Origin of the sequence: Pseudoalteromonas sp. Bsw20308 (assembly GCF_000310105.2) — a bacterium.
GTDB classification, from domain to species: Bacteria; Pseudomonadota; Gammaproteobacteria; order Enterobacterales; family Alteromonadaceae; genus Pseudoalteromonas; species Pseudoalteromonas fuliginea.
In genome coordinates this window covers 3,516,862-3,632,204 of record NZ_CP013138.1, presented here as the reverse complement: position 1 = coordinate 3,632,204, position 115,343 = coordinate 3,516,862, and the positions used below count along the sequence as shown (strand labels likewise).

Sequence of the window (115,343 nt, the reverse complement as noted above, 5' to 3'; positions counted from 1 at the left end):
GAACGAACCGCATTGCATAACATAAGGACCTTTTTGCTCAAGTTCTTTTACTTCAACTTGAATCTCGTGGTTTCTAATTTCTTTAATAAATTCCGGCGTGCGTGGAATAACAACTTCTACTTTTTCAGGCGCAGTTGGGTGAGCTTGCTTTTCGACAAGTTTTGGATCGGCATTACTTTTAATAAACCATAATCCGTAAACGAAACCACCTACAAGTAAAATAGCAATGCTCACTAAAAAAATTGGAAATGGTTTTTTAGTGGGTGCTTTTTTAGTGTTTTTTCTATTTGCTGGTTTTTTGTTAATGTAATCGTGCTGTGCCATAGCGTTATTTTGGCCTTAACCTAAATCATGTCTATAGGGTCTACGTCTAAGCTCCAGCGCACTTTTTGTGCAAGTTTGCTTGAGCTTAAATAATCAACCATTTGCGCAAGGTACTGATGTAATATGCGACGATCTTGCGCTTGAATATGTAATTGAAAGCGATACATACCTGCGACTTTTTCAAGAGGTGCAGGGATCGGACCGAGCAATTGTATACCAGATACCCCATTCACAGGAACCAAATCCGTCAAAAAATCGACGACTAGTTTAATACTATGTCCTTGTGCACGGACAATGGCCATATTTGTAATGGGTGGTAAGTCCGCATCATCGCGCTCACTAAGGGCAAAACGGGCAAAATCCTGATAACCGTTATTAACTAAGTCTTGTAAAAGTGGGTGCTCTGGAAAGTGTGTTTGTAATAATACTTGGCCAGGCTCCCCTGAACGTCCTGCACGACCAGCTACCTGAGTAACTAACTGTGCTAAATGCTCTGTCGCTCTAAAATCGCATGAATATAACCCGCTATCAACGTCTAAAATTATAACGAGGCTTACATCTGCAAAGTGATGACCTTTAGCAAGCATTTGTGTGCCTACTAAAATACGCGCCCCCCCTAAGTTAATTTCATCGAGTGCCTTTTCAAGGCTACCTTTACGGCGAGTTGAATCGCGGTCTATGCGAGTAACGGGTGTATCAGGGAATTCGGTTGATAAAAATTCTTCAATTTGCTCTGTGCCTTTGCCGTTAGGAAATATTTGCGTGCTGCCACAATCAGGGCATTGGTGAGGAACAGGGTACTGGTCGCCACAGTGATGGCAGATCATTTGCCCAATCGCTTTGTGAAAAGTGGCGCTGGTGCTGCAGCGTTTACATTCACTTAGCCAGCCACACTCATGGCAAATAAGAGTGGGTGAGAAACCTCGACGATTTAAAAACACCATAACCTGTTTACCGCGGTTTAAATGCTGTCGCATAGTGGCAAGGCTAGCATGTGCAATACCTGCTTGGTCGGGCTGACCTTTCATATCGAGTAACTTAAACTGGTTGTCGGTGGCTGTTTGCGCGCGCTCGGTTAAGCTTAATAACTGATATTTGTTATTAAGTGCTTTGTGGAGCGTTTCAAGCGCGGGTGTGGCGCTGCCTAATATAAGCGGAATTTTATGCTGAAAAGCTCTATAAGCGGCTAAATCACGAGCATGGTAACGAAGGGTATCTTGTTGTTTAAATGACGAGTCGTGTTCTTCGTCAACAACAATCATACCGAGTTTTAAAAATGGCAGAAAAATACTCGAACGTGTGCCAATAACTATCGCACAACTGCCTTTTTCACAAAATCGCCATGTTTGTAGGCGTTCGTTGTCGGTAAGTGCTGAGTGCCAAAGCATAACAGGTGTATCTGGGAAGCGGCGACGAAAACGGTTTACCGTTTGCGGTGTTAGGCCGATTTCGGGCACGAGTACGAGGGCTTGCTCGCCACGTTTTAATACTTCTTCTAAGCACTGTAAATACACTTCAGTTTTACCACTGCCCGTTACGCCTTCTAATAAAAAGCTGCTAAAACCGGTACTTTGATTGATTGCTGTACAGGCCACTGCTTGTTCTTTATTAAGTACAGGTTTACTACCGACGGTTGGCGCAACGCTTTGCCATTGGTTATCGTGTTCGATAGTTTGTGTGATGAGTTCTTTAGCAATGAGGCTATCTATTGTTTTTTTACTAAAGCCAAGTGCTTTTAGTTCGGTTAACGATGACTTACCTGATTGTGATAACTGCTTTAATAAGTTGAGTTGAGTTTTAGCTTTTAATGACGGTACTTTAGCGCCTTTTTCGGTAAGTATTACCATGTTAATGCTTGTTTTGTCTGGTGATTCACCTTGGCGTAGTGCACTAGGCAGAGCTATATGAATCGTTTCGCCGAGTGGGTAACAATAATAACGCGCTGTAAAACTAAGGAGATCTAAATGTTCGCTAGATAATATTGGGGTATCGTCGATAACTTCAAAAATGCTTTTAATTTTACTCTCGGGTACTTCAGTACTCTTTTTTACTGCTAATATAACAGCCACTTTACGCTGATTACCAAAGGGTACCAAAACGCGCATTCCGGGCTTCAGATCAGAAACCAAGCCTGAGAGCTGTTCATCTACTTTATAATCAAAGGTGCGCGGTAATGGGACTTTAATAGCAACTTCAACAAAACGCATAACAACTCAACCAATAAAATTAATGGTGTAATGTACTAAATATACAGTTAAAAACCTACTAGCAAATTATAGTCATTTTATTATTTGGTTACTTTTTTAGCAAAAAATTATAATTAAACCTTGTGTGCTCGGTAGTTGTTGGATAAAATCCGCCACCAACAAATTTGTTTTAACGACGTATGGTACCAAACTACGGGTTTGGAGAGCGATGCGGCCTTAACTAGAGGTTTCTATGAAAGAAGGTATTCACCCTAAGTACGAAGTAATTTCAGCAACATGTTCATGCGGAAATGAATTCGAAACAAGCTCTACTCTTTGTAAAAACATTCACTTAGACGTATGTTCTGCGTGTCACCCGTTTTACACTGGTAAGCAAAAAGTTTTAGACACTGGTGGACGTGTTGATCGTTTCAACAAGCGTTTCGGTGCACTTGGTAGCAAAAAGTAACTTTTGCTATTTAGTTAAAGGAAGCACCTTAGGGTGCTTTTTTTGTGCCTGAAATTTATCTTTACGTGCTTTTCCTGCCTATTTATACGTTATCTCCTTTGCATAACTATTTCTTGTTCTTATTCTGAGTATGCATAAACCTTTGCAGACAAAGTACGTAATAGTCTCTATATTTTGAAGTGTTCATTTTTTAACTAAGTTGTTAAATGTAGCTAACGTGAAGATAAATGTTTTTAAAGTAGACTATTAAGCTGTTTATAGTTATTTATACTAAAAATTTGATAGTCGTTTTTAGAGAAAATGGCTCGCGGCTAAAAGTACCTCTAAAAATGCTTTTTATATGAATTTCTATTTATGAAATGTCGCTATATCTTCGCAAAGTTACTGAAAAACCTCTTAAAATTAATGAATCTAGCATATAACAGGATAGACCTGATATTGCTTGGAATTTAAAAATAATAAGGGTATCGTAACCCAGACAACACCTCTCACTTTAACTTAAATTGCAGGATACAATCGCGTTATGTCAGACTTTCGTGAACAAGCACTACATTACCATTCTCATCCCGTTCCAGGAAAAATCAGCATTGAGCTAACCAAGCCTGCCGAAACGGTTCAAGATTTAGCTTTAGCATATAGCCCAGGTGTTGCTGAACCTGTGCGTGAAATTGCTGCTGATCCTGCAAATGCTTATAAATATACCGGTAAAGGTAATATGGTTGCAGTTATCACTAATGGTACTGCAATTTTGGGCTTGGGTAATTTAGGCCCATTGGCATCAAAGCCTGTAATGGAAGGCAAGGCGCTGTTATTTAAGCGCTTTGCAGGCCTTGATTCTATTGATATCGAAGTGAAGCATAAAACAACAGAAGACTTTATTAACACGGTTGCTAATATTGCCGATACATTTGGTGGTATTAATCTTGAAGATATTAAAGCCCCAGAGTGTTTTGAAATTGAAAAGGCATTGATTGAGCGCTGTAGTATTCCGGTTTTTCATGACGATCAACACGGCACTGCAATTGTAACAGCCGCTGGTATGTTGAATGCACTTGAAGTGCAAGAGAAATCGATAGAAGAGGCTATTATAGTATGTTTAGGTGCTGGTGCGGCTGCAGTTGCCTGTATGGAACTGTTAATTAAGTGTGGTGCACTGCGTGAACACATTTACATGCTTGACCGTAAAGGCGTTATTCATACTCGTCGTGATGATTTAAACGAGTACAAACAACTATTCGCTAACAATACGGATAAGCGTACGTTGCAAGATGTTATTGCTGATGCTGATGTATTTGTTGGTGTATCTGGGCCTAATTTGTTAGCAGCCAATGATTTAAAACTGATGGCTGATAAGCCGGTTGTGTTTGCGTGCTCAAACCCCGACCCTGAAATTGATCCCGCACTTGCACACAGCGCACGCAACGATTTAATTATGGCGACAGGGCGTTCTGATTATCCAAACCAAGTGAATAATGTTTTGTGTTTCCCGTTTATTTTTCGTGGTGCACTAGATGTGCGCGCAAGTGCAATTAACGATGAAATGAAAATAGCAGCAGTAGAAGCGATTCGTAGCATTGCAAAAGAGCCTGTACCAGCCGAGGTCTTAAAAGCTGCCGGTGTTGATAAGCTGGAATTTGGTGCTCAATATATTATTCCAAAACCGATGGATCCACGTTTATTACCACGTATAGCAAGAGCGGTTGCTCTTGCTGCTGTTGAGTCGGGTGTGGCACAAATTGATTTGCCAGAAAGCTATATGCAGTAAATCTATACCGTAAAATTTAATCATAAAAAAACCTCAGTAATTACTGAGGTTTTTTTATTTTACTTTATCTATTTATTCGTCATCTAAAACAGGGACTTCTAACCCCATTTCTTGCATTATTTTTTTCACTTCTTCTGGTACTTTTTCAGCGTTATCTTTACGTAAGTCATCGTCATTAGGTAAAGGTTGACCTGTAAATGCATGTAAAAACGCTTCACATAGTAGCTCACTGTTTGTTGCGTGACGCAGGTTATTAATTTGACGACGAGTACGTTCGTCAGTTAATACCTTTAATACATTCAGTGGGATCGAAACGGTGATCTTCTTAACTTGTTCTGATTTTTTCCCGTGTTCTGCGTATGGGTGAATATACTCACCATTCCATTTAGCCATAAGATGTATCGTTGCCTCAGATTATTAATTGCTCACATGCGCTAAAATGCGTGTGAATATGCGTGAAATTCTATCGATTTAAAAAAGATAGTCAAATACTAGTTGTTTGGCCATCTAGCTGTTTAAATGTTTTGACTTCTCAAATTGAATAAACTACTCTTTTAGACGTCTAAACATCCAAACTAATCAGGTGACGAATATGAGCGAAAAAAACAAAGCAACCATTGCGGTCCGTAGTGGCGTTGAAGCCGATAAACACCACGGTGCAGTGGTCGCGCCAATCTATTTATCGACTACTTATTCGTTTGCCGATTTTGATACTAAACGCCAATATGATTATGGCCGCAGCGGTAATCCTAACCGCGATATCTTAGCTGAGACCCTTGCTGAGCTCGAAGGGGGAGTACGCGGCATAATTACAGCCACAGGCATGGCGGCTGTACATTTAGCAACTCAGCTGCTTAATTACGACGACACGTTAGTGATCCCACACGACTGCTACGGTGGAAGCTACCGTTTATTTACGTCCCTGCAAAAGCGTGGCTTGCTAAAGCTTGAGGTTTTAGATTTAACAAAACCAGAAAGTCTTCAAAAAATATTAGTAATTAAACCAAAACTCATTTGGATTGAAACACCAAGTAACCCTGTACTACGTTTAACTGATATTAAAGCGGTTACTGATATTGCTAAGCAGTGTGGCGCACTGGTGGCCGCTGACAATACATTTTTATCGCCTGCTTTACAAAATCCGATTAAGTTTGGTGTAGATATTGTGGTGCATTCAACCACTAAATATATTAACGGACACTCAGATGTAGTGGGCGGTGCTGTTATTGCTGCAACACAAGAGATCGGTGACGAGCTTGCTTGGTGGGCTAATAACATTGGTATCACAGGGGCACCTTTTGATAGCTATTTAACGCTTCGTGGTTTACGTACTTTAAATGTGCGCTTAAGGCAGCATCAAGAAAATGCATTAGCAATAGCTCAGTATCTCGAAGAATCTGAGTTCGTTAGCCAAGTTTATTACCCTGGGCTTGAGTCGCACCCCCAACATGAATTAGCGAAAGCACAGCAGCTTGGTTTTGGTGGCATGGTTAGCTTTGATATTAAAGGCGACATAAACGATGCAGCGGCATTTTTAACTAGTCTACATAACTTTAGTTTAGCTGAGTCGCTAGGCGGCGTTGAGAGCTTAATATGCCACCCTGCGACCATGACGCATGCAGGGATGGATGCAACAGCGCGCTTAGAAGCCGGCGTTGGTGATACGCTTATTCGTGTTTCTGTCGGAATAGAAGACATTGAAGATTTATTAGCAGATCTTGAACGTGTATTTACACTTGTAAAACCTGGCAGAAAAAACAATACAAATCGATTAACTAAAGGTGCGGGAACATCGAGCGGTGATGCTAAGTTAAGTGCCGCTTACCCCGCGCTTTGGTAACTAACATGACTAAAAATATACATAAATTTGGCGGTTCGAGTTTAAGTTCAGCACAGCGTTACAAAAGTGTTGCGGGTATTATATTAGAGCACACACAACCTGGTGATTGCGTTGTGGTATCAGCAGCTGGGAAAACAACCGATACACTAGTTAAGTTATGGCAAAGTTACCAGCAGCAAGATACACATGTAATTGCTGATATTTTATTACAGTTAAATAATCACCAAATAGATTTAATAGAGCAGTTATTACAAGCTAATACAAAGCGTAACGCTCTAAAAATATTGAATGAAGAGCTATCAACAATAACGCTGTTAGCGCAAACAGGGCAGCTACAAGAAGCCCAATTGCTTGCTCATGGAGAGTTATGGTCAGCACGCGTACTCGCTGCTTACCTGCAGGAGCTTAATGCTCATGCGTGTGTTCACGATGCGCGCGCTTTATTTACATTAAATGATGGGCAGTTATTACATGAACAAAATACTCAACAGTGCGCAAACTTAATTGCGCATAATAAAATTAACGTTGTAACTGGATTTATTGCAGCTAATACAGCAGGGGATACTGTAACGCTTGGTCGTAATGGAAGTGATTATAGTGCGACCTTACTCGCTAATTATTGTCATGCAAAACAAGTCTGTATTTGGACTGACACACAAGGTGTATTTAGTACCGACCCTCGTAAAGTTAGTAAAGCGATTAAATACGCGAAGGTGTGTCGTGGACAGGCCAATTTGTTAGCACGACTAGGTAACCCCGTATTGCATGCTAAAACATTATCTCCTCTTAAAAATACGGATATAAAATTATCAGTACGAAGTAGCTTTGATGTACAAGCTAGCTCTACTGACATCGTTAAAGAAGGTAGTGCCAAGCAAAAGCGCTTTATAACAACGTTACAAAATATTGATTTATTAATAGTTGAAAACTTAAGTGAAGGAGATATTGCGCATGTGAGTCAGCTTATTCAGCATAGCTTGCATCACTTTAGTCAAAATGGTGAGACGTACTTAGTTGTGCCAGCTATTTCGACGCATCAGGTTATTAGCTATTTTGAAGGTCGAGCTAATATTAACGAATCGAGCTTACATGGGTGTGCTGTGATAGCGCCTGAGCAAGATATTAGTAAATTGCACTTATTGGCGATTAATTTATTAAATGCACATGCGATTGAACCACGATTTGCACACCAAGATAGCGGCTATATTTTATTACTTACTGATCAAGTGATTGATAGCGATATACTTAGCATATTACACGATAAGCTGATTAACAAAGGGCAGGAAATTGCTTTAATAGTCGCTGGACTTGGTAATGTAGGTGAGGTGTTTATTGAACAGTTATCTACTCAAGTTGAGCGCTTGTCAGATGACTTTAGTATTAAGCTTGTTGGCTTAGTGCGCTCTCAAAAAATGCTTTTTAATCCTAATGGGATTGGTGTATCGCAATGGAAAACCCAGTTTCAACTTGAAGCGTCTGATTATCAAAACCAAACATTATTAAATGCAATTGATGAACTTGATTACGAACATAAAGTGATTGTAGATATAACAGCGAGTGAAAAGTTTAGCCGGTTATATCCTGATTTTGTAGAAATGGATTGTCATTTAATAAGCGCTAATAAGTATGCAGGTACAGCTCCTACTAATTGGTATAAAGCACTACGTACAAGTATCTCTGAACGCAACTTACATTGGCGTTATAACACCAGTGTGGGGGCTGGTTTACCCATTAATTTTGCGCTTGCTGATTTACAAAATAGTGGCGATAAAATAACACGTATTGAGGGCGTGTTTTCTGGAACGTTATCGTGGTTGTGTAGTAAGTATGATGGTTCGATTATATTTTCAGATTTAGTGCTTGAAGCGCAAAAAATGGGTTTTACGGAGCCCGATCCTCGCGAGGATTTATCTGGGCGTGATATGCAGCGAAAATTGCTTATTTTAGCCAGAGAGTTGGGGGTTGAATTAAATCTTGAGGATATTAGTCTTTCGGCATTGATGCCTGATGAACTTGCGCAAGGGAGTTGGGATGATTTTTTAAGTAAAAAATCCCAGTTAGATAGCTTTATTCAAGAGCATGCAAAGAGAGCTAAGGCACAAAATTCGGTGCTTCGTTATACAGGCTTGCTCGAAATCGCAGAAAATGAAGTAATAGCGAAAGTCGGTATCGCGTATGTATTACAAAGTGATGTTTTGGCTAGTTTAACGCCAGGAGATAATATTTTTGTTATAAATAGTAAGTGGTATAGCGATAACGCGCTCGTTATCCAAGGCCCTGGTGCTGGTAAAGAGGTCACTGCAGCGGGTGTACATTCTGATTTGTATTGGCTGGTCTACAATTTAAGGTAGCATTGCGGCAGCCTAAAGTGGCTGCCGTTTTTATTTAACGCTATTTAAAATAGCTCTTCTTCTGTTTTTGTATCTTCCTCAAATGTATCGGTAGGTTGGGAAAGTACATACTTAGTTGGGGCTGTACCTTTGTCAAAATATTCAAAGCGGCTTGTGTAATCGTTTTTGTGGCTCAGTAAACCTGTTGCTAAATCAATACGAATAGATACTAAGTCTTCGGGTGGTTCTATAGGCGCTTCTGGTGCATCTTCAAGTGCCACTTTCATAAACTCAATCCATGCTGGTTGCGCCGTTTTAGCCCCTGACTCTGCCCCTGAGATTTGACTGCTATCAAGGTTGTTATTATATGTTGAGCGGCCTAGCGAGTTACCGGGGTTATCAAACCCAACCCATACAGACGTTAGTACATTACGATTAAAGCCACTAAACCAAGTATCTACTGAGTCATTAGTCGTGCCTGTTTTACCTGAGAGATCACGTCTCTTTAATGCTTGAGCACGCCAGCCTGTTCCGCTCCAGCCTGTTTTATGTGCCCAACTACCACCGCCCCAAATACCACTATGCATTGCATCAGCAATTAAAAATGCATTCTGTTTAGAGATAATCCGTGGTGCGCATTTTTTTTCTTGTTGCTTTTCAGTTTCGAAATTCTGCATTGTTACATCGTTGTTCAATACGCTTAATGTGCTATCGCTATCGTCACAAGCTTCTGTTGGGTTTGTTTTAAATAACACGTCACCATAAGCATCCTGAATTTCAGAAATGAAGTAGGGTTCTATTAAATGCCCACCATTTGCAAAAGCACTCATACCGCGTGCAAGTTCAAGCGGCGTAATAGAAGCGCTACCAAGCGCAAGTGATTCACTGCGATTAATATCTGAATTTTTGAAGCCAAATTTTAGTAGGTGCTCTGCCGTACGCTGTAGGCCAACTCCGCGTAACAAGCGCACCGAAATAACGTTTTTAGATTGTGCTAAAGCACGACGAATACGAATAGGTCCATTATACACAGCGGGGCTGTTTTTTGGTCGCCATGCAACACCTTGGCTTTTATCCCATTGGTTAATTGGTGCATCGTTTAATATTGAGGCTAAGGTGTAGCCTTTTTCCAGTGCAGCAGAGTAAATAAAAGGTTTTATATTAGAGCCTACTTGGCGCTTAGCTTGTACTGCTCGGTTATATTGACTTTGTTCGAAACTATAACCACCCACAATCGCTTTAATGCGCCCATTTTGTGGGTCAAGAGAAACGATGGCACTAGATGCTTCAGGAATTTGGCTAAGTAAATAGCTACCGTCGGTATTTTTACGTAACCAAATTTGTTCGCCGGGTGCGAGTATTTCATTGGCTGCTTTAGGTGCAAAGCCTTGGCGATAACGCGTAATGTATTTACGAGCCCACTTTAGGTTATCCCAAGTCAGTGTGGTTTGCTCGCCACTTTTAAGTAATACATCAGCTGTTTTGTCATTCACTGCGATTACAACGGCCGCTTTTAATTGGCCAAACTCATTTACAGATTTTAGCTCACTGAGCATTTGAGACTTGCTAAATACAGGCTGTGTTTCTGGATCCCACAACATTTTAACAGAGCCTCTATAACCATGGCGCATATCATAATTGTGTAAATTATTGATGAGTGCTGTTTGTGCCGCTTTTTGAACTTTTGACTCAACAGTAGTAAATATTTTATAACCTGAGTTATAGGCTTTATCGATTCCGTAACGTGCCACCATTTCTGCACGCACCATTTCAGAAATATAAGGAGCATACAGATCAATTTCTGCACCGTGAAAATAAGCTGTAATAGGTTGCCTGATGGCATCGTTGTATTGTGTTTGTGTTATGTAGTTTTCTGTTAACATGCGGCCAAGAACAACATTGCGACGAGATTTTGCGCGAGTTGGGTTACGGATCGGGTTTAAGGCTGATGGCGCTTTGGGTAAGCCGGCAATCATCGCCATTTGGGCAAGTGTAAGATCTTTTAATTCTTTTCCGTAATATACCTGTGCAGCAGCGCCAATACCAAAAGCACGGTTACCTAGTTCTATTTTGTTTAAATAGAGTTCAAGAATTTCGTCTTTCGTTAGTAAATTTTCTATATGAAGCGCTATAAAAATTTCTTTAACTTTACGAATATAAGCTTTTTCACGAGTTAAGAAGAAGTTTCGAGCTAGCTGCATTGTTATTGTACTTGCACCTTGCTTTTTTTCGCCTGTTGAAATCAAAACCAATGCAGAACGAACAATACCAATAGGGTCTATTCCCACATGGTCATAAAAACGATTATCTTCAGTTGCTAAAAATGCATTTATTAAAGGTTTTGGTATTTCGTCAATCGTTACGGGGATCCGTCTTTTTTCACCAAATTGATTGATCAGAAGGCCATCTTTAGTGAATACTTGCATAGGAGTTTGTAATTGCACATCTTTTAAAACTTGCACACTTGGAATATCAGGTTTAACGTAGTAATAAAGACTGATTAAAGTAATCAGCCCAAGTAATGTGCAAATGATAAAAAATTGTAAAGTTCGTTTTAATAAAATCACTTATATTTCCCTAAATGGACTCCCAATTATGTATGGAGACTGCTAGTATATATTGATTAAAAAATGAATAATATTTTTTAAGATAAAAATTATAACTTGTTTATTATTAAAACAAAGGCCAAGTTTCAAACATGCTAAGTCAACTATTTCAAAAGCCGTCAAAAATGATGGTAGGAATTGATATTGGATCGCACTCTATCAAGGCGGTACTTTTAAGTGAAATTGAAACTGGATTTCGTCTTGAAGCATTAGCGATTGAACCAATGCCTAAGGGCGCAATGAGCGAACGCATTATTCAAGATATTGAAGCAATTGGTAATGTAATATCAAAATTAAAAAGAAAGTTACCAAAATCACTAAAATCTGCTGCTGTAGCCGTCTCTGGCCAAACAGTTATTACCAAAGTTATTTTTATGGATGTGTCATTAACTGACGCTGAACTTGAATCACAAATTGAAATTGAGGCTGATAGTCTTATTCCATACCCCCTTGATGAAGTTAGCTTAGATTTTGAAAAATTATCAACAAATGAAGCCGATCCAAGTAAAATGAATGTGTTACTTTCTGCAGCCCGCACAGAAAGTGTCGAAGCGCGAGTTGGCGCTTTAGAAGTTGCAAATTTAGAAGCGAAAGTTGTTGATGTAGAAAGCTATGCATTGAGCCGTTCGATGGATGTTTATTACAAGCAGTTACCAAGCGATGCCTTTAATAAGTGTGTTGCTGTAGTTGATATTGGTGCTGTGTTGATGTTGGTGAGTGTTGTACAAGCCGGTGAAACAATATATACCCGCGATCAAGTTTTTGGCGGCGATCAATATACCAATAGTATTGTTGCTTACTATAATAAAGGGTTCGATGAAGCTGAAATTGGAAAAACATCGGGTGATCTTCCGCCAAATTACACTTTTGAAGTACTTGCTCCTTTTCAAACATCATTACTTCAACAAGTACGTCGAGCGGTACAGATGTTTTTGACTACCAGCGGTAAAGACCAAATTGATTATATTGTTCTAACCGGTGGAACGGCCATGATAAATGGGCTAGATCGTTTATTAATAGAAGAACTTGGTATCCACTCCATTGTCGTAGAACCGTTTACGAATATGGAGATTTCTCCCAAGGTAGACCGTAATGTAATGCAACGCCATAGAACACAGTTTGCTATTGCAACAGGACTGGCATTAAGGAATTTTTCATCATGCCACATATAAATTTATTACCTTGGCGTGAATTGCAACGTGAAGAGTCAAAAAAGAAATTTGTTACTATTTTAATTGCTGTTGTTATTGTTTGTTTTGCAAGTATGTATGTATTGAACTCGTTCTATACTGCTTTGAAGGATGGACAAAATTTAAAAAATAACTACCTCAGTTCAGAAATTAGTCTATTAGATAAGAAAATTAGTGATATTAGAGATTTAGATTATAGGAAAGAAAACTTACAACAACGTATGCATCTAATTGAAGAATTACAGAGTAGTCGTAACTTAGGCACTCAAATAATGGATGAAGTTGCTAAAATAGTCCCCGCTGGTGTTTATTTAACTAAGTTAGAACGTCGAGGCAATAGAATTCATGTATTAGGGCGCAGTGAATCAAATAACCGCCTCTCCAACATGCTTAGAGAAGTACAAAACTCATATTTATTAGAGCGCCCAACAATGCAAGGCATTGTTGCTGGCAATCAATCTTCTCGTTTACTTAGTGATTTCAATATGGAGTTTTACGTTAAACCATTTGATAAAATTGGTGAGGTTCCAAATGAACCTTGATTTAAAAGCGTTTAGTGATATTGATTGGAATGAGATTGAACTTGATAATATTGGCGAATGGCCAATTGCTGTTAAGGTTATTTGCGCTACATTTGTTGCTGCTTTAGTGCTGTTTTTTAGTTATAGCTTATTGGTATCTGATGAAATTGATAGTTACCATAATGCGGTTACAAAAGAAGTTGAATTACGGACAACTTATCGTACCAAATATGCTGTAGCCAGCAGGCTTGATATTTATCGTGAACAAATGCTTAAAATGGAGGAGAAATTTTCTCAATTATTAAAGCGTTTACCTACCTCAAATGAAACCCCTGGTTTGTTAGATGATTTATCTTATGTGGGAACTACAAGTGGTTTAACTTTTTTAAAGATTGGCTGGCTGCCAGAAGTTGAAAAAGAATTTTATACTGAGCTACCTATTAAAATAGAGGTTGTAGGTACTTATCATGAGTTTGGTGAATTTGTGGGAAAAGTGGCTCAATTGCCGCGTATTGTGAGCTTACATGACTTTTCTATTTCATCCTCAGGCGAAAAGCAGTTAACATTTAGTGTGGTGGCAAAAACTTATCGCTATGAAGAAGGGGAGGTAAAGTGAAGCATTTTTCCTTTATTCCTATAGTTGCTCTCCTGCTAAGTGGTTGTAACGACGATACCTCAGAACAAAAAGAGTTTATAGATCAAGTTAAAGCGAGTACGACTGCTAGAGTTGAAGCAATTCCTGAATTAACAAAGTTCGAGCATTTTGAATATAACGCTGGGCAGCTAAGGAGTCCTTTTGTGGCCCCGCAGCCTGAAATAATCCAAAACAAATTAACTCAAGTTAAAAATTGTTTACATCCGGATCCTGAACGCCAACGTGAAACCTTAGAAAAATACCCACTGGATAATTTATCTATGAAAGGAACAATCGGATCAAGTGGACAAGCTTGGGCGCTCATTACAGCTACAGACGATACTTTACATCGTATTACAGTCGGTAATTATTTAGGTAGCTATGATGGCAAAGTACAATCAGTAAATAATGATTATATTGAGTTAATAGAATTAATCCCAGATGGGTCTGGTTGTTGGAAAGAGCGCCTGACTAAATTAGAAATGTTAGAGGCGGCAACCAATGGCGCAGGTTAATAACAAAAAAGGTAAGAACAAAATGCATAAGGGTGTACTTTGGCACAACCGTATTCAACGAGCTCTATTTGCAACTTTAGCTCTGGTTATAGCCAATTCAGCTATTGCAGCGCCGTTGCTCTATGATATTCGTTATAACCCATTACTCAAGGGTGAAACCGAGTTGCAGCTGGTATTTGATGAAAAGTTAACGCAAGAACCAAAAATACAAGTATTTAATAGCCCGGCACGAATTGAAATGATGTTTGATTCGGCACAATTAGAGCAAGGTCTTGAAAATGTACAGGTAAACCAAGCTGGCATTAATAATGTTACTAATGTACTTACTGATAAGGGATTAAAAGTAACAATAAATCTTACTCGTTTGAAAATCTATGAGACGGAAGTTAATAATAATTTAGTGTCTTTACGTGTTTCTGATAACCCATTAACAGAGCAAGACGTTGATGATGAAGCAACTAGCTCTGATGCAGTGTCTGGAAATTATATCAATCGGATTCAGTCTATTGACTTTCGTCGGGGGGAGAAGGGCGAGGCAAAAATACTGGTGTTCTTACAAGATACGCAAGCCGCAATAGAAGTGCATGAAAGTGGTGGTAAAATTATTGCTGATTTTCATCATACAGATATTTTAGATGACTTACTGTATGAGTTAGATGTGCTCGATTTTGGCACCGTAGTAAGCAGCATTGAAACTTTTAAAGAAGATGGATTAAGCCGCGTTGTTATTGAACCAAATGCCGCTTTTACTTTTACCTACCAACAAATAGATAATATTCTTACTTTAACGGTGGAAAGAGACGAAACGCAAAATGCATATTTAGATGGCGGTAAAGATTACCAAGGCCGCCTAATGACATTAAATTTTCAAGATATTTCTGTTCGTGCAGTGTTACAAATCATAGCGGGCTATAATGATTTTAATTTAGTCACTAGTGACTCGGTGACAGGTAATATTACATTGCGCTTAGATGGCGTGCCTTGGGATCAGGCGCTTGATGTTGTTCTTAAAATTAAAGGCTTAGACAAGCGTATGGATGGTTCTATTTTGATGGTTGCGCCATCAGAAGAGCTTGCTGCACGTGAAGCTAAAGATTTACAAGCAAAGCAGAACGTAGAAAACTTAGAACCGCTTTACAGTGAATACATTCGTTTAAACTACGCAAAAGCAGAAGAGTTTGCTGATTTATTAAAAACAGATACAAATAGTATTATCACTCAACGTGGTAGCGTATCTGTTGATAAGCGTACTAATACATTATTACTCAAAGATACGGCCAAAAGTATTGAGAGCGTGCGACGCATGGTCGAAACACTTGATATAGCGGTTAGACAGGTTGTAATCGAATCACGTATGGTAACCGTACGTGATAATGTAACCGAAGATTTAGGTGTGCGCTGGGGGTTTAGCGACCAGCAGGGCAGTGATGGCATATCAGGTACACTTGAAGGCGCTAATACAATATCAAATGGTATCATTCCTGATATCTCTGATCGTTTAAACGTGAATTTACCCGTGACAAACCCATCAGCAAGTATCGGCATGCATATCGCCAAGTTAGCTAACGGTACTTTGATTGATTTAGAGTTAACAGCTCTTGAGGAAGAAAACAAAGGTGAGATTATTGCGAGCCCTCGTATTACTACTGCAAACCAACAACAAGCACGAATAGAGCAAGGTACTGAAATACCTTATGTTGAGTCAGCTTCTAGTGGTGCGACAACGGTTAGCTTTAAAAAAGCAGTACTGAGTTTACAAGTAACCCCTCATATAACTCCTGATAATAAAGTTATTTTGGATTTAATTATTACTCAAGATACGCGAGGAGATACAGTTCAAACAGGAACTGGGCCAGCTGTTGCAATTGATACTCAGCAAATTCAGACACAAGTGCTAGTGGAAAATGGGCAAACAATCGTGCTCGGCGGTATTTTTCAGCAGCAAATCATAAATTCGACTAAAAAAGTACCTCTACTTGGTGATATTCCGTACTTAGGAAGGCTGTTTAAGAGTACAAGTGAGTTTAACGAAAAGAGAGAATTACTTATTTTTGTAACACCAAAAATACAAATAGACTAAAATTAGGCGTATTTTTGTTAACCAATGGGCGATTATTCAGATTAATTGCTCGTTATATGGCTTTTTATTCTAATTGACTTGAAATACCCCAGCAATTACTGAGATAATCCCCTCCTTAATTTTGGGGCCAGGTCGTTAGGCGGGGTTTTATTTCAAATTTTAGAGTTCGTTTGTACTAAAAGATATGGCTGAGAAACGTAATATATTTCTAATTGGCCCCATGGGGGCTGGAAAAAGCACAATTGGTCGTCACATTGCCGATCAATTACACCTTGAATTTGTTGATTCTGATCAAGAAATCGAACGCCGTACCGGTGCAGATATTGCCTGGGTGTTTGATCTTGAAGGTGAAGAAGGCTTTAGACTTCGTGAAGAATCTGTTATTGGCGACTTAACTGAGATGCAAGGTATTGTACTTGCAACTGGTGGTGGTTCAGTAATGAGTAAAGAAGTTCGAAACAAGCTTTCTGCTCGCGGTATAGTAGTATACCTAGAGACACCTATAGAAAAGCAAGTTGCACGCACACAACGCGACAAGCGTCGCCCATTGCTGCAAACTGAAGAAGCACCTCGTGATGTACTAGAGCGCTTAGCAGAAGAACGCGAACCGTTATATAAAGAAGTGGCTGATTTTGTTGTACGCACTGATGAGCAAAGCGCTAAAGTTGTTGCTAACCAAATCATCGAGAAATTAGATTTTTAAAAACCAATAATAAAGGAAGACTGAGCATGCTTGAATTAACTGTTAATTTGGACGAGCGAAGTTATCCTATATATATTGGTCAATCTGCACTTCAAGATAATGGCCGCCTAATTCACTACATTGGTGATTGTCGGCCTATCATCATTACTAATGACACAGTTGCACCTTTATATCTACAAGGGCTACTTGATTCGTTAGCTGAGCTAAAACCACTCTCTTTTGTCATACCTGACGGTGAGCAATACAAATCACTAGAATGGTTTGAAAAAATATCTGCTTTTTTACTCCAAAATAACTGCGGTCGTGATACGTGCTTAATTGCATTAGGTGGTGGTGTTATAGGTGACTTAACTGGGTTTGTAGCTGCATGTTACCAACGCGGTGTGCCATTTATTCAAATACCAACCACATTGTTATCGCAAGTAGACTCATCAGTTGGTGGTAAAACAGCTGTAAATCATCCTTTAGGTAAAAATATGATTGGGGCATTTTATCAGCCACAAGCGGTTTTTATTGATACCAAATCTTTGCATACGCTACCAGCAAGAGAGTTTGCAGCCGGTATGGCTGAGGTTATAAAATATGGATTGATTTATGATACTGAATTATTTAGTTATTTAGAAAAAAACGTAAAAGACTTACAGCAATTAAATGAAGCGTGTTTACAGCATATTATTTTTAGATGTTGTGAAATTAAAGCTTTAATTGTTGCTCAAGATGAAAAAGAGCAAGGCCTTAGGGCACTTTTGAATCTGGGTCATACATTTGCCCATGCGATTGAAGCGCAAATGGGTTACGGTATTTGGCTACATGGTGAAGCTGTTGCAACAGGAATGGTGCTTGCCGCACAACTTGCTCATACACGCAAAGACTTGAGTGCTGATGAAGTGGCACGTATTATTGATGTTATTACGCAATATAACTTACCAACTAAAATACCTACAGAAATGACAAGCGAGCAGTTTTTAACGCATATGCGTAAAGACAAAAAGAATAAAAAAGGTACAATTCGGTTTATTTTACCAACCCAATTTGGTCAATGCGCATTAGTTGATGATGTATCTGACGACCAAGTTCGAGCCTTAATCGAGCAATAAATGCAGTCACAAATTTTACCAAGCCGTGCGGCTTTGGTGGATAGAATCGCATTGCAATTTGAATACGGGCAAAACCTTATCGTTTTACTTGGCACATCAGGGCTAGGTAAAAGTTATATGCTCGAAACCTTCATTACCGATAAATATAATGACTTCAATAAAGCTTTTGTACAAGTAACAGGAAAAATGACTGATACTCAGCTTATGAGTCAGTTATTAGAACAAAGCTTTAATGCTCCTTTGGTGGATCATAACTTAAGCTTATCTGAAAACTATTATCAATTGCTTCAACAGCAAACATGTGGGCCTTGTTTGTGGGTGCTTGACGGTGGTAGACATCTCTCAGAAGAAATACTCATTGAGCTTGAGTCATTGGCTAAAATGAGTCCAAGTACCTTGTATATTATGGTCGCTTCACAATCAAAACTGTTTTTTAATGATGTTGTTGAAATTTATTTAGAGCCTTTAAGTCTACGAGAAAGTAAGCAGCTTATGAGTTGGTACTTCACTGCTCTTCCTTATGACGAGGATCCTGTTTTCCAGACTTTTTTGTCTGAAGCTCGAGGGAATCCTAGCTTATTGTTGGCATGGCAACCCACTGAACATGTGGCAGATTTTACAGTCAAAGATAAAGTATCGTGGCGATTACACTTATTAACTTTACTGTTGATAATAATGTTCTTAATTATAGGTTTATTGTATAAATCAAATATGACGCAATGGTGGCAGCAATATCATCAGCAGGAGCAACCTGAGTTGCTAACGTTAGCCATTCCATTGAGCGAAGTAAGTAATCGACTCATGCCTCCTAATGAAGCGCCTACCCCCCAAATACTTCCAGATGTAATAAACGAGACGAAGCTTAAAGAGCACCAGAATGATGTGCCCGCAATTATGCAAAGCTTAAAAAAAGCGAGCGTAGAAACGGAACGGTTAGCTACAAATATAAAAATAGCTGAAGAGCCACCTAAACCGCAAGTGAAGAATGAACAATCAGATGTTGAAAAAAATTGGTACTTACAACAGCCTACTCACCACATTGTAATTCAGTTATTAGCCGTAACACAGCAGCAAATTAGTATTGAGTTTATGTCTAAATATGAACTGGAAGGTGAGGCCTATACTTATCAAACTAAAAGAAACAACAAAATTTGGTGGGTAGTTACGTTTGGTAATTTTGCGAGTTTAGAGGATGCAAAATTGGCAATGAAAACATTGCCTTCTGACATTTTAAAAAATAAACCTTTTTATAAAAAAATTAGCAAAATAAAACAAGAAATAGCACTAGTTGATCAGTAAATCAAATCGCTTTAGTGTAAAATCGCGTAACACCAGATTGAAGTAAAGAGCCAATGCAGCAAAAGAGTAGAGCCTTCCTTAAATGGGCTGGCGGAAAATACAGCCTCGTTGATGATATTAACGCGCGACTAAACCAAGCAAGCAAGCATGCAGACACTTTGGTTGAACCTTTTGTTGGTGCTGGATCGGTGTTTTTAAATAGTAATTTTAAACATTATATTCTTAATGATATAAATGCAGATTTAATAAACTTATACAAAGAACTAAGAAATTCACCAGATGAGTTTATTAGTGATGCAAAAAAGCTATTTGTTGATTTGAATAACCATCCTGACGCTTACTATGAGTATCGTGTACAGTTTAATCAAAGCCGCGATGTATATGAGCGATCAATGTTATTTTTGTACATGAACCGTTATGGTTATAACGGGTTGTGTAGATACAACTTAAAAGGTATTTTTAATGTGCCTTTCGGTAAATATAAAAAGCCTTATTTTCCTGAAAAAGAAATGTATTTTTTTGCCGCGAAAGCTCAGCAAGCAACTTTCACCTGTTTAGATTACGATGATGTATTTAAATTGGTACCCGAGAATGCAGTTATCTATTGCGACCCGCCATATGTACCCTTAAGTAAAACTGCATCATTCACCTCTTATGCAAAGGGTGGCTTTAATTTAGATGATCAGGCTAACTTAGCTAATTTGGCAGAGCGGGCAGCATTTGAAAATAATACACCAGTACTTATATCTAACCACGATACAGTATGGACACGAAAGATTTATAGCCAGGCATCATTGGATCAAATTCAAGTAAAGCGGACTATTAGCCCTAAAGGCGGTTCTCGTAATAAAGTAGATGAGTTAATGGCTATGTATTTACCACTAAAGCAACAATCGCGTAAATCGAAAATACAAAAACTATAAAAAGCACAATCGCAATTATAATTATTGAATATGGAGAGTGTTTTTTGAAGTCTGAATTGCGTTTGCTTTCTGATTGAACGCCAAAAAATGCTGCTAGCACACTTTGTAACGCGCTAAAAAATTGCAGCATTATATTAAAATAGAGGATTTAAAGATGGCGCTTTTTTCGAATCATCTGAGCTGGTAAGTAGTTCTAATAAATCTAAATAATGAAACTGCGCACTTCTACTATCACCAGTAATCCACGAAACCCAAGATGAATCCTCTTCTATCTTAATACACACTTCTGCAGTATTTTTAGAAACCACAGATAGATTTTGATAATGGCAATTATTTACTGAGCTAATTTCTGGCTCAGAATTTGGAGAGAAACTAAACGCCCCAATAAACAATAATGCCGATGCAATTAATATCCCTGTTTTAAAAGCTCGCATATGTAGGCCTAATTATTTGTTACTTTTTTAATCATACCAAAGATTGGTTAAATAACAAACTTAAATATTTAAGATAATAGTGAATAATTATTAAAAATAATAACTTAACTATTCTTTTTAATTTTAGGGATCCATCATTATCTTTTATCCGTTCTTGGGTAACTTCATTAATTAAGTTACATTAACGAAATATACTATTTATTGATGGAGTTAATCATGTTTAACCCAGAGCAAAAATATTTAATTGCCCCTTCTATTTTGTCTGCTGATTTTGCAAAACTAGGCGAAGATGTTGATAAAGTACTCGATGCGGGTGCTGACGTGGTTCATTTTGATGTGATGGATAATCACTATGTACCTAATCTCACAATTGGCCCAATGGTGTGTAAAGCACTCAGAGATTACGGTATAACAGCACCTATCGACGTACATTTAATGGTAAAACCTGTAGATAGTCTTATTCCACTGTTTGCAGAGGCTGGCGCATCAATTATTACTTTTCATCCAGAAGCCAGTGAACACGTTGATCGTACAATACAGTTAATTAAAGATCATGGCTGTAAAGCAGGCTTAGTGTTTAACCCTGCAACGAGTCTAAGTTACTTAGATCATGTTATTGATAAGCTAGATACCATTTTACTAATGTCGGTAAACCCTGGGTTTGGCGGACAAAGTTTTATCCCTCATACGCTTGAAAAGCTACGACAAGCTAAGCAACGTATAGTTGCATCGGGTCGTGATATTCGCTTAGAGGTAGATGGCGGTATTAAAGTCGATAATATTGCAGCAGCGGCTCGAGCGGGTGCAGATATGTTTGTGGCAGGCTCCGCTATTTTCAACCAACCTGATTACAAAGTGGTGATTGATCAAATGCGTGAGCAGCTTGGAAGTGTAAAATAATGAAGTACGACGTCGCCTTATTTGATTTAGATGGTACTTTGGTTGATAGCGTTTACGACTTGTATATTGCTATTAACCTAACCTTGAGTGACCTCGCTTTTCCTATCGTTAGCCAACGCTTAGTTGAAAGCTGGGTTGGTAATGGTGTCGAAGTCCTTGTTAAACGCGCTTTGAGTGGCGATATGCAAGTGAGTGAACATTTAGACGAGTCACTTAGTGATAAAGCAATATCACGGTTTTATAAGCACTATGAACAACAAGTTGGTGAGTATAGTGTGCTGTACCAACACGTGGAAACTGGGCTTGCAGCACTTCGTGGTATGCCAAAAGCACTAATCACTAATAAGTCTCGAATTTTTACAGAGAAACTACTCGATAAACTGGCACTAACGAGTCATTTTGATGTGATTGTATGCGGTGACGACATGGCAAAAAAACCGTCGCCAGAACCATTGCTATTTGCCTGCAAAAAACTAAATGCGGAGCCTAATAAAGCAATAATGATAGGTGATTCTAAAAGCGATATACTTGCAGCTAAAGCCGCTAATATAGACGTAATTGCACTTAGTTATGGCTATAACCAAGGTGAAAATCTTAAGGATTACAATCCACAGTACCTATGCGATAACTTCTTAGATATAATACCTGTTCTAACGCAGCGTTAAATATTATTCATTAAGCAAAATAAAGGAAAATCATGAGTAAACCAGTAGTTTTAAGCGGCATTCAGCCAACCGGTGGTATGACAATAGGCAACTATGTTGGCGCTATTAACCAGTGGCTAAAGTTACAGGAAGACCACGAAAGTTTCTTTATGTTAGTAGACTTACACGCTATTACGGTTCGCCAAGAGCCTGAATTACTGCGCTCTCGAGTGTTAGACGGTATTGCTCTTTACGCGGCATGTGGCATTGATCCTGAAAAATCTGCGTTATTTGTACAATCACAAGTACCTGAGCACGCACAGTTAGCATGGGTATTAAATTGTTACGCGCAAATGGGTGAGCTTAATCGAATGACTCAGTTTAAAGACAAGTCATCTAAGCATGCAAATAACGTAAACGTGGGCTTATTTTCATATCCGGTATTACAGGCTGCGGATATTTTATTATACCAAGCTGATCAAGTACCAGTAGGGGATGACCAAAAGCAGCATTTAGAGCTGACTCGCGATATAGCCACACGCTTTAATAATTTATATGGCGACGTATTTAAATTACCAGAACCGTACATTCCACAGTTTGGTGCACGCGTAATGAGCTTGCAAGATCCACTTAAAAAGATGTCTAAGTCTGACGAAAACCCAAATGGTTACATCATGTTATTAGATGAGCCTAAACAAATTGTGAAAAAGCTTAAAAAAGCAGTAACTGATTCAGATGAACAAGCACGTATTTATTTTGATCGCACAGAAAAGCCTGGCGTATCAAACTTGCTTACTTTATTGAGTGTTGCAACTAAACGTTCAATTGAAGACCTAGTGCCTGAGTATGAAGATAAAATGTATGGCCACCTGAAAAAAGACACTGCCGATGCAATTGTCAACATGATTGAGCCAATTCAAGCACGCTTTAAAGAAATCAGAGATGATCAAAACCTACTTGATAGCATAATGAAATCAGGTGCTGAAAAAGCAAGTGTACGTGCTGAGAAAACACTTAAATCAGTTTACGATGCACTTGGTTTTATACCTCGCGGGTAAGTTTATTAAAATAAAAAAATGCCGCTCGTTAGCGGCATTTTTTATATAGCACATATCAACATGATAGACCCAAATAGAAACAGTAGCGATATAGCTAGTTTGTCTGTTTTATCCATTATTCAGCCCCTCTTACTGTTATATCTGCCGTGCTATCAATATCAACTAGAGAAACTTTATAGCCCTTGTTTTCAAGTAAGGTAAGTAAACTATCTTGTCCTGCAAGATGGGCAACTCCAACAAGTACAAACTCATTTTTGTCGTTGTTAAACATGGCTTCTACTTTTGGTAACCAATCATTATTTCTATCTGTAATGATTTGTTTATAGCTATTCGGATCATTTTTCTGCATATCTTCAAGTGCCACTTTATTTAGGGTGTCTGTATCACCTTTGCGCCATGCAGCTAAAAGCCCTTTAAACATATCGCTATAGTTGTGAAGCTCGGCTAAGTTACGTTTAATGAAATCGTTTTCGTTGCCTTGACCCATTGCTTTAAAAAGCTCTAACTGAAATTCCATTGTTTCTAAGTAATTTTTTGTTTTGTTATCTTCAGTCGCTTTTTTAGTAAAGTAAGCATCAACCCCTTCACCCATTATATTTTGTTTTTGAAGCTCCATCGACATTAAAACAATACTAACCATAGCAGGGCGATAACCATCTAACTTAGCTAGGTTAGCGCCAAACTCGCTAAGCTTATTTTCAAGTGAAGCTTTAATCTGGGGTTCTAGCTTTTGACTTAACGTTTCGTTATTTTTATACGATAGCGCGCCTAACATTTGCATTTGTGCATTGGTGTCGGCTGGGTCAGGTAACGGTGCTTCTAAAATAATTGTATCTGCTTGTTCATAAGCATGGTTAAACTCAGCGGGCAGTGGCATTTCAGCTTTAGGTAGTATGTGAACTGTACCGCCAATAAATAGTGAGTCATTGCCATTACTTACTTGCCATACAGAGCTTTGAGCCTGTGCTGTATTTGCTAAAAAGCTACAACTAAGTAATACGCTGGCAGATACTAATTTTTTTGTGAATTTTTTCATGATAATTCCTTAATATAACTTTTAATTTTATTGTTTTTAGTTCGATAACACATTACTGAAATATGCAGTGATTGACGATGTTACCTTTGAAAGGCTTTTATCAATTTGCGTGTTTATTTTGCTCATTGAAGAGTCAAGCTCAGCTGATATTTTTTCATCCATTAAAGAAAGTAACGTTTGCGTATCAATATTACTTTTTAAAGACTCAGAAGCGTCTATTTTGTTTGCTTTTTGCAGCTTTTGATTAACAGGGTTAATCGCCTCTATACTTTTACCAATCATGTATTGCTCAAAATTACTTTGATCGGTGTGTTGTTTAGCGTCAGCTGCAATAACTGAAGTTGTATTAAAAGCAGTTGCTAGTAGTAAAGCCGGTAGTACTTTTTTCATTGTGCTATTCATAATTAAACCTTTATATTTTTAATTGCAGCCAATTTAGAATCACAAATGATTTTTTACTAAGCTGCTTGTTGATGACGGTTTAAAGAATATCGCTGAATTTATTGAGAGTCGCTTATCTAGTTGTGAGCAATTAATAGATAAGGTTTTAAAACTAAATAATTGTTTAAATTTAGTATGTTAGATTTAAACCTTATAATGCTAATATAAGGTTTAAAATGCTTTTTCTATAAAATAAAGTGTAGATGTGATACGGTTTATAAAAATAAAAATACGTAAAGACTATGAATTATCAAATCGGACCTTGGCAATTTATTAGTAATCGCTGTGTGATTACTTCAAACCATTTAGAAAGAGAGTTAGATCCACTTTTAGTAAAGTTATTACTCCACTTTATAGACAAGCCTCAACAAATCGTTTCCCGCCAAGAGCTTATTGAGAGTGTATGGCAACAGAGCTTTGTTGATGATAATGCGATTAACCGTGCAATCTCAGAGTTAAGAAAGCAGCTTGCCCACCCAATTGAAAAAGCGCCGCTTTTAAAAACGCATTACCGTAAAGGATATAGCCTAACAGTAATAGCTGAGCGTTTAACGCAAGCAAACGTCTCCAAAGAGTCTGCAAACATTTTGCCTGACTCACCGGGTATTTCTGCCAAAAATGAAGAGATAGCTACTGCAACTACTTCTCAACCAGTTCAAAAAAAGAATAGTAAAAAGTTTTTGATTTATTCTTTACTCGTCATTATTTGCCTGTGCTCTTTAGTATGGTTTGGGTTGTTTTTTATTAATGCACCTTCTAGCGAAAAGATTAAACAGATCACGGTTAATAAGGTAGCAAGCACGTGGAATATAGGCAGTGAGGTTCACCCTGAGATGTCCTCAGATAAACAATATTTAGCTTATACAAATGTTGAACCTGAAAATGACATAATGCATGCATTTGTAAAGCGACTATCTGATCAAAGGGAAGTTGAAATTACCTATCCTGGCTTTCAAGTATCTATTTTATCGTGGCAGTTAAATCAGCACTCTGTGTTGTTACAAGCGACCAACTTAAAGCAGCAAAAGTGTGAAATGGTACTGGTTGATTTAAGCCAGTTTCCTGTTATAGGAGAGGCTACTTTAATTAAAAAGTGCGACCTTAGATACACAGGTTATGCGCAAGTAGACGAAAGTGGTGAGCATATTTATTACACCGAATATAAAAATGAGCATGAGGGTTCAGGTTTATATAAATATGATTTAGAACTTAAAAAAGAATTCATAGTGATCCCACCACCAGGCGTCATGTATGGCGTAATCATGCCTCGTTTATCTCATTCTGGTAGTAAAATAGCATATGTACTTAGTCAAAAGGGTAAGCCTTTTTCTGTATTTAGCTACAACTTTGAGACTCATGAAACCAAGCGGTTATTTAAAGCAAAGAAAAGCATAATTAGCTTCGCGTTTGACTGGCTTGCAGACGATAAAGGCGTGATTGTTTTTGAAGACTCTGAGCTTTCAACCATTGTGTTTGATGAAAATAATATTATTAAACGCACACTAACGGTTACCCCAGCAATTTCACCTTATTATATTGCAGTTCACTCTGATAACAGCCTATTTTACTCGGAAAATATGACACAGGCATACTCGCTGATTAAAGCTACAGACCCTTTTGGTGATAATCCTGAGTATGAAGCACTTTATAAAAGTGATAAAGACGAGTACAACATTGCTGAAATAATTAATAAGGAAGGGACAGCACATGTTTTTGTATCAGAGCGTTCTGGCAGCAGTCAATTGTGGCTCTCTCAAAATGGTCTTACAAAGCAACTTAGCTTTTTTAATTACGATGATGGCTCATCAACTTTTGTATTAGGAGGACTTAGATCCTCTCCTAATAAGCAACGCATGATATTCATGAAAAATAAAGGCTTTTCACTTTATGACGTAAACGCTCAAAAATTTTATCCATTTGAAGAATTTAATAAGCATAAAATAGTAAGCTATATTTGGTCAAAAAATAACGACAGCATTATTTATGTTAAGCGACTTGGTTCAAAAAATATATTGGCAGAATTTAATTTAGTAACACGTGATACACGTGTAATTGAAGGTATAAAAGCTAATAAACTCATTTCAGATAGTAAAGGTAACGGGTACGTAACCAATGATAATCAGTTAATTCGCCTTTCAGATAGGCAAAGCTGGGAATTACCTAAAAACGCCAAAAAGTCAGTTGCATATGGAGTTAGCAAAGACTATTTCTATTATTCAGATTCTATTTCTAGAGTCGCTAGACTAAATTTACACGATCAAACTATACAAGATATACACGTGGACTTTCGACCTATTGGTTTTGAAGTGAGTTCAGATAACGAAATTTTATTCACGGGTGCTAAATACAAAGATATGCAAATTATACAAATTAGTTGGGATGAATAAAAAGTTTATCAAGGACTAACAGTCGGGAGCTAAATATAAAAAACACCAAGTAGTTAAACTACTTGGTGTTTTTTATTGGTATTAAAGCAATGGCTTTAAGTAATGCCCAGTATGTGAACGCTCACATTCGGCTACTTCTTCAGGCGTGCCTGCAATGAGTATTTCACCGCCGCCAGCTCCGCCTTCAGGTCCTAAATCGATAACCCAATCTGCTGTTTTAATAACATCGAGGTTGTGCTCAATAACAACAATTGTATTTCCGTGGTCGCGCAGACGATGAAGTACAACAAGCAGCTGCTCAATATCAGCAAAGTGTAAGCCTGTTGTTGGCTCATCTAATATGTAGAGTGTTTTACCTGTATCACGCTTTGATAGCTCGCGTGCTAGTTTTACACGTTGCGCCTCACCACCTGAAAGAGTGGTAGCGGCTTGACCTAAGCGGACATACGATAAACCAACGTCCATTAGGGTTTTAAGCTTACGGGCAATAGCCGGTATTTTATCAAAGTAATCATGAGCGTCTTCAACAGTCATCTCAAGTACTTGGTGTATGTTTTTACCTTTGTATTGTACTTCGAGCGTTTCACGGTTATAGCGTTTGCTCTTACACACATCACACGGTACATACACATCAGGTAAAAAGTGCATTTCAACTTTAATTAAGCCATCACCTTGGCACGCTTCACAGCGTCCGCCTTTAACGTTAAAGCTAAAGCGACCTACTTTGTAGCCACGTGAACGCGCTTCTTGTGTGCCTGCAAATAACTCACGAATGCCGGTAAATATACCTGTGTAGGTTGCCGGATTTGAACGCGGAGTACGACCAATCGGACTTTGATCAATATCAATCACTTTATCAAAATGATCTAAACCGCTAATTGATTTATACGGTGCCGCTTCGGCAGTGGTTGCGCCATTTAGCTCTGTATGAGCAAGTTTAAATAAAGTGTCGTTTATTAGCGTTGATTTCCCCGAGCCCGATACACCTGTCACACAGGTCATTAAACCAAATGGGATTTTTAAATCCACATTTTTAAGGTTATTACCCGTTGCGCCAAATAGTTCTAGCCATTTGTCGTTCGTTGGGTGACGTTCTTTTGGTATTTCTATTTTACGTACGCCTGATAAAAATTGGCCCGTAACAGACTCTTTGCTTGCTAAAATATCATCGCGTGTACCTTGTGCAATAATATGCCCACCATGAACACCCGCACCTGGACCAATATCAATAATATGATCAGCGGCTCGAATAGCATCTTCATCGTGCTCTACCACAATAACGGTGTTACCTAAGTCGCGTAAATGGACCAGTGTTTGTAGTAAGCGGTCGTTATCGCGTTGATGTAGCCCAATTGATGGCTCATCTAGTACGTACATTACACCTACAAGACCGGCACCAATTTGACTGGCTAAGCGGATACGTTGAGCCTCACCACCTGATAATGTATCGGCGCTGCGCTCAAGTGATAAGTAATTTAGGCCAACGTTAATTAAAAACGATAAACGGTCGCGAATTTCTTTTAATATTTTTTCAGCTATTTGGCCTTTTTGTCCGGTTAACTCTAAACTTTCAAAAAATTCCATGGCTTCACCAATACTCATGCATGTGATTGCAGGTAAGTTGGTTTGTCCAATAAATACATTTCGAGACTCTTCGCGTAAGCGCGAGCCATGACAGCTAGGACACGCTTGGCTTGTTTGGTATTTAGCAAGTTCTTCGCGTACAGAGTTTGACTCGGTCTCGCGGTAGCGGCGATTCATGTTATTTAAAACGCCTTCAAACTCATGGTTACGCGTAATTAAATCGCCACGGTCGTTACGGTAATTAAACGCAATTTTAGTGCTACCAGAGCCGTCTAAAATAATTTTTTTCGAGTCGCTGTCTAAATCTTGATAAGGCACGTCTAAATCAAAATTGTAATGATCCGCAACCGCTTGCAGCATTTGATAGTAATAAAAGCTGCGTTTATCCCATCCTTTAATTGCACCGCCAGCAAGGCTTAATTCCGGGTTATGCACTACGCGATTAGGATCAAAATATTGACGTATACCTAAACCATCACAGGTTTGACACGCACCAGCTGGGTTATTAAACGAAAACAAACGCGGCTCAAGTTCAGTCATTGCATAGCCACAAGTAGGGCAGGCAAAATTTGCTGAAAATAGAATCTCTTCAGCGCTGCTATCATCCATATATGCTACATGTGCAACGCCATTAGACATTTCAAGTGCAGTTTCGAACGATTCTGCTAAGCGTTGTTGTAAGCCATCTTTTACTTTAAATCTGTCTACAACAACTTCTATTGTATGTTTTTTATGAAGCTCAAGTGTTGGAGGATCAGACAAGTCACATACTTCACCGTCTATACGGGCGCGAATATAACCTTGGCTAGATAGCTGTTCTAATAACTTAACATGCTCACCTTTACGCTCTTTTACTATTGGCGCAAGCAGCATTAATTTACTGCCCTCAGGTAGAGCTAAAACAGTATCTACCATTTGGCTCACTGTTTGCGCAGCAAGTGGTAAATCATGTGTAGGACATCGTGGTTCGCCAACGCGGGCAAACATGAGTCGTAAGTAATCGTAAATTTCGGTAATAGTACCTACGGTTGAACGCGGGTTATGAGACGTTGACTTTTGCTCAATAGAAATGGCAGGAGAGAGGCCTTCAATGTGATCTACATCAGGCTTTTCCATAAGCGATAAAAATTGTCTTGCATACGCAGAGAGTGATTCAACATACCGGCGCTGCCCTTCTGCATAAAGTGTATCAAATGCAAGTGATGACTTCCCCGAACCAGATAGGCCAGTAATAACTATTAGTTTATCACGTGGGATGGTTAGGCTGATGTCTTTTAAATTGTGCGTGCGGGCGCCTCGGACTTCAATGTTTTCCATGCTATCTCGTTTATTACCAAAATTATTTACTCAGTATCGCATAATACGAAGCAATATTAATCCTTGATCAATGAAAAATCCTTACTTATAGGCGATTAATTATTGCCAAGCTTATGGTAGAATCCCAACCTCAATTTTTCATAGAGTAAGATCACGCAGATAATGACCGCATCTTCACTTAATTCACGAGAAAAACGCGCCGCTGTATCACTGGCGAGTGTGTTTGCATTTAGAATGCTCGGCTTGTTTATGCTGATGCCTGTATTGGCTATTTATGGACAATCGCTTGAAGGCTTTTCGCCTATTTGGATTGGTTTTGCCATTGGTGCGTACGGTTTAACGCAAGCTGTATTACAAATACCTATGGGTCGATTATCCGATAAGATTGGCCGTAAAAAGGTTATTGTTGGTGGCTTAGTTGTATTTGCTATTGGCTCTGTAGTTGCTGCATTAGCTGACTCTATCCAAATGGTTACCGTAGGCCGCGCTCTACAAGGCATGGGCGCAATAGCCAGTGCGCTACTCGCGTTTGCTTCAGATTTAAGCCGTGATGAGCAACGACCAAAAGTAATGGCCGTTATTGGTATGAGCATAGGCATGAGCTTTGCCTTTGCTATGTTACTTGGGCCAATTGTCGCCGCTTCGTGGGGTATTGCGGGTGTATTTTGGTTGACTGCTATTTTAGCTGTCTTTGGTATATTTATAGTGACCATGCTAGTGCCAAAGGCGGTAAATAAAGCACCCAAAGGCGATACATTAGCAAGCTTTAGCGACATTAAAAAATTAATTAAACACCCTCAGTTAGCACGATTAAATGCAGGTGTATTGTTATTGCATTTAACGCTAACCACAATTTTTGTGGTACTGCCGAGTCAATTAATTAAAGATGGTTTGGTTGCCGACCAGCATTGGTATTTATATATCCCAGTGTTGTTTTTAGCCTTTTTATTAATGGTACCAATAATGATTGTGGCCATTAAAAAAGAGAAAGAAAAACAAGCGTTCATTGGCTCAGTAGCCTTGTTAACTATTAGTATGTTAGCAATGTCGGTATGGGTTAATAGTGTAGTAGGCATTGCTGTGTGTATGCTGCTTTATTTTGTGGCGTTTAACTTTTTAGAAGCCACTATGCCTGCGCTTGTATCGCGAATAGCACCTGCAAGCCAAAAAGGTTCAGCAATGGGTGGCTACTCATCTAGTCAGTTTTTAGGCGCCTTTTTGGGCGGTATGTTAGGTGGCTATGTAGCACAAACTACAACGACGCAAGCTGTGTTTGCGGCAGCGGCACTTGTTGGGTTAATATGGCTTATTATTGCGTGGAAAATGCAAGTCCCACCCAAAAGTAAAGTTATTAGTTTAATGACCAAATTAGATTCTGAAGAGCATGCTCAAACACTTGCTTCTCAGTTAGTTGCTTTACCAGGCGTAATAGAAGCAACTGTGGTTCGCGATGAAAGTCGCAGCTATTTAAAGATTAATGATAAAGAATTTGACCTAGACCAAGCGCGTAAAGTAGCTGGTTTAATCTAACATTTATAGGAGATGGTTTCATGGCACGCGGTGTGAACAAAGTAATTTTGGTTGGTAATTTAGGGCAAGATCCTGAAGTTCGTTATATGCCTAACGGCAACGGTGTAGCAAATATTACCTTAGCAACTTCAGATAGCTATAAAGATAAAAACACTGGCCAAATGGTTGATAAAACTGAGTGGCACCGTGTTGTATTTTTTGGCAAGTTAGCTGAAATTGTTGGTGAATATTGTCGTAAAGGTTCACAAATTTATGTTGAAGGTAAGCTTCAAACACGTAAGTGGACCGATCAACAAGGCCAAGAAAAATACACTACAGAAATAGTTGTAGATGGCTTTACTGGTCAAATGCAAATGTTGGGCGCACGTGGTGGCGATCAACAAAGTGGTGGTTACCAAGGTAATCAGCCGCAAGGTGGGCAACAAGGTGGTGGTTACCAAGGTAATCAAGCGCAAAGTGCTCAACAAAGTGGTGGTTACGGTCAAAATAATCAAGGCCAAAATAACCAGCAACAAGGTGGTTATGCTCCACAACAGCAAGCAGCACCTGCAGCGCAACCTCAGTCAGCGCCAGCACCACAACAAAATAACCAATACCAACAACCGCAAGGCGGCTTTGCACCACAACAAAATAGTGCACCGCAGCAACAAGGTGGTTTCGCTCCTAAACCACAAAGTGCTCCGCAAGGTGGCGCATCAAACCCAATGGAACCAACCATTGATTTTGATGACGATATTCCGTTCTAGCTTACGTATAATTTAAAAGTGTAAATATAAATCGCTTTTAATTAAAGTGTTAAACCAAACCCAGTGTAAAAACTGGGTTTTTTGTTTTTAAAAAGATGTAAAAATGACATGGTGTATCTATAAAACACTATGTCACTATTATCTAAACAATTAGCCACGTAACTGAAGCTAATGTTTATATCAATATTATTAAAATATGACTCATTCTTGCGAGCTAAATAACTTATCTACTTTGTTTCTTCTCTGTTGTAGAAGTATTTGCCAATCGTATCAGTTGCTCATTTTATTTTATGTAATTTGTATTAGTTGATATATAAATGATTGCAATCTATCCTCTACAGACTTTTTTAAATGAAGCTATGGGAAATATGAAAACTCATATCGTAACAGTATTTCTATTTTTTCAGCTTTTTAGTGCTAATTTGCATGCTCAAGTATCATCCGAGACTACGCAAGTTCTATTAATTAATTCTATAAATCAAGATATGCCATGGCAGAAAAGTGTTGAGGTTGGATTACGTGCAGAATTAACTAGACAAGCTTTTGACTTTGATCTCTTTGTTGAAAATATGGATGTTGGTCGCTTTGATGAAGTACAGCAAAAAAAAGTGATGAAACTGTATTTACAGCAAAAGTATCAGAACAGAAAAATTGATATCATTGTTACTCAATCGGTATCAGCTGCAGCGTTATTGACTGAATTTTATGGTTTTTTCCCAGATGTACCAAAAATATATCTAGAGCCAGGCGCTAATTTTACAGTACCTGAGAGTATCAATACGGTTACAATAAATGCTAAATTAGACTACAAGCAGGCAACTCAAGATGCAGTTAATTTAATAAACCCAAAAGAGCTCATTGTTATTTTAGATACGACGAATGACATGGGGCGTAATTTTTATCAAAATCTTCTTCCGGTTATTGGTAATGATTTTCCTCATTTGAGGATAGAAAAATGGTTTGATGTGCCAACCGAGACCTTAATAAATAAAATAAATAATGCCCCATCTGATGCCATTGTATTGTTTACTCCTATTTTTCGAAAGTATAAGGGGAAGCAGTTAAGTCCTTTTCAGTTTGTAAAATTACTAACAAGTGATAACCAAGCTCCTATTTTTAGTTATTGGCATGCGTTATTAGGTTCTGGTATTGTTGGCGGGTACTTATTATCGGGCGAAACCATTGGTAATCGCATCGCAGAATCAATCATTTTTTTTAAGGAAAATAAAAGCTTAAAACCGATTGATGATGAAAAACTCAGTGCGCACTATTATGATTGGAGACAATTAAAAAAGTTTAAAATAGATCCTCAACGTTTACCCCAAGGGTCGATGCTTTCCTATTACGAACCTACCTATTTTGAAGAAAACAAAATGCTTATTTATAGCGCAATTATTATTATATTAACGCTAAGTAGTTTTTTAATGTTTTTTTTAATTTTGAATAGCAAACGCGTACAGCTGTTAAAAGAGTTAGATAGCGAAAAATTAAAACTAGAATTTCGTGTTGAGCAACGAACCAAAGAGTTATTAACAGCAAAAGATGAAGCGGAGCATTTAGCTTTGGTTAAATCAGAGTTTTTGGCTAATATGAGTCATGAGATAAGAACCCCAATGAATGGAGTTATAGGCCTCACCAATATTTTACTTGAAAGTGAATTGCCACTAAAACAAAGGCAGTACCTAGATAAAATTAAATACTCTTCGGATCAATTGTTAATCGTGATAAACGATATCTTAGACTTTTCTAAAATTGAATCAGGAAATACTAACCTCGAAGAATTTCCTTTTTCGGTTAACGCTGTTGTAGATTACATAAAAACAACGTTTGAAAACCAAGCTCAGGACAAGGGCATTAAATTTATAGTTAATGTAGCGTCAAATGTTCCACCTGATTTAGTCGGAGATGTTGTTCGCATTAATCAAGTGCTATTAAATTTATGCTCTAATGCAATAAAGTTTACTTCACACGGGAAGGTGTCTGTTTGCATTCATGCAGAGCAAATACTGAACGATGATGAATCAATATTAATACACTTTATTGTTAAAGATTCAGGCATTGGTATCGCACCTCAAAACGTATCTCACTTATTTGATGCATTTACGCAAGAAGATAGCTCTACGACCCGAAACTTTGGCGGCACAGGATTAGGTTTAACAATAAGTAGACGTTTGTGTAAGTTAATGGAAGGCGATATTTCTGTCGTAAGTACGCAACATTTAGGCAGTGAATTTACTGCATCAGTGAAAGTAAAAGTTAATAAGAAAATTGTTATTGCAGATTCTTTCAATTCAATTCAAACCAGTATTTTAGATTCAAAAAATTCAGCTAATCATCCATCTTTAATTGGTTTAAAGGTGTTAGTAGCCGAAGATAACGAGATTAACAAATTAGTTATTACCGCAATGTTGGAGAAAAAAGGTGTGGTAATTCATTTAGTCGATAATGGGTTTGAATGTATTCAAGCCCATAAATCTCAACAATTCGACTTAATATTAATGGATATCCATATGCCAATTATGGATGGTATTGAAGCGAGTAAAATGATACGAAATGACAGCGATAAAACGATTGCCAATATTCCAATCATCGCTTTAACAGCTAATGTTATGGAAAATGATATTGCATACTATTTATCCGTTGGCATGAATGCACATGTGGCCAAGCCGACCAAAGCATCTGAGCTGTATCGTATTATTGAGCAGTGTTTAAAAAGCAACTCAGATTATTTCGATAAAACACAGTAATTAAAGAGATTTAAGGAATCTAAAAATATATATAGTCGTTTAATTTTGTTGACTTCAATTTAATATAAATTAAGTGTTTATGTCTTATTTTGTGATATTAAAATAGATCAAATTAGGCCCATAAATGCTGAGCATATGATAGCCGTAGCTGGCTAACGAAAAATAAATTTAAGTACATTATGGTTCAATGTGTTAGTAAATTATTTAGTCACGATTCAGGTTAAATATACTGTTTGCCTGTCGGGATTATTGATCAATGCTCTATTTAGGAGATCTATAGAGAGTCAGTGGAATGATAATCATTGCTTTAGAACGCTTAAATTCATAATTCCTCGTTTATATAGAGCTTTTTTAAAATTAGTAATGAACATTTAAACTTGCTTTATTGACTTGTGCTAATGGGGATCTTGAACAACACTTTAGTTATTAATTTAACGAGTGGGCAAGCTATGCAAAAGGAAAGGTTCTGGATTTTTAATCAATTTAAAGTCATCTATTTTTCCCTGCTTGCATTAATAATTTTGGGTTTTAATTTTATTTTGAATGATGCATTACATGAAAAAATACATCACTCAGGCCAGCTATTAGTTAAACAAGTTTTTGAACTTGAAATAACCCCCTCTTCAAATAATAAGATACTTGCAGCCCTCGTAAAAAATGAAGGGTTTATGCTTAAGCCGAATTCATCTCTTACGCACTTTGGTCATATTATAAAGTTAGAGCGAGAGGTCTATAACTATAAAACGCTGAGCTTAAATCTATACCACCCTCCTGTATGGATAATAGAAAGCTATTTATTTATATTGCTTAACTTGGTTGTGTTTGGAGCTGCTAGCTGGTTTTATCGTTGGTGGAACACGTTACATGTCAACAATATTTCACGTTCGAAAAACTTACTCGCCAGCACAACTCCATCAGTTAAAGAGCACAATACACAGGTTGTTAAAGTATTAAAAAATTTCGAATTAAGCTCGCTGTACACAACAGCACCTGTATGTCACAGCTTGTTTGTACTGGTTCAATGTAATTGCCATTTTGATAACAATATTGATAAAGAAGCCAGCTTTGAAGTGTTAATGGTGAAAAACTTTTCTGAATTGAGTGGTGTTTCAGTAAGGTTATTAAATTGCGGTAACTTAGCGATTACATTATCAGAGGTTCCTTTTTCAGAACTTGAACGATATGTACAACACTTACATAAAAGTATTTTTTTAGCATGCAGAAACTATCAAAAAAATATCACCAGAAAAGACATTAAAGTCGGTGCATGTGATTATCGGCTTAGAGCCGATCAAACAACTGTTTATCAGCTTGCAAAAGCTGCGTTAGTTTTATCCCAACGTAGCTTGTTAAAGCATTGTCATCGATTACCTCTAAATCAAAGCCAAACAGGAGTACTTTCTAGTAAACAAGTTATCGATAATATTAAAAAGCATAAATTTATACTTTTTTTTCAGCCTCTATTCGAACTCTCAAGTGGCGATATTTTACAACATGAAGTATTGCTTAGAGTTAGGCACAGTAAGCATGGTTTGATTGCTGCTCGCTATTTTATCGATCAAACGTATAGCCGCCAAGATACTTTAATATTAGATAAAGGTGTTTTAATTCAAGTTAAAAAATTACTATTAGCAGAGCCTTCGCAATTAACCGTAAGTGTTAATTTATGTTCTGACAGCTGGATAAACAAAAAGTTTTGGAGCTGGTTTAGCGTTCAACTTAATGATTTTAAACTAAGTAGTAAGTTACAATTTGAAATAAGTGAAGTCGAGTTTTTTAATCATCATGAGGCTTTAAAGGACGTATTTATAATAATGAAAAAAGGAGGCTCTCGAATTATGATCGATAATGTAAAGTGTAGTGAAAATTTAATGAAGTTAGCTGACCACCAAGAGGTGTGTGGGTTAAAGTTATCGTATGAGTTAGTGCATCTAGTGGATGAAAAAACACAAAACCAAAATCAAATAAAAACAATTATAAGTATAAGTAATACATTAAACTTACCTGTGTTTGCGGTGGGTGTTGAAACACAAAAAGAGCTATTAATGCTAACAAAATTAGGGGTAGCAGGGGCTCAAGGGTTTTATTTTTCAGAGCCGTTAGAGGAACTCACTCAGGCGGTATTTCATTAAATCAGACCTCTATACCTTAACCCGTTTAAACCTTGCATTCCTCCTGTATGTATCGCCATAATTTTACTACCTGTAGGGAAAAAATCTTTTTCAATTAATTGCCAAAGTGCATACATCATTTTACCACTATAAATTGGCTCCAAAGGAAGTTGATGTTCATCACTCATTTTTTGACAGAACTGCCATAGTTCGGGTGTGAACTTACCATACCCTCCATCGTGAAAATCGGTGAGTAGTTGCCAATTATTTTGCTTATCGGCTTTATTACTTAATTTACATACCTCTTTTTTTAAGTAATCTGCTTGTTTTAATACAGCAATCCCTATTATTTGGGTGGTTTCTTCACTGCCTTCAATTAGACCCGCTAATGTACCGCCACTGCCTGTAGGACAAATTAGGTAGTCATGCTTTGGAAGGCTTTTTGCTAACTCAGCACAGCCCAATAGAGCAAAGGAGTTAGTACCACCTTCAGGAAGTATATAGGCACTAGGAAAGCGAGCTTGAAGTGACTTTAAGTAGTCATCATCGTTTCGTCGTCGGTATTCAATACGATTAACAACGTGCAGCTTCATTCCGCATTGCTTTGCAAATTCAAGTGTGGGGTTATTACTGTCGAGCTCAGGGCCTCGTATAATTGCGTGCGTAGTTAAACCAAACTCTTTCCCGGCAGCAGCACAAGCATGAATATGATTTGAAAAGGCGCCTCCGAAAGTCAGTAATTCAGTTTTTCCAAGTTTCTGCATATTGGCTAGATTATATTTTAATTTACGCCATTTATTACCACTTATTAATGGGTGTATTAAGTCATCTCGTTGAATACTCACAGAGATATTTTTGTTTTTTAGAAGCTGAGAGTCTATTTTTTGAATATAATTATTTTCTTTTATTTTTAATTGCTTAGACATTTTACCTTCTGTTTTTGTTTAGTGCATTGATAATAAATATATGATTAATCCGCAGCCTACTTAGGGTTAATCTATTATTTTAGAGTGCTACATTGTATTTTTAAAGGTGCACCATAGGCAAGTTATCTACACATGTAGCGTATCAATACATGGATGTAGAAGTATCTTAGTTTATGCTTGGGCAACTAAGCATTAAAAGCCTTATCGTGATTTTTATAAAGGTATATGAACGTTGGATAATAGATTTAAATATCATCATAGCTCTATGTTTTAAGGTCCAAGGTCTATTTTCCTTTCGGGGTTGAATTTTCAGCAGCAGGTTTGGTTTTTAGGCAAGGCAGAGTCTATGTGTGTGGTTATACCAACCTGCTTATATAGGGTTTATTTAACGATAATAAAATAGCGCATAAAATTATGTGGTAACGCAGCATAAATGCCAACTGCGTTGTCCTTTGGGATCGTCCTTGGGGCAATTTATTTTTTATTTATTCTTACATGGATGTAAATCAGTAGAGTAACGCAGAAGCAGTTACTAAGCCTACTAGGTTACAAATTTCGCGCCGCGATTAAATAGCCCCTAGATAGAATAAGTTTTATTCTTAAAAGATCAACAGGCTCTGGTAAGTCCCTTACCTAGAGTTCAGGTTAGGTCGCGTTATTTATAAAGTCATATTTTTAAATGCAATACAAAAGTCTTGTTAATACTGAAAAGACGGGAAGTGAACTTGTGGCTATTTTATAATTTTGCCGCTTAAAGGGAAATGATCGGGTTATTTACTGGCGTGGTACACGTGAATAGTTGTAAACTCAGATAATAATTGAACAAAGCTTGTATTTTGTGCTGCAAGTACATAGCATAAGGCTTTAATTATAAAAAATAATAACGACCAAATAATTGCCGCTTTTTGGGACTGGAATATATGCGAATTACTCCTTTATCTCTGTTAATTTCAGCTAGTTTGTTAGCTAGTAGTGCATTTGCACAAGATACAGCAACTGTAACTGGAATTGAGTCAGAAATTAGTATTAAACAAACAGAATACGATAGCTCGACAAGAATACTTGATAAACATCTTAAAGAAGAAAATCAGTTACAAACTCAACTGGAGTTACTTCGTTCTCGTTCAACTGAATTAGATAAAGAAAAAAACCAAGCACTTGACGCAATGAACGAAATGTATCGTCGCTTAATTGACGATCCTACGTTAGATATCAGTACAACTCAGTCGCGTTATCAAAAAGCGGTGGTTGATCACAAGCAAAATAAAGACGATATTTCTATGCAGTTGGCGGCAATTGCATCCCACCGTAAAGACATTGAACAGATCCGTGTTGCTAAGCATACGTTACTAAACACCTTAGAGAGTTTAAAAGAGCAACTAACAACAGCGCGAGTTGAACGTTTACGTAATGAGTTTACGCGTGAGGGTACGCTAGAAGTTAATCATACAATTAACTGTAAACGCACCGAAACACTTGCAGCTTGTGAACAACGCGGCCAACAAATGGGCTTACAAAAAGCAACAAAACGTTTTGTAGACCAAATTTTTGCCAACTTAACGGAAGAGCGCTTAGTAGAGCCAAAACGTAATATGGCGGGCGCTCAAGTACAAATTTTAAGTAGTCATGTAGTGAGCAGCGCCTTTAGTGGGCAAGGTAATTACAACGTTAATTTAAGCGTCACTATGCGTGGTGAAGTCAACAGCAGTCGTTTATGTAACTTACTAAGTGTTGATAACCATTATTGTTCTGAGTATGGGACACCACTTACCGCTGTGTATCAGCCGGCTTATGGCACTACTTTTTCAGATAGTCAGTTAACATTCAGTAATAGCGCGGATAATAGCGCAACAGTTCAGGTATCTCGTTTAGATGAGCCGTCAGTAAGTAATTACACAATGAAACCTGTTGCTAGCAATAATCGTGTAATTACCACAAATGATAACAATAAACAGGTAGAGTTAACGCTTCGCTCTAATGTGTACGACGACGAAGTTTTTATTGATGGTGTTAGTTTTGGTTCTACTCGTTTAGTAACTAGTTTACCGCGTGGAGTTCATAATGTAGAAGTGCGTAAGCTGGGTTACAAGCCCTACCAAGCGCGTGTAGATTTAAATAAAGCACAGACTATTCATGTAAATTTAGTAAAAAAGCCTGAGTCGATTGCTGCACCGACATACACTCGTGAGCAAACAGAAGTGACTACCCGTCAGGTTAATGAAAATATAAATGTATTAAATGAAAATGTTCAGACCGCTGTTGTTGTTATTCCAGCAGGCAAGTTTAAAATGGGCGATATTAACGGCAATGGTTTAGCGAATGAGCGTCCGGTTGTTGAAAAAGTGATCGCCAATTCATTTACGATGCAAAGTCGAGAAGTGACCGTTGGAGCCTACGAAAAATTTGTAGCAAATACCGGTTACAAAACACAAGCAGAGCAAAATAAAGGGTGCGCATATTATTTAAATGGCGAACCAGTATGGGAAGCAAACTTAAATTGGCGCAACCCAGGATTTGATCAAAATAGTAACTTTCCTGCTGTATGCTTAACCTATAACGATGCTAAAGCGTATGCAGAATGGTTATCAGGTCAAACCGGGCAGCAATTTCGTTTACCTAATGAAGTTGAATGGGAATATGCTGCACGAGCCGGTACTGAAACCGAATACCCTTGGGGTAACGAAATTGGTAAAGGTTTAGCTAACTGTGGTTGGTGTGGTAGTGAATGGTCAAATAAGCGCGCTGCACCAGTTGGTTCTTTTTCACCGAATGCATTTGGACTATACGATACCGTAGGTAATGTATGGGAATGGACCAATAAAAAATCAGGTGAATCTGATATTGCAGTAAGAGGTGGGGCGTGGAATTTTGCACCAAGTCTTGCTCGTGCTTCAACGCGCTTAATTTTAGCACCTGATTTTAGATCTAATTACATTGGTTTTCGTCTAGTACGTGAACGATAAAATTTAAGAAGGAAGCTTAGCTTCCTTTTTTTCACAAATTTACAAAGGCAGCTGCGCTTTATATTGCTCACATAACTAAGCATGTTAAAGTAAGGCAGCTAACATAAGAACGTATTTCAAAGGTCATCCAGCCTCATGTTTAAAAAACTCCGTGGTATTTTTTCTAACGATCTATCGATCGATTTGGGTACAGCCAATACCCTAATTTATGTAAAAGAAGAAGGTATTGTATTAAACGAACCTTCAGTTGTTGCTATTCGCCAAGAGCGTGCTGGTGGACCTAAAAGTGTAGCCTCAGTAGGAACTGAAGCAAAGCAAATGTTAGGTCGTACGCCTGGTAATATTAAAGCAATTCGTCCAATGAAAGATGGTGTAATTGCTGACTTTTATGTAACAGAAAAAATGTTACAGCACTTTATCAAGCAAGTGCACAACAATAACTTTATGCGCCCAAGCCCACGTGTACTAATTTGTGTGCCGTGTGGTGCGACTCAGGTAGAAAAACGTGCAATACGTGAATCTGCTATGGGTGCCGGTGCTCGTGAAGTTTACTTAATTGAAGAGCCAATGGCAGCCGCTATTGGCGCAGGCTTACCAGTATCAGAAGCAACCGGTTCTATGGTTGTTGATATTGGTGGCGGTACAACTGAAGTTGCTATTATTTCACTTAACGGTGTTGTTTACTCATCATCTGTACGTATTGGTGGCGATAAGTTCGACGAAGCGATTATTAACTATGTGCGCCGTAACTTTGGTAGCTTAATTGGTGAAGCAACAGCTGAGAACATTAAGCATCAAATTGGCTCTGCGTTTAAAACTGACGAGCCAATCGAAATTGAAGTACGTGGCCGTAATTTAGCTGAAGGTGTACCACGCTCATTTACACTTAACTCACACGAAATCTTAGAAGCGCTACAAGAGCCATTAATGGGTATTGTAAGTGCAGTTATGGTTGCACTAGAACAGTCTCCACCAGAGCTTGCGTCAGATATTTCTGCGCACGGAATGGTATTGACTGGCGGCGGTGCATTGCTAAAAGATTTAGACCGTTTATTGATGGAAGAGACGGGTATTCCGGTTGTTGTTGCCGATGATCCACTTACATGTGTTGCACGTGGTGGTGGTAAAGCGCTGGAAATGATCGATGTTCATGGTGGTGATGTTTTTAGTTACGATTAATGAAATTAATGTTTGGACGAGCCGTCTCCTTACAACTGCGACTTTTTGTCGCAGTGTTTTTGAGTATCGTACTCATAATTGGTGATAGATACACACAAGGTGGTACGGTTGTTCGTACTAGCCTCAATACCCTCGTTAGCCCGCTAATTTATGTTGCTAATTTACCATATGAACTTTTTAGTTTTAGTGCCAAAAGCCTGCATACACGTGATCAACTTCTTACTGAAAACGAAGCGCTTAAAAAAAAGCAAATGTTACAAAGTGAGCAACTTCAGCAATATCAATTCTTAGCTAGAGAGAATCAAAAACTACGTGCCCTACTTGGCTCATCGGCAAAGCAGTCTAATCGTAAAATTATTGCGCAAGTGCTTTCAGTTCATTCAAATCCATATAGTCACCAAGTGGTAATTAATCGTGGTACAACCGATGAACTCAGTGAGGGGCAAGCCGTTATTGATGAAATGGGAGTGGTAGGGCAACTTACTAAAGTAGGATCGACGACATCACGGGTATTGCTAATGACAGACACCACGCATGCTACGCCGGTACGTATTTTACGTAATGATGTGCGCACCGTGGTCGAAGGCATTGGTAAAATTAATGTCGTTAAACTCTCGCATGTGCCACATAGCTTAGATGTGCGTATTGGCGATGTACTCGTTACGTCAGGTTTAGGCGGCACATTCCCAGAAGGCTACCCCGTGGCTGTTGTAACTGAAATTAACCGAGATGAAGGTCAGCCATTTGCTCAAGTATATGCCGAGCCAATTGCTCAGCTAGATCGTATTCGTTTATTAGTTATTTTGTGGCGCAATAAGCAGGAGCGTCTAAATAATGATTAGCCGTTATTCATTGTTAATAGGGTTGAGCATATTTTTTGCCTTAGTTATGGCGTTAATGCCATTACCTTTTTCGTTTGAACCATTTCGCCCTGATTGGGTATTACTTGTTTTGATGTATTGGTCACTTGCATTACCGCATCGTTTAAATATTGCTACAGCATGGGTGGTTGGCTTATTAATTGATTTAGCTTCTGGTTCGCCACTTGGTGTGAATTCACTGACTTATTCGATTTGTATTTTTGTAACTGCAAGCAATTTCCAAAAAATTCGTAATTTTTCGCTTTGGCAGCAAAGCTTATTGATTGGTTTGTTCTTAACGCTTTATCATTTAATGCAGTTTTGGTTAAATCACTTTTTACTCGGTGTTTATTTTAATCCACAATATTTATGGCCAGTGCTTACCGGTATGGTGAGTTGGTTTTGGGTATTTTCATTACTTCGTAAGTACCGCAGACATTTTAGGATCAGGTAAATGAGTACTTCAGTGTATTTGGCATCAGCCTCTCCCCGCCGTAAAGAATTACTAAATCAGTTAGGCATCGAGTTTTCGCAATTTAGTGTTGATGCAGACGAAAGCCAGTTGCCTAATGAGCAGCCGCATAATTATGTAGAGCGTTTAGCGCGTTTAAAGGCAAGCTTAGGTGTTGAGCTTGGCTATACCGACCGACCGGTGCTTGGTAGTGATACAGTGGTTGTTATTGATAACGAGTCTTTATGTAAGCCTCGTGATGAAGCTGACTTTACGCAAACATTAAAGCGCTTATCAGGTAACACACATCAAGTGTTAACGGCTATCGCATTTGCTAGTAAAGATAAAATACTTAGTTGCGTAGTAAGTACTGACGTTACGTTTAAAACCCTCACCGATGAAGAAATAAAAGCATATTGGCTAAGTGGTGAACCACAAGATAAAGCCGGTGGCTATGGAATACAAGGTTTAGGCGGTCGCTTTGTTACTCATATTTCGGGTAGCTATTTTTGTGTTGTAGGCTTACCTTTATATGAGACCGAACAATTATTACAAGCATTCTTAAGAAGGTAACATGAGTACAGAATTACTGATCAATGTCACACCAAGCGAAAGCCGTGTTGCCTTAATAGAAAACGGTGTATTACAAGAAATTCAACTTGAGCGTATTGGCAACCTCGGTATTGTTGGTAATATTTACTTAGGGAAAATAAGTCGTGTATTACCAGGAATGCAAGCTGCTTTTGTTGATATAGGCCTTGAAAAAGCGGCCTTTTTGCATGCGTCAGATATCGTAAACAGCGCATCAATTGTAGAAGGCGTTGACGACACTCCGATAAAAAAAGTACAAGATATTCGTGAGTTAGTTCGCCAAGGTCAATACATTATGGTGCAAGTGGTTAAAGATCCGCTTGGTACTAAAGGTGCAAGACTCACCACAGATATAACAATTCCTTCTCGTTATTTAGTATTTATGCCCGATGCTACTCATGTAGGAGTTAGCCAACGCATCGAAACCGAAGAAGAGCGTGCACGCCTTAAAAAAATAGTTGCGGAATATGGCGATGAAAATGGCAGTTTTATTGTGCGTACAGCAGCCGAAGGGGCAATCGAAGCTGAGCTAAGGCACGACGCTGAATTTTTAAGAAAGTTATGGGAAAAAATAGTATCTCGCAGAAAAAAAACAAGTAAAGCGAGCATCTTACATGAAGACTTAACACTTGCGTTCAGAACGCTTCGTGATTATGTAGGTGAAGACATGGAGCGTATTCGTGTCGATTCAAAATTGACTTATCAAGAGCTTAAGTTATTTACTGATGAGTTTGTACCACAGCTTTCTAAAGTACTTGAGTATTATCCAGGTGAGCGCCCAATATTTGATTTGTTTGATGTCGAAAATGAAATTCAAAAAGCATTACATCGTAAAGTAACGTTAAAATCGGGCGGTTATATCATTATTGATCAAACCGAAGCGATGACCACGGTTGATGTAAACACTGGAGCTTTTGTTGGCCATCGTAATTTAGAAGAAACTATTTTTAATACCAATGTAGAAGCTACTTCGGCTATCGCCCGTCAACTCAGACTACGTAATTTAGGCGGCATTATTATTATCGATTTTATTGATATGGTAAGCGAAGACCACAAACGCCGCGTATTACATTCGCTTGAATCTGCGTTATCGAAAGATTGCACCAAAACGAATATAAATGGTCTTTCTGCACTCGGTTTAGTGGAAATGACCCGTAAGCGTACGCGCGAAAGTCTAGAACATATTTTATGTGATGTATGTCCTGCATGTTCAGGTCGTGGTTCGCAAAAAACAGTTGAAACAGTGTGCTATGAAATATTACGCGAGATAGTGCGCGTTAATCGTGCTTACGCAGCCGATAAATTTATGGTGTACGCTGCCCCAGCAGTGAGTGAATCTTTACTTAATGACGAATATCATAACCTAGCGGAACTTGAGCTTTTTATTGGTAAGCAAGTACATATTCAAACCGAGAGTTTATACAGCCAAGAACAGTTTGATGTGGTAATGATGTAATGAAAGCAAAAGCGGTCTGTTTTTTTTGTTTTAGAAAGCTATGGCAAACCTGCGCCATAATTTTGGTATTACTGGCCGTTATTGTTTCTATTTTAAAATATACACTTCCTTATGCTAATGACTATAAAGGCGATATTGAAACTTACTTACACAGTAAATTTGATGTCAGCCTTTCAATTGGTTCTATTTCAGCAAGTTGGCAGGGTAGTGGCCCCGCTTTGGTTCTTGAAGATTTATCCTTTAAAGATAATGAAACGGCTCCTATTTCTCTTACCATCGCAAAAACCAGTTTAGAGCTTAATTTGTGGGAAAGCTTAAAAACGCTACAGTTAAAATCTAATTATTTTGTTATTAGTGGCTTTCACACCAGCGTTAATGTGGGCAACTTATTTAATGGCAATGAGCAAGGTGAAGTTTCTTTTGAACAAAAAGAACTCATTGAAGGTCTTTTTTTAGGTGAAACTGGGCATTTTGCAATTGAGAATTCAAGCGTCAACTTCATACTTGAAGATGGTAAAGAGCGTAAAGTAATGCTTAAAAATATTACTTGGCAAAATGAAGATAAAAAACACCTAGGCAGTGGTAGCTTGGCATTGCCTGGTATCTCAGTTGGTAATTTTGATGCGCGCATTGCTTTATCGGGTAAGACCTTGGAAAAGGTGATTGGTGATATGTATGTGCAAGCAAATAAAGTAGATGTATCTAACTGGTTAGCGCAATACATAACAAGTGAAAAGCAGCAATTACACAGTGATATAAATTTACAAGCTTGGTTTAAGCTCGAAAAAGGGCTATTTAGCGATATAAAAGTGCAATGGTTACCAAGCTTTGTGCGTTGGCAGTATGAAGAAAAAAATCAACAAGTTAGTTTAAGCGAAGGGGGATTTCATTTATACCCAGAGCAAAATGGTTGGCGCTTAAAAAGTACAGGTTTAACATTTGCTAGTAACAGCAAGGCTTGGCCAAGTTTAGAGTTTGAAGCAAAGCTAGATGCGCAAAACAAAGTATGGTTACAGCAAGTTGATTTAGAACTACTAAATAATTTAGCTGGATTAACTAATTTTAATGGTTTAGCCCCTTTTTTAGAGCGTGAACCAAGTGGTTTGATTAAACAAGCATATTTAAAATTTGAAAGCGTTGAGCAGTGGCAGCTATGGTTTGAGGCTGACAATATTGGTTGGCAAGAACTCGATTCAGTACCGGCTGCTCAAGGGTTAAGAGTAAGTGGTCTTGTAAATCAAGCAAGCGGACGTATTAGCTTATTTGGCGAAAATGGCACGCTTGTTACTGGCGAAAACTTTAGTAATGATATCCAATATAATCAAATTAATATCGATTTAGATTTAGTAAATCGAAAAGAAGGTTGGCACATCAGTAGTGATGAAATTTGGTTTGATAATAATGAAATAACACTTGCTGCTGAAATGCAGCTGAGCCTCGGGGATACGCCTCGTTTAGATTTATATGCAGAAGCATTTTCACCAGATGCCAGTATTGCAGGACATTACTTCCCGCTAAAAGCAATGAGCCCTGAGCTCGTTAGCTATTTAAATGGTGCAATTAAAGGCGGAGAAGTATCTAAAGCACAGGTCTTATTTGCAGGGCCTTTGTCTGGTTTCCCATTTACTGATGGTAGTGGTCAGTTTGATGTATTAGCACAAATAGACAATGCAACCTATGAGTTTGACCCTGATTGGCCTGCGGTCACTAATGCTAATGTGCAGCTACATTTTGCTAATGAGCGGATGGACATATATAGCCAGCAAGGCAAGTTGGTTAATTTAGATATTGGTCATAGTGTACAGGTGAGCATTGCTGATTTAATGGACGCCGATGAACTCATTGTGCAAATAGATAAAAAAGTAGCGATGGAAAAATTGCATGACTTTTTTACAGCCACTCCGATTGCCAACCCACTTGCTGAAATATTTAGTATTGTTCAAGGTAAAGGAGAAGCTAATGCAAGCATTGAGTTATTAGTTGGCTCTAAGTTTAAAGATGGTGCAAGCGTGAGTGGGACGGTCGGCTTAAACGGCTTGCCACTTTATATCGCCACTCCAGGAATTGACCTTAAAGATTTAAACGGTGAATTACACTTTAAAAACGATGATATAACCCTCAAAGATGCTACTGCAACGTGGCTGGGAATGCCGTTAAGTATTAATTACGACAGTAAAAGTAATAACGAAGATTATCGTGTAAATATAGATATAAGCGCTCAGCTAGATGCTGAAACACTTATCGACAGCGCTCAAGGTATTTTAAAAGATTACCTGAAAGGGAAAAGTGATGTAGAGATTGGTGTAGTACTTGATTTTACTGAGCAAGGCTTTAATTATCGTGCACAAGTTAGTTCAGATCTGATTGGTTTAATCAGTGATTTACCTGCACCGTATGGTAAAACGAGTGATAAAATATGGGCACTTGATGCTGTTGTGCAAGGCGATAAAATTTCAAATTTAATTACAGCCAATGCCAATCAACAATTTTATTTCAATGCCATATTAGAAAACGGTAAGCCGCAATTTAGTAATGCACACTTTATATTAGGTGGGCAGGATTTAGGGCTGAATCAAAAAGATTTAAGTGTAAATATCAATCTTGAGCAAACAGAGCTAACGCCTTGGCTTGATCTTATTGAGCAAATAACCAATGCAGCCAGATCAAACCCTGAAAATCAATCATCTGGCATTATGCCACCGTTAAATGAAGTGGTAGCAAGCATTGGAAAAATCAATGTGAGTAACATTGTATTTAATGATTTTGAAATGCGTTTAGCACCTTCTAAAAATGATTTATATTTGAAGTTAAATGCTAAAGAGTTGCGTGCTGATGTATTTATTCCAACCTCTCAACCGAGCCAGCCCATACGAATTAATACCGATTACTTAAGGCTTAATTTTGCTGAAAAAATTAAGCCAGAGTTTGAAGTGGCCGACGTATTACCCATAGCTGATTTAAGTTGGTTAACAAAACTACCGGCCATAGAGTTTGAATGTGGTGATTGTAAAATTGCACGCTATCAACTCGATAAGGTAAGCGCTTCGTTATTAGGTGATGGAAAGCGACTCTTAATTTCAGAACTGGTGGTTGATAAAGGCGATCATGTACTGCGCACTAAAGGACAGTGGGAAAACGGCTTAACGGAGTTTTCAGGAGAGTTAAAAAGTGATGACATCGGTTCTTTATTCAATGAGTTTGATATCACTACGGCTATTAAAGATTCTAAAGCAAATATTAACTATAGCCTAGCATGGCAAGCGGCCCCTTATGACTTTGATGTTGCGAGTCTAAGTGGTGAAATTGAGTGGGATTTAGGCGAAGGTCATTTAACTGAAATCAGCGATGGTGGTGCACGCGTATTTTCGTTACTGAGTCTTGATTCATTAGTACGTAAGCTAAAACTTGATTTTAGAGATGTCTTTTCAAAGGGCTTTTTTTATAACAGTATGCAAGGCTCTATGCAGTTAGAAAACGGTATTGCTTACACTAAAGATACCAAAATGGACGGCGTGCCCGCCGATTTAACTATTAAAGGTTATGCAAATTTAAACACGCTTGATATAGATTATGACCTTGCTGTAGCGCCACAGGTAACCTCAAGTATTCCGGTTATAGTTGCATGGATGGTCAACCCTGTCACGGGGCTTGCTGCGTTAGCCCTTGATAAGGTTATTCATTCAGCGCGCGTCATCTCAGAGATCAACTTTAAAGTAACGGGTAAAATGAACGATCCTGTTGTGCAAGAACTCGACAGAAAAAGTCGTGAAGTTACGCTACCTCAAGCTGCGCAAAATCAGCCACAAGCATCAGTCGATTTAAAACTTAAAGATGCACAAGTAACAGCAACGCAATGAACAAAACAGCAAGCATAAGCACACCCACAATAGTTGCTCTACAAATGTGCTCAGGGCTAAACCCTGATGACAACATAGCAAACTTAAAGCGCGCACTTAAAACTCTGCCAGCAACAAGGCCATTACTTGTTTGCTTGCCAGAAGCTTTTTTAGTGTTTAGTAAAACTGGTAACGATACTTTACTTGTTGCTAAGCAAGTTGAGCAATACAAATTACAACTTAGTGAATTGTGCCAACACCATAATATTTGGTTAAATGCAGGCACAATGCCTGAGCCATTTAACGAACATAAGTATTACGCAGCATCGCACTTATATAATAATCAAGGCGAGCTTGTTGCAACGTACAACAAAATACATTTATTTGATGTAAACGTAGATGATAAAACAGGTAGCTATCGAGAATCAGATTTTACCCAAGCAGGTAGCGATATGGTGGTGGTTGAGTCTCCATTTGGTAAAATAGGTTTAACAGTATGTTATGATCTGCGCTTTAGTGGCTTGTTCAATGATCTAGTTCGCCAAGGCGCAGAGATTATTTTAGTCCCGAGTGCATTTACAGTTGTTACAGGGCAAGCACACTGGCAACCGCTATTAGCAGCTCGCGCAATAGAAACACAATGCTATGTAGTTGCAGCGGCTCAACACGGTACACATGAAAATGGCCGACAAACATATGGTCACAGTATTATTATTTCACCTTGGGGTAATACCCTGAGCGAATTGCCAACAGGCACCGGTTTTATAAGCTGCCACGCAGATTTAGACCAGTTACAAAAAATTAGACGAGATATGCCCGTGCAGTCTCATCAACGATTTAGAGAGCATTTATTATGAATTCGGTTGAACAGCATTTACTACATGACAGCCTGCTAAATAGAGAAGAGCTCGAAAAAACGCTCGCTTACATACATCAGCATAAAGTGGATTACGCTGACTTATATTTTCAATCAAGCCACCACGAATCGTGGGTGCTTGAAGACGGCTTAGTTAAAGAAGGTTCTTATAACGTTGAACGTGGTGTTGGTGTACGTGCTGTAAGTGGCGAAAAAACAGGTTTTTCTTACTCTGATGCAATAAACCTTGAAGCGCTAAATAAAGCGGCAACAGCAGCGCGTAGCATTGCCGATGCTGGCGAAGATAGAGCAATTAAAGTATTTAGCGATGTTAAAGCTAAAGAGCAGTTTGCACCGCATCAACCAATTTCGAGTATGAGCGATACCGACAAGGTTAATTTATTACGCGAACTTGAAAACTACATTCGTGAATTAGCACCCGATGCAGAGCAAGTAATTAGCTCAATGTCTGCGGTATACGAAGAAGTATTAATCGCGGCAAGTGATGGCACGTTTGCTACCGATATTCGCCCACTTATTCGCTTAAACTGTTCAGTACTGCTTGAAAAAAATGGTCGCCGTGAACGCGGCGGCGCAGGCGGTGGTGCACGTTTAGATTATGGCTATTTTAAAGAGCTTGTTGATGGTAAACCGCGTTGGATGGAGTTTGCTGAAGAAGCGGTACGCCAAGCTAAAGTAAATCTTGAAGCTATTGATGCACCTGCAGGCACGATGGAAGTTGTACTTGGTAATGGTTGGCCTGGCGTGCTTTTACACGAAGCGGTAGGGCACGGCCTTGAAGGCGACTTTAACCGTAAAGGCGCGTCTGCGTTTAGTGGTAAAGTGGGCCAAAAAGTAGCATCCGAGCTGTGTACTGTTGTTGATGATGGCACAATGGCTGACCGTCGAGGTTCACTTAACGTAGATGACGAAGGTACACCAGCGGCTTACAACGTGCTAATCGAAAACGGTATTTTAAAAGGCTATATGCAAGATAAGCTAAACGCGCGTTTAATGGGTGTAAATCCTACCGGAAACGCACGTCGTGAGTCTTACGCACATTTACCAATGCCTCGCATGACTAATACCTACATGTTAGGTGGTGAGCACAGCCAAGCCGATATTATCAGTAGTGTTAAAAAAGGGGTATTCGCGCCTAACTTTGGCGGCGGACAAGTTGATATAACCTCAGGTAAGTTTGTATTTAGCGCATCAGAAGCGTATTTAATCGAAAACGGTAAAATTACTCAGCCAATTAAAGGCGCAACGCTTATTGGTAATGGCCCAGAAGTAATGCAGCAAATATCTATGGTTGGTAACGACTTAGCACTTGATAAAGGTGTTGGTGTTTGTGGTAAAGATGGTCAAAGCGTACCGGTAGGCGTGGGCCAACCAAGCCTTAAAATTGATCAGTTAACGGTCGGTGGTACAGCTTAAATATTACTCAAGCGCGAAGTGAATTCGCACCTACGTGCTTGATGTTTATTGTAGGTGAGGTTTTATACCTCGCTTTTTACGTTTAAGTTGGGCTCTATGCGCGAAATAAATTCGCACCTACAATTTGCCTGCTTACTCTGGGTAGGTGAGGTTTTACACCTCGCTTTTTAAATATACGCTCACGCAATAGAGCGCGAAATAAATTCGCACCTACAATTTGCATGCTTACTCTGTGTAGGTGAGGTTTTACACCTCGCTTTTTAAATATAAGCTCAGAAATAGAGCACGAAATAAATTCGCACCTACAATTTGCATTCTTACTCTGTGTAGGTGAGGTTTGACACCTCGCTTTTTAAATATACGCTCACGTAATAGAGCACGAAATAAATTCGCACCTACGATTTGTATTTTTACTTTGGGTAGGTGAGGTTTTACACCTCGCTTTTTAAATATACGCTCAGAAATAGAGCGCGAAATAAATTCGCACCTACGATTTGCATTCTTACTCTGTGTAGGTGAGGTTTTATACCTCGCTTTTTACGTTTAAGTTGGGCTCTATGCGCGAAATAAATTCGCACCTACAATTTGCCTGCTTACTCTGGGTAGGTGAGGTTTTACACCTCGCTTTTTAAATATAGGCTCAGAAATAGAGCGTGAAATAAATTCGCACCTACGATTTGTATTTTACTCTGGGTAGGTGAGGTTTTACACTCGCTTTTTAAATATACGCTCAGAAATAGAGCACGAAATAAATTCGCACCTACGATTTGCATTCTTACTCTGGGTAGGTGAGGTTTTACACCTCGCTTTTAAATATAGGCTCAGAAATAGAGCGCGAAATAAATTCGCACCTACAATTTGCATTTTTACTCTGTGTAGGTGAGGTTTTACACCTCGCTTTTTAAATATAGGCTCAGAAATAGAGCGCGAAATAAATTCGCACCTACGATTTGTATTTTTACTTTGGGTAGGTGAGGTTTATACTTCTCCCTCATCCCCTTTAGTTTTTTCAGCCTCTTTATACCATAACGCAAAAAAGCACTCTGTTAATTTGTGCTCTATCTCAAGCGCTTTTTCTGTAGGACAAAACAAGGTAAAGCTTGCTTTAAACTCACCTAAATCGGTTGTACCAAAGTGAATTACAGGCTCTGGACCAGATATTTTTGCATCAAGTTTACGCTCAATCATCGAATTATAGCGGCTTGCTACTTCTTGAAACTCTTCGCAGTACAGCTTAGCCTGTTCAGTTAATGTGTCGTGAATAGGGTACGGGTTAAAGCTCTCTCTTCGGACAATAATAAAATGATGTGTAACAAAGCGTTTTACAAAGTTTAAGTTTTTAATCGAGCTGGTAATTAGCTTATTGTTTGGTATGTATATGGTTTTTCTCGAAAATTGATAAGTATGTATATCAATTTCATGCATGGTCGTTTTAATCCAATCGGTTTCAGCAACTTCGCCAAAATAATCACCAACTTGTATCCAATCACCCACTCTAAATGGGCGTGTTGTTACTAGGTAAAAAAAGCCTATTACACACTGAATAAATTCACGCGTTGCAAGTACAATCGCCACAGCAAAGGCGGCAATAGAAAGTGCAAAGTTTTGAATCTCTGTAGACCACACAAAGAGAAGTGATATCACCATTACAAAGTTAATAAAGTGCTTAATATTATGCGCGATGTAGCGAATATCTTTTTCTTTTTTCTCAGCGCGACTTTTTGCTAACTTATCGACAAGTATCTTAAGCACAAATGCAATTGTTAACATTATTAGTGAGAGAAGAAACGGATGCAGTAATATATCTTTAGTCATAAATTCCTAATGGTTTAAAGTTGATAAACACGACCAGTTTATTGATTTATTTTGCCAATGGGCTAATTTAACGCAAATAAAAACCCTTTAGCAAATTAATGCTAAGGAGTATTCGTTTTTATCAGTAATTTTCAATGGTTAAACCAACCTACTCTACTTGAACTCTGGTTAAGAGATTTACTAACATATTGAACTATAGTGATATTTAAGTTTATTTCTCTCTAGCTAGAGATTTCAGTAAATTAAACGCAGTTAGCGCTGAAAACAACTGCTTAAGATAAATTTATTATCCAGAGTTCAGGTTATTTAGATATGAGGTCTATTTAACGATAGGTAAATTGCACTATAACTAGAGTCTGTTTATCTTTTAGGTAAGGGTTAGCCTATGTTGTGCGGTTACCCCCATCAATAGGCGATAAAGCAGTATAAATACCAAACATGTGCAGCCCTAGGTTAAATAAATTTTAATACTTAAAGACTAGGTAATATTTTTTATATCTAGTTGTTTTAAATAAAAATTATAACAACGCTATTGGAAGGGGAATTCGTTAAATTGTACCGGTACTTATGTCAGTTGGTATTAAAGGCTATTTAACATCAATAATGCCTTTGCTTGTATTTTATCGAGAGTAAATTAGATGTACCGTGGTGGAATAGTCCAGATCCTATAGATAATTTAGTGTGAAGCACGCATTTCAAGTGAAGATGGGTATTGTGGTTTTAATCGATAAGACAAGCTGCTAGATACGTATTTCCGGCTTTTATTTAAGTACGCGCAATATAGAATTAGAATACTTATCAAGCATTAAATTTATTTCACTAAGTACTTTCCCTTTACTTCATAAGTTCCATTTAACCCATATTTTATAAGTCGGAAATAACAAAACAACTACTTATAGGTTAGAAGGTATTGAACCGTCCTATTGAGACTAGAACTGCTAATTTTTTGTCAGTGCAGTTTTATTTGATGAGGTTTAAGTTCACAGACTTTAATTTATAACGCTATTCTAATAATTAAAACTACATACAGTAATAAAAGCGATTATTAGTTTTTATCACTCCTCTACCTTGCAATATATTGGTGCTTTTTTGTTGTAATGCTTTGTAATAGACACGAATCAAAAAAGTAATACTATTATTTCCTTAAATACAGACAAGTAAGAAAAACACCGATTAATGATAAATAACTACATATTGTTATTTTTTTGTTTTTCTTTTGTTTTATTTTTGTTCACATAACTCTTGGTTCTACGTCATCGCTTCGTAAATTCAATTTAAAGCGGAGAGATGATGTTTTTATCAAGGAGTTCCCATTCAAGCGTTCAGCTTGAAACTAATCCCCACCTAAAGTTTTGGGTTATTTGGTCAGATTATGAAAAACGAGTGCGGGCTTGTTGCTATAAATGGTTATATAGCGACCAAGATCGAGTTGAAGACGCCATGGCACAAGCGTGTGAAAAAGCGCTTAAAGTTTATATACAAGACAGCTCTCAAATAGAAAACATGTTTGCTTGGCTTTGTCGGATAGCCCATAACATCTGTATGGATATACATCGCTTAAATAGTAAAGAAAGCGATTTAGTGAAACAAGCCAACAGCTCCTCAACACAGTTTTATTTTACGGAGAGCCAGTCACAAACATTGGAAAGTGAGTATGAACGTATTCACCTATATCAGAAGTTGATGGATGCCATTAATGATTTGCCTAATGATTTAAAGCAAGTGATCCAGTATAAATTTATTTATGAAATGGAGTACTCAGAAATAGCAAACCAATTACAAATTAGCCAAGAAAATGCAAGAAAGCGTGTGCAATTGGCTCGTAAGAAACTAAGTGCATTACAGTATGTATAAGCCCTCATGTTCAGGTCATCGGTTTTTCTTGGCTTGTAACCACAAAATAATTTAAAAAATCTTTTTCACAAACAGATGAATACCCCGTTATTCAAATAACGGGGTATCTGACCAAGATACCCAAATTTAAATCGAACATTCGCATCACCTTAGCTGGGATTGATGTGGCGGAGCTTGGCTGGAGCATTAATATGAAAAATGAAAGGCAGTGGTTTGTGGTTTATACCAAAGCCAATAGTGAGAAAAAATTTGCTGTACAGGTCAATCTTTTGCAAAGTGATTGTGAAGCATTTTTGCCTTTAATAGATCAGGCCCGCCAATGGAGTGACCGAACCAAAGTGGTAAGCGTACCGTTATTTAAATCATACGTATTTGTTTATATTGACGGTAATGAATTTCAACAGTTAAAACGCCTACCAGGTTTCGTTTCATATATTAAATTTAATAATCTACCAGCTGTGATTTCTCAGCAAGAAATGAAAAAAATTCAACGTTTTATATCTACAGGTAAAGTGGTTGAAGTGCTGTCTAATCGTTTGCTAGTAGGAACTAAAGTGGAAATTGTTAGCGGTAGTTTACAAGGGTATTGCGGTATTCTGGTTGAGCGACGTAATCAACAATTAGTCGCAATTGAAGTCGAGGGATTAGCGCAAAGTATGATGCTAACTTTACCTGAAATGCTATTGAAACCGATTGTTGAGGTTTAATTATGGCGTATCTAAGTGAAACAAATATACAAACGCTGAAAGCCCAATTATTGCGTTATGAGGGGTTATCATTAAAACCATATAGATGTACCGAAGGAAAATTAACGATCGGCATTGGCCGTAACTTAGAAGATAAAGGTTTGTCATTGGATGAGGTAGATTACCTATTAAACAATGACATTAATAATGTTATAGCACAGGTTGCAGTGCATATTCGCGTTTTCAAATTATTGAATGAAACTAAAAAGATTATTTTGCTAGATATGGCGTTTAATCTTGGGGTTGCTGGGCTATGTAAGTTTAAAAATATGCTCAGGGCACTGGAAGATAAAAATTACCCTTTAGCAGCGGCTGAAATGCTTGACTCTAGATGGGCTAAGCAGGTTGGAGTGAGAGCTGATGAGCTGGCACAAAAAATGGCTCTAGGAGAGTGATATGAGTGCCATTATACCTCAATTACAAGTGCCTCATTCAGAGCAAGAGCGGCGAGTTGCTTATCATCTCTATCAATTTGGTAGTGCGCTAAAAGCACAAGATGAACATCTAAGTGATACTGTTAAAGAGCTACATGAGCAGTTAAATAAACTAATTTTTATGCCACGGTTTAACCATCTTACTGATTTATTTTCGTTGTCTCATTCTGAAACTAAGTTGCTAGCACTTGTTTATATTCAAGTTCAAGATCCAGACGTAATAGCCCCATTTTTAGGATTAAGTTGGTTTGAGCAAGGGCCAACATTGAGTTTAGATAAGTTAGTAACATTAGTGGACGAATCTTTAAATAAATACAACACCATAGCAGAATTTGGCCCTAAATCAGCATTGTTTAAATGGGGGTTAATATACCTAACAAATGAGAGTATAGGTTTACAAAGCGCAGTGAATATTGCCCCTTATTTACATGAATTTTTGCAATGTGGTACTACAAGCTGTGATTACCTTAGTTTCTTTACTTTAGTAGACACGGCGCAGGACCCAGTATTTGATAGTTGTTTTAGTTTACCAGAAGAGGTTGCAGCTCAATCATTACTTATTATCGACAGTGAAAATGATGAAATAACCGCCTGGTATACTCAGCAGTTGGCATTACGGTGCGATACCACGTTGGCACACTATGTAGCAGAGCCAAACAATGGTTTCAACATATCTCATTTAGCGCATGAATTTGCCTGCTTACAGCTCATAGCTCAAACGCAACCAGTATTATTGTATTGGCCCGAAATTGGTAGCTTGTTACAACACAACTTAATTCAATTAAATACTCTAGTTGAGCAATGTACAAAATTGGCGTTAATAACAACAACAGCTAGCCCCTTGTTTGACGAGGTATTTACGCAATCATTAAAAATTAAAGTACAAGTACCAAATTTGTCACAATTAAAAGAGGCTTGGTTGTCGTTATGTAATAGCGAGCAACATACGCATTTAGATAAAGCCCAAGCTCAGCAGTTGGTGGCAAAATATCCCGTAGCGTTACCTCATATGAAGCAGCTAGCAAACAATGCTAAGGCAGATAAAAGTGATGAACAAGATTACTGGGAAACATTGCAAGCGCTGTGTTTTTCAGCGCAAAGTCAACACTGCGATGAACTAGCTAAATTGTGTCAAGCGCGCTTTACCCTCGACGACATGATATTGAATGACAAAATTACGGTGCAATTGCAGGAGTTAATCGCCAGAATTAATTTTAAAGCTTCATTACAACAGCGTCTACCTAGTTTTAATCAAGGATGTAAAGCGCTATTTTGGGGTAAACCAGGCACTGGTAAATCTATGGCCGCAGAAGCCATTGCAGGTGAATTGCAACTACCACTGTACATAGTTAATTTGGCCAATATTGCTAGTAAATGGATAGGTGAAACTGAAAAGCACTTAGCTAAGCTATTTGATTCAGCTCAGAAATACAATGCGGTACTCATGTTTGACGAAGCAGATGCGATTTTTGCAAAACGCAGCGAGGTAGAGTCAAGCCATGATAAAAACGCCAATATGGGCGTAAGTTACCTACTTCAACGTATGGAGCACTACACAGGCTTGTTGTTACTAAGTACTAACTTTAAAAGTAACCTTGATGAGGCATTTTTACGTCGCTTTCAAGGGGTAATTGAGTTTACTTTACCTGATAAACAGCAGCGCGTTGATATTTGGCAGCGTAATTTAAGCACCAATGCAGATAGTGATTTATGCCAAGGCATTAGCCAACTTGCAGCATTGTTTGAGCTCAGTGCTGCGCAAATAATCAATATCTGCGAAATGGCATTGTTGCAAAGTTTGATCGCTGACAAAAAGTTGATTAGTCGAGCCGAGATTGCCAATGCATTACATAGAGAACTCTCAAAACAACATGCCGGCTTTATGACCCAGCAATCTTTATCAACGTGGTTAACGGGAGGGCACAATGGACGCAACCTTAATTTATAAAGTACAACAGGCACTTGATTCGTTTATTAAAGACAAAGTTTTATCGCTCAATAATAACGATGATGTAGTAGATACTTCTATTGTATTGAGCTTTCAAGCGCCAGATAATGAATTTACTACTGGTTTAGGCAGCGACCCCGCAATAAATTGTTATTTAGTTGGTATAACTGAAGATATTCAGCGTCGTCAAAGTGAGCCACCTCGTACGCAAATAAATTTTACGCAAACTCACCGTACACGATTCATTGAGCCTAAATTTGTGTCATTGACTTATATGCTAACCGTTTGGAGTAAAAACCCACAGCAAAGTGCTGCGATAGAGCATTTGATCATGGGCTATTTAATTGCAGGTATAGGACGGTACGATTTTCTACCTGAAGAGTTACTACTCGCACAACAAATTGATATATCACCTTATGGTATCCGCAGCCAAATATTCGGTAATGAGTACAGTGAAAAAGTAACAGGGCAAGTATGGCAGGCACTCGGGAGTACGCCTAAAGCAACCATTCTCTATACGCTCTCTTTGCCTATGCCAGTATTTGAGCCAGTACAACTGCCAATAGTAAAAGAAATTAATAAACTCTTAGATAACAAAGCTTAATTTAACCTCAATTATTTTACCTAACAGATCCCATAATTTAATCGGCAGTTGTTGAGCATTCAGCTCAGCGGCTGAAATCATCATTTATTTATTAGATTACAGAGGAATATTATGAGTACTTCAGAACTCAATGAACGATTAAAAAGCTACTTTCAGCGTGGTGATATCCCTACTCAACAAGAATTTGGGGATCTAATTGATACGGCAACAAGCAGTATCAATAATGATCGTTTACCAGAGCAGATAGATTTAACTCAAATTGGAGAAAATTCATCGCTTAAAGTGAAAGAGGTTATAGCTAATGGCGCACAAATCACGAATATTGCCAACAATCATTTACCGTCGCAAATAGATTTAACGCAGAGTGGGTTGGTCACCGATTCAAGTGTAAAAGCGGGTGAATTAATTGGTGATGGGGCAAAAATAAGCAATATAGCCAACAATCATTTACCGCCTCAAATAGATTTAACGCAGAGTGGATTGGTCACCGATTCAAGTGTAAAAGCGGGTGAATTAATTGGTGATGGGGCAAAAATAAGCAATATAGCAAACAATCATTTACCGCCTCAAATAGATTTAACGCAGAGTGGCTTGGTCACCGATTCAAGTGTAAAAGCGGATGAATTAATTGGTGATGGGGCAAAAATAAGCAATATAGCCAACAATCATTTACCGCCTCAAATAGATTTAACGCAGAGTGGATTGGTCACCGATTCAAGTGTAAAAGCAGGTGAATTAATTGGTGATGGGGCAAAAATAAGCAATATAGCCAACAATCATTTACCGCCTCAAATAGATTTAACGCAGAGTGGCTTAGTCACTGATTCAAGTGTAAAAGCAGGTGAATTTATTGGTGATGGGTCAGGCCTTATAAACTTACCTCAGATTGATCTCCCTTCGCAAATTGACTTAACCCAAGCGGGAACGGTGACGGATTCAAGCATAAAAGCAGGTGAATTTATTGGTGATGGATCTGGCCTTATAAACTTACCTCAGATTGATCTCCCTTCGCAAATTGACTTAACCCAAGCGGGAACGGTGACGGATTCGCGCATTGAAGCAGGTGAATTTATTGGTGATGGCTCTGGCCTTATAAACTTACCTCAGATTGATCTCCCTTCGCAAGTTGACTTAACCCAAGCGGGAACGGTGACGGATTCGCGCATTGAAGCAGGTGAATTTATTGGTGATGGGGCTAGGTTATCTAATATTCAAACTACTAGTTTACCCATTGCAACGTTTGCAGATATTCAAATGGGTGATACAAGCAAGCTGACTACCGCACAACACGGTGGCTGGTTAAATCAAAAAGTAGAAGCGCTTACATGCCCCAATTTGTTGCCGCTGCTGATTGCATGTGTTGAGACAACACAAAACATCGATATTGATAACGTTCCTAGTGAAATTGATGGTTATATGCTTGTTGATGGTGATTTGGTGTTATTGAACGCCCAAACGAATAAGAGTGAAAACCGCATATGGCAAGTAAATGAACTATCAAGCTCATTTTCTTTACAGTCTGTGGTCCGCTATGAACCTGTTGACATGGTTCACGGCGATGCGGTGATCATAACTCAAGGTGACATTTATAAAGATCAAGCATTTATGCTTAGGGCTATTTACGATAATGATGCTGATTTTGAGTATCAATGGAAAATGACAGCCAGTTTAGTGACTGTTGGTGATGGGCTTATACAGAGTAAAAACCGCTTCAGTGTAAATTTCGCTTCAGCTAATGATCTCGCTAATGGCAGAGTTGATAAGGTTATTGATAGTGCTTTATTAAAGCAAAACTTAACTTCGCTTGGGCAACAGCTTCAAAACCAGATGCTTAATATTAACCCTCAAGTACACACTACTGACTTTACTATTGACACAAATTCCATTCATTTTTTAGATCTTACAGATGACACTACATTGACAGCTATAATTGACGAAAAAGTCACCTATTTTAGGGTGCAGGACTTTAGTGGAACTTGGGGGACAAACAGCCAAGTTATTCTTAAATTTGCAGATAACTCCAGCCTTACAGTATTGCTCAACAGCTCACATGCTTATTATGATTTATACAAAGTAAATGACATTTTTTATTCCTATGACTCAACTGGCAAATTCTTTCTCTAAGGCAACCAGTTATTAATTTAGTCATCAATTCAAACACCCCCTCCCTCTAAAAGGAAAACCCTATGAATAATTTTGTAAACGTGATCCAAAAACTTGAAGAACTGAGTGCTCGTGATAGTAATAAAGCTAGAAGCCTAAACTTATTAAATAGTGTTATTTATCAGGTTCGTGCTGATATGAACCAATATTTAGGTATGCAAACAACTGACTTACACAGGGTAGAAGATATTGCAGATGTGCTTGGCTATGCTGGTCGTGTAGTCGCCGCTAGTGATGACTTTCCAGTGACCCCGGTTGAGCCTGCCATGTTTGGCGCAACAGAGTTTTACACGGGGGATTACTTTTTGGTTAAAAATGGTCCTGATCGCGGTATTTATCCAATCACCATTTTTGATGATGGGGCTGGTTTTAAAACGTACGACCTAGACCCTGCTTTAAAACGATATTTAGGCGATGTTGCCGTTGTTGTACTTAAATTAGTTGAAAATGATTTAGTACAAAAACACAGTATATTCAACCTCTCCAACGATATATGGCAAGAGCGTGTAATTGCGTAATCACGTAATTATACGGTACAACTAAGCCATGTTTACGACCTTTCGAGAAAAGCTAAAACACTACTTCATTACAGGTGCAAAACCAACCCAGGCGCAGTTTGCCGAGTTTTTAGATGCAGCGTTTATTCAAAGTGATGATGGCATTACGAAGAAGTCATCTGCAGCGGGGCAAGTACTGACCTTTTTACTGCAAGAACACCATCATAACAATGCAGTTTTTCAACAAAGTGTGTGTATTCAAGGCGATTTAATTGTAGAGGGGCAGCTACTCGGTGCCCCTTCATCAAGCGCCACAACACCAACCAGCCGAGTTTATGAAACATCAAACTACAGTGCGGCTAACGCAAATACCCAACAAGTTAGCGTGCCAATTGGCTGTATTTTACTCTACTGCGGCGCACAAATCCCCGACGGCTTTTTAGCCTGCGACGGCCTAAACGGTACTCCTAGTTTGGCACCGTTGGTGGATAACCCCATTCAACCGATTCGTTACATTATTAAAATGCATTAATGCTGCTTTTTATTCATTGACATCTTATATACGGCAGCTTCATTTAACCTATTATTATACCTTGGAATTTTTATGTACCAGTCACTTAATCAAAAGCAGCAAGAACACGACATGCTCCCCGTACAACGCCAAGCAATAAGCCGAGAAACGCGTTTAAAAGACAACGTAGGCAGCATGATGGGCGTCGATTTAAGCCACGTTGCTGTGCATACCAACTCATCCAAGCCCGCGCAACTTAATGCCCACGCCTATGCCCAAGGCAGCGAAGTACATATCAGCCCGGGGCAAGACCGCCATTTAGGGCATGAGCTTGCTCACATTGGCCAGCAAATGCAAGGTCGCGTACAAGCCACTACCCAGTTTGCAGGGCAAGCGGTGAATGATGATCCAAAATTAGAACATGAAGCCGATGTGATAGGGGCAAGAGCAGAGAGTATGTGACTAAGTTAGAGCGTCATGTCGAATTGACAAGCTTTGTTTTAAGTTAAGTGTTATGAAGCAAGTGACTTGACCCCTTATCCTATTGTTTTAAGTTAAGTGTTATGAAGCAAGTGACTTGACCCCTTATCCTATATGACCCCTTATCCTATATGACCCCTTATCCTATATGAGATATATCCAAGCATTGCTAGGGCATTCTAGCTCTAAAACGACCGAGATTTATACGCACATAACCACGAAAGGTTTTGAGGGGATAAGTTCACCGCTGGATGAGATTGACGGGTTGTGAATAGATGACCAAAAGAGTGGCGCTTTAACAGCCCATGCGGGTATTAAAGAGCTACCGCTAATGGGAAGTAGATGAAGTTTAAAAAAGTGGACTTTTAACAGCCAAAATAGGTGTTAAAAGTCCAGAAATGATAATGAGATAGTCAGAATAAACGCCACATCCACCACTGTGTGGTGTATCTGGGATTGTTATAGGCAATAAGAAAAGCCCATAACAACCACTGAAAAAATTTAAAGGTTTAAGATATGTATGCACAAGTAGAGAAATCTAAAGAGAATAAGAGTCAATCAGTTTCAAATGTTGTTTCTCAAAAACAGAGCGATGCTGAATCAACGTTTCAAAAAAAGACCTCGAACTCTGTAATTCAAAATAAAGTAATACAGCGCTTAGACTATAATCAATTGAGTAATACACAAGAGGCGCAAGTAGATGCAGTTGCTGATGGTATATATTATCAATATGCTCCTGAATTTGAAGATGCTGTAGGTGCTGCCTCATTCATTCATAATGACGCTACCACCGCAGCAAGAAATACTGCAGATAATTTCTCTACCATACTCAGTGCCTATGCGAGTACTAGAATGAACAATCATGGAGAAAGCGATCAGGAGAAACAAAATCGATATTTGGAAGATTATTTAGGTAGTGGCGATAGAGAGCCTGCAGGGTCAATAAACCAAGATGCTAACCAAATAAGAGGGGCACTCGGAGGTGGAAATTTGAGAGAACAGTTAACATTAATGTACAACAGTGTAATGGATGGACGTTTTGGGCGAATCGTTCATGGAGTTCTAACCAATACCCAAGTTCAAAATCAACTGATTCATAATGTGGGACAAGTAACAGCACAAGGGATGTATAATCATCTCAACTCTACGGCAGTCCATTTTAATATAAACAATGCAGTAGCAGCTCAAGATCGTGATTTTATACCTCGTGCCGATAACGCAATAACAGATACGCGTGGAGTGGAGGAAAATCAAACTAGAGATCTTCCTCCACGCTATCGACCTAATGGAACAGATATTCATGGAAATCGAATGATGGTAGAAATTGATTACAACACCTTTCAACCCATTCATGGAACTCGAGTAATTATGCCCGACAATCCTGGCGGACAAACCCAAGATGCGGTTGACTCAAGGGTTGAACGGCCTGATGTAGATAAACAGACAGAGGATAGTGCTAGGGGCCTTGAAATTAAAGGGGCTCCTCTTTCTGTTAGAGAACTTATTCATCAATATTTAAGTCGCGATCCAGCAACACGAAATCAACAACTGGCAGATGAATTGGCAGCCACTAATAATGCTCCCAATAATAATATTGCACAAGCAGCAATCTTTTGGAATGCTGGAGAAAATTTTCAACGAAATTTTTTAATGCAACGATTTGGGGGGAGTGTCTTAGGTTGGGAACCTGGTAAAAAAGTTTTTGACCTTGTTCCAGATGCAAGATTTACTGAGCAAATGGATCACGCAAAAGTATTAATTAAAGCTACTGCATCAAGCTCAACAGATCTTATTATGAAGATGGGGCGTTATATGTATGGTGATTCTGGAGCGCATATGTTAGGAATGAGGGCTGCATCTCTTGGATGGATGTTACCAGTTGGTGATCATAGTTATTGGGAAATAGTATTTGCTGCTTCCAGACATGGAACACCTGTTCCTCAAAATGGACCTGCAGTCTATGATGAACATGCTCCCATGACTCAAGGCCAAGTAGGTCAAGATAGTCCTAATTTGTTAATGCAGAATGAATTCAAAGATAGCCTTTCTCATGTGTTATTTAGAAATGATGATAACCAACGAGTACAAGGGTTGGGAGTAGAACTTAATAATATATTTCCTAGATCAAATCTTAGCATAAGAAATAAAATAACTGCTGTTGAAGGTAATTTTAATGCCACCCGTACAGACAACGAGATTGATAGAATTGTTAATGCAGTTAGAGCTCCACGAGCAATAGTAGAAGGGATTACCGATTCGGTTGCGCTACAAAATTTGTGGGATTTTATTAACGATGATCGTATACAAAATTATGCTGACATGGATGATGTCAGAAATGGAAGTGGCACCTATTTAACAGTTCGAAATGCAATTGGTGGAGATAATACGGATCTCTTATTCGCAAGTATTTTTGAGCAAGATGGAACAAACGTTAATGATGAGACTAAATATTTAGATGATGTATCCAGACTCTTAAGTGGAAATCAAATTAATACTCCAGGAAATGGACTAGGTTTTACCAATGACGAATTGGATGATGCATACTGGATAGCAAGAGAACTCAATGAAGATTATGGTGATCAGGATCGAGGAAAACACATTAATTATCATGATATTACTAACAATCTAGAGTATGAACAGATATTAGCTCTTCGTGAATATACAGGTAATGCTTCAGATGATTGGAATGCTTTAACTAGTAACCCTCGATCACGCCTCGCTGATGTTGGCACTGATAATTTAGATGATAACATTGAAGATTTGGAAGCAGGAGTTTCAGGGCTACAAAATTTACCAGTATATAACCAAGGACGAGTTTACCGTGGAGAAGGTGGAGGCATAAATAAGTACCGAATTGGCGACCTTGTAAATTTTCAGAAATTTCTGAGTACAGCAAAATCTTATGAAGATTCATTTTCTCCAGGATCAAATATTACTATTGTAATAGACAATATTCTAACAGGTAAAGACATACAACTGCTATCAAAACAAGATCAAGAACGGGAAGTATTATTTCCTCCTTATGCAAGGTTTGTTGTAACAAGAGTGGAAGACAAAAGAAATTCAGGTGGAGATTACAATAGTATATGGGTATACATGAATGAAATTTGAACCACAAAGAAAATTAAGATGATTAATTTTTTTCTTCCAGTATTTTTTACCCTTTGATTCATAAAAGCCCATAACAAAACCTAAAAATCATTAAGAAAAAAGGGGTCAAAGAAAAAAGGGGTCAAATCACTTGCTTCACGACATAAAAGAAAAAAGGGGTCAAATCACTTGCTTCACGACATAAGTCGACTACCTTCAAAGGAGTATTATTAAAAAGAAAAAAGGGGTCAAATCACTTGCTTCACGACATAAGTCGACTACCTTCAAAGGAGTATTATTAAAACAGGTAGTTCACAATCAATGCCAAGGCCACAACGAATTGAGTACGTAAAAAAAAGGGGTCAATAAAAAAAGGGGTCAAATCACTTGCTTCATGACATAAGTCGACTACCTTCAAAAAAAGAAAAAAGGGGTCAAATCACTTGCTTCATGACATAAGTCGACTACCTTCAAAGGAGTATTATTAAAACAAGTAGTTCACAATGCCAAGGCCACAACGAATTGAGTACGAACATGCTTTTTATCATGTTATGAACCGTGGGCGCGGACGGCAAAATACCTTTCACGACGAATTATACTTTCAAGCCTTTTTAACCACATTGGGTGAGGCACAAGCGCGCTTTGATTGCGTTATTCATGCGTATTGCCTTATGACGAACCACTATCATTTGTTGATTGAAACACCCAAAGCGAATTTAGGCCGTGTTATGCGCCATATTAATGGGGTTTATACTCAGCGATATAATAAGTTGAAGCATACCGATGGGCCATTATTTCGTGGGAGGTATAAGGCGATATTGGTCGAAAAAGATGAGTATCTGCTGCAATTAAGCCGCTATATCCATCGTAATCCTATTGATATGACTATGCCGCTGGTGGATGACTTAGCGCACTATTCTTGGTCGAGCTACCCAGCTTATATCGGGAAAGTAAAACCACCAGAATGGCTTACGCGCGACTTTACTTATCAAATACTGGGTCATCGTCACAAGTTTAAGCAGTACAAAGCTTATGTATTACGAGGTAGCAGTGATGAACTCACTGACTTTTACGACAAAGGTAATATTGCATCGGTTTTGGGTAGTGATGGTTTTAAACGTTGGTTGAAAAACACTCAGCTTATAAATAGCCCCGAACCTGAGGTTTTACAGCAACTAAAACCGAATATCACAATGAATGAGGTGGTTATGGCGGTTGCTGATTATTATGCTTGCCCGCTATCTAAAATTACCAGTGTGCTTAAAGGGCCAAGCAAAGGATTTGAAGGACGTAAAGTTGCCATGTATTTTTGCCAAGAGGTTTTGGCTGAAAAGTTAAGTAATATTGCAGAGTATTTTAACCTTGGTCATAGTGGCTCTGTGAGTTTTATTACTCATCAAATAAGAAAAAAGCGCAGAGAGGATAAGCAATTTTCAAAACAATTAGATGCTATTTTTGACAGTATTATGAAGCAAGCGATTTGACCCCTTAAACTTCGGACCCCTTAAACTTCGACCCCTTAAACTTCCGTGACCCCTTAAACTTCCTACATGATTGTACTTTCATTTATTGTGATAATGTTGGATTTCACATTTTTACTCTTCATGCGTCTGTTCAGGTATGCAATTTATTTTATTTGAGTAAGGGATGGTTATGCCGCTTGTATGTGTGGATGGTGCTGCGATTAAAATTACAGTTAATGGCGCCCAGCAGCTAGTAAAAACCAGTGATAAAATTCCAACTGCGACTAAAAACAAATTCTCACAAGGTAAAAAAGCAGTGCTCACTGAGGATGATGTAAAACAGTGGTTGCAAAAATTTCAGTCAAACTATGATAACGCTGCTTTTAAGGGCGGTATTGCGATGGGTAAAGTCATTTCTGGTAAGCCAAATTTAACGGTTAAAGGTAAGTCTAAAACAGCGCTAGTCACCAAAGACACGCAAATAATGGCGCTACTACAAATTTCAAAACCAGCGCAAAGTCCACAAGGTGTACCCGATCCCGTACCTATGATCAATATTACTATTGAGTTTACTGATGCAGGGCAGACAAAGCTTACAGTTGTTTAGTTCGTGGAGTGTTATTACTCTTCATCAGTAAAAAAGCATATTTAATTTAAAGCAGGAGAATAAATGATGGGACTGTTATCGGTTTTATTTTCTTCCAAAGCACAAGAGCCTATTAACGCAATCGGCTCAATACTAGATGAGTTATTTACTAGTGATGAAGAAACGCTAAATTTAGATATTCTCAAACAACGTGTAGCGCAGCAACCTAATTTAGTTCAAGCAAAAATTAATCAAGTGCAAGCATCTCACCGTAGTTTATTTGTGGCGGGTGCCCGGCCTTTTTTAATGTGGGTGTGCGGCCTTGGCTTTTTATTTGCCTTTGTTATTAATCCTATATTGCAGTGGTTGTTGCCAGAGATTGGTACTCCACAATTACCACTCGACGTCATGATGGAGCTTACTTTGGCTATGTTGGGGTTAGCGGGCTTACGAACCGTTGAAAAACTCAAAGGTGTTTCTCGCTAGCTATAAAATAATGCATTACAAAATTATATTTCAATTAGTTTTCACATTTCTTATCGAACAACGTCTTCTGAACACAATATAAATAAACTTGTTATTAGGGCTGTTTACCTTTCGAGGTTGAATTTACAGCGGTATGTTTGGTTTGTAGGCAACGCAGCGCCTATGCTGCGTTATTCCCTATAAATAGGCGATAACGCAGTATAAAAAACCAAACATGTGTAGCCCTTTGGGTTCGCCCTAGGGGCGATTTACTCTTTGTTGCTTGGTTTCAATTTATTGTTACATGGATGTAAGCCAGTAGGGTAACGCAAGATCAGTTACCGAGCCGACTAGGTTATAAACCTCGCAACGCGATTAATCGTCCCTAGATAGAACAAGCTGTAATCTTAAAAGGTTAACAGGCCTTAACGTGACAGATGAAGCTGGTTGTGAGGTAACTCAAATTTTCTTCTAAGTAAGTTTCAATTATTTTGCCATCAGTTGTGACTGATGAGGCGGAGCCGTGGGTTAACCCATAAAGTCTTTTGAGTACTAAGTAGGATCCGCCAGGCGTTTATCCATTTTATTTGGTGGGTAGGCATTGATAAAAGGCTTGCTTGGTGCTCAATCCCTAATTCTTGCCATTTCGGCGTTTAAGAATGCGTTCTATTAACTAAAGGAAATACTATGTCTCAATATAAAACCCCTGACGTCTACGTTAGAGAAAAATCAATTCTACCGCCGTCAGTCGCAGAGGTGGCAACGGCAATTCCAGCATTTATTGGTCATACCACTCAACTTAATGAAGCCGGTGATGCTGCCAACTTTTTAAACATGCCTGTGCGTATTACTAGCATGGTGCAGTTTGAAGCAAACTTTGGTGGCCCATACAAAGAGAGCTTTACGCTAATGCCTAGCTCTAAAGGTTATGATATTACCAATGTAGCGGCTGTTGCTGATGATCTTGCAAAACTAGAAGGTGCTAAGTTCTTTCTTCATCAAGCAGTTAGTCACTTTTTTGCTAATGGTGGTGGGGCGTGTTATGTCGTTTCTATTGGTATGGCAGGTACACTTGCGTCAAAAGAGTCTTATAGCGCTGGCATTGACCTTTTAAATAAGGTGGATGAAGTAACACTTATTTCATCTCCAGAAGCAATTGGTTTAGACGAAGTTGGCCACTACGAGGTGCAAAATAAGGCGCTTAAACATGCAGAAAAACGCATGGACCGTTTTGCATTAGTTGATGTGCAAATGCAAGAAACGCCTGCTGGGACTACTGCAATTGTTCATGACTCTGAACGTTTGCGCGCCAAAGTAACGCAGGGTTTAAAATATGGTGCATCTTACTACCCATATTTAAAGACGACTATCGCACGCAGTTACGATGAAGCAAACGTGACTGTTAAGGTGGTAGAAGATGAAACAGCAGACCCTATAACTTACAAAGATGTGATGCTATCTGTACTAGGTAATGATGACAGTACAAATACAGATTATAACGCGCAAATTTATAATCAAGCTAAGGCGGCGTTAGCAAAAAGTTATCTCGTATTGCCTCCGTCACCTGCCGTTGCGGGTATTATCGCTAAAACCGACAAAGAACGCGGAGTATGGAAAGCACCTGCTAACGTAGCTTTATCGCAAGTGCTTGCGCCAACGCTTGCTATTGATAGCACTGAGCAAGAGAGCCTTAACGTTGATGCCATTTCTGGTAAATCAATCAACGCGATTCGTACCTTTGTTGGTAAAGGGACTTTGGTTTGGGGTGCACGTACTCTTGCTGGTAATGACAATGAGTGGCGCTATGTATCGGTTCGCCGTTTATTTAACTTAGTGGAAGAGTCAATTCAAAAAGCCACACAGTTTGCGGTGTTTGAGCCAAACACGCCTTTCACTTGGTTAAAGCTCAAAACCATGATTGAAAGTTACCTTGAGAATTTATGGCGTCAAGGTGCTTTCTTTGGTGAGACCCCAGATCAAGCCTTCTTTGTAAACGTAGGCCTTGGCCAAACCATGACCGAAGACGACATCAATAATGGTGTAATGAATATAGAAATTGGTTTAGCTGCGGTACGCCCTGCTGAGTTTATTGTATTAACCTTCTCACATAAGAGCTTAGAAGGCTAACGAACCCGACCAAGGTTGGTTGGGGGTCATATTTATACGTTTTATGTTTTCTCAATCAGCCTTTTTAATTTACTTATTTACCTAAGTTTTATTGTAACTTGGGCACTAAAATTATTATTTTTTGGAGTTTTTTATGGCTACTACAGCAGCAGACATTGCAGCAGAATACCCGATCCCGGTATATCGATTTGTCGTTAGTTTTGGTGAGGAGAGCATTCCGTTTTCTGAAGTGTCGGGCTTAGACATTGGTGTTGAAACCATTACTTACAAAGATGGTTACGGCAAAAAGCACATGCCTGGGCAATCAACCGATGTGAATATCACACTTAAACGAGGTTTAGTGCGTCAAAAGAGTCAGTTTTATGATTGGATTTCATCAATTAGCTTAAATTTGGTTGATAAAAAAGACATTACTATTTCACTCACTAACGAAGACCGTTCACAGCCATTGGTTACTTGGAAGGTGATTAATGCTTTTCCTAAAAAGCTTACAGCGCCAAGTATTAATGGTGGCTCAAACGAAGCCAGTGTGGAGTCGTTAGAAATGATGGCCGATGATATTAAGATCGAATTCCACTAATTTTATTCTCCTTGTCTTGGGCACGTTAGTGCCCTTTTTGGACATTACTATGATTCAAGAACTAACAACACCTATGGTGGGATACCGCTTTGCTGCGCTAATTACATCAGCGGCCATACCGAATCCGATAGATATTTTTTTTAAGGAAATCAATGGCCTAAAAATTAATCGCAACATTGAGTATGACGGTAATCGAGCAACGGTAGGCAGTAATAAACAATCGCGCACCTTAACTTTGAAACGTGGTGTACTGCGCACTGGTAGCACCTTGGAATTAACAAACTTTATTAGTTTGCCGCAGTGGAATCAGTTTGCGGTTCGCAACGATATTTTGATCACTTTACTTAGCGATAACAACCTACCCACAAAAGCATGGCTAGTCACTCGCGCATTTATGGAAAGTTGGGAGTGGGACAGTCTAGATGCAACGCGTAACGATGTACTCATTGAGTCTATTACGTTTAGCTATCAAAACTTGGTGACAGTGCCAATTCCTTTTACTTAACACATTAAAGACAAGGTGATGCTAATGGAAATTCAATGTGATGCGATTCATGTTAAAGCTCGTTTATCTGGACAAAGTGAACCTGATGGCGATAGGCCGCAATCACAAAGTACTAGCACAGGCGAAAATACTGGGACTATTAATAACCAAGTTGAACAAATCGAAAAATCTTTAAAACGCTACATAGACAAGCAATTTCAGCAATTTACTAAACAAAAAAGGCCATAAAAATGATAGGTATTGGTGCAAATGCGGCTGGGTCACCGCTATGTAAAGTGACCTTTTATAGTAAAATAGAGCGTGGCTCTGGTAACCAGCTGGCTGAGATGACACTTGCGTATGATGCAAAATCGTTGCAAACCAGCTATTCCAACAGTATTCAAAAATCACAAACGATAGGCGCCGAAAGCGGCGCAAGCCAATATCAAAAGTCTTCGCCTTCAAAGCTATCGGTGACCTTTTTGCTAGATGACACCATTATTGATTTACCCACCGAATTACTAGCAAAGTTGCAAGGGAACATAGAAACAGAAAAAAACATCCAAACTTTGTTGAAGTATGGCACCGCAGTTCAGAGTGAAACACACGAACCCACTTATGTGACAGTCCAACCATTGAATATGGTACTTAATCATGGCCCAAGTGGGACATTTGATGGCATGTTATGCACCACTAAAGTAGAAACTGAACTGGTAGATAACAAAGGACGCCGTTTAAAAGCCAAAGTTCATTGTTGCGTGGTGGAGTGTTTATCTGAAAAAGAAATGAAACTTAAATCAGGTAAAAGTTCTCCCGACTTAACTCATGTTATTCAACATAAGGCGGGCAGTTCGGTGCTTGTACAAAGTGCAAAAATATACGGCAACCAACAGTTTGTACATCAGGTGGCGATGGTTAATCGTCTACCTTCTATTCGTAGCGCTGAGGTGGGTACGCAAATCATTTATCCGCCGTTGGAGCGTTAGTATGGATTTGCGATATACCATTGCCGTAGAGGGCAACAAAATCAGTGATAAATTTGCCTTGCGAGAAGCAACTGTAAAAAACGGCGTTAATCAAATTGCGCATCTGAGTTTAGTAATTGACGACGGTGATATGGCCAAAGAAACCTTTGCTAAAACTGATGAAGGGCTATTCACTATGGGTAAAGCGATAGAGCTAAAAGCCGGCTTTGGTGATGGCGAACAAAGTGTGCTATTTAGCGGTGTTATTACTGCTCAAGGTATAGGCTTTGAACGGCAACCATTTATGCATATTGAAGCTCGAGCCGATACAATTAAGCTGTGTCAAAGTGCCATGAGTAAACTCTATGATGAAAAAGCCAAAGACGGCGATATTCTCAGTGATTTACTCACTACATACGGTGCAACGCCTGGCACTATAGCGGCCAGTAAAATTGAACATCACCAATTTTTAGTGGTGGATGAACAGCCATGGGCGGTGTTTATGCGCCGAGTGCTGTGCAATGGTTTTGCATTTTTTAACGATGGTAAAAATCATGTTGTTGATTTGGCAAAACACACTCCCACTGCGCATGAATTTAACGTGGCAATGGATGGCTGTGTTGATTTCGCTTTGCACTGTGATGTGAGTTCGCATCTTAAAAAACTGCAATACAGTAGTTGGGATATAAAAGAACAAAAACTCTACGACAATGCTGATCCAGTCATGCCGGCTGCTAAGTTTAAAACTCACAGTGATGCAGATACGGCGATGGCTTTACCTGATACTTTACGCCTATCACAAGCACCTATTGAAAAATTAGAGTTGGCGGCTAAAGCCGGTGCTGAGCAATATTATCGATTACTCGATATGTACCAAGGGCATGTACGTATAGATATGTCTGCGCAAAAAGCGCTTACTAAAGTCAAGCATTTAGATGCACTGACACTCTCTGGAGTGGGAAAGGAATATAGTGGTGATTATGTGGTGGGTGAAATTCATCACCATTTGTCGAGTGATGGCTGGTTTAGTGAATTCATACTGGGTGTTCCTTTAACGCTAAGTATTTGGTCAGACTATGCTAAACCAAGTTATACCCCAATGTTGATAGGGAAAGTAGCTGCATTTAAAGCCGATGCACAAGCATTACACCGTATCCCAGTTTTATTACCCAGTGCCAGTGGTGAAAAACCACTTTGGGCACGGTTAGCCAGTCCTTTCTCAGGAGCTGAAGAGGGGTTGTTTCTGCCCCCAGACATAGATACAGAAGTAATGGTTGGATTTATTGGGGGCGATAGTCGTTACCCTGTGATTTTAGGTGCATGTCATAACCCCAAAGCAAAGCCACCATTTGAATATGATGATAAAAATGAGCAGCGCGGATTGTTTTTTAAAGAGCAAGCATTAGCGTTGCAATTCACCTTAAAAGAGCCGCTACTTACACTACAAAGTAGCGCCGATCACACCATCACTTTTGACGCTAAAGAAGGCTTAAAACTAACCCAAAAAGATATGACGTCTTTGGTTGCAGGGGAGTCATTAATGATTGAAAGCAAAGATAAGTCTACCTTAGAGGTGGCAAAAGCTATTAATTTTAAAACTTCAGATAGCATCACACTAGAAGGCAAAGGTGTGGATGTAAAATAACCTCAAATTAAGGCTAAAAGGAGCAGCAATGTTAAATCAAGCTTTTCTAGGAACTGGCTGGGGCTTTCCCGTGCAGTTTAGCAACCCCGCCACAGGGCCTGGTATGGATAGCGGTGAAACCTTACTTAAACAAGCGATTCATTTGACTTTAAATACCTTAGTCGGAGAGCGGCCTTTGTCGCCCAATATGGGTTCTGGTCTTTCGAGTTATTCATTTGCTGATGCGAATGAACAGAGTTTATCGCAACTAAGACAAGAAATTGCCACCGTGTTACTTAATCATGAACCTCGTATTACTCTGCAAACCATCGAATTTGATAGCAGCGAATTGTACGACGGCGTGCTGTTAATTCAGCTTAACTACGTGATACGGCAAACCAACAGCCGTAGCAACATGGTGTTTCCATTCTACTTGACTGAGCAGTCAGTTTAGCCACTATCAAAGTACGTTCTGTCATCTTTGTGAGCACGCTTTATTTTATTGCATTTTAATTAAATCTATTACTTATCAAGGTACTATCATGACTTTGAAGTCTAACAACAACCTCACCGTTGCGACGCTTAATACAGTTAACCCAAGTGAAGTGGGACGAAGTCAACTAGGGCGGCATATTAAAGCGTTATCTCGTTCTTTTTTTGACATAGAGCCGCGTACTGTAGACGCTTGGTTGAAGTACTTATCTGTGCTGGCCAAACAAGTAAACTATATCGATGAGCGTGTATTATCAGCTAATGGCACATGGGAAAACCTACTACCCGAGCCAGAAAAGCTTGCGGGTCTTGCGCAGCTACTTGAACATGGTAACGCGGATGAACATATTAAACAGTTAGCCAGTCGTCCTGATATGGCGTTATTACTCACCTTTATAGATTTATTACAACACAGTAATGCTCAGTTTAATCAATTTGTAGCGCGGCATTTAGATCATTTTTATGGCGAAGTGTTGCGCTTTGAGCCGTTATCAGAAAGCGCAGACAGTGCGCATTTAGTAATGTCGTTGAATAATGTTGATATGCTGACTTTACCTGCGGGAACACAATTTGATGGTGGTAAAGATGCAGAGGGAGCCCCTCTTATTTACAGTACTGATGAAGTAGTGACTATTAGCAAAGCGCAAGTGGATTATGTTGCTACTGTTAATAAAATCAAGTCTTCAGACCGAATCAGTTTAAATCAGCAAGTATTACTTGATAATGAGCAGAGTATATTACTTGAGCAAAGCGAGCCTACTTTTGGGCAAAAGCTAGCTGAACAAGTGTCATCAAGTGTTGAGGTTGGCTTTAAAATTGCCTCACAAGATTTATTTTTAAGTGGCGGTGAACGTATCGTCAGCTTAGGTTTTGGAGAACAAGCACTGTTACAAAATTGGTTAACTTGGTTTGACTTCTATATTTCCACCAGTGAAGGGATAAAAGAAATCGATGCAGCTCAATTGAGCGTTGTTGAACAGCATCTGCAATTAACATTCAATAGTTTGTTTCCTGCCATAACACCATTAGAAGATACGCCTATTGGCGAAGATAAAGCCCTGCCTTTTATTGCTTTGGTACTTAAAAATGATTATTACTATCTGCTCTATAGTGATGATTCGAGTGTATTTACGCGCTTTAATAGTTTCACAATCTCACAAATGAGTTTAACTACACAAGTGAGCGGTCTAGGTGGCGTGGTTGCGAATAATGGCGAGATAGATTTAGATACCTCAAAGCCATTTGAGCCGTTTGGTCTGACGCCAAGGTTGGCGTCTAAAGTTCATTTTACTCACCCCGAACTGGTTATCAAAAATATCACTCATGCTAATGTCGAGTTTGCATGGTTAGATAGACCCGATAATTTTGATAATTATTATCGTGCCTACAGTTATTATTACAGTGCACAGCATAGTCTAGATGAACGCTATTTTGATAGCAGCGCCTCATGTGGTATTGATCAACCTTGTGAAGGCATTGAATTGTTGGTGGAAACACTGTTTTCAAGTGATTGCCACTGCTTAACTTGGCCACACACTGTGGTGAATATTTCTCGCTCAGATGCGAGAAGTGATGCGCAAACGCATCTTGAGTTGTTTTATAATGAAGATTCGGGCGCGTTGCCTGAAGTAAAAAATAATATCGCTATTAACACACTAACCTTTGTGTATAACGATAATAATGCATTGCGTGACTATCAGTTATTACCCCTTGATGAGCCAACAGCTAGTAAATGGCCTAAGTATTATACCTTAGAGTTATCAGAGCAAGATTTTGCCCACAAAGATTATACCAAAGTGATTGAGCTATTTGCTTATAAGAATGCTAATTCAAATAACCCTGTATTAGTGAATGCACCTTACACCCCAACTCTTGATAGCTTAACTTTACACTATGAGAGTGAAAGTATTACTTCATCAGCGCTGACAGTGGGTAATCCTATTTTTTTAGAGCATATAACTCCTGTAGGGCGACCAATTGAGCAATTAAACAAGCAAAGCCTATTGTCTTTACTGCCCAGAATAGAAAAATTTGGTTATTTGTATATAGCGCTTAGCCAAGTCAATACGCCAGGGCAAGTGCGTATGTACTATCAGGTTGACCCCGTTGATGGTTATAACATGGGTGATAACCCGTTATTTGTATGGGAGTACTTTAACGCAGGTACTTGGCATCGTTTCAAGCGTGAAGAATCACAAGGTCAAGCGGGTGAGGGGCGCATCCTCAGAGACAGCACTTATGATCTACTCGATTCGGGGTTAGTGGTATTTTATTTACCTGAACTGACACAAGACGGTTCATTTAATCACGATGGTAAGCTTTGGCTACGCGCCACGGTAGATCATAGTCAAACTGAAGTGCCGAGTAGCTTCGTTAATGCTTTTCCTATTTACTCCAAACTCAAAGGGGTGTTTGCGCAAGGTATGAAGGTGACTCTAACCAGCCAAGGTAATGACGCCTCTCATTTTGATCAACCATTACCCAGTGAGTCTATTAGTAAGTTGCTATTACCCAACCCTAACGTTGATAAAGTATTGCAGCCTTTTGCTTCTTTTGATGCCAAAGTAGCAGAAAAAACAGTGCAATTTGACCGTCGGGTGAGTGAACGATTACATCATCGACAGCGCTTATTAAGCGGGTGGGATTATGAGCACTTCGTTTTACAAACTTTCCCGCAGTTGCATTCGGTACGTCCTGTGGTTAATGCATCTGGTTTATCGCTTGTAGTTGTACCGCTTAATTATGATGTTACGGTGTTGCAGCCCAAGGTGCCGCGTTATCTTAAGCGACAAGTTAGGGAGCAGGTAAATGCGTTGTCTGTACCAAACTTAACAATTGAAATAGATGATCCAAATTATGTTGAAGTACAGCTGGAATTGATCGTAAAAATTGATCCATTATACGATATTCAAAGCACTGTTATTGACCTGAACGAGATGGTAGTAGATTCACTAACACCATGGAATAAATTAGATAAACCGCTTGAGCGTACTATTTATTTAGCATCAATAGCACAAGTGCTAGAAACCCACCCTGCAGTGGATATGATTCAAGTGATCCGTGCCACTAAAAAAGGTCAAACTGAGAAACAATACAGCGTAATTAGCGCCGATAATGCACATGATATTTTAGTGCCTGCTCGCAATCACAAAATAGCCCTCGCTAATACCTTAGGCGATGTATTTGAAGGTATTGGCAAATGGGAAATTGAACTGGATTTTGTTGTTCAATAAGCCCGTATTCCCCCACTAAATTAATTATTAAACGGCCGCTTACAAAATAATTGAAATTAATTTTCACAGTTTTTGGATGCGTGCGTCTTGTAGTTATTCATATGACTAATTCAGGAATGTTATGGACAATCAAGTTCTGCAGATCTTAAATATTGCGCCCAGAAATACGGGGCAAGATTTAGAGGCACTGCGTCAGCAAGGCATAGCTAGAATACAACAATTCGCGCCCAATACCTGGACCGATCACAACCGTTTTGATCCTGGTGTAACGGTACTAGAAGTGTTGGTGTATGTGCTGTCTGATCTCAGTTATAAGTTGGACTATCCAATTCCGGAGCTATTAGCGCAACCACATAGTGGGGGGAGTGTTAAATTTTACGAGCCCGAGCAAGTGTTATTTAGTCACTGTGTGACAGAAGATGACTATCGACGCCTTATTTTAGATTTACTAGAAGTTAAAAATGTACATGTTATATCGCGTCAAACCGAAGACTCAAATGCCACTGTTTTAGATTTTAATGTGCTGTTGTACTCAACTAATGACGACAAAAAAACAAATGTAACACAGCTGATTAGCCGTGTATTTAGCCAAGCTCGATGCGTGAACCATAGACTAGGTGATATTACATTTTATGACGTCAGTAAAGTGACAATAGGCATGACCTTGTCATTACAACATGTTGATAATTTAGTGGCTTTATTAACGGATTTGTATACGTTAATCGGTCGGGAGATCTCCCCTGATATCCCTAAGTATTCTGCGCAGCAGTTATTACAACTTGGCATGAGTACTGGGCAAATCTATCAAGGACCCAAATTACATCATGGCTTTGTGCTAGATGAAGACTTACATAAATCATCTTATAGCGTGCGCTTGTTTAGCTCAGACATTTTAAGTGTATTACATGGGTATGAAAACATAGAGCGCGTTAACGCGTTTCGGTTTTTAGCCGATCAGAATAATGCGGATGGGAACTACAATGCTCAAGATGGTTATGAGTTTTGGCAAATTCAATTTGGTAGCGATGATAACGAGCAAATCGTTAACATTGCGCAATTAGGCTTTGATGAAGATAATTTTTTTAATGACTTAAATTTACTGATTGATGGTCAGTCATATCAGCTAACCGAACAAGAAAAAAACCTGATACGCCAAGGTTTGCAGGTGCTTAATCAAGCTCCTCAAGCTACTCAGTCAGTCATGTTACCTAAATTTGAGCAAGCAGGGCATTTAGGATTAAGTGACTATCGTTCATTACAGAATGAACTTCCACAAGTGTATGCTGTTGCAGAGCACACCTTAAATGAAGCTATTGATAGTACTGAAAAGGCTCGATTACTACAGTTTAAAGGGTATTTACATCTGTTTGATCAAATACTGGCAGATCAGCATAAACAACTTGATGTTTTGCCCGATATTCTCTCGCTTCCAAAGCCGCAATCATTTGAAAGTTTGGGTAAGTTACTCGATTGTATGTTGGCTAGTGAGTCGTTAAATGCTCAACAGGTCGACGTATTTTGGCAGCATGCTTGCACTTTACCGCATTCGCAATTAAGTCAGGCGCTAGAAGAAATAAGTGGAATTGAGCATTTGTTAGATACTCAATCGCTTAATTACAGGCAGCGGGGCATGCAACACAGCCTTGAGAGTGACTTTTCTATTGCACAATTGACACGATTAAATCAAAGCGTAGACCATTTACTAGCGCGATTTTCTGAACGTCCTGTTGATAGTAATTTATTAAAATACAAAGCGGTATTTGCGCTTTATGCACCAAGCTTAAAAGATGAACGAGATCCTAACCCTGATGAATCATTGCTTGAGCGTTTGGTATTGTTGCGTCAGTACATAGATAAATGCCGCTTGCTAAGTGAGATTGGTGATTTAGGGCAGAATCGTTGTCGTGGTTTTGATTATCTTTCTAAAACTTTACTGTATCAGCATTGCAGTTCTATGACTAAGGGTATTATGCGCCGCCTTGGCATGTCGCACCCTGGTCAAATGCCATTGGCCACCCACAACCGAGAAAGCTTTTACTTGGTTGAAGGGAGTTTACTTACAACGCCAGCACTGAGCGATACTTTACATGTCATTTTACCTGATTGGACAACTCGTTTTGCCACAGTAGAATTTCAGGATTTTGTACAACGTACGATCCGTGAATACACGCCGTTGCATATGCCTGTGCAATGTCTATGGCTAGACAGAGAAACGATGAGTTTATTTGAACGCTTATATTATGGTTGGTTGAATTATTTTGCGCAAACTCAACGTACTCGTTTTAGTGAGCAAAATGACACTCTGCTAAATATTACAGAGCAACTTAGCCAGCTACTAAGTTCTTTTTTAATTGAACCCAAAAGTACTGATGACAAAGGCCACACACATTGGCTGCTTGCAGATTTAATACTCACGTATCAAGCACTGCAGTATGGTAATTGGAATGCAATAAAAGCCACCATACTGGAGCTACTCAATACCTACGATAGTGAACATTCAAATACTGATTTTATTATCACAGGGCAAAACGCTGATCAAATACATGATTCGGTTAATGAGAATATCCTAAGCCACGATGCGAACTTTCCCGATGGATTTGATGCCGATACTATTTTTTATCTAACAGCACAGCATCACATTGATGAAATCTGTCGCCCTAGTCTACAAGAGCATGCATCCCGTCAGCAGCGGCTCGCCATTAGCTATACGCCTTTGGCTTATTTAAAGCCACTTTTTCCTGTGTCTATTTCTGCTATTAATCCAATTTCGCCAGAGAAGTACCAATTTATCGTTGCTAACAGCACGCCAAATCGAATTTAATTAAGGAACACATAATGACTACACTTAATGATCAAAATGCGACGTTACCTGCGCATGCAACAACAGTAATTGAAAAGGAAAACCGCGATTCACTTATTGAGAAGTTTGATGATCTAAAAACGCCCTCAGGCAATGATTTTGAGGCGTTGATCCGCTCTAGTTTCAATCAAGTAGATGATCCTATTCAAGTGGTTAAAGTAGATGATAAAAGTGAATTAGAAGTGTCTGCACCTCTGACTATCACATCTGATACACAAACCAATGAAAAGTTGAAATTAAGTGCTAACGAATTGAGCATGACACAAGGTGAGACGCAAACGCTAAATCTCGATAGTGACAGCATGGAAATGTTTGACGGTGTATTGTCGCTTTCAAAAGACGATAAAAAGCTGCAAGTTTTGGGCACTGTACAAGCAAGTATGCTCAATGCGACTACTCAGGTGAATACGGTACAACTTAATACTGATGCATTGCTGGTTAACAACGCCAGTACAGAAATCTTACGTGCCGAGCTTGATGAAAATACAGCACCTAAAGTCACGATATCTGGTGATGCAAACATCACAAAATCTGTTACAGCTAAATCACTTAATGTGACGGATACAATTGATGCGTCAGATTTGGTGGTGTCAGTATCATCGACACTTGCAAATGCCAGTGCCAATACATTAGTGGTTACAGGTAAAACAATACTTAGCGACAAGCTTGAAGGTGAAAATGCGATATTTACCAGGCATCTAGAAGTAAGTGACACATTAGGTGTGGGGATTGATGCGCAAAGTACACAAGCTAAACTGCACATATCAAAACGCAGTAGTGATATGGATGCCTTGCTGCGAGTAGATGACTATAACAACGATACCACGCCATTTTTTATTAATTCTGAAGGTAAGGTTGGTGTGGGCACAACGGATGTTGCTGCCGATTTTCATGTGGCCAGTGATGCGCTTTTTGGTGATATACGAAATGCGCATTATGTGAAGCTTAACGGGCTAGATAAAAGTCACTTTGAAGGTAATGTTAGTGTCTCTGAATCAATGTCAGTGGGTGTGAATGAATTACCGATTGACGCTGGAAGCTTAGCGGTATCAGGTAAGCTTGCATTGGGCAAAGTTAACGCTACGGCTAAGTTAGATGTGAATGGTAACACCGGAGAGTCATTATTAAATATAGCGACGAACGCAGCACAGTTTGTCAAAGTCACAGATGCCCCATTGCTAGATGAATCAAAAATTACGGTGTACCAAGCAACTAAAATCAAAGATGCTTTAAGCGTTGAGGGACATGTCACTGGCGAAAGCGTAACAGTAAATCAGCACCTTGATAGTGATACAGCAACAATAAATGGCCAGTTAATTGCTGGCAGTACAACGACTGATAGTTTAACGGTGAATACTCACGCTGATATTGAACAAGCGCAGATTTATAATCAGCTTAATATTGCTTCAAACAATGATCAACTAAACTGGGAGTGCGACGCAAAGCTTGCTGTATTGAGTAGTCCAAGTAACCCTTCAGGCGTTGAGATCAGTCATTTTAACGGCCAAGCAGTGACGCCTATTATCACCAGTAAGATGGATAAATTAGGTCTTTTTGAATCTAACCCAATGAAGTCCTTGCACGTAGGAGCTGATGCGCTGTTTGCGCACTCTGTAGATTTTGCCAGTGATATTAATGTATTGAACAATAATGACGAAGCCATTTTTAGCGTCAACGATATGAATGTGGTTGTGGGGAACAGTAATTTTTCCACACAACTTAGTGTGCATGGCGGCGCTGGTATTTTTGGTAATACAGAGGTTCATGGTCAATTAACGGTGGGTGTTGCTGGTAATCCATTATTAAGAACTGCCAACTCGCAAGTGCATATCACCCAATTGAGTGAACAAGCGGCAATAAAAGTGGAACATGCCACTGAAGATTTTGCAACTTATATGGCTGCCGGTCAACTTGCTATTAACCAGCCATTACCAGTATCTGATGTGAATTTTGCACTAACTGGCCAAGCTTGTGTGACTGGTCAAGTGCAGATCATGGGTGAGGCGAACTCAGGTGAAGAGGTTGCGCTTGAAGTTCAAGGCGACACTAAACTAAAAAACAAGCTGTGTGTTAATGGCACGGCTCAAGTTGATGATGGTTTATCACTTAGCGTAACGAATAATAGCGCGCAGCAACAAAAAGATGCCTTAGCTGTGCAAGGTTCTAGCCACCTAGCTGGCACTTTATCTGTGACAGATGCCGTTGATTTTCATAATGGCTTAACGGTAACAGATGGTGCAGTGACCTTTTCTGATAACTTCAATGCTAATGGTCCAACGACCGTCGATAATACACTCACAGTGAATGGCCATGTGAGTGTTATGGATGGTATGAAAATATCGCCCACTGAAAGCGGTAATGCGTTACTTGTTGAAGGCGGAGCGCAATTTGATACTGATGTAGAGATAGAGGGTGACTTAAATCTATCAGATAAACCGGCAAACGCACGGTTACATATTCAAGAGCAAGGAAAGCAAGGGCTTTATATTGAAAGGCAGGGAGGCCAGGCGGGTTTAGTATTTAACGACGGTCGATTAGGTGTGGGTGTTGAGCGACCCGATTATGCGCTCGATGTTGCTGAAGATAGTCAGTTTAGAAAAGACGTTGGGATCAAAGGGCGCTTAGAGGTCGATGAAAGTTTACATGTTGATGAGTATGCCAGCTTTAGAAGTAACATTAATGTGTACGGTAATAGCGAACTCGCAGGAGAAGCGCGCTTTGGTTTACCTTTTAGTAGCGTTATTGATGACGAATCAGCAGGTATGCCTGCGGGTATAGCACAAGTGGCTATTGACCAAAATCATTTTGCAAAAGCTTTTGCTGTTTACCATCAAGGTGCAAAACCCGTTGTGATTGAAGACGGTAAGCTTGGTGTACAAACCGACTCACCAACACAAGCATTGGATGTTAACGGCAATGCAGTATTTAGAGGTGATGTTGAGCTTAAAGGAACGTTGCACGGCTCTGGTCGATTAGAGTGCTTGGATGGAGCAAAAATATTTGGCGATGTTGAGCTGCGATCGGACTTAACTGTTAGTGATGATGTTCATCTCAAAGATACGTTGTTAGTGGATGGTATCTCAACATTTAATCGCCATGTTGAAGTGAAAAGTGAAAGTACATTCCAAGGTTCGGTAAGGCTCAATGATGAGCTTTCGGTCCAAAATCACACGTCATTGCGAGATACCCTTACAGTTGCTAAGCAAGCAACGTTCCAAGGCGGTATAAACATTGAAGGATTAGAGGTTGGTTCACAGGTGTCTGTTACACCAGCAGCCACGTTCAATAATGCAGTAACAGTGCATGGTCAAGTTAATTTACTTAGTACTTTGCAAATGGGAAGCCGTATAACGGGGCCCTCTATGTCGGTATTTGGCACTGAGGGTGAGCATCTTATCAATGTTGAGTCGGGCAAAGATGCTGCTCCATTAATGATTCAAGCTAATGGCCACGATGCCCTACACATAACATCAGAAGGTAATGTTGGTATCGGCACACAAGCACCAAGCTATAAATTAGATATTGAAGGGGATGTACGTGTTCGCAATGCATTGCTGGTGGATAATAGCTTAAGCTTTGCTGATGGTGCCATCATACAAAGTGATTGCACTGTTAATGGGTCACTTAATTCATCAACACTCCAATTGGGTGAAACCCAAATGATTGACTGTATATCAGCTGATGTTGATCTTGGTGGTGATATGGCTTCAGATGAAGCTCTGGCAACACAGGCTGCCGTAAAAGCGTATATAGATGCACATTGTTGGTCGTGGGCTAAAAGTAACAAAGTACTGTTGATACAAAATCAGCAAGAGTTTGATGAAGTGATGAGCCGAGAGTTGCTCTGCAATGTGACTCTTTTACTACTGCCACACACCAGTCATCCACAAATGAACCGAGTTTACAAATTGAAACAACAAGTACGCATAGGTTCAAACGTTAGTATTATAGGTTTTAATGAACGAGAAACGCGCATTGTAAAAGAACATGCAGGGTGTCGCTTTTTAATTCATGGTCAAAGTGACGCGCTGATCAAAAGTGTTGAAATGCGTGGTTTTACCTTCGATGGTTCATTACTTAATGGTGGCTTGTATGAAGGTAATGGAGGCGCATTTCATTTACGTTATGTGCAAAGCACAAAACTTAATTGTGTCATCGAAAATCACCATGTTAATGGTGATGGTGGGGCTATTTATGGTGAAGCTGACGTCAGTGGTCTCGAAGCTGGCAATATTAAACACTGTTCAGCAACACGCCAAGGTGGCGGTGTGTATGGTGTGCGAGAGTCAACTTTAGATGTGTCGTCATGTCACTCTGAATATGGCGCAGGTGTTGCGTATTGCGATGATTGTCAAGTAGTTGCACGTGCTAACACCGCGGTGCTATACGGTGGTGGCGCATATAAATGTCAAAACCTGATGGCACAGGGTTATTGGCGAAGTAACCGTGCGGAGGCGAGTGTTGGGCATCATATTTATAGTGCAGGAGGAGACATTAGTCACGATGACCATACACATCAAGATTACTGGTGGCATGCATTATATTTAGATGGCCCAGTGATGTGTGGTACTCAACCTTGGCGCAATGATCACTTTTAATTATGAAACTAACCATCAAACAGTTTAGGGCTGATATACAGGCCCCTCAATCAGCTTTGCGTGCATCAGACATAACCTTGGATGATGTTCAAAGTCAATTTTCAGAGTGGATCATGCAAGGTCTATCACAAATGGACTGGCCTGAATTAGATGAATCAGACTTACAGCTTGATACGATTAAGTTACCTGATTTGGTTATTGATTTGGCTGAAATTGATTGGCAATTTGTAATGCTAGATCCATTTGCAGCGTTTAAACATTATGTTTATCCGCTGCTGAGCGACAGCATAGCAAGGCCATTAAAACAATACCGTAAACAGAACTCTGCTCAGTTCGCTGTGATAAATAGCCAAGGTGTAACTCGTCTTAATAGGGTTTTACTTAGTTTACTTATAAAATTAAGTAAACAAAATCCACAGGGAATAATGGCCAAGACGACGCTTAGACTTGAGTTAAAAAGGCAAATTAGTGAAGCAATTAAAACCATCTCTAACCCGCTTCAGCAACTCCAAGCAGAGCCAAATTGGCCGCAACTTAGGCAAAGGTTAGTACAGTTATTCAAACAAGATAAAACGGTACTCCTGTTGCTGGTGGCGCCACTTTATAATGCGCAAGAACAGCAAAGAGTTAGCAAATTGTTGGCTTGCTTAAGTATGGCGCAATGTGATCGTTTTATTCGCTTATTAGAATTTACGACGAGTATCACTGAGCATACTGAGCGCGAACAACAGTGCATTTTGTTGCTCTCACTACATGAATTATTTGTTGCCCATAGCGCTTTTAGCGATCGATTATTACTACAAACTACTGCTGTACTTAATACACCTAAATATAGGCAAATGCTCAGCATGTGGTGTGTATTAAATAAAGCGCAGTGTAATAAAAAATTACTGAGTGATTTACAGCGTATTGTGACTAGTGCTGCGAAGCAAAGTGATCTAGCAATTGAGCTGGTTGAGCACACAGAGTTGGTTAACAATGACAGTAGGAAACTAAATATAGTCAAAAAAGTCAATGCTTTAGGGGTAAAGCAACAACAAACTTTAAAACAGGTATTAACATTATTACAGATCCTTGCTGATTCACATGCTTTACCAAAGCAAAGGCTAAAAGCTTGGTTCGCACTGCAGGTTATTCGCGCCAATCAAACACGACTAAGCGTAACTTTAGCTTCCAAATTAAACCAAATAACTCAAGCGGTCGGCGATACTTTTCGAAAGAGAGAAACACCGCAGCATACAGTAGATAAAATAGTAAAACTAACAGACAAGCTAGGTTCTGAAGGACTATTTAGTTGCCACGTAAATAACCAAAAATTGGGAGTGTTGAGGCTCTATAGCTTGTTGAGTCGGTTGCCTGATGTGCCAGCTCTACTCTTAGAGAGACCGATTAAATGGCAAGTAAAAAAGCGTATACCTGAACAAGAAATACAATGCTGGTTTGATGACGTAAATAGATGGAGTAAGCAATATCAGCAAATAGCGACGAAGAAGCAATTAGATGAGTTCGCTATACAAGTTAACCATAATGAACTATCGACTGTGCTCAAACAGATTAAAATTTGGTTGGTGCAGTATCAACAAACGATGTCCCTAGATGCCTATGATCACATAGTACTACCTTGTGTTATTGAACTATTGAAAAGCTTACCTATTCAAAAAAACTCGAACTTATGGTTGCAATTACACAGTACAGAAAGTGGTCATGCATTTAATCGGATCGTTGAAAAGTTACAGGTAGAGTGTCAACGCGCTCTTTCAGATGAATCAACTACTCAAGCTAACTTAACCGGATTGTTATTTGATGGTGCGCAGAGTGAAAAAGCTATGCATGAGTGTTTAGATAAACTTTATCAAAAACTTAACCGCAATTTAGTAAACATGGTTCAAAGTTTTGAGCAACAACATGCTTTAACATCTGGGCAAACTGCAATGAATAACCGTGGCTCTATTACTTGGCAATGTTACGCTAGAGTCACCCACATGGCTAAATTTGGGTATAAATTACAGTTTTGCTATCAGCCATCATTACAGCGTGTTTATCGTTTTGTTTTAAATCAGCAAGTATGGCTTGCTAATGAACTAAGTTCATTACTTTTTGGTGAAATAAAGCAAGATGAGCAGTGCAAGCAGCTGCAAAAAATAATTACACAGCACGTTCAGTCGTTAGGTTTGATTGAAAAAGAGCTACTTCAAAAGTTACCGCTCATAGCGCGTGCCGAGGTTGGTTTGGATGCTTGGTTCACACCTTTGATTAGTCATGCAACAAAACATCTAACAGAAATGAATAGTGTATGGCTGCAGCCTTTTAATATTGAGGAACTTTATACATCACGCATAGCAAATTTCAATGATGAACAAGTTACGGTTTTTCAGCCACAAAAAAATGAGCGACGAGCTGACAGCCTTACTCATAACATAACCCAAGAATATGAGGTGGATGAAAAACCTCTAGCGGTGCAATGTAATTTACAAAAGCATAAAGTTGATACGCATATTACACATGGAGCGGTATCAACCTTGGTTGAAGACGAGCAAGTGTCTTTCACTAAAGCTACCTTAAATGCCACTAAAGACGATGACAAACTACGTAATAATTTTCTACCAGATGTACTTACGCATGAAGATAACAATGACAGCGTATTGTTAAACATGAGTAGCGATATGAACATAAGTCATAAACCTTCAGAAACGTTTGAGTATAGCGATGAAAATCAAGTTAATGTCGATAAAACACAAGTGACACTCGATAAAAACTCAGCGCAAGTACCTAAGCTCAATATGCAAAAAATAGCGTTTGAAAATAATAATACACGTCAAAGTAAGGGGGGTATAAAACAAACTCAAAGCTCACATGTCGAGCTGGATATAGAGACAATTAAAGACGATGAAGTACACCATGGTTCAGCGTTATCAGCACAGAATAATAAGCTTAATAAAGTGAGTTCATATCCAGAGGAAACCATAGGTACTCATTCATCAATATTAGTTAAACATGACGCAAAAGAAGCATTGATAGCACAGACGCTCGTAACTTTGCCTCAAGGAGAGAAAAACCAAGTAGTAACCCCCTCAGAAACGCTACTTAACGCATTAATGGCGGTTGAACGCGTTGATGAAACGCAAAACTTATTAGCTCATATAGAAAAACGAGCTGATGTTCAATCAACACTGCAAAATTCTGATCTCAAACAGGCAATTAAACAAAGTAAAAGACTTTTAACAAAGCTTGCCAGAACCACGTCTTCAGAGTGCGAAAAAGGGGTTGTTCAAAGTGCTATTTCACAAGTTAAAACGCAGCTAGCGCAATTACAACAAATGAATGAACAGCAAAGTGAGCCTGTCACATTTGATGTGGGTTTGGTTATTCTATGGCCTTTTTTACCTACTTTGTTTACCAGGCTTGAGCTGATGGATGAAGGGGAGTTTAAAAACGATGACACGCAAATGCAGGCGCATGCCGTGCTTTGTTATATCGCTAATATTGATCCACTTATTGAAGTTAGTTTAACCGTTAATGCGTTGCTGGGACTGCCATTAGATACCCAAATAGAGGAACCCATTGAGTTGAATGAACAGACAATTATGGCAATTGATCATATGTTACATGCGCTTGTGAATCGTTGGGAAGTGTTAAAAAGAATGCCAACGATTGAGTTTTCTAAGATGTTTATTACACGAGAGGGGACGGTTGAGCAAACAGAATCAGGTTGTCATATTCGCGTAGTGACTATGCCGCAAGACGTTCTAATGTCAAAGTTGCCTTGGGGGCTTGGCATGGTGACATTGCCTTGGTTAGGTCAAGCGTTACTTCATATTGAATGGAAGTATGGTTTTTAACAAACAAGTTACAGAGGATTTTTATGCATACCTATAGCGAAACCAACACGCATGAGTTGATTCTTACACATCAGCATAAATCAACACTTTATGACGCTGCTAAAGCGAAAGCCGATAGCACTCGCCTACTTAGCGAATACGATCGCAAGCGTTACTTTGACGAGCTGTTTTCACACACAGTGTTAGCGCAGTTAAGTGATATAAAAATAGAGTTGGCCAGTCATGGTTACGCGAGTGAAGTTATAACGGAAACAGCTCAGTTAGAGAGTGGCAACACTGTTGTTGATTTTATTTATGAAGTCACATTTAAATTTAATGGTAATTTACAAAGTGACGACACAATAGCCTCCGGTGATAGTCAAATGGTATTTTTCACACAACCAGGCAGCAATCATATTGCTTGTCGTTATAAAACAGCACAGTTAAATAGTCAGATACAACACTTATATTTTGACGATGAAGGATACAGTCATTTTCTAGCGAATGGCGAGTCTAAGACTTTGTGGCACGGGCATTTAAGGAATCATTCAGAGCTAGCATCAATCCTTGATGATTTTATTTCACTTATTTTTATTGAAAAAAGGACTAGTTTGAGTCGAATTTAATTCACATTTCTAATGCCCGCACGTTATTCCTAGAAGTTCTAACAAAGGAAGTGATAATGGCAAATTATGTGCAGGCATTTGAAAAAGTCTTTGCTTTAAAGCGTGAAGCAGCAAACATTTATAGTGTCAATATTGAGGATCTCACCTGCTGGCAAACCATGAAGGACATTGGCTTCTCCTCATCTGAGCTATACCAACTATTTAAACATCATTACTGTGAAGAAATATGGCTGCAGTTGCAGGGAGAAAATATCCAGCAACAAAGTATTGCTAATTTATTATTTAAAGCATCAGTTAAAGGCTATGTTGACGAATTATTAGTGCAATTTCAGCAGTGTTTTTCACTCCCTATTAGTGGCGTAATGTGTTCGTACACGCTGCAACAAATTAATCAAACTGATCAGCCTAGGCTCACTATATGGCTTCGTTTATATACTCTTTATTTTGATATTTATGCCAATCAAACACACCTATATTCTCAACTCGAATATTCACCGGAACAACACTTTTTTAGTCCTCAAGTTTGGCTTCATTAAGTAGCCCTATTTAAAGACATAACCCTCTTCCATACTCTCCTTCCTTCTCCTGTTAATAACGACTATTGCAGCGACTGACTAAGGAGGCTTTTGCCTCCCCCTCCTTCCCCAAAAAATTTATCAATCAGAGGAGTAATTTTGATGAAAAAAAATTTTGAGAGTTCATCGGACTGCGATGCAAAAACCAAATCTAACCCCGAGCTTGAGCAAACAAATATAGATCAATCTACCAATCGTACTATGCCTCAAGATATTGTCATTATGTTAATAGGACGATGGGCGATGCCCACTACGGTAGTGTTAGTCTTAGTAACTTGCCTTGCTGGATATTTTCTTGAGCTTCAAGCGTTTACTGCCGTGGTAGGAATGATATCGCCGGTAGTGATGGCACTAATTATGGTTATAAAAGAAGCTTTGATAGGAGGTAGAAACAAGCGTAACCGAAAGAAGTAACAAAGCTGGCAGTAAGTTCCCATACTGTTATCCAATTCAACAAAACATAAGACCGTAAGGCGATAATAAGGGTAGGGCGTTTATCAAGAAGTTTAAAAGTAGAATGGTTACCTACAGCCGTTTATCGAAATAACTCAGAAATAGAGAAAGATATAGGTTGTTACTGTATAGATTAAAGCTTGGAGGGCTACATAGTCACAATAGGCGGCTCGCCTTACTGCTACGGATGGAAAAATTAATTTACTGTCTAAAGTTAGTTGATCACTCCCCTCATTGATAAAGTGATTAATGCGGGGAGTTTAACGTTTTCAGATATTGAAAACGTTTATGTGTATCTTTTTTACACTAACCTCTCATGGTTACAAACTCTTCTGAGCCAGTCGGGTGAATAGCCACAACAGCATCAAAATCAGCTTTAGTTGCACCCATTTTCATGGCAACGGCAAAACCTTGAATCATTTCATCAACCGCAAAACCAATACCATGTAGGCCAACTACTTTTTCGTCTGGGCCGGCACATACAAGCTTCATTTTACAAGGCTGGCGATGTTTAGTTACCGCTGTGTACATAGCCGTAAAGCCAGATTGGTAAATCTTAACGTTTTCTTCGCCATACTGAGAAATAGCTTCTTGTTCAGTAAGGCCAATAGTACCAATTGGTGGGTGACTAAATACAACAGTAGGAACTAGGCTGTAATCCATTTTTAAATCATCAGGTAGTTCTTTATTAAATAAACGCTCTGATAAAGTTCGCCCTGCTTTAACTGCTACAGGCGTAAGCTCAATACCGTTTTCGATAATATCACCAACAGCATAAACGTTTTTAGCTGTGGTATTTTGAAACTCATCAACTTTAACAAAACCATCGCTGTTAACTTCTACGCCGGCAGCAGCTACATTAATTGCATCTGTTGTTGGCTGGCGGCCAATGGCCCAAATTACTTGGTCAACGTTATGAGTTTTGCCGTTATCTAAATGTAGCGTTACAGAGCCATCATTTTCTTTAACTAATTTATGAGGTACAGATTCTGTATGAAGAGTTGGGCCTTCAGCAGCCATAACATCAACAAGTGTTTCAACTATGTATGGGTCAAAGTTACGAAGTGGAGAATGTTTACGAACAAATAAATGTGTTTCAGTACCTAAACCGTGTAATACACCAGCAAGTTCGACGGCTATGTAGCCTGCGCCAATAACGGCAACGCGCTTAGGTTGCTCTTTTAGTTCAAAAAAGCCATTTGAATCGATACCGTGCTCAGCGCCTTCAATATGCGGAATGCTTGGGCGACCACCTACTGCAATTAATATATGGTCGGCTGTGTAGTGCTCGCCGTTTACTTCAACTGTTTTATTATCTACAAATTTAGCAAAGCCTTTAATTACAGTAACGCCATTGCTTGCAAGGCCACTGTCATAACCTTTATGAATTCGGCCTATGTAGGCTTCACGGCTTTCTACTAACTTGCTCCAATCAAAGCCTTTAACTTCAACATTAAAGCCGTAATCTGGGGCATATAAATTAATTGCTTCAGCAACCTGAGCACCGTGCCACATTACTTTTTTAGGTACGCAACCCACGTTTACACATGTGCCGCCCATGTGTTTTGCTTCTATAAGTGCTACTTTAGCGCCACGCATTGCCGCTCTATTTGCAGAGGCAATACCACCACTGCCACCACCGATTGCAATATAATCAAAGTGTTGTGTCATTTTATGTCCTTAGGCGTTGAGTTTTATGCGCATTAGCATAACATTAAGTTTTAAAAATAAAGAGTGTTTAGGTGACCTATGTTTAGTAAAAAAACATTCGAATTTCTTGCTCAGCTTGATCAAAACAATAATAGAGACTGGTTTAACGACCATAAATCACAGTATGAGGAATACGTAAGAGAGCCCGCTTTAGATTTCATTAGGCAAATGCAAGCACCACTTGCTGAGGTTTCTAGCCATTTTGTCGCATCAGATAAAAAAGTCGGCGGTAGTTTAATGAGAATCCATAAAGACGCGCGTTTTAGTAAAGATAAAGCCCCATATAAAATTAATGTAGGAATTCAATTTCGCCATTTTATGGGAAAAGACGTACACGCCCCAGGTTTTTACTTTCACTTAGCAAATGACGAATGTTTTATAGGTGCTGGTATTTGGCGACCAGAATCAAAGGCGCTTAACGCAATTAGAACCTGCATAGATGAAAACCCAAATAGCTATAAAAAAGCAATTTATGATGAGCAATTTAAATCTATATTTGAAATGTCAGGAGAGTCGCTAAAACGCCCACCAAGAGGTTTTGAAAAAGAGCATCCCTTAATAGATGAGCTCAAACGAAAAGACTTTATAGCCATTAGCCCACTTACTCAAAAGCAAATATGCAGCAATAACCTAGTTGATACGGTAGTAGGGCGTGTTGATCTTTGGTGGGTGAATTTGCAGCAGTGTGTTTGGTTTTTAGGCAAGGCAGAGCCTATATAGTGTGGTTATTCCCCATAAATAGGCGATAACGCAGCATAAATACCAAACATGCGCTGCCCTTTGGGTTCTTTCTAGGGACGATTAACTCTTTGTTGCTCGGTTTTTACTTAGCCCACTAGGTTACAAACCTCGCGCCGTGATTTAATCGCCCCTAGAGTGAACAAATTTCAATCCACAAAGTTCAACACGCCCTAGAGCGTTATAAAGTGGCCGACTCATTAATGGGTTATTTGTGCTTTGCTTTAGAGCAACCTTATTAAAATTACACAACTTAAAAGCAGTTGAGTTGTTTTTTTACTTTTAGACCCAATTTAAAACGTAATGCATTAACGCAAAGAGAGTATTTATGAGCAACCCACTAATTGGCCTTGAAGGCTTACCACCATTTTCAAAAATAAAGCCTGAGTACGTAGTACCAGCACTAAAAGACGGTATTGAGCTTTGTCGTAAAGCCATTGATGACGTGTTAGCGAAAGGTTCGTACACGTGGGATGACTTAGTATTACCCCTTGAAGAAGCCGACGACAAATTATCGCGCATGTTCTCCCCTGTATCGCATTTAAATTCAGTAATGAATAATGACGAATTACGTGAAGCTTACGAGCAGTGCTTACCGTTAATATCTGAATATTCAACATTTGTAGGTCAGCACCAAGGTTTATACAACGCGTATAATACGCTTTATAACAGCGACGAATTTAAAACGCTGACTACAGCACAACAAAAAACAATTACTAATGCGCTTCGTGATTTCAAATTATCGGGTATTGCATTAGCGCCAAAGCAGCAAAAACGCTACGGCGAAATTAGCGCGCGTTTATCAGAACTTGCCTCAAAATTTGGTAACAACGTAATGGATGCCACACTTGCTTGGCACAAACATATTACTGATGAAAGCGACTTAGCTGGCTTGCCAGAATCTGCTTTAGCGCTTGCAGCAGATACTGCAAAAAGTAAAGAGTTAGACGGTTGGGTATTTACTCTTGATTTTCCGTCGTATTTACCAATTATGACCTATGCAGATAACCGCGAACTCCGCAGAGAAACTTACATCGCGTTTTCTACGCGCGCGTCAGATCAAGGCCCTAACGCTGGTGAATTTGATAACTCAGGTATTATGAGCGAAGAGCTTGCGCTTCGCCATGAACTTGCACAGTTACTAGGATTTAACAGCTACGCTGAAAAGTCACTGGCAACTAAAATGGCCGAAACACCGGCGCAAGTATTCTCGTTTTTAGAAGACCTAGCGGCTAAATCAAAACCACAAGCAGAGCAAGAAGTGGCAGAGTTAAAAGCCTATGCTGAGCAAAAACATGGTATTTCTGAATTACAGGCATGGGATTTTGGTTACTACAGCGAAAAACTTAAGCAAGAAAAGTACGCTATTTCAGATGAAGTATTACGTCCTTACTTCCCAGCAAATAAAGTATTAAGTGGCTTATTCGAAACCGTTAACCGTTTATTTGGTATTAGCGTAAAAGAAGTTACTGACTTTGATACTTATCACAAAGATGTACGCTTTTTTGAAATTGTAGATAGCAGCAATACCTTACGTGGACGTTTTTATCTCGATTTATATGCACGCGACCGTAAACGCGGTGGGGCGTGGATGGACGACTGTATGGGTCGTAAAGTGCGTGCTAACGGCGAACTACAAACTCCAGTGGCTTATTTAGTGTGTAACTTTAATAAAGCGGTTGGCGATAAACCTGCATTGTTTACTCATGACGAAGTGACAACCTTATTCCACGAGTTTGGTCATGGTATTCACCACATGCTTACACAAGTTGATGCTGCTCCTGTTGCGGGTATTAATGGTGTAGCGTGGGATGCGGTAGAGCTTCCTAGTCAGTTTTTAGAAAACTGGTGTTATGAAGAAGAAGCATTGAGCTTTATTTCAGGCCATTATGAAACGGGCGAGCCGTTACCTAAAGAGCTACTTGATAAGCTACTAGCGGCTAAAAACTACAACTCAGGCATGCAAATGCTACGTCAGATTGAGTTCTCGTTATTCGACTTTAAAATCCACAATGATTATAAAGCGGGTGAAGAGTGTCAAATTCAAGCCGTACTAAACGATGTGCGTAGCCGTACCTCGGTCGTTAATCCACCTGAGTTTAACCGTTTTCAGCATGGCTTTAGCCACATTTTTGCAGGCGGTTACAGCGCTGGTTATTACTCATATAAATGGGCTGAAGTACTCTCTGCTGATGCTTATTCTAAATTTGAAGAAGAAGGTATTTTCAACCCGCAAACCGGTCAAGCCTTCATGCAAAATATTTTAGAAAAAGGCGGCAGTGAAGAGCCAATGGAATTATTTAAAAAGTTCCGTGGTCGTGAGCCTAATGTTGACGCGTTACTACGCCACAGCGGTATTGCAGCTTAAAAAAGCTAATATTTAGCACAAACCAAATTAAAGCGCCTAATGGCGCTTTTTTATTATCTAAATTTTAGGGCGTGTTGATCTTTGGTGGGTGAATTTGCAGCAGACTGTTTGGTATTTAGGCAAGGCAGAGCCTATGTAGTGTGGTTATTCCCCATAAATAGGCGATAACGCAGCATAAATGCCAAACATGCGCTGCCCTTTGGGTTCTTTCTAGGGACAGATTTCAATCCACAAAGATCAATACGCCTTAACTTATTCACTAAAATTTTTAGTAAATTCAGTCTACCGAGCTATGCTCTTAACATACCTAATAAAATGGACTAGGGCATGGCAAAGCTAATATTGGCAATTGATGACGATAAGTTGGTTCACCATATAATAGAGGAGTCTTTAGCAGGGTTTTGTAAAATTATTCATGCAAAAGATGGGGATGAAGGTTTAAGGCTCGCTAATAAATATAACCCCGACATTATTTTGCTCGATATAGAAATGCCGGGTAAATCAGGCTTTGAAGTTTGCCAAACGATTAAAAAAAATGAGCTAACCAAAGATATTCCCGTTATGTTTTTATCATCCAACATTGAGTTGGCTGATCGTGTTAAAGGTTACAGTGCTGGTGCATCTGACTATATAGCTAAGCCTTTTAACGCAGAAGAATTAATGGCGCGTATAAAAGTGCTTTACGAATATCGACAGCAAGGCATAAAGTTAAAATATGATGTAGCTCACGCAAATAAAACAGCCGAAATGGCCATGACTGAATCAGGTGATATGGGCCGAATAATACGCTACGTTGGGCAAAGTTATCATGCTAATAATTTCTCATCATTAAGCGAATATTTTTTAGCATTTTTTACACATTTAGATTTAGATGTTGTTGTTGTTTTTTGGTATGAAAGTAGAGGCATATTTTATTCTCAGCAAAGTGCAGTGTGCCCATTAGAACAAGAGTTATTAGAACAACATAGGCATGCACAGCGGTTTGTCGATATTAGCTCCAGCACAATTATTAATTACCCTAAAATATCATTACTGATAAAAAACATGCCCGTTGACGATAGCGCTAAATTTGGGCATTACAAAGATTTGTTTCCACACATATTGGAGATCACCAATGAAAAAGTGATCACTATACAAAATAATGAAAATAGCTACGAACAGGCCACGCAAATAGGCATCGTGCTTGAAGACATAGTGAAGCAATTAGATTCTCAGGGCCAGGCAAAAAACAGTATTGCTAAACAGCTTATAGGGCAATTAAGTGAGCTTGATAGTGCAATTAAAGTGCAAAAAGAGAGTGATAATATTTGTGACTTAACGCCTTACTTTACCAAGCTAGATAAAACTATGCAGTTGTTTACTTCTGCTAATAGCGATCTAGCATTTATTAAATGTCAGCTTAAGCAAATTAGTGAAACTCGTAATGGGCTACTCGCTAGCTTGCGTAGTAACGATAGTGAAGTTGTCTTACAAAATACCACTGAAAATAACGATATAGAGCTATTTTAGTGCTTTAACCTGTACTGATTGATATACTAAATAGGTATTTTATCGTCGGAGTGTAGAGTGGTTATTCAGTGTGCTTTTAAAGAGTGTCGCCCTTATTTAAATGAGTTAGAAACGCGTTTTGGTTTGGCTCAATGGGCAGAGAAAAACAATGGTTTTCGGCTGAATTACGACGATAGCGGCCTGAGTTTATATAAAACGGATGAACCCAAATTAGGCGCGATCAACGTTGATTTTGTAACCGGCGCAGCGGCGCATAGGCGCAAGTTTGGTGGAGGTAAAGGCCAAGCAATTGCCAAAGCGGTTGGCTTAAATAAAGGCGCAACGCCCGTAGTGCTTGATGCAACTGCCGGCTTAGGGCGTGATGGTTTTGTACTTGCGTCACTTGGATGCAACGTTATATTACATGAGCGCCACCCCGTAGTCGCCGCGTTATTGTATGATGGTTTGCAACGTGCTTATAACGACATTGAAATTGGCGCATGGATGAAGCAAAGCATGAGCCTTATATTTGGTTCAAGCCACACTCTACTATCGCAATGTGAAAGCATGCCCGATGTGGTTTATTTAGATCCTATGTTCCCGCATCGCGAAAAATCAGCATTAGTAAAAAAAGAAATGCGTGTATTTCAAGAGCTTGTTGGTGCAGATACCGACGCTGACGATTTACTCGAATTCGCCTACCCACTCGCCAGTAAGCGCGTAGTAGTAAAACGTCCCGATTACGCCCCATTTTTAAATGACAAAACCCCAAGTATGCAAATTAAAACCAAAAAGAATCGTTTTGATGTGTATGTAAAAGCGGCAATGGTTTAAAAATAACAACGCGATAAGCTTCCTACACAGATGTCTTGTCGCTGAAACCATAATTTAAAATAATTGCCTACATTAGGATAGTCGTTATCTTTAAGGTGGGTAATTGACTTCGCAATAAATTCATAACACCTTGATTATTATTTATCCATCCCAGGTTAACATTCAAAAGCATTAATGCTGTCGTTAATAATTTTTAATTTATATTGATTAGATGTTTTTTAAATGTTAAAAAGACAACGTTGTTTATTTTATGTACCCAAGCGTAACCATAAAATTTGAGTGCAGAAAATATATTCACACGATAAAAAGACAACGTTGTTAATTTGTATGATGAAATCAACATTAATAATTAAAATGAGGACACACACAATGCTCATATTTCGAAAAAACAAACTTGCAGTTAGTGTTAATACAATTCTACTAGGCTGCACGTTACCATTCAGTGTTGTTGCCGCTGAACAGCTGCCAGAAAAAGCTATATCTAGTGATGGTATTGAAATAATAGAAGTTTCATATGGTTATGGTAGTGTCAAAAAGAAAGATTTAACAGGTGCGGTGAGCACTGTTAGCCTTGAAGATGTCGTTGACTTGCCGTCTGGTAATATCATGAAAAATTTGCAAGGGCGTGTACCTGGTTTGCAAATTACGACGAGTGGCTCACCCGATTCTACAGCAACGGTGCGTATTCGGGGGCAAGGTTTGGGACCTTTAGGTAACAACGATCCCCTTTATGTTGTTGATGGTGTACCCACTAAATCGGGCATGCATGAACTAAATAGCCACGATATTGCAGATATACAGGTACTAAGGGATGCGGCAGCTGCAAGTATTTTTGGTGCTCGCTCTGGTAATGGTGTCATTGTTATTACAACAAAAAAAGGGAATGAAGGGCTCGACTTCAATTTTTCTTTTAATCAGTCATATGATGATTTTAATTATGAGTTAAATCCATTAAATACACAGCAAAGATCACAAGCAGTCTGGCAAGCTGCAGTAAATGATAGGTCAGATCCAAATGCAGCAAGTTCTCTTTATACTTATGATTGGAATAATGATTTTAATAACCCTCAATTAAACAACGTTGTTTTACCTGAGTTCACAGATGCTGCACAGGTGCAGCGTCCTGCAGATACAAACTGGTTTGATGAAGTTACGCGATCTGCAAAAGTAACGGATCTTAATTTTTCAGTTTCAGGAGGTTCAGACAAAGCTTCGATATATAGTTCACTTGGATATTACGGCTCAGAAGGTATTGTTGATGGCTCAGAATTTGAGCGAATTAGTTTTCGCGTTAACTCGGATTATCAGTTAACAAATAAACTTAAGATTGGTGAGAACTTTATAGTGACAAACCAAGAGTCAAACTTGGTTAATGATCTGGCCGGTAATATTCTAAATTTGGCTATAGAGCAACAATCTATCGTTCCTGTATATAACGAAGATGGAGACTGGGGAGGACCGGTTCCTGGTGTAACTGACCGTGATAATCCAGTTCGATTAATTGAAATGAATCGAGATAATGTCAGTAGATTCAATAAATTAATGGGGAATATTTTTGTTGAATATGAAGCAATAGAGGGCTTAACGTTAAAAAGCTCTATCGGCTTAGATTACGGACAATACTATTTCAGGAATTATACCCGTGCTTTTCAAGCTGGTTCACTAAACTATGGTGATCAGCTGTCAGTGACAGAAAATTGGAATAGCAGTTTCAGTTGGACTAATACCGCAGAGTATAAGCTTGATTTAGATGCAAACCATTTCACGTTTTTGCTTGGTACTGAACAAATAGATTACGAGTATGAAGGGTCTATTGGTTATGGTTCTGGTTTTGCTTCTGATGATCGCGATTACGCTCATTTATCACAAGCAACTGGTGATGTTCGTGTGGAGGGGGATGGTGATAAATGGTCTCTTAATTCTTATTTTGCGCGTATGGACTATAACTATGATGATCGATATTTAGCAGGCCTAACAATACGTCGTGACGGTTCGTCTCGTTTTGGTAGTAATAATAACTATGGTAATTTTCCCGCTATTTCTGCAGGTTGGGTGATTAGTAACGAATCATTCTATGATATTGAGTTTTTATCTACTCTAAAGCTTCGTGCTAGTTGGGGCAAAACAGGTAATCAAGAAATCCCTACAGATGCAACGTACACAACCTATTTAAGTCGTTATGCAACGCAATCCTTATTCACTGATCAGCAAGATGAAGGAACGGCTTATGATATAGGCGGGGCTAATGGCGGCACGCTACCTTCTGGGTTTGTAAAAGCACAGACGGGGAATGATGACCTAAAATGGGAAACATCAACGCAAACAAACATTGGTCTTGATTTTGGCATGCGTTACGAAACCATATACGGCAGTATCGATTGGTTTGAAAAAACGACAGAGGATATTTTAACTTTAACCAATCCACTTGCAACATTAGGCGAAGGCGCTCAGCAATGGGTTAATGGTGGCACAATTGAAAACTCTGGTTTTGAGTTTCTCATTGGATATGCCGACTATCTTACTTTTGATAGCTTAGATGGTGATATTGATGTCGATATTAGTTTTAATATTTCTTCAGCTAAAAATAAAGTTGTATCACTTCCAGAAGATGTTGTTAATTCATTCGGCGGTAATGGCAATGATAAAACGATTGTTGGTCATTCTATTAACTCTATTTATGGTTATGTCGCCGATGGTTTATTCCAAAATCAAGGTGAAATAGATACTCACGCAGCGCAATCAGGGGCTGGTTTAGGTCGAGTCCGCTGGAAAGATTTAGACGGCAATGGCGTGATTGATGAAAACGATCAAAGCTTTTTCACCGATACTGATCCTGACTTTATGTATGGATTGAACATGAATTTCAAATACAAAAATTGGGATTTGAATATGTTCTGGCAAGGTGTTGAGGGAGGTGAAATACGTAATAGCTGGCGTGGATTTACTGACTTCACATCATTAAATATAGGCTCTAACTACGGCGACCGAGTCCTTGATGCATGGTCAGTTAACAATACTGACACCAATGTACCTGCATTAACTTTAATTGATAACAATGGCGAAGGCCGTCAGTCAAGTTTATTTTGGGAAGATGGCAGCTACCTAAAGCTCCGTAATTTATCTATCGGTTATACACCTGATGAACAGTGGCTAAGTCAATACGGTATTAGTTCTGCACGAATTTATTTGCAGGGAAGCAACTTATTGACCATTACTCCATCCGGGACGCTAAGTCAGGATCCAGAGACGCCAAACAGTAACTTTCCAATTCCAAAACGTATCACGTTAGGCGTGAACCTTTCTTTTTGATTTATTAAAACGACAACGATACGAGCACATATTATGAAAAAAATAAAAACTCTATTTGCAGCAACTACATTTGTTCTTTCTTTAGCTTCTTGTGGTGGGTCTGATCTTGATGTTGCACCTTCGGGAGTATTGACCGAAGAACAAGTTTCTAATAGTGAAAATGTAGATGCGTTGATTATTGCTGCTTACTCATATCTAGGTAACGATCATTATACCGCGCCTAATTTTTTATGGCCGACAGGGAACTTACGCGCAGGAGATGCCCATAAAGGTGGTAATGGACCCGGTGATATATTTGCTTATCATGCTTTGTCTTTATATCAACCAATAGTTCCAGATATGGAGTCTTTTCCGCCAGATTTGATTGATTTGAATAATAAAAAATGGACACGTAATTACACGGGGATCTCAAGAGCAAACTCAGCATTAGCAGTAATCGCAAATGCGCCCGATGCAATTGAAAACAGCGCTGAAAAACAATCTGAACTGCGATTTATTCGCAGTGTTTTTTACTTTGACTTAAAAATTCATCATAAGCATATTCCGTGGATTGATGAAACGATGACTCAAGATCAGATACTTACAGCAACTAATCGTGAGCTAAGCGATCAGGAGCTATGGGATAAGATTGCAGCAGACTTTGAGTTTGCCGCAGGCAACTTACCACAAACCCAAGATGATGTAGGGCGAGCTTCAGCGTTATCAGCCAAGGCATATTTAGCTAAAACATTGCTCTATCAGGCTTATGAGCAAAATGAGTTACATCAAGTTATTAATATTAATAAAGATAAACTTGTAAAAGTAGTAAATCTCATTGATGAAATTGAACAAGCCGATGTATATGGTTTGTTTGATGATTACGCAAATAACTTTTTATTTGAAACTGAGAATGGCAAAGAATCAGTGTTTGCTATTCAGCGTTCTTTAAATGACGGTTCACCAGATGGTCGTGGTAGTTGGCCTAGTGCATTAAATGCACCAATGGCTGGAGGTTTTGGTTGTTGTGGTTTTCACGTTCCAACAGAAAATTTTGTTAATGCGTTTAAAACAGATCAACAAGGCTTGCCGTTATTTGACTCTTTTAACGATTTTAACTACGACATGACGACTGACTCAGTTGACCCTCGCCTAGATCATACTGTTGCAATGGAAGGTAAGCCATTTAAGTATGACGAAAACTTGATTCATGGCGGTGATAGTTGGTCACGTGCTCCAGGCATATATGGCAACTTTACGGCAATGAAAGATCTTGAACACCCAGACTGTAGTTGTCGCGGTGAGAATGGACCATTTCCTATTTTTTCATTAAATACACCGCTAATTCGTTACGCAGATGTATTGCTTTGGAAAGCAGAAGCATTAATTGAGTTAGACAGGTATGACGAAGCATTGCCAATTATTAACCGAATTCGTGAACGAGCTAAGCAAAGCACCGATAAATTACATAATGCCAGCATTTATAATATTGGCGCATATATAAGCTTTGATTCTAAAGAGCAAGCAAGAGAGGCACTGCGTTTTGAGCGACGCTTAGAATTAGGACTTGAAGGGCATCGCTTTTTTGACTTAGTTCGTTGGGGGATAGCTAAAGAAACTATTGATAAGTATTTAGCAATTGAGGCTGTACGTAAACCTTACTTAGTCGACGCTGTTTTTACTAAAGGTAAGCATGAGTATTTACCTATTCCAAACCAGCAAATGATTTTAAGTGGCGGGTCGTACACACAAAACCCAGGTTATTAATAGTGGTGGGTTTCGGCCCACCTTTTAATTGTTAAGCTTTAAGAGTGATTATGAAAAAAATTATTTACTGGTCAGTCACTGTTGCTGTGGCTGGTTTTTTATTCGGCTTTGATACTGCTGTTATATCCGGTGCGGATAAACCTATTCAAGCATTATGGAATACGAGCTCGTTATTTCATGGCTTATTTATTATGTCTTCAGCTTTGTGGGGAACTCTACTTGGTGCCTTAACTGGTAATTATCCATGCGATAAGTGGGGTAGAAAACCCACATTGATTTTAGTCGGTGTGTTGTTTTTAGTTTCGGCGCTTGGCTCCGCCATGGCACCTGACGCATATAGCTTCGCCTTACTACGGTTTATTGGTGGCGTGGGAGTGGGTATTTCTTCAATTGTTGTACCTGCTTATATCTCTGAGATTGCACCTGCTAAGTACCGTGGGCGTTTGGTCGCGCTTTATCAGTTTCAAATTGTATTTGGTATTTTAGTTGCGTTTGTTTCTAATTTTTTGATTGCAGGAACATCTGCAATTGACTGGCGTTTAATGTTAGGTGTGGAGGCAATACCGGCCTTAGCTTATTTATTAATGATCATTAAGGCACCTGAAAGCCCACGTTGGTTAGTGCAAAAGAAAAACGAAAAAGCTAAAGCGCGTTCAATCTTAGTTACTTTAGGTGAACAAAACCCAGACCAAGTATTAAATGACATAGAACGCGACAAGTTACAAAACAGTCAATCAAAGCTATTTGGTGGTAGTTACAATAAGGCGGCTTTATTTGCATTTTTATTTGCCGCATTTAATCAATTATCTGGCATTAACTTTATTATTTATTATGCACCGCGCGTATTTGAACTTGCAGGATTGGATGTAAATCAATCCTTACTTTCAGGCGCTGGAATTGGCGTGGTTAACTTATGTTTTACCATGCTGGGTTTATCGTTGATTGATAAATTTGGCCGACGTTCGCTGATGTATATCGGCTCAATTGGCTACGTTATTTCCCTCTCTGTCGTGGCGTGGGCATTTAGTACTGACTCTGGAGGCTTAACGGTTGTAGCGTTTGTATTTGTGTTTATTGCCGCTCATGCCATTGGCCAAGGTACCGTTATTTGGGTCTTCATTGCAGAAATATTCCCGAACAAAGTACGTTCAAAAGGGCAGTCTTTAGGCTCCGGTACGCATTGGTTTTTTGCCGCAGCAATCACTTTACTTATGCCATTTTTCTTAGAACGTTTTAGTGCCACTGAAGTATTCACTTTCTTTACTTTAATGATGTTAGGGCAATTGATTTTTGTTGTGTGGTTTATGCCAGAAACAAAAGGACGTTCTTTAGAAGCTATTTCATCAGATACCAATAATAAACATGGAGCATTAGATGCGAACCGTTAATTTAGTTTTAATTTCATCATTTTTGGCAGCATGTAGTATGACAAACCAAACTGAAAAAACCACCCATGAGGGTTTAGATAAACTTGGTAAAGAGGCGTTTCGTCCTGCTTTTCATTTTACTCCAAAAAAGCATTGGATGAATGATCCTAACGGTATGGTTTATTACCAAGGTGAGTATCATCTATTTTACCAGCATAATCCTGATTCATCTGTATGGGGACCTATGCATTGGGGGCATGCGATTAGTAAAGATATGGTTGATTGGCAGCACCAAGAAATTAAGTTGTCTCCTGATGAGCTCGGTACTATTTTCTCAGGCAGTGCGGTGGTTGATTGGCAAAATAGTAGCGGTTTTGGTAGTAAAGAAAATCCACCATTAGTGGCTATATTTACCTATCATGACGATAAAAAGGCTGCACAGGGGGCAATTGATTTTCAAACACAAGGCATCGCTTATAGCATCGATAAGGGTCGTACATGGAAAAAGTACGCGAACAATCCGGTATTGAAAAACCCTGGGATCCGAGATTTTCGTGATCCTAAAGTAAATTGGCATGAGGGTACCCAGCAATGGATCATGGTATTGGCTCAAGATGATCATATTGGCTTTTACAGCTCAAAAGATTTAAAAACATGGCAATTTGAAAGTAACTTTGGCGCTGATTGGGGCAGTCACGCCGGTGTATGGGAGTGTCCAGATCTGATTCGCGTGCGTATTGAAGGCACTGATGAATATAAATATGTTTTATTAGTGAGTATAAACCCTGGCGCTCCAAATGGCGGCTCTGGTACGCAATACTTTGTTGGCGATTTCGACGGTGAAAAATTTGTACTTGATAGCGATTATCAAAAAATGCTCACAGCAACGCCAGCAGTTTTCCCCCATGGACTTGATTTTTCTGACTTCAAAAGTGGTTTAAAAAATTGGCAAGTATCAGGTGAAGCATTCCATATAGTTAATGCTCAACCGTCAAATACGATTGCTAGTTCTTTTAAAGGTTCGGATAAGGCAATTGGCACGTTAACCTCAAAATCATTTGCGATCGATCACGATTTCATTAACTTCAAGATTGCAGGCGGAAAGCATCACAATAGTACTGCAATACAGCTGTTAGTTAATGACGAGATAGTTAAAACCGCAAGCGGAAATAATACAGGTACTATGACTGAACGTTCTTGGAACGTGAGTCATTTAAAAGGTCAGCAAGCTTATATTAAAGTGGTAGACAATGAACGAGGTGATTGGGGGCATATAAAAATTGCTGATATCGTATTTTCGGATAAAGCAGCAAATGAAAAGTATGAACCTTCGATATGGTTAGACTACGGCACAGATAATTATGCTGGCGTGACTTTTTCTGATGTTCAAGACGGTAGACACTTATTTATGGGGTGGATGAGTAACTGGCAATATGCAAATCAAGTACCTACAGAAGCATGGCGCAGCGCAATGACTATTCCCAGAGAATTAAAGTTATTGCAAACGCCAACAGGCGTGCGTTTGGCATCCCAACCTATTAAAGAGCTAAATAGTTTATTGAGTAAGACACAACAAAAGGCAACCCTAACTGGCGCAAAGAGCTATCAGTTGGATGAGTTTTTTACTGTTGAACCTGGGCAATTTAAGGTGAGCTTTAGTTTATTAAATACTGAACAAGTTATTGATATCTTGCTTAGCTCTGAAACAGGTGAGTACACTAAGTTACAGCTAAATCCAGCTCAAGGACAGCTTGTACTTGATCGCAGACAATCAGGTTTAATAGACTTTGAAGATGGTTTTGCTTCTTTACAAACAGCACCATTACAGACTGGGCTTAAATCTTACGATGTCGATATATGGGTAGATAAAGCGTCGATAGAAGTGTTTGTAAATAAGGGGGTTAGCTCTATGACCTCGATTGTTTTTCCAACATCTCCTTACGATAAAATACAAGTTAGTGCTCAGCAGTCCATATCACTGAGTGACATTCGCTTAAATAATATAGCAATAGAAAAATAACTTCCAAAATGACTCTATATTAATATAGAGTCATTAACCTTTCTCCAAGGCTATGCGATATATGAGTAGCAATTATCGGCTATTAAGTGTCATTTTCTTTGTCTATTTTATGGCATGGTCTTTTTCTTTTTCATTATTTCCGATTTGGCTTAGTCAAGAGGTAGGCCTCAACAGTGCTAAAGTCGGGGTTATCTTTAGTATTAATTCCATCATGGCTTTACTCGTGATGCCTTGCTATGGCATTTTTCAAGATAGACTTGGTTTACAAAAAACACTGCTTTACTTCATTGCATTTTTTATGATGTTGATTGGCCCGTTTGTTAGTTATGTATACGCACCACTGCTACAAACGCAGTTTTACCTGGCTGCGATCTTAGGTGGTGGGATTTTTTCATGTGCATTTTTGGCTGGAGTGGGAGTAATTGAGAGTTATATAGATAAACAAAGTCGAATCACGTATTTTGAATTTGGTAAGGCGCGAATGTGGGGATCTCTAGGTTGGGCTGCAGCAAGCTATTTCGCAGGTTTATCTTATAATTTAGCGCCCAACTTAAATTACTGGTTATCAAGCATTGCAGCGCTCTGTTTAATTGGTTTATTAGTTTTTGTTAAAGTCGCAAAAAGTAACCACGGGCGAATTCCTTCTCAGGCTTTTTCTTCTACACGACAGTTTAAGTCATTTTTTAAAACGACGGGGTTATGGCGTTTAAGTGTATTTGTGATCGGTGTAAGTTGTATTTATGCGGTATTTGATCAGCAATTTGCTATTTATTACACTTCTTTTTTTGACACCCCAGAACAAGGTCGAGAGTTTTTTGGCTATTTAACTTCAGCGCAAGTTATGCTTGAGGCTGCTGCTTTGTATTTAGCTGTAAAGTGGGTGAATTATTTAGGCGTTAAAAACTCGTTGCTGTTAAGTGGTGTATTGATGGCGGTACGAATATATTGCTCGGGGATTGTTAATGACTCTATCAGTATTAGCGTATTGAAATTGTTACACGCAATTGAATTACCACTTATGCTGATTGCGTTATTTAAATATATAAACATGCATTTTGACGCTCGTTATTCAGCAATGATCTATATAATTGGCTTTCAATTTACGACTCAATTGATGGCGTCAATTCTAGCTGTCGTGGTAGGCGTTGTATATGATCATTTAGGCTTTGCGCTAGCCTACCAGTATTTGGGTTTGGTTATCAGTGTGTTTATCGTATTGTCGTTTTTCACATTAAAAAAAGACGTTATTAAAACGAATCGCGAGCAATCAATTTAAATGCTAAGTGGTGGTGAACAATATCAGTGCGCTGCTCTATAAGATACTCCATTGCCCAACGTCCCATTGCAAGATGTGGGAGTGCCATGGTGGTTAAGTTCGGTTGTAATAACTGTGGAATACTGCCCCAATCATCAAAACTGGCAATACCAATATCCTTACCAACGACCATTCCTTTGTCATGCACTACAAAGTAAATTTCCAGCGCCATGGGATCTTGACCACATATAATTGCATCAGGTTTAAACTCGTCTATCACTCGCGCGGCTGACTCTCTTGAGGTAGAAATTTCACTGCCGTCTGCTTGGCTAATAATAACCGATTCAATGAGCAAATCTTCTAATGGTAAACCATGCCTTTTAAATGAATTTATAACGCCTTGTTTTCGCCCTTTAGCAGCAACTATATTTTCATTTAAGTTTAAAAAAGCAATTCGACGATAGCCTTTACGTATTAATGCGTCGGTAATATCTTCACCTGCTTGTTGTTCATCAGGTACAACACAGGGGAAATTATTCGAAGCAGGAAAGCAGTTGGCCAAAATAGTGGGTATTTTTTTTAATTCATCAGCGATAATAACTTGGCGATGGTACATTGCTGAATATATAACGCCTTCAACACGATACTCTAAAAGACTTTCAATCGCTTTATCTATACTCGCTTGGGTTTCGTTAACATTGAGGATCAATAGTTCTTTATTTTTCTGCCAAGCAATTTCTTGGGCACCACGAATAATATCAAACGTATAAGGAACACTAAGTAATTCATCTGCGATAATAGCGTAAATATTTGATTTTTTACGTCGTGTTAAGCTTGCAGCGCGATTAGGTCGATAACCTAATTCTTTTATCGATCGAAGAATCTTTTCACGGTTAGCATCCTTGACAGTGGGATCATGATTTACAACACGAGATACTGTTTTAAATGAAACACCAGCGTGGGCAGCCACTTGTTTAATTGTAACCATACTAGAATAAGACCCTCTCTGAATAGAAAGAGTATAACAGCAGATTACGTTTTATTTATATGTTTTTATAAAGGTTTATCTTTGATATAAGCTATAAGTTTACTTAAATTGAATTAATAAATATTTGGAATTGTTAGAGCTTGTTTATTTTTAGAGATTAAATTTATAGCCGTATATTTGGTTTTTTCATGGTGTGTGGGTTATCCGCACAAATAGGTGATAATGCAGCATGAATGCCAAACATACACAGCCCTTTGATTTTGTCCTCGGGGAAATTTTCCTTTTTTTATATAGATGTGGAGCAGAGTTACCGAGTCTACTCGCTTACAAATTTCACACCGCGATTAAATTACTTCTAGATAAAATAAATTAAATATTCAAAATCAGCTGTTAACGAATTTGGTTTACTGTACTGAGTCTACTAACCATTTCCATTAGATCTGTAAACTATGTCGTTTTATTTTATATGATCGTATGGTTGTTAAAGTATATGTAAGCATTTGTTCTTTAATATCACAGTTGTTATCTCATAAATTCAGCGACAAGAATTCACTCACGTAAGATGCCTTATATTAGGCCAGATCTTAGGATCTCGCCTTTTGAATCTAGGATCTTATTACACTTTCGTGTTAGAATTCGCGCAATTTTTTGGCATAGGTAAGTAGCATAGCAATGATCTTAGATGATATTCGCGTTGTTTTAGTTAACACATCACACTCAGGCAATATTGGTTCGGCGGCTCGCGCCATGAAAACCATGGGTTTATCAAAACTGTATTTAGTTGACCCTGCATGTGAAATAGACAGCCACGCGAGTGCTTTGTCTGCAGGTGCTAGTGATGTTTTAGGTAATGCTGTTATTGTTGGTACAGTTGAAGAAGCCATTGCCGATTGTGCATTAACAATTGGTACAAGTGCACGTTCACGTACGCTTTCTTGGCCTATGGTTGAACCTCGTGAATGTGGCGAAAAACTAGTTACGGAAGCAGTAAATGGCCCTGTGGCATTAGTATTTGGTCGCGAAAACAGTGGTTTAAGCAACGACGAATTACAGCTTTGTAATTACCATGTATGCATCCCTGCGAATCCTGAATACAGCTCGCTTAATTTAGCGATGGCTGTGCAAACTCTGTGTTACGAAACGCGTATGGCGTTTTTAAATCAACAACCTAAAAAGGTTGAAGAAGATGACACTGTTTACCCAAGCTCAAAACAAACTGAGTTGTTTTATGACCACCTTGAAGAGACACTATTTAACACCGGTTTCATCATAAAACAGCACCCAGGTATTGTAATGACAAAACTACGTCGTTTATTTAACCGTGCTCGTCCAGAAGATGCAGAGATGAACATTCTACGCGGTATTCTCACTTCAATTAATAAGTCTATCCCTAAGTAACCAGAGTTCAGGTTAAGTAACTTAGGTATAGCGATTAGTTATAAAAACCAGTGGTTAAATAACTAGCTAATACTTGACTAAAATACTCAGGTAATTACAATGGCTGTAATACTTGACCAAAGAGGTCAGGTATTAAAAAATTTGTTAACTCTACAATTTAATAAGTAAGAGTTTTAAATCAAATTTTTATCAAGTGATAATACTTGACTAATTTACTCTGGTAATTAAAATTTGCACTCTTTGTGCAGGGGGCGTTATGAAGTTAACATCAAAAGGCAGATATGCCGTTACAGCGATGCTGGATGTTGCACTGCACACAGGTGTAGGTCCTGTAGCCCTTGCTGATATTTCACAGCGACAAGAAATTTCTTTGTCATACCTTGAACAATTATTTGCTCGTTTACGTAAAAATGGCTTAGTAAGTTCTGTTCGTGGGCCTGGTGGTGGTTATTTACTAGGGCGTGAAGCGGGCGTTATCTCTGTTGGCGATATTATTAGCGCCGTAGACGAATCGGTCGATGCTACACGTTGCCAAGGTGCCGATACCGGCTGTCAAAGTGGTATGCGCTGTTTAACACATAATTTGTGGTCAGACTTAAGCGCACGCATAGAAGAATTTTTGAATAATATTACCCTTGCTGAATTGGTGGAAAAATCAGATGTGAAAGAAATAGCATCGCGCCAAGATAACAGTATCAATAATGCAATTAAGCAGTTGGAAAACATTCAAGTAAGCTGTCAACTTTAAGGTTGACCTGCAGCGGAGAGAGAAATGAAGTTACCGATTTATTTAGATTACGCAGCGACCACGCCTGTTGACGAACGTGTTGCTAAAGAAATGATGCAGTGCCTGACAATGGACGGTAAGTTTGGTAATCCTGCGTCACGCTCACATCGTTTTGGTTGGCAAGCAGAAGAAGCTGTTGACCAAGCACGTACAGATATTGCTGATTTAATTAATGCAGACCCACGTGAAATTGTTTTCACATCGGGTGCAACAGAATCAAATAACCTAGCTATTAAAGGTGCAGCACAGTTTTATAAGAAAAAAGGTAAACACGTTATTACCGCTAAAACTGAGCATAAAGCTGTAATCGACACATGTCGTGAGCTTGAGCGCCAAGGTTTTGAAGTAACTTACATGGACGTTGAAGAAAACGGCCTACTTGATCTGCAAAAACTTGCCGACACAATGCGTGACGACACAGTACTTGTAAGCATCATGCACGTTAATAACGAGCTAGGTGTAATTCAAGATATCGCGACTATAGGCGAAATGTGTCGCGAACGTAAAATTATGTTCCACGTAGATGCAGCGCAAAGCGCGGGCAAAGTATTAATCGACGTGCAACAGCTTAAAGTTGATTTTATGTCGTTCTCTGCACATAAAGTGTATGGCCCTAAAGGTGTTGGTGCACTTTACGTTCGTCGTAAACCACGTGCTCGCCTTGAAGCGCAAATGCACGGTGGCGGACATGAACGTGGTATGCGTTCTGGTACACTAGCAACTCACCAATTAGTGGGTATGGGTACTGCGTTTAAAATTGCTAAGCAAGATTTCGAAAAAGATCACGCACACATCAGCGCACTACGTAATCGTTTAATCGACGGCATTATGGCTGATATGGACGAAGTATACTTTAACGGCACACAAGACCAATCAGTACCTGGCATTGTAAACATCAGCTTTAACTTTGTTGAAGGTGAGTCGTTACTTATGGCAGTAAAAGACATTGCAGTATCGTCAGGTTCAGCCTGTACATCTGCAAGCTTAGAGCCTTCTTATGTATTACGTGCACTTGGCCGTAACGACGAATTAGCACATAGCTCAATTCGTTTTAGTATTGGTCGCTTTACTACCGAAGAAGAGATTGATTACACCGTCGAATTAATGAAAAACTCTATCGGTCGCCTACGTGAGATGTCTCCACTTTGGGAGATGCATCAAGAAGGTATTGATTTAGATTCAGTTGAATGGGCTCACCACTAATAGTGTGAGCACATACCCTAGCAGGTAATGAGGATAGAATAATGGCTTATAGTGATAAAGTAATCGACCACGTAGAAAACCCACGTAACGTAGGTACTCTAGATAAGAACGATCCGTCAGTGGCAACGGGTATGGTAGGCGCACCAGCATGTGGTGACGTAATGAAATTGCAAATCAAAGTATCTGCCGAAGGCGTTATTGAAGATGCAAAATTCAAAACCTACGGTTGTGGTAGCGCAATTGCTTCTTCTTCACTTGTAACAGAGTGGGTTAAAGGCAAAACGCTAGACGAAGCAGCGACAATTAAAAACACTGATATCAGTGCAGAGCTTGAATTACCACCAGTGAAAATTCACTGTTCAATTTTAGCCGAAGACGCAATTCAAGCAGCAATTGCAGACTACAAAAGCAAACAAGCGAAGTAAGAAGAGAAACTCATGGCAGTGACATTGACAGATGCGGCAGCAAACCGCGTACAATCATTTTTAGCAAACCGCGGCAAAGGTTTAGGCCTGCGCGTTGGCATTAAAACGACGGGCTGTTCAGGTCTTGCTTATGTACTTGAGTTTGTTGACGATTTAAACGAAGACGATGAAACTTTTGCTGCTAAAGGTGTCACATTAATTGTTGACGCTAAAAGCTTAGTTTACATTGACGGCACAGAGCTCGACTACACTAAAGAAGGCTTAAATGAAGGGTTTAAATTTAGAAACCCTAATCAAGCAGATGAGTGTGGTTGTGGCGAAAGCTTTACCGTTTAAGCTTAAAATATCTTTGTAGTATCAATAAGCCCTGCCAGTTAATGTAGGGCTTTGTTATTTTTGAAATTAATTTCTGAATTTTATTGGTTGAAGTTATGCGTTACTTTGAATTATTTGCAGTCCCCGTTGATTACAATATTGATTTAGCAACAGTTAACAAGCACTACTTGGAATTACAGCGTACTGTACATCCAGATCGCCACGCGAATGCGAGCAGCCGCGATAAGTTAATGGCCGTGCAAAGCGCCGCCGAAATTAACGATGCGTTGCAAATATTAAAGCACCCAGTAAAGCGTGCCGAGTATATGCTGAGCGAGCTAGGCGTTGATATTCGTGCAGAGCAGCAAACCTTGCAAGATCCAATGTTTTTAATGCAACAAATGGAACTTCGCGAAGAACTTGAAGAGCTAACATCAGCAAGCGATCCTGATACTGCGATTGCAAATTTTGAAAAACAAATTAAGCAACTAAACACGCAGTACAGTGCACAACTTGCCGATCAACTCGCAAGTAACGATGAGCAGCAATATCAACTTGCCGCTGATAATATTCGTAAACTGAAGTTTGTTTATAAGTTACGTGACGAACTAGAGCGTATTGAAGACAGTTTATTTGACGATTAATTACTTGCTGCAAAGCGAGCAACACGAGTTTAAAGAGCATTATGGCATTATTGCAAATTGCTGAGCCGGGGCAGAGCGCGGCACCACACGAACATAAACTAGCGATTGGTATTGACCTTGGTACAACCAATTCATTAGTTGCAACAGTGCAAAGTGGCGAAGCCCGCACGTTAACTGATGATCTTGGCGCGGCTATGTTACCGTCGGTTGTTCGTTATCAAGCAGGCGGTATTACTGTTGGCGCAGAGGCTGCTCAAGCAGCAACGCAAGACCCTGCTAATACACTTATTTCGGTTAAGCGTTTTTTAGGTAAAACTCAGGCTGAAATAGAGCAAAGTTATGGGCAACTACCGTATGAATTTTGTGAGCACAATGGTGCGTTAGCAATAGAAACTGCGGCAGGTAAAATCAGTCCAATTAAAGCATCAAGCCATATTTTAGCTGCACTAAAAGCACGAGCTGAGCAAAGTTTTGGCAACCAAGAAATTTTAGGGGCGGTAATTACAGTACCTGCGTACTTTGATGACGCACAGCGCCAAAGTACTAAAGATGCCGCAGAACTTGCTGGTATTAACGTACTGCGTTTATTAAACGAGCCAACAGCAGCAGCCGTTGCCTATGGTTTAGATTCTGGCCAAGAAGGCATTATTGCTGTTTACGATTTAGGCGGTGGTACATTTGATATATCAGTACTTAGATTACACCAAGGTGTGTTTGAAGTAATGGCAACCGGTGGCGACTCTAGCCTCGGCGGCGATGACTTTGACTCGCTCCTTGTTGATTACTTTAAGCAGCAAACTGGTGTGTCGGCGTTATCGTCTTCAGTTTTACGTTTATTCATCAATAAAGCAAAAGCGTGTAAAGAAGCATTAAGCCAATACGCTAAAGTAAACGTGGGTCTTGAGTTTGACGATCAAAAATACACAGTAGAAGTAACGCGCGAAACGTTTGACGAAATGGCTATGCCGCTGGTTAAAAAAACACTGCGTTCGTGTCGTCGTGCTGTAAAAGATGCTGGCATAGAAAACGAAGAAATACTGCAAGTTATTATGGTAGGCGGCTCAACCCGTATGCCATTAGTACGTAGCCAAGTACAAAGTTTTTTTGATAAAGAGCCGCTAACTTCAATCGATCCTGATCGTGTTGTAGCCTTAGGTGCCGCGCTTCAAGCCGACGTGTTAATTGGCAATAAGCCCGATTCTGACATGTTATTGCTTGATGTATTACCGTTATCACTGGGCCTTGAAACGATGGGTGGTTTGGTTGAAAAAATCATCCCACGTAACACGACAATTCCGGTAGCACGCGCACAAGAATTTACAACGTTTAAAGACGGCCAAACCGCTATGTCACTACATGTGCTGCAAGGTGAGCGTGAGCTTGTTGATGATTGTCGATCGCTTGCTAAGTTTAGCTTAAAAGGTATTCCACCAATGGCGGCAGGCGCTGCGCATATTCGTGTTACCTTCAAAGTTGATGCCGATGGTCTATTAAGTGTTTCAGCTATGGAAAAATCAACAGGCGTACAAGCTGAGATTCAGGTTAAACCGTCGTTTGGTTTATCTGATGACCAAGTAGCTAATATGCTAAAAGAGTCAATGAGCAACGCCAAAGGCGACATGCAAGCACGTATGCTTAAAGAGCAACAAGTAGAAGCGTTGCGCGTAATTGAGGCGCTTAATGCATCA

General features: G+C 39.1%; 86 protein-coding genes (2 of these 86 only partly in view). 73 read left to right on the top strand and 13 right to left on the bottom strand.

The features are described from left to right. On the bottom strand, positions 1–324 hold the 5' portion of the coding sequence (locus D172_RS15920; protein WP_007377247.1) for an SPOR domain-containing protein. 204 nt of this gene lie to the left of the window's left edge; 324 of the gene's 528 nt are visible here — the first part of the coding sequence; its start codon is at positions 322–324; the stop codon falls past the left edge of the window. Positions 325–344: 20 nt separating this feature from the next. After that, complete coding sequence (priA, locus tag D172_RS15915; RefSeq protein ID WP_007377246.1) at positions 345–2,531, bottom strand: primosomal protein N'; 2,187 nt, start codon at positions 2,529–2,531, stop codon at positions 345–347. A 232-nt stretch (positions 2,532–2,763) separates the two neighbouring features. On the opposite strand from priA, the gene rpmE reads away from it, so the two are divergent. Both rpmE and D172_RS15905 read left to right on the top strand, forming a co-directional pair. Then, positions 2,764–2,979: a 50S ribosomal protein L31 gene (rpmE, locus tag D172_RS15910; protein WP_007377245.1), complete on the top strand. Its 216-nt coding sequence runs from the start codon at positions 2,764–2,766 to the stop codon at positions 2,977–2,979. 523 nt (positions 2,980–3,502) lie between these two features. Beyond that, positions 3,503–4,744 carry a malic enzyme-like NAD(P)-binding protein gene (locus D172_RS15905; RefSeq protein WP_007377244.1) on the top strand — a complete coding sequence of 414 codons (1,242 nt, stop codon included), beginning with the start codon at positions 3,503–3,505 and terminating at the stop codon, positions 4,742–4,744. A 72-nt stretch (positions 4,745–4,816) separates the two neighbouring features. Here D172_RS15905 and metJ read toward each other — a convergent pair whose 3' ends face one another. Next, a complete protein-coding gene (gene metJ / locus D172_RS15900) occupies positions 4,817–5,137 on the bottom strand; it encodes a met regulon transcriptional regulator MetJ (protein WP_007378651.1) in 321 nt (106 codons plus the stop codon). A 199-nt stretch (positions 5,138–5,336) separates the two neighbouring features. Between metJ and metB the strand changes: the two genes are divergently transcribed. Beyond that, positions 5,337–6,584 carry a cystathionine gamma-synthase gene (gene metB, locus D172_RS15895; protein WP_007378652.1) on the top strand — a complete coding sequence of 416 codons (1,248 nt, stop codon included), beginning with the start codon at positions 5,337–5,339 and terminating at the stop codon, positions 6,582–6,584. A gap of 5 nt (positions 6,585–6,589) precedes the next feature. Continuing rightward, entirely contained in the window at positions 6,590–8,935 is a 2,346-nt protein-coding gene (metL, locus tag D172_RS15890; RefSeq protein WP_007378653.1) for a bifunctional aspartate kinase/homoserine dehydrogenase II, read from the top strand. A 44-nt stretch (positions 8,936–8,979) separates the two neighbouring features. Here the strand turns inward: metL and D172_RS15885 are convergent, their stop codons facing one another. Beyond that, on the bottom strand, positions 8,980–11,481 hold the full coding sequence (locus D172_RS15885) for a penicillin-binding protein 1A (RefSeq protein ID WP_007378654.1): 2,502 nt from the start codon (positions 11,479–11,481) through the stop codon (positions 8,980–8,982). 131 nt (positions 11,482–11,612) lie between these two features. Between D172_RS15885 and D172_RS15880 the strand changes: the two genes are divergently transcribed. From D172_RS15880 to D172_RS15840, 9 genes are all read left to right on the top strand, one after another. Continuing rightward, positions 11,613–12,692 carry a pilus assembly protein PilM gene (locus D172_RS15880; protein WP_007378655.1) on the top strand — a complete coding sequence of 360 codons (1,080 nt, stop codon included), beginning with the start codon at positions 11,613–11,615 and terminating at the stop codon, positions 12,690–12,692. Further along, a complete protein-coding gene (locus D172_RS15875) occupies positions 12,680–13,252 on the top strand; it encodes a PilN domain-containing protein (RefSeq protein WP_007378656.1) in 573 nt (190 codons plus the stop codon). The genes D172_RS15880 and D172_RS15875 overlap by 13 nt, the downstream gene beginning before the upstream one ends. Further along, entirely contained in the window at positions 13,242–13,847 is a 606-nt protein-coding gene (locus D172_RS15870) for a type 4a pilus biogenesis protein PilO (protein WP_007378657.1), read from the top strand. Before D172_RS15875 ends, D172_RS15870 begins: the two co-directional genes overlap by 11 nt. Then, positions 13,844–14,380 (top strand): pilus assembly protein PilP, encoded by a 537-nt coding sequence (locus D172_RS15865; protein ID WP_007378658.1) that lies wholly within the window; start codon positions 13,844–13,846, stop codon positions 14,378–14,380. Before D172_RS15870 ends, D172_RS15865 begins: the two co-directional genes overlap by 4 nt. Further along, a complete protein-coding gene (locus D172_RS15860; protein WP_033023843.1) occupies positions 14,367–16,460 on the top strand; it encodes a type IV pilus secretin PilQ in 2,094 nt (697 codons plus the stop codon). Before D172_RS15865 ends, D172_RS15860 begins: the two co-directional genes overlap by 14 nt. A 184-nt stretch (positions 16,461–16,644) precedes the next feature. Further along, a complete protein-coding gene (aroK, locus tag D172_RS15855; protein ID WP_006793103.1) occupies positions 16,645–17,163 on the top strand; it encodes a shikimate kinase AroK in 519 nt (172 codons plus the stop codon). Between the two features lie 26 nt (positions 17,164–17,189). After that, entirely contained in the window at positions 17,190–18,260 is a 1,071-nt protein-coding gene (gene aroB / locus D172_RS15850; RefSeq protein ID WP_033028836.1) for a 3-dehydroquinate synthase, read from the top strand. Beyond that, positions 18,261–19,559, top strand: a complete 1,299-nt coding sequence (locus D172_RS15845; protein ID WP_007378663.1) for an AAA family ATPase — start codon at positions 18,261–18,263, stop codon at positions 19,557–19,559. 53 nt (positions 19,560–19,612) lie between these two features. Then, positions 19,613–20,482 (top strand): Dam family site-specific DNA-(adenine-N6)-methyltransferase, encoded by an 870-nt coding sequence (locus tag D172_RS15840; RefSeq protein ID WP_007378664.1) that lies wholly within the window; start codon positions 19,613–19,615, stop codon positions 20,480–20,482. Here D172_RS15840 and D172_RS21345 read toward each other — a convergent pair. Both D172_RS21345 and D172_RS15835 read right to left on the bottom strand, forming a co-directional pair. Then, positions 20,427–20,612 carry a DUF2970 domain-containing protein gene (locus D172_RS21345; protein WP_081824543.1) on the bottom strand — a complete coding sequence of 62 codons (186 nt, stop codon included), beginning with the start codon at positions 20,610–20,612 and terminating at the stop codon, positions 20,427–20,429. The genes D172_RS15840 and D172_RS21345 overlap by 56 nt on opposite strands. A 4-nt stretch (positions 20,613–20,616) precedes the next feature. Further along, on the bottom strand, positions 20,617–20,916 hold the full coding sequence (locus D172_RS15835; RefSeq protein WP_007378665.1) for a hypothetical protein: 300 nt from the start codon (positions 20,914–20,916) through the stop codon (positions 20,617–20,619). A 216-nt stretch (positions 20,917–21,132) separates the two neighbouring features. On the opposite strand from D172_RS15835, the gene rpe reads away from it, so the two are divergent. The 3 genes from rpe to trpS are packed head-to-tail and all read left to right on the top strand — an operon-like array spanning position 21,133 to position 23,518. After that, on the top strand, positions 21,133–21,816 hold the full coding sequence (gene rpe / locus D172_RS15830; RefSeq protein ID WP_007378666.1) for a ribulose-phosphate 3-epimerase: 684 nt from the start codon (positions 21,133–21,135) through the stop codon (positions 21,814–21,816). Continuing rightward, positions 21,816–22,481 (top strand): phosphoglycolate phosphatase, encoded by a 666-nt coding sequence (locus D172_RS15825; protein WP_007378667.1) that lies wholly within the window; start codon positions 21,816–21,818, stop codon positions 22,479–22,481. The genes rpe and D172_RS15825 overlap by 1 nt, the downstream gene beginning before the upstream one ends. 32 nt (positions 22,482–22,513) lie before the next feature. After that, positions 22,514–23,518 (top strand): tryptophan--tRNA ligase, encoded by a 1,005-nt coding sequence (gene trpS, locus D172_RS15820; protein WP_007378668.1) that lies wholly within the window; start codon positions 22,514–22,516, stop codon positions 23,516–23,518. Positions 23,519–23,633: 115 nt separating this feature from the next. On the opposite strand, the gene D172_RS15815 is transcribed toward trpS, so the two are convergent. Both D172_RS15815 and D172_RS15810 read right to left on the bottom strand, forming a co-directional pair. Then, on the bottom strand, positions 23,634–24,554 hold the full coding sequence (locus D172_RS15815; RefSeq protein WP_007378669.1) for a TraB/GumN family protein: 921 nt from the start codon (positions 24,552–24,554) through the stop codon (positions 23,634–23,636). 36 nt (positions 24,555–24,590) lie between these two features. Continuing rightward, positions 24,591–24,956 carry a hypothetical protein gene (locus tag D172_RS15810; RefSeq protein WP_007378670.1) on the bottom strand — a complete coding sequence of 122 codons (366 nt, stop codon included), beginning with the start codon at positions 24,954–24,956 and terminating at the stop codon, positions 24,591–24,593. A 281-nt stretch (positions 24,957–25,237) separates the two neighbouring features. Between D172_RS15810 and D172_RS15805 the strand changes: the two genes are divergently transcribed. After that, on the top strand, positions 25,238–27,382 hold the full coding sequence (locus D172_RS15805) for a transcriptional regulator (protein WP_007378671.1): 2,145 nt from the start codon (positions 25,238–25,240) through the stop codon (positions 27,380–27,382). An 81-nt stretch (positions 27,383–27,463) separates the two neighbouring features. Here D172_RS15805 and uvrA read toward each other — a convergent pair whose 3' ends face one another. After that, complete coding sequence (gene uvrA, locus D172_RS15800) at positions 27,464–30,283, bottom strand: excinuclease ABC subunit UvrA (protein WP_007378611.1); 2,820 nt, start codon at positions 30,281–30,283, stop codon at positions 27,464–27,466. 162 nt (positions 30,284–30,445) lie between these two features. Between uvrA and D172_RS15795 the strand changes: the two genes are divergently transcribed. The 4 genes from D172_RS15795 to D172_RS15780 all read left to right on the top strand — a co-directional run bounded on the left by D172_RS15795 (position 30,446) and on the right by D172_RS15780 (position 37,438). Next, a complete protein-coding gene (locus D172_RS15795; RefSeq protein WP_007378610.1) occupies positions 30,446–31,813 on the top strand; it encodes an MFS transporter in 1,368 nt (455 codons plus the stop codon). Positions 31,814–31,833: 20 nt separating this feature from the next. After that, positions 31,834–32,559: a single-stranded DNA-binding protein gene (ssb, locus tag D172_RS15790; protein WP_007378609.1), complete on the top strand. Its 726-nt coding sequence runs from the start codon at positions 31,834–31,836 to the stop codon at positions 32,557–32,559. A gap of 317 nt (positions 32,560–32,876) precedes the next feature. Beyond that, positions 32,877–35,306 carry an ATP-binding protein gene (locus D172_RS15785; RefSeq protein WP_237113684.1) on the top strand — a complete coding sequence of 810 codons (2,430 nt, stop codon included), beginning with the start codon at positions 32,877–32,879 and terminating at the stop codon, positions 35,304–35,306. 449 nt (positions 35,307–35,755) lie between these two features. After that, entirely contained in the window at positions 35,756–37,438 is a 1,683-nt protein-coding gene (locus tag D172_RS15780; RefSeq protein WP_168157902.1) for an EAL domain-containing protein, read from the top strand. Here D172_RS15780 and D172_RS15775 read toward each other — a convergent pair. After that, positions 37,435–38,343, bottom strand: a complete 909-nt coding sequence (locus tag D172_RS15775) for a 1-aminocyclopropane-1-carboxylate deaminase/D-cysteine desulfhydrase (RefSeq protein WP_007378606.1) — start codon at positions 38,341–38,343, stop codon at positions 37,435–37,437. The two genes, D172_RS15780 and D172_RS15775, sit on opposite strands and share 4 nt — an antisense overlap. 920 nt (positions 38,344–39,263) lie before the next feature. Between D172_RS15775 and D172_RS15770 the strand changes: the two genes are divergently transcribed. The 9 genes from D172_RS15770 (at position 39,264) to tldD (ending at position 51,972) form a co-directional block, all read left to right on the top strand. After that, positions 39,264–41,306 carry an SUMF1/EgtB/PvdO family nonheme iron enzyme gene (locus D172_RS15770; RefSeq protein WP_007378605.1) on the top strand — a complete coding sequence of 681 codons (2,043 nt, stop codon included), beginning with the start codon at positions 39,264–39,266 and terminating at the stop codon, positions 41,304–41,306. Positions 41,307–41,441: 135 nt separating this feature from the next. Further along, positions 41,442–42,485: a rod shape-determining protein gene (locus D172_RS15765; RefSeq protein WP_002958401.1), complete on the top strand. Its 1,044-nt coding sequence runs from the start codon at positions 41,442–41,444 to the stop codon at positions 42,483–42,485. After that, positions 42,485–43,327, top strand: coding sequence for a rod shape-determining protein MreC (gene mreC, locus D172_RS15760; protein WP_188085246.1), 843 nt, complete (start codon positions 42,485–42,487; stop codon positions 43,325–43,327). Before D172_RS15765 ends, mreC begins: the two co-directional genes overlap by 1 nt. Continuing rightward, on the top strand, positions 43,320–43,799 hold the full coding sequence (gene mreD, locus D172_RS15755) for a rod shape-determining protein MreD (protein ID WP_007378603.1): 480 nt from the start codon (positions 43,320–43,322) through the stop codon (positions 43,797–43,799). The genes mreC and mreD overlap by 8 nt, the downstream gene beginning before the upstream one ends. Next, positions 43,800–44,369, top strand: coding sequence for a Maf family protein (locus tag D172_RS15750; RefSeq protein WP_007378602.1), 570 nt, complete (start codon positions 43,800–43,802; stop codon positions 44,367–44,369). Position 44,370: 1 nt separating this feature from the next. Continuing rightward, positions 44,371–45,843, top strand: coding sequence for a ribonuclease G (gene rng, locus D172_RS15745; RefSeq protein ID WP_007378601.1), 1,473 nt, complete (start codon positions 44,371–44,373; stop codon positions 45,841–45,843). Continuing rightward, a complete protein-coding gene (locus tag D172_RS15740) occupies positions 45,843–49,700 on the top strand; it encodes a YhdP family protein (RefSeq protein ID WP_007378600.1) in 3,858 nt (1,285 codons plus the stop codon). Before rng ends, D172_RS15740 begins: the two co-directional genes overlap by 1 nt. After that, positions 49,697–50,536 carry a carbon-nitrogen hydrolase family protein gene (locus D172_RS15735; RefSeq protein WP_007378599.1) on the top strand — a complete coding sequence of 280 codons (840 nt, stop codon included), beginning with the start codon at positions 49,697–49,699 and terminating at the stop codon, positions 50,534–50,536. Before D172_RS15740 ends, D172_RS15735 begins: the two co-directional genes overlap by 4 nt. Continuing rightward, positions 50,533–51,972, top strand: coding sequence for a metalloprotease TldD (gene tldD, locus D172_RS15730; RefSeq protein WP_007378598.1), 1,440 nt, complete (start codon positions 50,533–50,535; stop codon positions 51,970–51,972). Before D172_RS15735 ends, tldD begins: the two co-directional genes overlap by 4 nt. A 978-nt stretch (positions 51,973–52,950) precedes the next feature. On the opposite strand, the gene D172_RS15725 is transcribed toward tldD, so the two are convergent. Beyond that, complete coding sequence (locus tag D172_RS15725) at positions 52,951–53,787, bottom strand: mechanosensitive ion channel family protein (protein WP_007378994.1); 837 nt, start codon at positions 53,785–53,787, stop codon at positions 52,951–52,953. 1,287 nt (positions 53,788–55,074) lie between these two features. On the opposite strand from D172_RS15725, the gene D172_RS15720 reads away from it, so the two are divergent. The 27 genes from D172_RS15720 (at position 55,075) to D172_RS15590 (ending at position 91,024) form a co-directional block, all read left to right on the top strand. Next, the gene (locus tag D172_RS15720; protein ID WP_232224826.1) at positions 55,075–55,641 is read left to right on the top strand and encodes an RNA polymerase sigma factor; all 567 of its coding nucleotides are present in this window, start codon (positions 55,075–55,077) and stop codon (positions 55,639–55,641) included. Positions 55,642–55,805: 164 nt separating this feature from the next. Continuing rightward, on the top strand, positions 55,806–56,348 hold the full coding sequence (locus tag D172_RS15715; protein ID WP_008137321.1) for a UpxY family transcription antiterminator: 543 nt from the start codon (positions 55,806–55,808) through the stop codon (positions 56,346–56,348). Between the two features lie 2 nt (positions 56,349–56,350). Beyond that, positions 56,351–56,782, top strand: coding sequence for a glycoside hydrolase family protein (locus D172_RS15710; RefSeq protein WP_007378997.1), 432 nt, complete (start codon positions 56,351–56,353; stop codon positions 56,780–56,782). Position 56,783: 1 nt separating this feature from the next. Further along, complete coding sequence (locus D172_RS15705) at positions 56,784–58,769, top strand: ATP-binding protein (RefSeq protein ID WP_007378998.1); 1,986 nt, start codon at positions 56,784–56,786, stop codon at positions 58,767–58,769. Next, positions 58,747–59,373, top strand: coding sequence for a Pvc16 family protein (locus tag D172_RS15700; protein WP_007378999.1), 627 nt, complete (start codon positions 58,747–58,749; stop codon positions 59,371–59,373). Before D172_RS15705 ends, D172_RS15700 begins: the two co-directional genes overlap by 23 nt. A 111-nt stretch (positions 59,374–59,484) precedes the next feature. Then, positions 59,485–61,497 carry a hypothetical protein gene (locus D172_RS15695; protein ID WP_058230563.1) on the top strand — a complete coding sequence of 671 codons (2,013 nt, stop codon included), beginning with the start codon at positions 59,485–59,487 and terminating at the stop codon, positions 61,495–61,497. A 62-nt stretch (positions 61,498–61,559) separates the two neighbouring features. Then, positions 61,560–62,054, top strand: a complete 495-nt coding sequence (locus D172_RS15690; RefSeq protein WP_007377707.1) for a hypothetical protein — start codon at positions 61,560–61,562, stop codon at positions 62,052–62,054. Between the two features lie 28 nt (positions 62,055–62,082). Further along, complete coding sequence (locus tag D172_RS15685) at positions 62,083–62,565, top strand: hypothetical protein (RefSeq protein WP_007377706.1); 483 nt, start codon at positions 62,083–62,085, stop codon at positions 62,563–62,565. Between the two features lie 72 nt (positions 62,566–62,637). Then, positions 62,638–63,006 (top strand): DUF4157 domain-containing protein, encoded by a 369-nt coding sequence (locus D172_RS15680; RefSeq protein WP_007377705.1) that lies wholly within the window; start codon positions 62,638–62,640, stop codon positions 63,004–63,006. Positions 63,007–63,540: 534 nt separating this feature from the next. After that, positions 63,541–66,135 carry an ADP-ribosyltransferase domain-containing protein gene (locus D172_RS15675; protein ID WP_007377704.1) on the top strand — a complete coding sequence of 865 codons (2,595 nt, stop codon included), beginning with the start codon at positions 63,541–63,543 and terminating at the stop codon, positions 66,133–66,135. Between the two features lie 482 nt (positions 66,136–66,617). Then, complete coding sequence (locus D172_RS15670; protein WP_033023753.1) at positions 66,618–67,598, top strand: transposase; 981 nt, start codon at positions 66,618–66,620, stop codon at positions 67,596–67,598. A gap of 169 nt (positions 67,599–67,767) precedes the next feature. Next, positions 67,768–68,184 carry a hypothetical protein gene (locus D172_RS15665; RefSeq protein WP_007377702.1) on the top strand — a complete coding sequence of 139 codons (417 nt, stop codon included), beginning with the start codon at positions 67,768–67,770 and terminating at the stop codon, positions 68,182–68,184. A gap of 63 nt (positions 68,185–68,247) precedes the next feature. Continuing rightward, entirely contained in the window at positions 68,248–68,649 is a 402-nt protein-coding gene (locus tag D172_RS15660; protein WP_007377701.1) for a 3TM-type holin, read from the top strand. A 666-nt stretch (positions 68,650–69,315) separates the two neighbouring features. Further along, entirely contained in the window at positions 69,316–70,755 is a 1,440-nt protein-coding gene (locus D172_RS15655) for a phage tail sheath family protein (RefSeq protein ID WP_007377700.1), read from the top strand. Between the two features lie 133 nt (positions 70,756–70,888). After that, positions 70,889–71,335 carry a phage tail protein gene (locus tag D172_RS15650; protein WP_007377699.1) on the top strand — a complete coding sequence of 149 codons (447 nt, stop codon included), beginning with the start codon at positions 70,889–70,891 and terminating at the stop codon, positions 71,333–71,335. A gap of 49 nt (positions 71,336–71,384) precedes the next feature. Further along, on the top strand, positions 71,385–71,840 hold the full coding sequence (locus tag D172_RS15645) for a phage tail protein (RefSeq protein WP_007377698.1): 456 nt from the start codon (positions 71,385–71,387) through the stop codon (positions 71,838–71,840). Between the two features lie 24 nt (positions 71,841–71,864). Continuing rightward, a complete protein-coding gene (locus D172_RS15640; RefSeq protein WP_007377697.1) occupies positions 71,865–72,068 on the top strand; it encodes a hypothetical protein in 204 nt (67 codons plus the stop codon). 2 nt (positions 72,069–72,070) lie between these two features. Further along, complete coding sequence (locus tag D172_RS15635; protein WP_007377696.1) at positions 72,071–72,805, top strand: hypothetical protein; 735 nt, start codon at positions 72,071–72,073, stop codon at positions 72,803–72,805. Position 72,806: 1 nt separating this feature from the next. Continuing rightward, the gene (locus tag D172_RS15630) at positions 72,807–74,429 is read left to right on the top strand and encodes a phage baseplate assembly protein V (protein WP_007377695.1); all 1,623 of its coding nucleotides are present in this window, start codon (positions 72,807–72,809) and stop codon (positions 74,427–74,429) included. Positions 74,430–74,499: 70 nt separating this feature from the next. Then, positions 74,500–74,862, top strand: a complete 363-nt coding sequence (locus tag D172_RS15625; protein WP_237113683.1) for a GPW/gp25 family protein — start codon at positions 74,500–74,502, stop codon at positions 74,860–74,862. 88 nt (positions 74,863–74,950) lie between these two features. Further along, on the top strand, positions 74,951–78,133 hold the full coding sequence (locus tag D172_RS15620) for a hypothetical protein (RefSeq protein ID WP_007377693.1): 3,183 nt from the start codon (positions 74,951–74,953) through the stop codon (positions 78,131–78,133). Positions 78,134–78,254: 121 nt separating this feature from the next. Further along, a complete protein-coding gene (locus D172_RS15615) occupies positions 78,255–80,954 on the top strand; it encodes a hypothetical protein (protein ID WP_007377692.1) in 2,700 nt (899 codons plus the stop codon). Positions 80,955–80,968: 14 nt separating this feature from the next. Continuing rightward, a complete protein-coding gene (locus D172_RS15610) occupies positions 80,969–85,591 on the top strand; it encodes a hypothetical protein (RefSeq protein WP_007377691.1) in 4,623 nt (1,540 codons plus the stop codon). 2 nt (positions 85,592–85,593) lie between these two features. Then, the gene (locus tag D172_RS15605; RefSeq protein ID WP_033023752.1) at positions 85,594–89,430 is read left to right on the top strand and encodes a contractile injection system tape measure protein; all 3,837 of its coding nucleotides are present in this window, start codon (positions 85,594–85,596) and stop codon (positions 89,428–89,430) included. A 23-nt stretch (positions 89,431–89,453) separates the two neighbouring features. Next, the gene (locus D172_RS15600; RefSeq protein ID WP_007377689.1) at positions 89,454–90,035 is read left to right on the top strand and encodes a hypothetical protein; all 582 of its coding nucleotides are present in this window, start codon (positions 89,454–89,456) and stop codon (positions 90,033–90,035) included. 56 nt (positions 90,036–90,091) lie between these two features. Further along, a complete protein-coding gene (locus D172_RS15595) occupies positions 90,092–90,571 on the top strand; it encodes a hypothetical protein (protein ID WP_007377688.1) in 480 nt (159 codons plus the stop codon). Between the two features lie 141 nt (positions 90,572–90,712). Further along, a complete protein-coding gene (locus tag D172_RS15590) occupies positions 90,713–91,024 on the top strand; it encodes a hypothetical protein (protein WP_033015760.1) in 312 nt (103 codons plus the stop codon). Between the two features lie 345 nt (positions 91,025–91,369). On the opposite strand, the gene gorA is transcribed toward D172_RS15590, so the two are convergent. Then, a complete protein-coding gene (gene gorA, locus D172_RS15585) occupies positions 91,370–92,734 on the bottom strand; it encodes a glutathione-disulfide reductase (protein WP_007377687.1) in 1,365 nt (454 codons plus the stop codon). Positions 92,735–92,812: 78 nt separating this feature from the next. Here gorA and D172_RS15580 point away from each other — a divergent pair, with 78 nt between their 5' ends. From D172_RS15580 to D172_RS15540, 9 genes are all read left to right on the top strand, one after another. Next, on the top strand, positions 92,813–93,493 hold the full coding sequence (locus tag D172_RS15580) for a DUF2461 domain-containing protein (RefSeq protein ID WP_007377686.1): 681 nt from the start codon (positions 92,813–92,815) through the stop codon (positions 93,491–93,493). Positions 93,494–93,839: 346 nt separating this feature from the next. Beyond that, entirely contained in the window at positions 93,840–95,879 is a 2,040-nt protein-coding gene (gene prlC / locus D172_RS15575) for an oligopeptidase A (protein WP_007377685.1), read from the top strand. Positions 95,880–96,206: 327 nt separating this feature from the next. Then, positions 96,207–97,388 carry a response regulator transcription factor gene (locus D172_RS15570; protein ID WP_007377684.1) on the top strand — a complete coding sequence of 394 codons (1,182 nt, stop codon included), beginning with the start codon at positions 96,207–96,209 and terminating at the stop codon, positions 97,386–97,388. A gap of 57 nt (positions 97,389–97,445) precedes the next feature. Next, positions 97,446–98,201 carry a class I SAM-dependent methyltransferase gene (locus D172_RS15565; RefSeq protein ID WP_007377683.1) on the top strand — a complete coding sequence of 252 codons (756 nt, stop codon included), beginning with the start codon at positions 97,446–97,448 and terminating at the stop codon, positions 98,199–98,201. Positions 98,202–98,570: 369 nt separating this feature from the next. Further along, entirely contained in the window at positions 98,571–101,510 is a 2,940-nt protein-coding gene (locus D172_RS15560) for a SusC/RagA family TonB-linked outer membrane protein (protein ID WP_007377682.1), read from the top strand. A gap of 33 nt (positions 101,511–101,543) precedes the next feature. Further along, a complete protein-coding gene (locus tag D172_RS15555; protein ID WP_007377681.1) occupies positions 101,544–103,253 on the top strand; it encodes a RagB/SusD family nutrient uptake outer membrane protein in 1,710 nt (569 codons plus the stop codon). 50 nt (positions 103,254–103,303) lie between these two features. After that, a complete protein-coding gene (locus D172_RS15550; protein ID WP_007377680.1) occupies positions 103,304–104,641 on the top strand; it encodes a sugar porter family MFS transporter in 1,338 nt (445 codons plus the stop codon). After that, a complete protein-coding gene (locus tag D172_RS15545; RefSeq protein WP_007377679.1) occupies positions 104,628–106,640 on the top strand; it encodes a glycoside hydrolase family 32 protein in 2,013 nt (670 codons plus the stop codon). Before D172_RS15550 ends, D172_RS15545 begins: the two co-directional genes overlap by 14 nt. 61 nt (positions 106,641–106,701) lie before the next feature. Beyond that, positions 106,702–107,916 (top strand): oligosaccharide MFS transporter, encoded by a 1,215-nt coding sequence (locus tag D172_RS15540; protein ID WP_083503346.1) that lies wholly within the window; start codon positions 106,702–106,704, stop codon positions 107,914–107,916. Here the strand turns inward: D172_RS15540 and D172_RS15535 are convergent. Further along, the gene (locus tag D172_RS15535; RefSeq protein ID WP_007377677.1) at positions 107,888–108,883 is read right to left on the bottom strand and encodes a LacI family DNA-binding transcriptional regulator; all 996 of its coding nucleotides are present in this window, start codon (positions 108,881–108,883) and stop codon (positions 107,888–107,890) included. The genes D172_RS15540 and D172_RS15535 overlap by 29 nt on opposite strands. 672 nt (positions 108,884–109,555) lie before the next feature. Between D172_RS15535 and trmJ the strand changes: the two genes are divergently transcribed. The 7 genes from trmJ to hscA form a co-directional block, all read left to right on the top strand. Then, positions 109,556–110,281 carry a tRNA (cytosine(32)/uridine(32)-2'-O)-methyltransferase TrmJ gene (trmJ, locus tag D172_RS15530; RefSeq protein WP_007377676.1) on the top strand — a complete coding sequence of 242 codons (726 nt, stop codon included), beginning with the start codon at positions 109,556–109,558 and terminating at the stop codon, positions 110,279–110,281. Positions 110,282–110,537: 256 nt separating this feature from the next. Continuing rightward, positions 110,538–111,029, top strand: a complete 492-nt coding sequence (iscR, locus tag D172_RS15525) for a Fe-S cluster assembly transcriptional regulator IscR (RefSeq protein WP_002958424.1) — start codon at positions 110,538–110,540, stop codon at positions 111,027–111,029. A 24-nt stretch (positions 111,030–111,053) separates the two neighbouring features. Further along, positions 111,054–112,271 carry an IscS subfamily cysteine desulfurase gene (locus tag D172_RS15520; RefSeq protein WP_002958425.1) on the top strand — a complete coding sequence of 406 codons (1,218 nt, stop codon included), beginning with the start codon at positions 111,054–111,056 and terminating at the stop codon, positions 112,269–112,271. Positions 112,272–112,312: 41 nt separating this feature from the next. Beyond that, on the top strand, positions 112,313–112,696 hold the full coding sequence (gene iscU, locus D172_RS15515) for a Fe-S cluster assembly scaffold IscU (RefSeq protein WP_007377675.1): 384 nt from the start codon (positions 112,313–112,315) through the stop codon (positions 112,694–112,696). 12 nt (positions 112,697–112,708) lie between these two features. Further along, positions 112,709–113,032: an iron-sulfur cluster assembly protein IscA gene (iscA, locus tag D172_RS15510; protein WP_007377674.1), complete on the top strand. Its 324-nt coding sequence runs from the start codon at positions 112,709–112,711 to the stop codon at positions 113,030–113,032. A gap of 95 nt (positions 113,033–113,127) precedes the next feature. Next, positions 113,128–113,655 carry a co-chaperone HscB gene (gene hscB, locus D172_RS15505; protein ID WP_033031194.1) on the top strand — a complete coding sequence of 176 codons (528 nt, stop codon included), beginning with the start codon at positions 113,128–113,130 and terminating at the stop codon, positions 113,653–113,655. A 41-nt stretch (positions 113,656–113,696) separates the two neighbouring features. Continuing rightward, on the top strand, positions 113,697–115,343 hold the 5' portion of the coding sequence (gene hscA, locus D172_RS15500) for a Fe-S protein assembly chaperone HscA (protein WP_007377672.1). The gene runs 216 nt beyond the window's last position; only the first 1,647 of its 1,863 coding nucleotides appear in the window; it begins with the start codon at positions 113,697–113,699; its stop codon lies beyond the right edge, outside the window.

Bases quoted from the DNA above. Each gene is read 5' to 3' on its own strand.
- D172_RS15680 (WP_007377705.1), top strand. From the start codon at position 62,638: ATGTACCAGTCACTTAATCAAAAGCAGCAAGAACACGACATGCTCCCC.
- mreC (WP_188085246.1), top strand. From the start codon at position 42,485: ATGAAATTAATGTTTGGACGAGCCGTCTCCTTACAACTGCGACTTTTT.
- prlC (WP_007377685.1), top strand. From the start codon at position 93,840: ATGAGCAACCCACTAATTGGCCTTGAAGGCTTACCACCATTTTCAAAA.
- D172_RS15845 (WP_007378663.1), top strand. From the start codon at position 18,261: ATGCAGTCACAAATTTTACCAAGCCGTGCGGCTTTGGTGGATAGAATC.
- D172_RS15685 (WP_007377706.1), top strand. From the start codon at position 62,083: ATGTTTACGACCTTTCGAGAAAAGCTAAAACACTACTTCATTACAGGT.
- rpmE (WP_007377245.1), top strand. From the start codon at position 2,764: ATGAAAGAAGGTATTCACCCTAAGTACGAAGTAATTTCAGCAACATGT.
- mreD (WP_007378603.1), top strand. From the start codon at position 43,320: ATGATTAGCCGTTATTCATTGTTAATAGGGTTGAGCATATTTTTTGCC.
- D172_RS15650 (WP_007377699.1), top strand. From the start codon at position 70,889: ATGGCTACTACAGCAGCAGACATTGCAGCAGAATACCCGATCCCGGTA.
- rpe (WP_007378666.1), top strand. From the start codon at position 21,133: ATGTTTAACCCAGAGCAAAAATATTTAATTGCCCCTTCTATTTTGTCT.
- D172_RS15810 (WP_007378670.1), bottom strand. From the start codon at position 24,956: ATGAATAGCACAATGAAAAAAGTACTACCGGCTTTACTACTAGCAACT.
- D172_RS15880 (WP_007378655.1), top strand. From the start codon at position 11,613: ATGCTAAGTCAACTATTTCAAAAGCCGTCAAAAATGATGGTAGGAATT.
- D172_RS15545 (WP_007377679.1), top strand. From the start codon at position 104,628: ATGCGAACCGTTAATTTAGTTTTAATTTCATCATTTTTGGCAGCATGT.
- uvrA (WP_007378611.1), bottom strand. From the start codon at position 30,283: ATGGAAAACATTGAAGTCCGAGGCGCCCGCACGCACAATTTAAAAGAC.
- D172_RS15710 (WP_007378997.1), top strand. From the start codon at position 56,351: ATGGCGTATCTAAGTGAAACAAATATACAAACGCTGAAAGCCCAATTA.
- D172_RS15655 (WP_007377700.1), top strand. From the start codon at position 69,316: ATGTCTCAATATAAAACCCCTGACGTCTACGTTAGAGAAAAATCAATT.
- D172_RS15675 (WP_007377704.1), top strand. From the start codon at position 63,541: ATGTATGCACAAGTAGAGAAATCTAAAGAGAATAAGAGTCAATCAGTT.
- D172_RS15835 (WP_007378665.1), bottom strand. From the start codon at position 20,916: ATGCGAGCTTTTAAAACAGGGATATTAATTGCATCGGCATTATTGTTT.
- D172_RS15740 (WP_007378600.1), top strand. From the start codon at position 45,843: ATGAAAGCAAAAGCGGTCTGTTTTTTTTGTTTTAGAAAGCTATGGCAA.
- D172_RS15535 (WP_007377677.1), bottom strand. From the start codon at position 108,883: ATGGTTACAATTAAACAAGTGGCTGCCCACGCTGGTGTTTCATTTAAA.
- D172_RS15540 (WP_083503346.1), top strand. From the start codon at position 106,702: ATGAGTAGCAATTATCGGCTATTAAGTGTCATTTTCTTTGTCTATTTT.
- D172_RS15605 (WP_033023752.1), top strand. From the start codon at position 85,594: ATGAAACTAACCATCAAACAGTTTAGGGCTGATATACAGGCCCCTCAA.
- D172_RS15875 (WP_007378656.1), top strand. From the start codon at position 12,680: ATGCCACATATAAATTTATTACCTTGGCGTGAATTGCAACGTGAAGAG.
- D172_RS15640 (WP_007377697.1), top strand. From the start codon at position 71,865: ATGGAAATTCAATGTGATGCGATTCATGTTAAAGCTCGTTTATCTGGA.
- D172_RS15870 (WP_007378657.1), top strand. From the start codon at position 13,242: ATGAACCTTGATTTAAAAGCGTTTAGTGATATTGATTGGAATGAGATT.
- D172_RS15905 (WP_007377244.1), top strand. From the start codon at position 3,503: ATGTCAGACTTTCGTGAACAAGCACTACATTACCATTCTCATCCCGTT.
- gorA (WP_007377687.1), bottom strand. From the start codon at position 92,734: ATGACACAACACTTTGATTATATTGCAATCGGTGGTGGCAGTGGTGGT.
- iscU (WP_007377675.1), top strand. From the start codon at position 112,313: ATGGCTTATAGTGATAAAGTAATCGACCACGTAGAAAACCCACGTAAC.
- D172_RS15700 (WP_007378999.1), top strand. From the start codon at position 58,747: ATGGACGCAACCTTAATTTATAAAGTACAACAGGCACTTGATTCGTTT.
- D172_RS15765 (WP_002958401.1), top strand. From the start codon at position 41,442: ATGTTTAAAAAACTCCGTGGTATTTTTTCTAACGATCTATCGATCGAT.
- D172_RS15595 (WP_007377688.1), top strand. From the start codon at position 90,092: ATGGCAAATTATGTGCAGGCATTTGAAAAAGTCTTTGCTTTAAAGCGT.
- D172_RS15615 (WP_007377692.1), top strand. From the start codon at position 78,255: ATGGACAATCAAGTTCTGCAGATCTTAAATATTGCGCCCAGAAATACG.
- D172_RS15600 (WP_007377689.1), top strand. From the start codon at position 89,454: ATGCATACCTATAGCGAAACCAACACGCATGAGTTGATTCTTACACAT.
- D172_RS15705 (WP_007378998.1), top strand. From the start codon at position 56,784: ATGAGTGCCATTATACCTCAATTACAAGTGCCTCATTCAGAGCAAGAG.
- D172_RS15580 (WP_007377686.1), top strand. From the start codon at position 92,813: ATGTTTAGTAAAAAAACATTCGAATTTCTTGCTCAGCTTGATCAAAAC.
- D172_RS15750 (WP_007378602.1), top strand. From the start codon at position 43,800: ATGAGTACTTCAGTGTATTTGGCATCAGCCTCTCCCCGCCGTAAAGAA.
- D172_RS15735 (WP_007378599.1), top strand. From the start codon at position 49,697: ATGAACAAAACAGCAAGCATAAGCACACCCACAATAGTTGCTCTACAA.
- D172_RS15825 (WP_007378667.1), top strand. From the start codon at position 21,816: ATGAAGTACGACGTCGCCTTATTTGATTTAGATGGTACTTTGGTTGAT.
- D172_RS15785 (WP_237113684.1), top strand. From the start codon at position 32,877: ATGATTGCAATCTATCCTCTACAGACTTTTTTAAATGAAGCTATGGGA.
- D172_RS15555 (WP_007377681.1), top strand. From the start codon at position 101,544: ATGAAAAAAATAAAAACTCTATTTGCAGCAACTACATTTGTTCTTTCT.
- D172_RS15590 (WP_033015760.1), top strand. From the start codon at position 90,713: ATGAAAAAAAATTTTGAGAGTTCATCGGACTGCGATGCAAAAACCAAA.
- D172_RS15610 (WP_007377691.1), top strand. From the start codon at position 80,969: ATGACTACACTTAATGATCAAAATGCGACGTTACCTGCGCATGCAACA.
- trpS (WP_007378668.1), top strand. From the start codon at position 22,514: ATGAGTAAACCAGTAGTTTTAAGCGGCATTCAGCCAACCGGTGGTATG.
- rng (WP_007378601.1), top strand. From the start codon at position 44,371: ATGAGTACAGAATTACTGATCAATGTCACACCAAGCGAAAGCCGTGTT.
- D172_RS15520 (WP_002958425.1), top strand. From the start codon at position 111,054: ATGAAGTTACCGATTTATTTAGATTACGCAGCGACCACGCCTGTTGAC.
- trmJ (WP_007377676.1), top strand. From the start codon at position 109,556: ATGATCTTAGATGATATTCGCGTTGTTTTAGTTAACACATCACACTCA.
- D172_RS15645 (WP_007377698.1), top strand. From the start codon at position 71,385: ATGATTCAAGAACTAACAACACCTATGGTGGGATACCGCTTTGCTGCG.
- aroB (WP_033028836.1), top strand. From the start codon at position 17,190: ATGCTTGAATTAACTGTTAATTTGGACGAGCGAAGTTATCCTATATAT.
- D172_RS15635 (WP_007377696.1), top strand. From the start codon at position 72,071: ATGATAGGTATTGGTGCAAATGCGGCTGGGTCACCGCTATGTAAAGTG.
- D172_RS15560 (WP_007377682.1), top strand. From the start codon at position 98,571: ATGCTCATATTTCGAAAAAACAAACTTGCAGTTAGTGTTAATACAATT.
- D172_RS15695 (WP_058230563.1), top strand. From the start codon at position 59,485: ATGAGTACTTCAGAACTCAATGAACGATTAAAAAGCTACTTTCAGCGT.
- aroK (WP_006793103.1), top strand. From the start codon at position 16,645: ATGGCTGAGAAACGTAATATATTTCTAATTGGCCCCATGGGGGCTGGA.
- hscB (WP_033031194.1), top strand. From the start codon at position 113,128: ATGCGTTACTTTGAATTATTTGCAGTCCCCGTTGATTACAATATTGAT.
- metB (WP_007378652.1), top strand. From the start codon at position 5,337: ATGAGCGAAAAAAACAAAGCAACCATTGCGGTCCGTAGTGGCGTTGAA.
- D172_RS15805 (WP_007378671.1), top strand. From the start codon at position 25,238: ATGAATTATCAAATCGGACCTTGGCAATTTATTAGTAATCGCTGTGTG.
- iscA (WP_007377674.1), top strand. From the start codon at position 112,709: ATGGCAGTGACATTGACAGATGCGGCAGCAAACCGCGTACAATCATTT.
- D172_RS15620 (WP_007377693.1), top strand. From the start codon at position 74,951: ATGACTTTGAAGTCTAACAACAACCTCACCGTTGCGACGCTTAATACA.
- D172_RS15570 (WP_007377684.1), top strand. From the start codon at position 96,207: ATGGCAAAGCTAATATTGGCAATTGATGACGATAAGTTGGTTCACCAT.
- D172_RS15690 (WP_007377707.1), top strand. From the start codon at position 61,560: ATGAATAATTTTGTAAACGTGATCCAAAAACTTGAAGAACTGAGTGCT.
- D172_RS15795 (WP_007378610.1), top strand. From the start codon at position 30,446: ATGACCGCATCTTCACTTAATTCACGAGAAAAACGCGCCGCTGTATCA.
- D172_RS15840 (WP_007378664.1), top strand. From the start codon at position 19,613: ATGCAGCAAAAGAGTAGAGCCTTCCTTAAATGGGCTGGCGGAAAATAC.
- D172_RS15770 (WP_007378605.1), top strand. From the start codon at position 39,264: ATGCGAATTACTCCTTTATCTCTGTTAATTTCAGCTAGTTTGTTAGCT.
- D172_RS15725 (WP_007378994.1), bottom strand. From the start codon at position 53,787: ATGACTAAAGATATATTACTGCATCCGTTTCTTCTCTCACTAATAATG.
- tldD (WP_007378598.1), top strand. From the start codon at position 50,533: ATGAATTCGGTTGAACAGCATTTACTACATGACAGCCTGCTAAATAGA.
- ssb (WP_007378609.1), top strand. From the start codon at position 31,834: ATGGCACGCGGTGTGAACAAAGTAATTTTGGTTGGTAATTTAGGGCAA.
- metJ (WP_007378651.1), bottom strand. From the start codon at position 5,137: ATGGCTAAATGGAATGGTGAGTATATTCACCCATACGCAGAACACGGG.
- D172_RS15670 (WP_033023753.1), top strand. From the start codon at position 66,618: ATGCCAAGGCCACAACGAATTGAGTACGAACATGCTTTTTATCATGTT.
- D172_RS15780 (WP_168157902.1), top strand. From the start codon at position 35,756: ATGCAAAAGGAAAGGTTCTGGATTTTTAATCAATTTAAAGTCATCTAT.
- metL (WP_007378653.1), top strand. From the start codon at position 6,590: ATGACTAAAAATATACATAAATTTGGCGGTTCGAGTTTAAGTTCAGCA.
- D172_RS15720 (WP_232224826.1), top strand. From the start codon at position 55,075: ATGATGTTTTTATCAAGGAGTTCCCATTCAAGCGTTCAGCTTGAAACT.
- D172_RS15665 (WP_007377702.1), top strand. From the start codon at position 67,768: ATGCCGCTTGTATGTGTGGATGGTGCTGCGATTAAAATTACAGTTAAT.
- D172_RS21345 (WP_081824543.1), bottom strand. From the start codon at position 20,612: ATGCTGCAATTTTTTAGCGCGTTACAAAGTGTGCTAGCAGCATTTTTT.
- D172_RS15550 (WP_007377680.1), top strand. From the start codon at position 103,304: ATGAAAAAAATTATTTACTGGTCAGTCACTGTTGCTGTGGCTGGTTTT.
- priA (WP_007377246.1), bottom strand. From the start codon at position 2,531: ATGCGTTTTGTTGAAGTTGCTATTAAAGTCCCATTACCGCGCACCTTT.
- D172_RS15860 (WP_033023843.1), top strand. From the start codon at position 14,367: ATGGCGCAGGTTAATAACAAAAAAGGTAAGAACAAAATGCATAAGGGT.
- D172_RS15775 (WP_007378606.1), bottom strand. From the start codon at position 38,343: ATGTCTAAGCAATTAAAAATAAAAGAAAATAATTATATTCAAAAAATA.
- iscR (WP_002958424.1), top strand. From the start codon at position 110,538: ATGAAGTTAACATCAAAAGGCAGATATGCCGTTACAGCGATGCTGGAT.
- D172_RS15660 (WP_007377701.1), top strand. From the start codon at position 68,248: ATGATGGGACTGTTATCGGTTTTATTTTCTTCCAAAGCACAAGAGCCT.
- D172_RS15630 (WP_007377695.1), top strand. From the start codon at position 72,807: ATGGATTTGCGATATACCATTGCCGTAGAGGGCAACAAAATCAGTGAT.
- D172_RS15815 (WP_007378669.1), bottom strand. From the start codon at position 24,554: ATGAAAAAATTCACAAAAAAATTAGTATCTGCCAGCGTATTACTTAGT.